Genomic DNA, 115,343 nt, shown 5'->3' on the forward strand with positions numbered 1-115,343 from the left:
AAACGACCTTCTCCAGTTGCTTTTGGCTTCCAGTTGATGGTGTCATTTAAATCGAACATTCTATCTTTGATTTCAGTTACTTTGATGAACCAAGAATCTAACGGATAATATAAAATTGGTTTGTCGGTTCTCCAACAATGTGGATAACTGTGTACATATTTTTCAACCTTAAAGGCTTTGTTTTCTTCTTTTAATTGGATAGCGATTTCTACGTCAACTGAACGTTCAGGCGCTTCTCCATCGTTGTAATATTCGTTTTTAACGTATTTACCTGAATAATCACCTAAACCTTGGATAAATCTACCTTGTAAGTCTACTAATGGCACAGGATTTCCGTTTTCGTCTAAAACCAACATTGGCGGTACTTCAGGAGTTACTTCTTTAGCCACTTTAGCATCATCAGCTCCGAAAGTTGGTGCGGTGTGTACAATTCCGGTTCCGTCTTCTGTGGTAACAAAATCACCAGAAATTACTCTAAAAGCATTTTCTGGATTTTGATACGGTAACGCTAATGGTAATAATTGTTCGTAACGAATTCCCACTAAATCAGCTCCTTTAAACTCAGTTAAAATTTCATATGGAATTGTGGAAACCTTACCATCATATGTTCCTGGTATAGCTCCTTTTCCATCACTACTAGCCGCAGCAAATGGAGCGAATTTTTTTCCAAATTGCTTCTCTACTAAATTCTTAGCCAAAACCACATTTACAGGCTCAAAAGTATATTGATTGAATGTTTTCACTAAAACATAATCGATTTTTGGACCAACTGTTAATGCTGTATTCGATGGCAACGTCCAAGGAGTTGTAGTCCAAGCTAAGAAATGAACCGTTCCAAAACCTTGTAATAAACTTGGTAAGGTTTCGTCTTTTGCTTTAAACTGTGCTACAATCGTAGTATCGGTTACATCACGGTATGAACCTGGCTGATTCACTTCGTGCGAAGATAAACCTGTTCCCGCTTTTGGAGAATAGGGTTGGATTGTGTAGCCTTTGTATAGTAAATCTTTGTTGTAAATTTGTTTTAGCAACCACCAAACCGTTTCCATGTATTTGGATTTGTACGTTACATACGGATCTTCCATATCTACCCAATAGCCCATTTTTTCGGTCAGGTCGTTCCATACATCGGTATAACGCATAACGGTTCTTTTACAAGCTTCGTTGTATTCTGTAACCGAGATAGTTTTTCCGATATCTTCTTTGGTGATGCCTAATTCTTTTTCGGTACCTAATTCTACAGGTAAACCGTGCGTATCCCAGCCCGCTTTACGCTTAACTTGGTAGCCTTTTTGAGTTTTATAACGACAAAAAATATCTTTAATCGCGCGTGCCATTACGTGGTGAATTCCAGGCAAACCGTTTGCAGATGGCGGCCCTTCAAAAAACACGTAAGGTGTAGCTCCTTCGCGAGAAGTTACCGATTGTTCAAAGATGTGGTTTTTTTTCCAAAAGTCAAGAACTTCTGATGCTACTGTTGGCAAGTCAAGTCCTTTGTATTCAGTAAATTTTGTACTCATTTTGTCGCTTTCTTAAATCAATTTGCGAAAGTAATGATTTAAAGGTAAAAGGCAAAAGGTAAAAGGCAAAAGTTAGCGATTAAGCAAAAACTTCCTTTAGAATTTCTAATGATTTTGGTTTTTTAAAACCATCAATATTGAACGTGTAATAATCCATGAGAATTTTTAGCAGTTCTTGACGTTGGGTTGAGGAGAATATTTTTTGGCTGTCTTGATAGCGCAGCTCCATCAGTTTCCTAAATAATTGCGTGACTTCTTTCGATAAGCAACTTACACCTTCAAACGGAACAAAAACGCCTTCTGTAATTTCAAAATAGGGATTATCATTATTGGGATTTTGTGGATAAAAACCGAGATATTTGGTTACTTGTAACAAAGTAATCAAATGAAAATTAGCAATTTCGTCGTGGTTGTCTAACCATGTGAAAGCGGTTTCAAGAAATGAAAAAAGCGGTTCGTTTTTTCCGTCTTCTTTGATGGCATGATGTAATACTTCGGAAAGAAATAATATAATTGTGGTTTTGGTAATATCTTGGTGTAGTGAATGATACGGATTTTGAATTTTAATTTCTTTAAAACGTTCCAAAGTTCCCTTGTTTTTGTGATACGCTTCAATTTCCAATTGAGCTAACGGTTGAAAAAAAGCTATTTTTTGGCTGTTCTTTTTCCCAGTAAATGCGTTGTTTACAAAATACGATTTTAGTCCGTCTGAAAGCGTAAAACATTTTACAATCAAGCTTTTTTCTTGATATTTTAATGTGGAAATTACTATGGCTTTAGTTTTGACGAGCATTTTAAAGGTGATGGGTGTTAGGTGATGGGAGATAGGTATTATCTAATTACCATTACTTTTTTAACCGTAGAATCAGTTCCATCTTGGCTTGCTACAAAAATCATGTAGACGCCCGATGCTACTTTGTATTTCCCAAAAGCGGTTGTATCCCATTCAATGGTTCCACCTGCAGAAGTAGTTTCAAAAACTAAATTTCCTTCAATATCGGTAATTTTTATGTTTGCTTTGTCGGTTAATCCACTAATTTTTACTGTGCCAACAAATCCTGGTCGTACTGGATTGGGATACACAAAAACATCGGCTAAACTATCGCTGGGTTTGGTAGACGTTCCTAAAAAGGATACCATTCCTTTGTCGGTTGCAAAAAACACTTCGCCTGAATTTCCGTCTATTTCAATGTCTAAAATATTGTTGCTAGGCAATGGCGAGTTGTCTTTGTCAAAGCGATAAATAGTTTCTTGCCCGTTTGCAGAAACTAAGAAAACACCACCATTTGCTATGGAAACCCATTTTCTATTAGCGCCATCAACCGCAATATCGATGATGGATTGTTGGAAGAAAAGTTCTTGTGCTAAATCTCCTTCTTGAATAACAATATTAGTTGTGGTTAATTCTGTTTCCGACAAAAATCTGTCAACACTTGATAGAATTCGTAATCCTCTGAATGTACCAATCCATAACTGGTTTCTATTGTCTAATGCTACACAAGTTACCACAGGATCGGGCAAGTTGCCGTTATTTACATTAATATTGATGAATTTATTGTTCAAATTTTCATTGAAAGCGACTATCCCATCGTTGTAAGCAGCAATCCATTTGGTTTTGTTTTTATCTATAGCAATAGTGTTGTATCGTCCGGTTGCAATATTAGCGGTAATTCCTTGTAGATTGTACGATTGCCATTGGTTACCACGTAATACTTTAATTCCGCGATTAACAAATGCATTGGTAATCCAAAGATTTCCATCACTATCAAAGGTGGGACTGTTGATACGAATGTCAACATAAGAAGGATTAGGTGGAGTTAAAACTAAAGATTCTAAACCATTTGGTCCTGTATTGGTGTTGTTTAGAAGCGAGATATCACTTCCATTAATTTTTAAAAGACCGGAAAAATAAGAAGAAATATAGACTTCATTCGGATTGCTTGGATTTATAGCGATATCGGATAACGATTTTGCTTCCAATAAATCTTCATAAGGAATTACGCTCCAACCGTTTTGGTGTTCAAAGTAACTAATTCCCAGTTCATCCAAAGGATATGGATTATATTGTTGGTTGTATCTTCCATGTACAGTCCAAATTCGATTAGGGCCTTTTTTTACTCTAAAAATATAGTTTTGCAAAGGGCCATTGGGAGAAATATTTTCAAAATTAGTTGGGTTTGCCAAAGCGGTTTCAAAAAGCCCGTCTTTTTCAGTTCCAATGAATAATTTTCCGTTAACTACTGTTGCTGCTGTAAAGCGAGGATTGTATTCTGGAATGGAAGCATTTGTGATAGTAGCAATAGTGTTAAACGTTTGGTTTAAAACAAAAACGGATGTTGGAGTAGTAACAATAATCTCGGATTGATTGGTTTTTAGTCTCAACCCAACTTGAAAGTGATTAAGAATTTCAACAAAAGCACTTCCGTTGTGTCGATATGTTCTCCCATTGGTATTGGATGCAATAAGTTGGTTGTTGAAAGTGATAATTCCTGTCCAAAAACCGTTGTCAAATGTAGACCATTCAGCAAAATCAAATAAGAAAGGATTATTCAGATCGCCCTTTCTAATTCCGTTTGTTCTAGTAACTGCATAAATTTCGTTGTCTTTTACAGTTGTTTGTAACACTTCTAGTTCTTCGCCGCTTGGTCCTATAAAATAGGTAGTTATAAATTCTAGAGTAGTGGCGTTGAGTACGGAAATTCCGTAGTCGGTGGCAATATAGATTCTTCCGTTGTGTTCGTATAAATCGTTGATTCTTTTTTTGTTGGGCGGAACAGGAACTTCAGTAATAATATCTACTTTTTGAGTGATGCTTCCATCCCCATTGATTACTAAAAGTAAACCATTGGTATTACCAACAAAAGTTTTATTCACAACATCAGAACGTGTAATGCAAGTAATCGATTCTGGTTTGAAGCCGTTTATTGCATTAGTTTGACTTAAGTTTCCAGTTGTTGTGTTTTTTGAGAAAACGCTATTTTCGGTAGCCGCATAGACATTGGTACTTCCATTAGTTACATCAACAATTTCATTGTACGAAAAATAACTTTTCCACAATTGATTGTTTTGTTGGGCAAACAATTGAAAGTTAATAAGGAGTAAAAGCCAAATATATCGTTTCATTCTAGCAATTTAATACAAATATAGTATAAACGTAAGAATTCTGTATTTATGCTATTGAAATAAAAAAAGTCCATTCAACTGAATGGACTTTTAAAATATTTGGATATGATTGTATTAAACTACGCCTTGAGCCAACATAGCGTCAGCAACTTTTACGAATCCAGCGATGTTAGCACCTTTAACATAGTTTACATAGCCATCTTCTTCTGTTCCGTATTTTTTACATTGGCTGTGAATACCAACCATAATATCTTTTAAACGAGCATCAACCTCTTCGCTTGTCCAATTTAAACGGATAGAGTTTTGTGTCATTTCTAAACCTGAAGCGGCAACACCACCAGCATTTGCAGCTTTACCTGGTGCAAATAATACTTTTGCATCAAGGAATAATTTAATTGCATCTAGGGTACAAGGCATGTTTGCTGCTTCAGTAACACACATAACGCCATTAGCAATAAGTTTTTGAGCGTCATCTGCATTTAATTCATTTTGAGTTGCACATGGAATAGCGATATCTACTTTAGCTTCCCAAGGACTTTTTCCTTTGTGGAATACTGCATTTGGGTATCTTTCAACATAAGTTTCCGCTTTATTGCTGCCACTTGCTCTCATTTCAAGCATGTATTCGATTTTGTCTCCAGAAATTCCGTCTGCATCATAAATGTATCCGTCAGGACCAGAAATTGTAACTAATTTTCCACCTAATTCGTTTACTTTTAAAGCAACACCCCAAGCAACGTTACCAAAACCTGAGATTGCTACTGTTTTTCCTTCGATTTTTTCGCCTCTAGTTCTCAACATTTGCTCAGTGAAATAAACAACACCATAACCAGTAGCTTCTGGACGAATTAATGAACCACCGTAAGCTAAACCTTTTCCAGTTAAAACTCCAGTGAATTCATTGCGAATTCTTTTGTATTGTCCGAACATGTAACCAATTTCTCTTGCTCCAACTCCAATGTCTCCAGCAGGAACGTCTAGGTCTGGGCCAATATGACGACATAATTCTGTCATGAAAGATTGACAAAAACGCATAATCTCACCATCCGATTTCCCTTGTGGGTCAAAATCAGAACCACCTTTACCACCACCCATTGGAAGTGTAGTTAAGCTGTTTTTAAACACTTGCTCAAAAGCTAAGAATTTAAGAACAGATAAATTTACTGTATTATGAAAACGGATACCGCCTTTATATGGTCCAATAGCTGAGTTCATTTGAATTCGGAAACCTCTGTTTACTTGAATTTCTCCTTTATCATCAACCCAAGGTACTCTAAAAATGATTGAACGCTCTGGCTCAGACATTCTTAATAACAGATTTTTTCCGTCATATTTTTTTTGTTCGGCAATAAAAGGAATTACTGTTTCAGCAAATTCTTTAACTGCTTGTAAAAATTCAGGTTCATTTGGATTTTTGGCTTCTACTTCCGCCATAAAATCTTTAATTTTTTGTTCCATGTTGTATTAAATCAATTTAAATCAATTTATATTTTTTGTGTTTAACAGAACTTATTAGTTAAACTCGACAAATATACATTTAAAAAAATCATGGTAAATTTATTTTACAAAAAAATTAAGATTTAACATTATTTTCAGGCGTTTTGAAAATTTTAAGATTTTTTAAACAAGAAAATTGATATTTTTTTTTAATCTGAACTTTGTTTTTATATATTTGTCCGATAATAGAAAAATTTTAGCAATGACTAAAAAATTAAAACACCTTATCTTATTGCTTATTTTAGCTCCATTTACTATGCAGGCTCAATTTGGGTTTTCGCATGAAGTAGGTGCCTTTATGGGCGGTGTGGCTTTTCAGTCTGACTTTGGAGTACGTGGCAATTTTGAAACAAATGCAGGAAATACAGGTATTGGTATAGGTTTAGTTCACTATATGAACTTTTCGTACCGAGCAGAATGTAACTGTTATACTGCGGACACTTATTTTAATGACCACTTTAAATTGCGTTCTGAACTTTCTTACAATAGTACCAAGTTAGAACATTTTGGAGAATGGGTTGAAAAAGAATCTATTTACGGAGAGCAATTAAGAGCTATGAAAGGTGAAGCTAAAGTTACTGACATCGGTATGCAATTAGAATTCTTCCCTTGGAGTATTCGTGAATTTACTGCTTCACAGGGTGGCTGGGCTCCTTTTGTTGGTTTAGGTGCACACTATTCTTTTTTTCAAAACAACACCTATTCTGAATTAGGACCATTAGGAACTCCATTAACTACTTATCCAAGGTATTTACCTGATGGATACATGTCTGGTTCTGGAAGTACTTGGTCAGTGGTTTCTTCTGTAGGAACTCGTTATAAACTTACTGAATTATCTGATTTATTTGTAGAGTTTAGATGGCAATATTATTTTTCAGACTGGGTTGACGGATTAAGAAAAGATCCTGAAATTTATACAGAAAACAAAGCAAATGATTGGAACTTTTGGTTTCACTTTGGTTACATCTACTATTTAGATTAATTAGAAATTACAACAATAAAAAAATCCCGATTGCTAGCAATCGGGATTTTTTGTTTTTAATAGTTTTTTATTTTAAGGCTTGTTCTAAATCTGCTAGTAAATCGTCGATGTCTTCTATTCCAACACTTAATCGAACCAAATCATCTGTTATACCAATTTCAGCTCTTTTTTCAGCAGGAACTGAAGCATGAGTCATTAAAGCTGGGTGGTTTGCAAGTGATTCTACACCACCAAGTGATTCAGCCAATGTAAATACTTTTACTTTTTCTAAAAACGATTTGGCACTTTCCAGTTTTCCAGTTTTAAACGTAAAGGTTACCATTCCTCCAAAACCACCTATCATTTGTTTTTTGGCAATTTCAAAATGCGGATGCGATGCTAAACCTGGATAATATACTCTTTCAATTGCAGGATGTTGGTTTAAATATTCCGCAACTTTCATTCCGTTTTCGCAATGACGTTGTACTCTTAAATGCAACGTTTTGATCCCTCTTAAAACTAAGAAACTATCTAATGGACCTAAAGTTCCACCTGTTGCAAATTGAGCAAAATGTAATTTTTCGCCTAATTCAACATCTTTAACAATTAAGGCACCAGCAATAACATCGGAATGTCCACCTAAATATTTTGTTGCCGAATGCATCACAATATCCGCTCCTAAATCTAGTGGTTTTTGTAAATAAGGTGTTGCAAACGTGTTGTCAACCGCAAAAAGAATGTTGTGTTTTTTAGTAATTTTAGCAATTTCAGCAATATCTGCTAACTTCATTAATGGGTTTGTTGGTGTTTCAACCCAAACCAATTTCGTGTTTTCATTAATTAACGATTCCAATTTTACCAAATCAGTCATATCGATAAAATGAAATTTAATACCGAAATCTTGATAAATTCTTGCAAACATTCTATAGGTTCCGCCATACAAATCATCCATCGCAATTACTTCGTTGCCTAGTTTTAATAATTTTAGAACAGAATCCGTTGCTGCTAATCCAGAACTAAAAGCCAAACCTCTAGTTCCATTTTCAATACTAGCCAAAGCATCTTCTAATGCTGTTCTTGTAGGATTTGCAGCTCTGCTGTATTCGTAATCACCAACAGGCTGACCTGGAGAAACTTGGGCATAAGTTGAGGTTAAAAATACTGGAGGCATAACGGCTCCTGTTACTTTTTCATAGTGTTGACCACCGTGTATGGTTTTGGTATTAAATTTCATTATTTCTTAATTTTAAGTTACAAAGGTATTAAGTTTGTTTGATTTTTTTTAATTTGCAACAATGTTTACGATGAGTTTTCACAATTAATTAACTGTTACTAATTAAGTCGGACTTTTTTAAACATTTCTAACCCAAAATTATAATGAAAAAAATACTTGTTGTTGAAGATGAAGCTCATGTGGTTTCCTTTATAAAAAAAGGATTAACTGAAGAAGGTTTTGAAGTAACTGTAGCTTTCGATGGAAAATCAGGTCTACAAATGGCTATGAAAAACACTTTCGACATCATTGTTTTGGATATTATGTTGCCCGAAATGAATGGATTAGAAGTCTGTAAAGCCATAAGAGAAGAAAATCCGCAGGTTCCTATTTTATTTTTGACAGCTTTAGGAACATCAGAAAATGTGGTTTTGGGATTAGAGAATGGCGCCGATGATTATTTGGTAAAACCCTTTAAGTTCATAGAATTAGTAGCAAGAATTAAAACCTTAATACGAAGAGCAGAAGGAAAACCATTAAAAAAGAAAGAGCGTAAAATTGAAGAAAATTATATTCATACGTTCGGTGATTTAGTGCTAAACGATTACACGAAAAAAGTAACGCGATCAGAAGAAGAAATTTCACTTACTTCAACCGAATTTAAATTGCTTTTTTATTTCATAAACAACAAAAACAAAGTGCTTTCTAGAACCGATATTTTAGAAGCTGTTTGGGGTGTTGATTACGATTTAGGAACTAATGTGGTAGATGTTTACGTAAACTACCTTCGAAAAAAAATTGATACGAATCCAGATCAGAAACTATTGCATACCGTAATTGGAATGGGATATGTTTTAAAAGAAGCTTAAAAGAGACGCCATGCCAATCAAAACCATGAAAAGACAATCGAGAACCATTTTGTTACTATTAATTCCTTTTTTAATAGTGATTTTCTCGTTTAGTATTTTCATTTATTATTCGGTTTCCAATTATTCAGAGAATTATTTCTTTAAACTTCTAGAAGCCAGAGCTTTTAAAGTTGCCAAAGAACAATTAGACAATGAAGAAGTTGTAGATAGAAATGTACTTGATAAACTTAGTTTTTCTGAAAAGTTACCTCACGAAAAAGATTTTTTTATTCCAATTGATGACGCAATCGATCTAACGTTTGAAGCCCAAAGAATTGGAATCCCGGAAAACTTTTTAAGAAATGTAGTTAAAAACAATAGTGACGAATATGTTTCTGAGCGTTACCTTTATAAAGGAATTAATTACCAATCCAAATCTGGAAAATTTATTGTTATTACCGCAGCTGAAAATTACTTCCAACTCAATCAAGCGGAAAATTTAATTCAAACCTTATTATTTGCAATTGTAGCTTCAATCTTACTGCTTTTGTACATTGCGTTATATTTCTCTAAAAATATTTTCAAGCCCATTTCTATTATAACAGAACAAGTAAAAGAAATTAGCTCTGAAAATTTGCATTTACGTCTGAAAGATACCAATCGTAGTGATGAACTAAACGAACTAGCAAGCACATTCAACGATATGCTTGATCGTATTGAAACTTCTTTTGAAACCCAAAACAACTTTATTAGCAATGCTTCTCACGAATTACGAACGCCATTAACCGCAATTATTGGCGAGGCCGATGTGGCACTTTCAAAACCAAGAAAACCCGAAGATTACATCGAATCACTTTATATTATTCTGCATGAAGCTGAAAAATTAGATAATAAAACCAAAGCACTATTGTTTCTGGCACAAACGGGTTTCAATGGAAAGGTGCAGAAATTCGATAAAGTTCGAATTGACCAATTACTTTGGGATGTAAAAGAAAACTTAGAAAGTTTAAATGCTAAAAATAAAATTCATTTGGACATGGAATTACTTCCAGAAAATCCAATGAAATTAAAAGTAAACGGAAATCAACAACTTCTTCATTTGGCTTTCAGTAATATTATTAGCAACGGTTGCAAATATTCCGATTATGATACGGTTGTAGTTTCTATTGGCGCTTCTGACGATTTTGTTTATGTAGTAATACGAGACAAAGGGATTGGAATTCCCGAAAATGAAATCAAGTACATTTACGATCCGTTTTTTAGGGCTTCTAATACCAAAAACTATGAAGGTTACGGAATTGGTTTACCACTAACTAGAAATATTATCAGAATGCATAACGGTAAAATGATGGTTACGTCTCTAGAAAATCAAGGAACAACTGTTCAAATTACGTTACCTGTTTGGCAACCTTAAAGTTAGTAAAAGTGCTGATTTTCAGAATTTTTAAAGGTTTTTAACTTAAAATTAGGCTTTTCTAATCTCATTTTAATCTAGAAAGGCAAATTTTAATAACATTCTAATCCTAGATTTAAACCGCTCTAATTTCCTGACTCTAATTTTGTAGTGTAATCTAAAAATGATTAATGCTATGAAAAAAACCATTTTAATTCCAACAGATTTTACCGTACAATCGCTAAACGTTTTAAAGACAGTTTTGGCTAATAACACAACTAATTTACAATTTGACATTGTTCTTTTACACGGTGTGAGCTTAAGCGATTCTATTAGAGATTTATTGTTTTATTCCAAAGCCAAACAAATTGCTAGTTTGACTAATCCAGAATTTGAAGAAGCTTTTGAAGTAATTAAAAACAAGTTTGATTCTCAGATTAATTCCATGCGAATTGATTTGTTTACAGGATACAATCAAGCGGCTTTTAACAATTATTTAGAAGGTAATAGAGTAGAACAAATTGTAATGACCAATCAGAAATTGCGTTTAACCAATTCTAAAAGCTTCAATTTAGAAACCTTCATTGAAAAAAGTAATGTAGACGTATTTGTAATCAACGCTGGTGAAGTTGCCACACTTCCTGAAAAAGGAAAACTTGCCGAAGTGTTTTTCAACCACGCACAGGTTGGATAAAAAACGAAACATGAAAGTTTGGTTCAAATATTTGGCTTTTTTTGGTATTGGTTTACTGGTATTCTTAACGCTTCTAAGTGTGGCAAAAAATCCGGAACTCATTATTGAAGGAGAATGGAATGAATTAGCTTGGGAATACGAAAAAGTGGATAAAAAAGATTCCGTACACAATGAATATGAAGGAATTTCCAATTATGTAAAAGAGACTATTGGTCAAGATTTAGTTATTCATAAAGCTGAAAAATGGCAGTTTTTACCCAATGGAATTTTATTGCTTAAAGGTGAAGATTATACCAAAGAAGTAAACTGGTGCATGAAAGGAAGAGGAAATATTTTAGAAATAAAATATGACGACAATAGTGTAGAGCACTACAACTTAACAGAACTATCAGACGATAAACTGATTTTAAATTTCGACACGGATACACACACGCGAGGAATTGCTCGCCTAACATTTGAAAAAATAAATTAATATGCTAAGAAAATATAGTAATAGTCGATCACTTTCCGACAATATTAAGCTCGGAACACTAACTGCATTTACCGCAGGAATGGTGAATATTGGGTCGCTATTGTTGTTCTTTTCTTTTTCATCTAACGTTACGGGGCATTATGCTATTTTGGCTGCAGAAATTGTAAAAGGAAATTTCTACCAAATTGCCGTAGTTTTTTCATGGATTTTCTTGTTTTTCTTTGGAAGTTTTACTTCTAATTTAATGGTCATTCATTTCAACAAGAAAAACACGTATTTTGCTCATGCTTTGCCATTAATTTTGGAAATACTTTGTTTGTTAACCGTTGGAATTTACGGTCAATATTTCTACAAGGAAACATTAGTAGAAACCGAATTGCTTTTAGCACTAATGTTATTTGCCATGGGTTTACAAAACGGATTAACCGCAAGTATTTCAAATTTTACAGTTAAAACAACACACTTAACCGGAACTACAACCGATTTAGGAATATTGTTTTCCATGTTCACAAAAGCCGAATACCGAAACAATCCAGCATTAGTTGACAAGGCAAAATTATTGTTGTCAATTGCAATTTCGTATGTAGCTGGAGCTGTAATTGCCGGTTTTACTTATATGTTTTTGGGTTTCAAAATGTTCTACGTGGTGAGTGGTATTTTGGTGGTAATCATTTTTTATGACTTGTCTAAAATTCGAATCAAAAAATACCTCAAATACAAAAGAGCGGCCAATTTTACCATAGAAAATGTAAAAGGATACATAAAAATTGAAAAAGAAGAAAAAGAAGAATCAATAGCTTCCTAAAAAATGTTTTTTGTTTTTTAAAAGCCGAATCATCGTATTTATAGATGTTCGGCTTTTTAATTTAAAGGTATTTCTTAATCGTCATCATGATTCCCAAATGAATTCCTTCATGATAATTGTTAAATTCCATTGCTTCTTTCAATGTGCCTAAATAAAAACCAGTTTTGGTTTGATACGGATGAAATTCTTTGAAAACTCCAGATTCAAAATCGACCTTAGTTTTTTTAACCATTTCTGATAGTAATTTCTTGATTTCATCTACTTCAATTTGTGAAGTTTTTCCATTTGGTCGTGAACCATTTTGGTATTTTTCAAAAAGGGAATCTGAAATATGCATCGGCAAGCCCGATAAAGCATAAACCAATTTTTGCTGCGAAACAATAATGTGACCAATGTTCCAAATTAAATTATTACTCATTCCTTCTGGAATTGTATTCAATTGTTCTAATGAGTAATTGTCTAAAAAAGTTTGATATAATCCGCGGCTGGTTTCCCAAATTCTGAAAGTTGCTTCCATTACTTAATTTTTTTATAAAATTACTGATTTTTAGAATTCAAAAGGCTGTATTTTTGTCACAGAAAATATAAAATAAATGCAATGAATAAAATATACTATTTGGCATCTTGTGATACCTGCCGAAAAATCATCAAATCACTTCCAAATTCCAATAAATTAACGTTTATTGATATTCGTCAAAACCCAATTTCGGAAAGCGAATTAGAAGAAATGTACCAATTAGCGGGGAGTTACGAAGCACTTTTTAGTAAAAAAGCACAATTGTACAAATCGTTAGGCTTAAAAGACAAAAATTTAACCGAAGCCGATTTTAAAAAATACCTTTTAGAACATTATACGTTTTTGAGTCGTCCTGTTTTTATCATAGATGGTAAAATTTACATTGGAAATAACCAAAAAAACATTCAAGAAGTAATTACTGTTTTAAGCTAATGTCAAAGAGAAGTTGGGCTTTATTTGCTGCTACTTTGGTTTCCATCATTTATGGCGTAACTTTTACAGTTGCCAAAGATGTGATGCCCGAATTTGTTGATGCTTTCGGATTTATTGTGATGCGCGTTGGAGGTTCGGTGGTATTGTTTTGGTTGGTTTCATTTTTTGGCCCAAAAGAAAAAATTGATTTAGCCGATTTCCCTCGAATTATTGCTGCTGCTTTTTTTGGAGTAGCTTTAAATATGTTGACTTTTTTTAAAGGATTGAGTTATACTTCGCCCATTATGGGAGCCGTTTTGATGGTAACAACGCCAATGATTGTTCTCGTTTTATCCGCAGTCATCATGAAAGAACGGATGGAAAACCGAAAAATATTGGGAATCATTTTAGGCTTAGCTGGAACTGTAACGTTAATCCTTTACGGAAAATCAATGGTCAATGCCACCAATGCTACTTTAGGAAATATTTTAGTTTTTGTAAACGCCGTTTCGTACGGATTTTATCTGATTATTGTAAAGAAATTGATGGATAAATACAACGCTTTCACTTTCGTTAAATGGATTTATACTTTCGGATTCTTGATGGTATTACCTTTTGGTTGGAACGAATTTCAAGCCGTAAATTTTACTGTTTTACCAATAGATATTATCTGGAAAATCGGTTTTGTAGTCGTGTTTTCGACTTTCTTAACGTATTTGCTGAATTTAGTTTCCATGCGTGAACTAAAGCCAACAACCGTAGCGGTTTTTATTTACTTACAACCCGTTTTTGCTACCATTTTTGCCGTAAGTTTAGGAAAAGACGATTTGAGTTTGGTGAAATTACTTTCGGCGGTGTTGATATTTGTCGGCGTTTATTTGGTAACCCAGAAAAAGTAGGCAGTCTCAGTTGACGGTCACAGTATAGGACTGAAAACTGCGACCGTGACTGAAAACTTTTTCATATCTTTGAAGACATTTTTATAAAATTATGATACAATCCATGACGGGTTTTGGGAAAGCTTCTTTGCAATTACCAACCAAAAAAATTACCGTAGAAATCAAATCGCTAAACAGTAAAGGTTTAGACTTAAATACACGTATGCCATCGGTCTTTCGTGAAATGGAGTTGGGTTTACGCAATCAAATTTCGCAGCGTTTAGAACGTGGAAAAGTAGATTTTTCGCTTTATGTAGAAGTTACTGGCGAGGAAACAACTTCCAAAATCAATGTGCCAATTGTAAAAGGCTACATTAACCAAATGAAAGCCGTTATTCCAACTGCAGATGAAACGGAATTAATGAAAATGGCCGTTCGCATGCCCGACGCATTAAAAACCGAGCGCGACGAAATCGATGAAAACGAATGGAAACAAATCCAAACCGTGATTGATGAAGCCTTGGAAAACATCGCGAATTTTAGAAAAGATGAAGGTGCTTCTTTGGAAAAAGAATTCCAATTGCGTATCGGAAACATCAATAATTTAATGAACGAAGCCGTTTCTTACGATGCCGAACGCGTGGAAACCGTAAAAACGCGTTTACGAACTGCTTTAGACGAACTAAAAGTCAATGTTGATGAAAATCGTTTCGAACAAGAATTGATTTTTTATTTAGAAAAATATGATATTACCGAAGAAAAAGTGCGTTTGGGCAACCATTTGAACTATTTTTTAGAAACACTGAACGGGACAGAAGCTAACGGAAGAAAATTAGGTTTCATCACCCAAGAAATGGGAAGAGAAATCAATACCATGGGTTCTAAATCCAATCATACCGAAATGCAAAAATTGGTAGTGATGATGAAAGATGAATTGGAGAAGATTAAGGAGCAAGTATTAAACGTTTTGTAATCAGATTAAAATGGGGATTATTTTGTTGTTTTATTATATAGTGATTTTAGCCGTATTAGTTGTAACTTTTTTGCAAATTTTTCTTTTTAGGAAAGAAATCAATTTTAATAAAACAATAGTTTACAGTTTTTTAATATCAATTTTATTTTTATTGATTACCTATTTAGTCTATGCAAACTCTAAGGAAGTTTATGCTTTTGGACCATTTTTTCTGATTCCGTTTATTACTATTGTTATTCCTTTTGGTTTGGGTAGTATTCTAAATTTGGGTAGTATTCTAAAAATTATAAATCAGGAAAATTTAAAAGTTCTTTCCCATTCATTATTGATAAGCATTATAGTTTCAACTATAATAATGGTTATTTTTAATGAACACCTAGATGTAATTGAAAGGTTTAACTTGGAAATTTATTATTAAACAAACAACACCATGACTAAAGGAAAATTATTAGTATTCTCTGCGCCATCTGGTTCAGGAAAAACCACTATAGTACGACATTTATTAGCCCAACCCGATTTGAATTTAGAATTTTCGATTTCGTGTACCACACGTGCACCTCGTGGCGAAGAAGTAGATGGGAAAGATTATTATTTCATCTCTTGGGAGGAATTCAAAAAGCATATTAAAGCGGAAGATTTCGTGGAATGGGAAGAAGTTTATACCGATAATTTCTATGGCACTTTAAAAGCCGAAGTAGAACGCATCTGGGCTCTAGGAAAACACGTAATTTTTGATATTGATGTAGCTGGCGGACTTCGCATAAAGCATAAATTTCCAGAAGAAACCTTAGCCGTTTTCGTAAAACCACCAAGTGTGGATGAACTAAAACGCCGTTTAAAACAACGTTCCACAGAAAGCGATGACAAAATCAACATGCGAATTGCAAAAGCCCACGTAGAATTAGCCACCGCACCACAGTTTGACATTGTAATCAAAAATTACGATTTGGACACGGCAAAAGAGGAAGCGTATCAGTTGGTGAAAGAATTTATAAATAAATAAAAGTATAGCACAAAGTCTCACTAAGTTTTGCACCAAGTAGCATAAAAAACTTCGTGAAACTCTGTGTAAAACTTCGTGAAATTCTGTGTAACAAAATGAAAATAGGTCTGTATTTCGGAACGTTTAACCCCATTCATATTGGGCATTTGATTATTGCCAATCACATGGCGGAGCATGCTGATTTGGATCAAATTTGGATGGTTGTTACGCCGCACAATCCGCATAAAAAGAAAAGTTCGTTGTTAGATGATTACCATCGATTGCACATGGTGCATTTGGCGGCAGAAGATTTCCCAAAAATCCAACCTTCGGATATCGAATTCAAGTTACCGCAGCCGAATTATACCGTAAACACCTTAGCGCATTTACAAGAAAAATTCCCGAAACACGAGTTTTCATTAATCATGGGCGAAGACAATTTGAATTCGCTTCACAAGTGGAAAAACTACGAAGTCATTTTGCAAAACCATGATATTTATGTCTATCCAAGATTAAACTCTGGAGTCTTAGACGAGCAATTTGTCAATCATCCAAAAATCCACCGAATTGGCGCTCCTGTAATTGAATTGTCATCAACATTCATTAGGGAAAGCATTAAAAAGGGTAAAAATGTAGTGCCAATGTTACCCAATAAAGTTTGGGAATACGTGGAGCATAATTTGTTTTATAAGAAATAAATAAAATTATTTAGATATTATTCAATATGAATACAAATTTTGAAAAACAAATCGAAAATTTACCCAAAAAGGGAAATTCATTAAAAGATAAACTTTTCAACAAAGATTACTTTTTGCGTTCTACAGAATTTGGTATTTCAACAATTAATAAAGAAGAAATTATTTTTGCTAATAAAAAATCAACTCTTGGTAATTTTTTATTAGCAGGAATCGCTGCTGTTTTTGTTACATTAAGATTTAAAGAACCAATAGTTATTTATTTCATTATAAGTATTATAGTAATTGTGATGATACTTGGATATTTTTTCACATCGAATAGAAAGAATAAAATCATAAAAATAAATTTACTAGGTATTGAAATTGAAAACATAACATTTTTATGGAACGATATTTATGATTTTGGAGTATTAGTAAAACCGAGTAGATATATTACTTATTATGAATTGATAATTTTTTCAAACTCTAAAGGTAAAAAGGTTTTTAATTTGTTTAGCTTTCAAAATGACAAGGACGATATTATTAAAAATTTAAATTACTTCAAAAATAAATTTGAGTCTAATAAAACAGACTCTTAACATTCCTTTACCAAAAATTCCACCTTACATTCCGTAACTTTGTCAATATGCTGAACTAAATTCAGCAAGACAATACTATGAACAATTTTGAATTATACAATCCTGTAAACTATGTCTTTGGAAAAGGACAAATCGCTAAATTAACTGATTTAGTTCCAACAAATACTAAGATTCTGCTTGCTTATGGCGGTGGAAGTATCTTCAAAAATGGTGTTTACGACCAAGTGAAAGCCGCTTTACCGAATCACGATATCGTAGAATTTGGCGGCATTGAACCGAATCCACGTTTTGAAACTTTAATGAAAGCCGTTGAAATTATTCGTGCTGAAAAAATTGGTTTCATCTTAGCTGTTGGTGGCGGAAGTGTTATTGATGGTGTGAAATTTATTTCGGCAGCTGTAAATTTCGAAGGAGATGAAGCCGATATTTTGAAGAAACGAATCTTGTTTAAAGATGTTTCTAAAGTGATTCCTTTTGGAACAGTTTTAACGTTACCAGCAACGGGTTCGGAGATGAATTCGGGCGCTGTGGTTACCATTGAAGCTACACAAGAAAAATTAACTTTAGGTGGAAGTGCTTTGTTTCCAGTTTTTTCCATTGTAGATCCAACAGTAATTATTTCGTTACCAAAAAGACAATTGCAAAACGGTGTTGTAGATGCGTTCACACACGTTATGGAGCAATACTTGACTTATACTCATGACGCTTTATTACAAGACCGAATTTCGGAAAGTATTTTACAAACGCTAATTGAAATTGGTCCTGATGTAGTCGAGAATCCGAGTGATTATAAATTGGCTTCCAACTTTGTTTGGAGTGCTACCATGGCTTTGAATGGGCTAATTCAAAAAGGCGTTCCTTCGGATTGGGCAACACACATGATTGGTCACGAATTAACGGCTTTGTACGAAATTGATCATGCTAGAACACTGGCTATAATTGCTCCGAATTTGTACAAAGTGATGTTCGATACTAAAAAAGACAAATTAGCGCAATACGGTCAACGTGTTTGGAACATTCAAGGCGATTCAACCGAAGAAATTGCTGAAAAAGCGATTGAAAAAACAGTTGAATTCTTCCACAAAATGGGAATGAAAACCAAAATTTCAGAAAACGCAGCAAACTATGAAAACACTGCTGATTTCATCGTAAATCGTTTTGAAGAAAGAGGTTGGAAAGGTTTGGGCGAAAAGCAAAACGTTACGATTGAAAAAGTTAGAGCTATTGTAGAAATGAGTTACTAGTTTATTTTATTGTCACATTGAGCGTAGTCGAAATGTTTCTTTATCAAGAGACTTGGATTTCGATAAAGCCTGAAAAGGTATTTTAAAACCAAAAAGCGTTCAAGGAAACTTGAACGCTTTTTTACCAACCCAAATTAAAAATAGATAAACCCAAACTATTTTATGGTAGATTTAGTTAAACTAAACATGAATCTGAATTGATAACGACAGTTTTACTTTTAAAATTGTATGTTTGATATATAATAAAATGTTAAAATTTAATTGACAATTGCTTAAGTATTAATTTTATTGCACTTCCCGAATTTTTTAATACTTAAAATATTTATATATCTTTGAGGTTCTCTAAATTAGAAAAAAACATGGAAAATCAACCCAAATTTGCTGTTATTGGAGGAGGAAGTTGGGCAACCGCTATAGCTAAGATGTTGTGTGAAAACCAAACAGAAATTGCTTGGTACATGCGAAGCACGGCTGCTATTGAACATTTACAAACACAAAAACACAACCCTAACTATTTGAGTTCGGTTGAATTTGATACGAATCAATTACGTTTAACAAGCAATATCAATGAAGCCGTTGCCTTTGCGGATTATGTTATTTTTGCGATTCCGTCTGCTTTTTTAGGAGGCGAATTGGAAAAACTTACTGAAAGTTTAGAAAATAAAATCATTTTTTCTGCTATTAAAGGAATTGTTCCAGAAACAAGCTTAATTGTTGGGGAACATTTTCATATTCATTATAAAATTCCATACGAAAATATTGGTGTAATTACGGGTCCGTGTCATGCGGAGGAAGTAGCATTAGAACGTTTGTCCTATCTAACAATTGCTTGTGGCGATGTTAAAAAGGCAAAAACCATGGCCAAAAACCTGAGTAGTGACTATATCAATGCCAAAACATCCGATGACATCATTGGAACAGAATATGCCGCAATGTTGAAAAACATATACGCCATCGCAGCCGGAATTGCTCATGGTTTAGGCTACGGCGACAATTTCCAATCGGTTTTGATGAGTAATGGTATTCGAGAAATGAAAAAATTCATTCAAAAAGTGCATAAAATGAAACGTAATATCAATAATTCGGCGTATTTGGGCGATTTATTGGTTACGGGTTATTCAGTTTTTTCAAGAAATCGTATGTTTGGAAATATGATTGGTAAAGGGTATACGGTAAAATCGGCTCAAATGGAAATGAGTATGGTAGCAGAAGGTTATTATGCTACGAAAAGTGCTTACATGCTGAACCAAAAGTATGGAGCCAAAACACCAATTATAGATGCCGTTTACAGCATTTTATATGAAGGAAAAGAACCTAAAAAAGTATTTAAAAAATTAACTGAAAAATTAGATTAAATTTTTTTTAATTCAACGTTAGTAATAAAAACAAGTTTATTTATTTGAATATCAGATAGTTAACTTGTTTTTTTGTTTTTTGCGTTTTATTGTAAAGTGTTGATTTTTAATTGTTTAACAATAGTTTCCTTGGTGCAATTTTCTTTATTTACATTTGACAAATTTTTGACCCATGTATTTTCTTCAAACCAATGTGGATAGTTTAATCAACCATCCTGGAATTATTACTGTTTTTACAATTGCAATTATTGCGATGTTGATTTTAGATTTAGGCGTTCTAAATAAAAAAGGTCATGTGGTTTCCAATAGGGAAGCGGCGATTTGGTCTTTTATTTGGATTTCACTTGCCATGGGATTTAGTGCTATTATTTACCATTATATGGGCGTTGAAAAGTTCACTCAATTTCAAGGCGCTTATTGGATTGAAAAAGCACTTTCGGTTGATAATTTATTTGTGTTTATTTTGGTTTTTGGTTATTTCAATGTAGCGAAAGAACTGCATCATAAAGTATTGTTTTGGGGAGTTTTAGGTGCGTTAGCTTTTAGAGCTATTTTTATTTTCTCTGGAGTTTGGTTACTAAATTATACCTATTTACCTGAAATGGAACTTTTCGGACAAACGGTCAAAGTCAATTATCTACTAACTATTTTTGGAATTATTTTAATCGTTGCTGGTTTTAAATCTTGGTTTAGTGGAGGCGAAGATGATGGAAACAAAGATTTCTCAAAAAGTCCAGGTGCTAAAATTGTACATAAATTTTTTAAAGTAAGCGATAATTATGACGGTGATAAGTTCTTTACCATTAAAAACGGTGTAAAAATGGCAACACCCTTGTTTGTTGTGGTTGCTATCATTGAATTCACAGACTTACTTTTCGCAGTGGATAGTATTCCGGCTATTTTTGCCATTGCACCAGATGATCCGTTTATTTTATATACTTCCAATATTTTTGCGATTCTTGGCTTACGTTCGTTGTATTTCTTGTTAGCTAACTTCATGTACATGTTCAGTCGTTTGCATTACGGATTAGCGCTAATATTAGCCTTTATTGGTGTTAAAATGTTGATTGCGCCGTTTTATCATATTTCGTCGCCAGTTTCGCTTTCGGTTGTGGGTGGCGTTTTAGTGCTTTCGGTTTTAAGTTCGATTTTATTTCCAGTTAAGGATTAATTGCTTATTTTTAACAAAAAAAGATGCGATTTATTTACAGTATATTTTTGTTTTTCATGTTCCAATTGGGGTTTGCTCAAAAGGAATCAGGTGCAAAACAATTTTGGAATACATTAAAACAACACTGCGGAAAAACGTTTGAAGGAACAATAACCGCTGGAGCAACCCCCAATGATCCTTTCGTAGGAAAAAAATTAGTGATGCACGTAAGAAGTTGCGAAGAAAATCGAATTCGCATTCCTTTTTTTGTGGGCGATGATAAATCTAGAACTTGGGTTTTGACTTTTGATAATGACCAAATCCAATTAAAACACGACCACCGCCATGAAGATGGTTCGGAAGATAAAATCACACAATACGGCGGAAAATCGCCTAATTCAGGTTTGCCAAACATTCAATTTTTTCCTGCTGACCAATTTACTGCGGATTTAATTGGTTATGCTTCAACCAATGTTTGGTGGATAACTTTAGATGAAAAAAGCTTTTCGTACAATTTGAGACGCATTGGTTCTGATCGCGTTTTTACTGTAACTTTTGATTTGCTAAAACCCATTGCTACTCCAGAAGCGCCTTGGGGTTGGAAAGAATAATATTAGGGTTTAAATAAAAAACAAATTCCAATAATCGACTAAATTATTGGAATTCGTTTTTTTGATTACTTCACTTCAATTTCATCAATAAAAATAAACGCTTCCCCATCAAATGGAAATCCTTGATGCCAATCTGGTAATTTACCGAAGTTTTTCGCAATAACTTTTACGTATCTTCCAGAAGTATTCAGCTTTTCGGTTAATTTTTGGGTTTGCACTTCATAATCATTCGCTGGAATCGTATTGGCAATAGTAGCTACTTTTTGGAACGAAATATTATCTTCAGAAACATAAAAACTCACTTCTGTTGGCATCACAATCCAAGCTCTCGTGTCTTGCAGGAAGTTGGCGCTAATTTCTTGAATATTTTTCTTGGTTTGCAAATCTACAACCGCTTCAAAATCTTGGGTTTGGTAGCCTTGCCAATCGCCTTTTCTCCAGTTTTCGCTGCCGTAAATGCCGTCTAATAAACCATCTGGGCCACCAGCATGATATTGTGGATTATAAACCGATTTGATGTTGATAGTATAATTGTTAGGTTTTTTGAAAAATTGAGCGGAAACGGTTTTGCTTTGCCCTTCGTTTGTTTTTACATAAGCTTCAATAGTTGAAGTTTCTAAAATTTCGATTGGACCTTCGTATTTAATCCAAATTGGTTTATCCAAATGCGCTTTTTTAAAGATATAAAAAATTTCATCCTTTGGATTTTGAGATTTCAATTCAATCTTCAATTTATCTTTAAATGCTTTACTTTCCGCTTGAATTACTGGAACGGGAATTATCGTTGGAAAAGATTTTTTTGGAATTGAAGTAATTTTAAAATCCCCTGATTCATTATAACCAAGTACTTTTTTATTAGTTCCATAATCTATCACAACTTTATCAAAAATCCCTTTTGTTAAATCAAATTTATCAATTCCCGGTGTAACCTGATAAATCCCCATCGCACTCAACACATACCAAGCACTCATTTGACCGCAGTCTTCATTTCCAATTAAACCATCTGGCGTATTGGTATAAAAATTATCTAAAATATAATGTACTTTTTCTTTAGTTTTTTCTGGTTTGCCAATGTAATTATACAAATAAGCTACATGATGACTCGGTTCGTTTCCGTGAGCGTATTGGCCAATTAATCCCGTAATATCCACTTGATGACGACCTGAAGTTTCGCTTACGCTATTGAACATTTCGTCTAATTTGGCTTCAAATTTTTCATTTCCGCCGTAAGCTTCAATCATACCTTGAATATCTTGCGGTACAAAAAACGTGTATTGCCATGCATTGGCTTCGGTGTAATTATTGTTTACTTCTTTTGGATCGAAAGGTTTGTCCCAACCGCCATTTTTCTTTGGTTGGATGAATTTGTTATCCCAATTGAACAAGTTTTTCCAGTATTGCGAACGTTCCATGAAATATTGATAATCTTCTTGCTTTCCTAACAATTGCGCCATTTGGGCAATACACCAATCATCATAAGCATATTCCAACGTTTTAGAAACACTTTCATGTTCGTCGTCAATAGAAATAAAACCTTGTTTTTTGTAAGCATCTAATCCCAAATGGTCTAACATTGCGGAATGTTTAGAAGCTTTATAGGCTTTTTCGTAATCAAAACCTTTAATGCCTTTCACCATAGCATCCGCAATTACAGAAACGGAATGGTAACCAATCATACAATCGGTTTCATTGGAAGCCAATTCCCAAACCGGTAATCTGCCGCCTTGTTCGTATTGTTTGATGAAGGTATTGATGTAATCTGCTGTTCGTTTTTTATCAATCAAAGTGTATAATGGATGCGCTGCTCTAAATGTATCCCAAAGCGAGAAAACCGTATAATAATCAAATCCTTCGGCAACATGAATTTTGTTGTCTCTACCACGATATTTTCCATCCAAATCTTGCGCTATGTTCGGTTGCATCATCGTGTGATATAAAGCCGTGTAAAAAATCGCTAATTTGTCTTTATCATTGGAAGTGACTTCAATTTTTGATAATTCTTTATTCCAAAGTGCAATAGCATCCTGATGTACTTTCTCGAAATTCCAATGTTTGATTTCGGAGCTGTTAAGTTTTGCGCCTTCATAACCTGTTGGAGAAAGCGCGACTTTCACTAGGATTTTTTCTCCTTTTTTGACTTGCTTCGAAAAACTTAAAGCCAATTCAACACCTTCGTAAACTTTTCCTTCGCTTTTATAATTGGTTTTTTCTTTGTTAATTTTCATTGGAACACTAAACTCAATTCGAGCAAAAACATATTGATTGGTTGCCCAAGCTTCGCTTCTTCTTAAAACTTCAATGGTTTTGTCATCAATCACTCGAATTCTTCCTTCCAATAATTTATCGCGGTGATTCAAATCCAAAATAATATTAGCTTGGCCCGCTTTATTAAACGTATATTCATGAAAACCAACACGAGTTGAAGTCGTTAAACGCACATCGATATTGTGTTTATCTAATTTCACAGAATAAAATCCAGCGGAAGCTTTTTCATTGGCATGAGAAAAAGTAGAAGAATACACTTTATTGTCAAACGAAGGTTCGCCCATGGTTGGCATCAACATAACATCACCATAATCCGAAACACCGGTTCCGTTCAAATGCGTGTGCGAAAATCCATAAATCAAATTATCCGAATAATGATACCCGCCACAGCCATCCCAACTGCCATCGATTCTGGTGTCAGGAGAAAGTTGCACCATTCCATAAGGCACGGTTGCTCCAGGAAAAGTGTGTCCGTGACCGCCAGTTCCAATAAATGGGTTGACATGTTTGGCGTAATCTTGCGCTTGGGAAATAGTAGTAGTTAAAAAGGCTAAAGCAATAAGAAATGGTTTCATGTTGTTGTGTTGAAGTTGTGTTATGTTTTTAATTTTTTCTTTTTCAATAATTTATCATCAAAAAAGTATTCTATTTTTTTCGAGTTAATTTTAATTTTAATCAGATTGCAATTTTTATACAATTTAAACTTTACTGGCGAACCCATAAATCTCAATTCAAAAATGGAATCTGAATAAATTTTATCAAAATTCAAAATTGCTTTTCCATTAAAATCAGTAATAAATGTTGAATTATTACCTTTAATGTAAACTGATGCTCCAGCTAAAGGTTCGTTCATAATGTAAACTTCTATGTTAACAGAACGCTCTTCAGATTGACTAAATCCAAATTGGGAAATCAAGAGTAAAAAGAAAAGGATTTTCTTCATTTTAAACTTTTTGAAAGCATAAAATTGAGAAAAAAATATGAAGTAAACAATCTTACTTATTAAAACGAGACAGAAATATGATTTTTAGGGAAGAAAACGGTTTTAGTTTTTAGAAATTTACCACATAGAAACATAGAATTTTTCTTTTGTAGGCGTTTCACTTTTTTGAGGTTGCATAGATTGTGTAGAAATTTAAACATATAAGTCATATAAGAAAGTATAAGAAGCTCTTTGTCTTTAAAAGTTCATATAAGTTTTTCTATGTTGACTATGTAAAGTGAAACAACTCAACATTTATAAAGTTAATCTATGTTTCTATGTGGTGAAAGAAAAAACCACAGATTCATAGATTAATAATTAAATCTGCGAATCTGCGGTAAGTTTTTTAAAATCTAATTCGCGAAAACGCCTTTTTTATTGATTATTGGTAAATCGGCTGTAGCTTTTTCGTTGATGGAATTGGTTCTGAAAACAAAGGTTTTATCGTATAATTGTCCGTTTGAAAAATACGACAACATAAATTCGTTATTCAATTGTAAGACGTTGTTTTCTAACAATTCTACTTTAACGGCAGTTCTTGGTTCTACTTTGGCAAACGCATGACGGAAAGTTCCTGTTTTGCGTTCTTCGCCATTGATTAAACCGTAAGCGCGTGAAACTACCATAGCCATTTCCAGCAAATCATCGGTATCGTTTATCAAGTAAGCATACCAAGAATTCTCCATGAAATCGTCGTTCCATTCTTGAAAAGCTACAATGTGAACGCCTTCTACTTTTGGGATGATAATGTCTTTTTTCATTTTGCCGCGAAGCCACAAAGGCTCAAAGTTTTTATTTTCTTTATAACAATTCCTTTTTGCGTCGGAATTGATTATATACTCGATTTGAATTGCTCTAAGAAACGCACATCGTTTTCATAGAACATACGGATATCGCCAATTTGGTACAACAACATGGCAATACGTTCAACTCCCATTCCGAAAGCGAAACCTGTGTGCTCGTCTGGATTGATGCCGCAGTTTTTCAATACGTTAGGGTCAACCATTCCGCAACCTCCGATTTCTAACCAACCGGTTCCTTTGGTAATTCGGTAATCGGTTTCGGTTTTTAAGCCCCAATAAATATCAATTTCAGCACTTGGTTCTGTAAATGGAAAATACGACGGACGTAAACGGATTTTCGATTTTCCGAACATTTCTTTGGTGAAATACAATAAAGTTTGTTTTAAATCGGCAAACGAAACGTCTTTGTCAATATACAATCCTTCTACTTGATGGAAAATACAATGCGAACGCGCCGAAACCGCTTCATTACGAAAAACTCTTCCTGGAGAAATCGTACGAATTGGCGGTTTGTTGTTTTCCATGTAACGCACTTGAACCGATGACGTATGCGTACGCAACAAAACATCAGGATTGGTTTGAATGAAAAACGTATCCTGCATATCTCGTGCTGGATGGTATTCTGGTAAGTTTAATGCGGTGAAATTGTGCCAATCGTCTTCGATTTCTGGACCTTCGGACACGTTGAAACCAATGGTTGAAAAAATATCTATCATTTGATTTTTTACAATCGAAATGGGATGACGTGAACCCATGTTCATCGGTTCGCCTGGACGCGACAAATCGCCGTAGATGCCAACAGCACTTTCTTTGCTTTCTAAAGCGTCTTGAATGCTTTTTACTTTTTCTTCAGCAACCGTTTTTAATTGGTTGATTACTTGTCCGAATTCTTTCTTTTGTTCGTTGGGAACATTTTTAAATTCGGCAAAAAGTTCTTTTAATAAACCTTTGCTTCCCAAATATTGAATTCGGAAGTTTTCTAAGGTTTCTTTATTATCGGTTGTAAAAGATTCTGCTTCAACAATGTATTCTTTTATCTTTTCTATCATCGCTCGATTTTGTAAGGATGCAAATTTATGGATTTTTTTTGGAGAGACAAGTCGGTGACTTATCTGTACTATAAATTAATCTATTAATTCTTTTTCTAAGAAGTAATTCACAATGGCTTCTTTCATTAGAATAGTTTGTTCGCCGGCTTTTAGTGGTGGCAATTCTTCTTTTGCTTTGTAATGCGGCCAACCGTCGTTATCGAAATATTCAAATTCGTAGTAACCATAAGGTTCTAATAAGCGACAAATAGCAATATGCATCAAATTGACTTTCTCGTCTTTTTTGAACGATTCGTGAATTTTTCCTAATTCTTGAATGCCAATTAAGTAAATAATGCCATCCAAATCTAAGTCTTCGCCACCGGCAAATTTCTCAGATAATATAGTGATTACGTTTTCCCAACGTAGTTTTAATTGTTCGTCTCTTGACATAATAAGAAGTTAGAAGTCAGAAATTAGAAGTTAGAATGCTTCTTGTTCTCCAACAAATTTTTTGCAAAGATACTACAGAATGCTACTTTCGACAATTCTTTTATCTTTGTTCTTTGGTCAATTTTTAAAAAAATTATTTGATGGATCTTGTTTTTGCGGTTTTGTTGTGCTTAGCGTTGTATAAAGGGTTGAAAAACGGACTTTTCGTTGAGGTTGCTTCGTTGGTTGCGCTTATTGTTGGGATATTTTTGGCATTGAAGTTTTCCTTTTTGGTTCAAGGATTTTTGGAAACTAAAGTGAGTTGGGAACCCAAATACATTCAAATCGTAGCGTTTGGATTGACGTTTCTATTAGTTGTCATTGGTATTCATCTTTCGGCAAAACTATTGACTAAAATGGCTGATTTTGCGCAATTGGGTTGGATGAATAAATTGGCAGGCGCTTTTTTTAGTGTGTTGAAAACGATTTTGGTATTAAGTATTGTGATTTTATTTTTTGAGAAAATCAATGTAAACAACACCATAGTTGAACAAGAGACTTTAGATAACTCTGTTTTTTACAACCCAATTAAAGAAGTTGCCGCTTTTATTTACCCGCAAATTGAAACGATTTATGAAAGTTTGAAGGAAACGGTGGAGGGTGAAGGTTAGTTTACTTTTCTTTTAAAAAAGAATAAGTTTTGTTAACGTTTTGTGGCTTTGCGAGGTGGTGTAATCTCGTATAGCCTTTCTTAATTACTGTTTTTTTACTTCACGCCCGAAGTTTAAATTTATAACTGTTGTAGCCATCTTGCAAAACCGCTGTTACAGGATGTTGTTATAATTTCGGCTTAGTTGCGTCGAATATTTTATGAAAAGGGTCATAAAACAGTATGTAGATGACATTAGCATTTCCTAAAAATCCAAAAACCCTTGGAGCTCTGTTAGTTTTTTTATTAGTATATAAAAGTATTTCTATAAATGCAGGTGTTTGTTCAGCCTTAAAACCACTAACATCATAAACATTTTTCAAGACTTCTCTAAAGTTTTTATTCAATGAAACAACTTTAAAATTAAACGTATCTTGTTTTACTGTGTCAAATCTTGTTGAACATATACTTTTTACCTTATCAAAGTAAATTTGATAATCAGTTCTATTATCATGAAATTCACTATGTTTTTCATAAAAATTTTCACTATTAAAAGAAAACTCTGAATCATCGTTTAATAGATAGTCATAAGAAATGAAAAGTGAAGATTTTTCAATTACAGGGAGTATTTCATCACCGTGTTTTACTTTTAAATCTATACCATCAAATTCTGTTAAGTCCTTTATTTGTTGGTGTATTTCGTCAAGCATTTGATTTTTCCGCTATTCTTCTATTATAGTATTCAAAAATACTGTTTTCTGAAATTTTTCTCTCAGACCTTTCGATTGGAGACAATCCTTGTCTTGCTTCATTCCAAGGTTCTTCGCTGTGAGTCATCAAAACAAGTCTTTCGTCACTTAATGTACCATAAGCATCTAAAACTGCAAAAATTAATTTATGCTTATCTTCTGATAAATTTAGACTTTTTAATTTTTCAGATAATTTTTGTGACAAGATTTCCTCATCTAAACTATTTGGAAAATTCTCATTTCTGAAGAAACTTGCTTTATATTTATCATATATAGGTCTATATACAGGACCGTTTACCCAAGCTTCAGGCATAGTTTCAAAAAGTATGTCCTTTTCAAATTTTGTGATATGCCAAGACTGAATGTAGTAAAGTAATTTTTGTAGTTTCAATGGATTTATACTTACCCCTTTATTTTGGCAATATAGTATAACAAAGTCAGACATCTTATTTAACAAAGTTTCCATTTTAGTTCTATTTTTATGCAAAGTTACTAAAAATAAGACAATTAATAAAATTGCTATGATTAGGTATTCCATTCTTTTATTATATTTGGTAAAATTATTTTATTATGGCTGAAATTGAACAAAAATTTAAAGTGGGAGATATAGTAGTTCATAAAACTACAGATAAATTTAAAATGTCAATTATTGATAATTGTCCTCCAAAAAACCCAACTATTAAACAAGTTGCTGATAGATATAAAGACCCAAGTATTTATAGATGTAAATATTATAATGAAAATACTAATAAATGGGATGAAGTTTGTTTCCAAGAAACTGAATTAAAACTATTCACCGAATAAACTATTAGTCAGTTTGGTTAAGATTTCTAAATGCTCTTTTGGAGATAATTCTACTTTAGTGTCTACTATTACGTGAGATAGTTTTGTAATTATTTCAGATATTGTCATTTTTAGATTGTTTTTTTAACGCACAGTTTTGGTACAATATCCTGTAACTTGTTTATATACGATACATTTACTCGCCAATACTCCCCAAATCGGATGTATTAGTGCTACTTAGTTACGTTTATCAAATAATCAAATATTTCTTAAAAACCTCAAAACAATCCACTGAACACTAAAACCTGCTCACTGAAGACTTACTTCAACTCCTTAATCGCTTCTTTTTCAATCCAGCCTTGGGTTTTGTCGGTGAGTTGGATTTGTTGCCAGTTGGCTACGGTTTCTAGCACGAAAACTTTGGTGCCTTCGTGAAGTTCAAATGCGGTTTCGGCATTGGTTCTGGGTTCGGTTTTTACGGCAACTTCTTCTGCAAATACAATCGCAGGACGAATTTTAGCTTCCATTTCTTTTTGGATAATTGCAGCTAAAACAGCAACAAATAATACTATCAAAAACGCAAACATACCAATGAAAAAACTACGCTTCAATAAAGTGGTTTGTCCGAAATAGTAAATAATAAAACTCAATAAAAAACCAAAACCACCAAAAATCGCTATCCAAGCCCAAGTATCCACCGAAGCCATTTTGGTGAAAGAAAACACCATTTGCCCAAATCCAATTTCTGGAATTTCTTTTATGTCATCAATGGCTCTTTTTTGCGCAAAAGATAAATTGGTTTGAATAGCTTCGTCATTGGGATTGAGTAATAACGCTTTTTCGAAATAGTAAATCGCAGGGGCAATTTTGCCTAATTTGTAGTAACAATTTCCAATGTTGAAGTATAAATCTGAAGATTCGCGTTCAAAATTGGTCACCAAAGATTCATAACCTTCAACAGCAGCAGCATAATCGCCATTGCGATACTTTTCATTTGCTAATTCGAAAATGTCATTAACATTCGGCGCAGGTTCATCTGCCCAAACGAATGAGGAAAAAAGAAGGAAAAAATATACTATAAATTTCATTTTGTTCTTTGTTTCGAATTAAACAATTTGTTTTTCAAGTTCTGAAATCACTTCAACGGCTTTGTTATAATCTTGTTGCATGGCTACTTCTGATGATGGCGTGTAGCGCGCAAATTCGCAATCGTTCATTAAGGAAATAAATTGCCCAACCGTAGCTTCCGTAGCTTTTTTGTTCAACAACAATTCTTGAATATTTTCTTTACTCATTTCGGAAGTTTCAATGTGTAATTTGGCTTTCAAGAAATTGTGTAACGCTTTTTCCATTGCCAAATAAAACGGTACTTTGTTGCCCATTTGTTTTTTCGCATCGGCTAAGAATTTCTTCGCTAATTTGGTATTTCTTCTCACGCGGTTTCCAAATTCATCAGCATCTCTGGCTTCTTTTTTCTTTCTTGCCAAAATAATGATGGGTAACAACAAGAATGGCGCGACTAATAATCCGTAGAACAAATTGGAACCAAAAAATGGCGTTTTGTTTATTGGCGTTAAATACGAAGTCAGCTTAATGTATTGGAAAGTATCGTTTTTAACTACTGGTTTTTTGTTGTCATTTTGATTGGAACCAGCTACTGCATTTCCTTCCAAAACCGTAATTTCAATTGGTTCAGAAGTAATGGTTTTGTATGAATTGGAACTCAAATCAAAATAGGCAAATGTTTGTGGTTTGATGGTATACTTTCCTTTGAATTGCGGAATAATGGTATAGGTATCTGAAATTTTTCCAGTCATTCCCGTTAATGGCGTATTGACTTCTTCTTTGTGCTGCGGATCAAAAACTTCAAATGCATTTGGAAATTCTGGTTTTGGTAATTGGAATAACTTCAAATTGCCATTTCCTGATGCGGTTACTACTAAATCCAAAGATTCGCCTGCTTTTAATTGCGTTTTAGAAGCTTTCACACTGAAATCGAAAGTACCAACGGCTCCAGTAAAACTCTCTGGCTTGCCTTTTTCTGGTAATGGTTTTACATTGATGGATTTGGCTCCAGCTGAAACGGTTTTTTGAGTTGTGGAATAACTAGTAGTTTCCATGAAACCGATTCGTTTTCTTGTAGGAACATCTACATCTAAATGAATAGAAAGTGGTTCCAATGGCTTATTTCCCGCTTCTAAAGGATATAAAATTACTTTTCGCCAAACCACCATCGCATAATCTTGTCCGTTATAAGTTCCAGCAACGGCTTCTAATTTTTTAATATCAATATGCTGACTCCAAAAACCATTATATTTTGGATTAGCCACTTCTCGCACATTTCTAACAATGAATCTTGGATCGAAATACAATTTGTAAACTACAGTTAAAGGTTCGTTCATATACGGATTTCCTTTGGAAACTTCGGCTACCAAATGAATGCCTTCACCAGCTTTATAATCTGGACTATTTGGGTCTTTTGGTTGTTGAATGGCATCGGTTACTGTAATTTTTATTGGCGTTGTTTTGTAAATTTCGTTATTAAATTCAATGCTCGCCGATTTAATGGTAAACGTTCCTTTTCTAGTAGGTTGTAAAATATAAGTAAAACTTCTATTGAATGATTTTACTCCATTTACCCAAGAATAACTCGTAGACTGAAACGGACCACCCACCAAACGGAAACCTTCAAAATCAGGCGGCGAAAAGTGATCACCATCTTGGTTGATAGCAAAACTTACTTGTAAATTTTCGTTTAATCCCAACGAGTTTTTACTCACTTTTGCTTCAAACTTAACATCTTGAGCGGCTAAAAGTGTGTGCAGAAAAATGGTAAATAACAGTACTAGCTTTTTCATTTTCAAATTACCAATCTTTATCGTTTGTTTTGGGTTGTGCTTTTACTTTTTTGGCGTTTATTTTGTCTTGAATGTTCTTTTCCGCATTGTTTACAGCGTCTAAGATACTTTCAATTTGTTGTTTGTTGGCTCCAGAAGGTTTTGGATTCTGACTTTGTTTGTCGTCTTTGTTGTCCTCGTTTTTATCTTCTTTGTTGTCGCCTTGGTTTTTGTTATCGTCTTTATCGCCTTGATCAGAATCTTTTTTGTCTTTGTCTTTTCCGTTGTCTTTTTTGTCCTTTTTATCGTCCTGATTGTCTTGGTTTTGATTCTGATTTTGGTCTTTATCTTTGTCCTTATCCTTGTTGTCTTGATTGTTTTTTGGCGGATTTTCTTTTAATTTTTGCTTTGCCAATGCATAATTGTAACGCGTTTCCTCATCATATGGATTGTTTCGTAATGCATTTTTGTAAGCATCAACAGCCGCTTGATAATTTTCTTCCAACATAAAGGTGTTGCCCAAATTGTGATAGGCTTTGTGCTTTTCTTCTTTGGTTTTAGCGCTTTCTATAGCATTAAAAAATTTGAATTTGGCTTCACCTGGTTGATTTTGGCGGTAAATACTAGTTCCCAAATTGTAATTAGCAACCGCTCTTTTTTCTTCATTTTTAGATTGAGAAACACGAAAATTAGCTTCCGAATTAATGTAATTTTTACTGCCAAATTCTTGCGTGCCTTCATACAAGTTTTTGTCTTTCTTTTGGGCGGAAAGAAAGGACGAAATTCCAAGTAATGCTATCAATATAATCCTCTTCATCTTACTTTTTCTCATTAAATAAATTCAACTTTTGTAACCAAGCCGTTTTGCGTTCTAAAAAGAAAACATCTAATAATAACAACAAAAAGGCAAAACCTATAAACCATTGGTATTGCGTTTGGTATTCGGCTATTTGTTGGGTTTCAAATTCTGTTTTTTCTATGTTATCTAAAGCGTTTTTGATTTGTTCAAGTACGACTTTAGTTGAAGTTCCATCAATATAACCTGCTTTTGTGCTTTCTGCGATTTCGGTTAACAAACTTGGATTTAATTTGGTAATAACGGTTTCACCGTTGCTGTCTTTTTTATAACCTGCAATTACGTTGTTATCGGCTTTGATTGGTATTGGTCCACCTTTTTCGGTTCCAACGCCAATAGTGATGATTTTTATACCTTTTTCAATCGCTAAATTAATCGCTTCCGATTGTCCTTCGCTATGATCTTCGCCATCAGAAACCAAAATAATTAGCTTACTGGTATCAACCGCATCGAAATATTTGGTTGCCAAATTCACTGCATCATTCAAAGCCGTTCCTTGCGATGAAACCATATTGGTATTCATATTTTGCAAGTACATTTTGGCAATACTATAATCTGTCGTCATCGGTAAAACGGGATAAGCGCTTCCGGCATAACCTACTATTCCAATTCTATCGTTTCCTAAATTGTTGATGATTTGGGAAATAATTTGTTTGGACTTATCCAATCGGTTAGGAGCAACATCTTCTGCTAGCATACTTTTTGAAATATCAAGCGCAAACACGATATCAATTCCTTGACGTTTTACGGTTTCCATTTTGGTACCAATTTTTGGGTTGACCAAAGCAAAAATCAAAGCAATCAAAGCCAAAAGTAAGGTACCAAACTTCAAAACAGGCTTAAAAACCGATTTTTCTGGACTCAATTTTTGTACCAATGCTAAATCGCCAAATTCTTTTTGTTTTTTCTTTTTCCAAAGCATTTGGACAAGAAAAAGCGCTACTAAAATGGGAATTAGTAGTAGTAAATACAAATATTTTGGTTCTTCTAATAGATACATAGCTTTTAAATAAAACTTCTAAATACGGTGTTTTTCAATAGCATTTCGATAGCTAAAAGCAACATCGCCAATAATACTAACGGTTTGAATTTTTCGTCGTAATTGAAATATTTTTGTTCTTCGATTTCAGTGGTTTCTAATTGGTTGATTTCTTCGTAGATTTCTTCCAATTTCTTATTACTTGTGGCTCTAAAATATTTACCATTGGTAGTTTTCGCAATTTCTCGCATCAATTTTTCATCGATTTCCACTGGCATATTTTGGTATACAAATTCGCCATTCTTTTTTCCAATTGGAAACGGCGCTACACCATTTGTTCCAATACCAATGGTATACACTTTGATGCCGTATTGTTCCGCAATATCAGAAGCCATTCTTGGGTCGATAGTTCCTGAATTATTCACACCATCGGTTAACAAAATAATGATTCTGCTTTTGGCTTTACTATCGCGTAAACGGTTAATTGCTGTTGCCAAACCAACGCCAATTGCTGTTCCATCAGCAATTATAGTATCGTCGTATTCTATGGTTTTTAACGATTGCAAAACCACGGTTTTATCTGAAGTTACTGGTGTTCGTGTATAACTTTCACCTGCATAAACTACCAATCCAATTCGGTCGTTGATTCTATCTTCTACAAAAGTGGCGGCTACGCGTTTTAATGCTTCTAATCGGTTAGGTTTTAAATCTTTGGCTAGCATACTTCCTGAAACGTCGATTGCCATTACAATATCGATACCTTTGGTAACTCTTGATTTGGCAGAAACATCAACCGTTCTTGGTCGGGCTAATGCAACAATGATGCTACTCAAAGCCAATAAGCGCAACACAAAAAGTAATGGTTTCAATTTTGCTACCAATGAAGTTTGATTGCCGAAAGGCGTTAGCGAACTCATTTTCAACGTTGGCGATTGCTCTTTACGTTTGTAAAAATACCAGCCAATGGCTAGTGGCAAAGCCAAAAACAACCAAAAAAACTCGGGATGAAGAAAACTTATATTTGTCATCATTGTGCGGCTTTTTTAAGTTCAACAGATGCCAAAACCCGATCCATTACTTCACGAGCAAATTTGTCGTCTTCTCTATAAATCAAGAACAATTCTTGTGCGCCTGAAGGTTGTGCGAAAACTAAAATTTCGTAACCCATTTGAATTTGTTCGTTCTTCAACGGATTCAAAGCGGTGAATGTTCCGTAAGCTCTTTTTCCAGTTAAGCCTTTTGGGTCTTCGTAATCATCTACTTTTACAGTGATGTTTTGAGCGCCCATTGCTTGAAGTTGTTTTAAATCAGATTCCAAAGTCATTTCTAAATCAATAGAAGTCGTGTCTTTCAGTGCTGTTGTTTTTAAAACAATAGAAAAATTATCCAAAACACTTCCATAAGCAAACATACTTGCCGATTTGATATTGGGTGGCAAATTGTTTTGTATGCGTTCGTCAATGACGCGTTTCAATACTTTTGGAGTTGCAATAGAAATTGCTGGATCACCGTAATCAGAAGTAATCCATTCTTCTTTCAATAGCGATTCTGCGGTATGACCTAGCCAATTTTCTCTTACGTAATCAACACCTTTGGTAACGCCAAAGAAAACACCAACTAATAAAAGAATAAATCCAACAGCCGAAGCCGGAATTAAAATGCGTTGTAGTTTTTGTTTTTTCTCTTTTTTGCGTTTCATTTCTTCGGCGAAAAGATTTTCGGTTTCTTCTTCGCTTCTTGGAATGGCTTTATCTAAGGAAATCAAGAAGGTATCAATGCTTTTTTTGTCGTTTTGAATTTCGAAATCCAGTGGTTTCGATTTGGCAAATTTTACTAAATCGGCATTGGATAATACTTTTTTGAAATTTTCTAAATCAGAATTACTTAATTTGATTTTTTTCTGACGAATGGCTATTTTCATCGCGTCATACAATTCGTTAGAAGTACTTTCCATTGCCGGAACTTCAGTGGCTTCTTCTATGTAATTTCTAGCAATATCGGTTAATTCAGAATAGTAGGTTTTGGTTTCTCCTTTTTGCCAAAGTTCTTTTTTCTCTAAATTTTGTAACTGCATTAATGCTTTTTCGATAGGCGATGCAAATAGAATGGCTTCGGCTTCGTTCTTTTTGGTTTGGCGCTTTTTGATAAAATAATACAACCCAAAACCTAAAGCGATTAATCCAAGTAAAAACAAAATCAAGTACAACCACCACCAATCCATGGGTTTCTCAGCTTCAATTATAGACTTGATGTCATACATTTGTTGCTTTAAAGTATCCACAATTACTGGATTTACTACAACAGCAAACGAATCGGTTTTAACGGATTGGTTGTTGATTAAGACTACTAATTTTGGAATTACATAACGACCTGAATCGAATTGGGTTAAGCCGTATTTTTTGATTAACTCTAATTTATCTTCTTTTGCGATGGTATCAATTGGATAGGATTCTAAAACTTCTAATTGACCAAAAAACGGACCGTCAGGGAAAACTACTTTGTCTTTTTTAGAAACATTGGCTTTTATGGTCAAATGAAATTGCGAACCAATTTTAATAGCCGTTGAATCTACAGAAGACGTTATCGATTGGGAAAAAGAAATGCTCGAAAACAGGAAAAAAACAAAAAATGTTTTCATCCAATTGCTATAAATATTTCTTTTACTAGTGTTCATTTCTTCTTAATTAATTTGAAGTTGATTGAATTGTCTAATTTCTAACTTCTATATTCTTAATCTTAATTTCTCGCTTTAAAATACCCCAAAAGTTTGGTTACATAACTTTCATCTACTCTCGAACTCAAACTTCCTGCACCTGATTTTGAAAAGGTTTCGGTGAAATATTTCACGTTTTCGTGATAGAATTTTTCGTATTCCAATCGTGTTTTTTTGGAAGTAGTATCCACCAAAAGGGTTTGACCTGTTTCTGCATCTAGCATGTTTACCAAACCAATATTTGGCAATGAAGCTTCACGTGGATCAAATACACGAATTCCTGTAACATCGTGTTTTTTAGCCGCAATTTTTAACGTATGTTCGTAGTTGGAAGTCATAAAATCCGAAATCAAAAACACGATAGCTTTTTTCTTCATTACGCTAGAAAGAAATTTCAAAGCTTGTGCCAAATCGGTTTTTTTGCTTTTGGGTTGAAATTCAATCAACTCACGAATAATTCGCAACACGTGCGATTTTCCTTTTTTCGGTGGAATATACAATTCGATAGCATCTGAAAATAGAATCAATCCAACTTTATCATTATTTTGGGTGGAAGAAAACGCTAAAGTGGCGGCAATTTCGGTAACCACTTCACTTTTCAGTTGGTTTTTTGTTCCAAAACTTTCCGAACCTGAAATATCTACCATTAACATCATGGTGAGTTCGCGCTCTTCTTCGAATACTTTTACGTAAGGTTCGTTGTAGCGTGCGGTTACATTCCAATCAATCGCACGAATATCGTCTCCGTATTGGTATTGGCGTACTTCAGAAAACGTCATTCCGCGACCTTTAAAAGACGTATGGTATTCGCCCGAAAAGATATGATCACTCAATCTTCGGGTTTTGATTTCTATTTTACGAACTTTTTTTAGTATTTCTTTGGTATCCATTTTTATTAGTTGGCAGTCGCAGTTGGCAGTCGCAGTGATTTTACAGAGTCAACTGCTAACTGAGACTGAATACTGTTAACTAAATTAAGGCACTTCTACTTCGTTTACAATTTTGTTGATGATGTCAACAGATGTTACATTCTCGGCTTCGGCTTCATAAGTTATTCCAATTCTGTGACGCAATACATCGTGAACAACAGCACGAACATCTTCTGGAATTACATAACCTCTACGTTTGATGAAAGCATAACATTTAGCAGCAGTTGCCAAGTTGATACTTCCACGAGGCGATGCACCAAAACTGATTAACGGTTTAAGACTTTCTAATTTGTATTTTTCTGGATAACGCGTAGCGAAAATAATATCTAAAATGTATTTTTCAATTTTTTCATCCATATACACTTCACGAACGGCTTCTTGCGCTCTCAAAATTTGCTCTACCGAAACCACTGCGTTTACTTTTTCATGTTTTCCTGCTAAATTTTGACGAATAACCATTCTTTCGTCTTCCATTTTTGGATAATCAATAACGGTTTTTAGCATAAAACGATCGACCTGCGCTTCTGGTAACGGATACGTTCCTTCTTGTTCTACAGGGTTTTGCGTTGCCATTACTAAGAAAGGTTTGTCCAATTTAAAGGTTTCATCTCCAATAGTAACTTGCTTTTCCTGCATTGCTTCAAGTAAAGCCGATTGTACTTTGGCTGGCGCACGGTTAATTTCATCGGCAAGTACGAAATTAGCGAAAATTGGTCCTTTCTTTATCGAGAAGTCATTGGCTTTGATGTTGTAAATCATGGTTCCTACTACATCTGCAGGAAGTAAATCAGGTGTGAATTGAATTCGGCTAAATGAACCGTGAACCGCCTGAGATAATGTATTAATAGCTAGGGTTTTAGCTAAACCAGGAACACCTTCTAATAAGATATGGCCTTGACCTAAAAGGCCGATTAGTAATCGTTCAATCATGTGTTTTTGACCAACAATTACTTTGTTCATTTCCATGGTTAAAAGATCAACAAAAGCGCTTTCTCTTTCAATCTTCTCATTAATTGCTCTAATGTCTAGTGTTGTTGTGGTTTCTTCCATTTTAGTATTTATTTGGGTCAAATTTTATAAAAATATTCAACTTTTCAAAATTGAAAATTTATTTAAGATTTCGGTGTTAATATAGCGTTAAAAAACGGCAAAAATAGTTGATTTTGGGACTTATTTATGATTTAGTTTTATACTTTTAAGAAAAAATTTGTAAAGACCTATTTTTTTAACGATATTCATAGTCAATTCATGTTGTTTTACACAATTGCGGTAAGTTATGATTAATAAACGCCTTCTTATTAAAAATCTATTAGCTCACAATGATGAGAACAGTTTTTATGATAAGAAGCGGCAATTGAATTTACATTCGAAAGAAGGAAAAGCAAAGTTTTTAAAACACATTTGTGCCCTTTCTAATTCCAATCCTGCTAATAATTCTTATATTGTAATTGGTGTAGAAGATGAAACGAATGAAATGGTTGGAGTAGACTTTTTTGATGATAGTCGCATTCAAAATTTAGTCAACGCTTTTTTGGAAAATCCACCAAAAATTCAATATGAAAACATTCCTTTTCCGCATTTACCAAAAGATAGGGTTATTGGATTGGTAACCATTCGTCCCAAAAGTAAAGTTTCATATTTCAAAAAAGGAATTCATACTACAACAGCAAATTCCTATTTTGTTAGACGCGGAAGTAATTCTATACCAACGGAAGATAAAATTCAATTTTCAAAAAGCAATATCGAAATTGTTATTAGTATCGAAAATAATTCGAGAAATAGCATTGAACACACGCTTGATGGTGTTTTAGATTTTATGCTAAACAAGCACAAAGATTTGAATGCCAAACATAAAGTTTTTAAAGAATTATTTGTGGTTTGTTGGGCTGGAATTAAGAAGAAAATCCGTGAAAAAACGTTTTATTCCAGAGTGGATATTGAATTGGTAAACGAACAAGTAAAATTGTTTTATTCTGCTATGGACGATGTTACCATTGACTTCACCGATAGCACTTTTGTAATAACTGAGTATATTCCATTGGGAATTAATGATAAAACTTCTTATTATCCTTTAGAACAGTTGACCATCACATTTTTTGACAACGGGTATTACAAAATGGAAACCGAAATGCTCTTTGAACCGCCACAATACAACCGAAAAATGTTGCATCATATTTATAATTCTAGCTTATCTTTGCTCAAGCGTTTGGAAAAACAAGGAATTAGCGGAATTTTGAATCAAAAAGAGATTGAAAATTTACCAGCCACTTTAATGATTTGTTATTTGAATGGTTTTCAGGAAGCCAAACAAAAATTAATTGATGCCAAACCGCATTTAAAACAATTGGAAAATCAAGAACCGTATGTAGCTTTTAAAGAAGCTATGCGCGTTTTAAGAAAAATGAAATATGACAAAGACTAAAACATTTGTAATTGGAGACATTCACGGCGGATTAAGAGCCTTACAACAAATTTTAACGAAAGCTCAAGTACAAATTGGAGATCAGTTGATTTTTTTAGGTGATTATGTGGACGGTTGGAGCGAATCGGCTGCCGTTATTGATTTTTTAATGGACTTACAAACTAAACAAAATTGTGTTTTCATTAGAGGAAATCATGATGAGTTGCTTTCGAAATATTTGAAAACCAATTCCTATCATGAAGAATGGTACAAACACGGTGGTGAATCTACTATTAAAGCCTATGCCAATGTGGATAAAGTTACCAAAAAGCGCCACATCAATTTTTTAGATAACGAATTGCAGAATTATTACATCGACAGTCAAAATAGACTATTTATTCATGCGGGTTTTACCAATGTAAAAGGTGTGGAATTCGAATATTTTGAAGCTATGTATTATTGGGATAGAACGTTGTGGGAAACCGCTTTGTCATTAAATCCCAATTTAAAAATAACGGATGATTTTTATCCCAATCGCTTCAAGTTGTATGATGAAATTTACATTGGTCATACACCAGTAACTCGAATTGGAGAAAAGGTTCCTATTCAAAAAGCTTGTATTTGGAATGTAGATACTGGAGCTGCTTTTCATGGGAAATTAACCCTAATGAACGTAGATACCAAAGAATACTTCCAAAGTGACGCCTTACCCGATTTGTATCCAGATGAAAACGGACGCAATTAATTCATAAATTGTATCTTTGCCTCATAAATTAAACATAAAAAAAATGAGAAATATAGTATTAGCCTTAGTAGTATTGTCAGGTTTTTTTGGTCAAGCGCAAGTTTTTAAAGGAAAAGGTGACACCAAATTTCAAGTAGGAGCCATTTTTCAAGAATATGCCAATGGAATTACCGCAACAACCGATTTTGGTTTAGGTAAAAACATGTCAGTTGGTTTTCAAGCTACTTATTTGTTAGGTGTAAAAGATTTAGTTTATAGTAGCCCAAAATTTGAAGACCGATTTGATATCAGAGGAAGATTTAGTGCGCATATTGCGGATATTTTTGATATAGAGGAAAAATTTGATTTTTATCCAGGACTAGATATTGGTGTTAGAAATTTTGGAGCACATGCAGGAATACGTTATTTTTTCACAGATGGAATTGGAGTCTATTCTGAAGTTCAATTTCCAATTGCTACTTATGAGAACGACCCGACAGGATATCAAAATTTTAATAACCAATTTAACTTCTCTGTTGGAGTAAGTTTTAATTTATAAGCATGAGCATAATAGAAAAAAAATTAAAAGACAGAAGCAATTCCGTTTGCGAAATTAGTGGTGCCGAATATGATTTAGTAGTTTATACCTTGCCACCATTTACAACTGAAAGTGTAGAACATTCGGTTTTATTGACCAAAAACTTAAAAGACCAAGTTGAAAATCCAGAAACTACAAACGAAAACGATTGGAGAAGTTTGTCTGAAAGTATGTGGAGCGAGCATTTACCTGTTCAAATTTTGTCTTGGCGCATGTTAGCCCGTTTGAAAAACAACGATTTGCTAGAGATGATGTATTTAGATGAAGAAGCTTTGGAATGGGCAAAAGCTACTGGCGAAGGCGAAGAGGAAGAAGGTAAAATCATTCACAAAGATAGTAATGGTAATATCTTACAAGATGGTGATTCGGTAGTGTTGATTAAAGATTTGGATGTAAAAGGAGCTAATTTTACTGCAAAACGCGGAGCTGCGGTTCATAATATCAAATTGGTTTGGGACAACGCCGAGCAAATCGAAGGTAGAGTAGAAAACCAACATATCGTAATCTTAACCCAATACGTTAAGAAAACAAAATAATTTTAAAAGCTATTGGTTTATTTTGAAGTTCTAAATTGTCACACTGAGCGAAGTCGAAGTGTTTTTTTAGAATTTTAGTAAACCAATAGCTTTTCTATTTCAATTTACTTCCTTTAGCTGCCCACCACGGAATAGTTTCAACCTCTAATCGTCCTGCTTTTACGGCTGGATCTAGTTTAGCTAAGCTATCGGCTTCTTGTAAGGTTTCTGTATTAAACAAAACAAAACCAGCAACGGTTTCATGTCCTTGACTTGGACCAACAACACTTACTTTTCCTAATTTGTCTAACCAAGTTAAATGTTCCATGTGCTGTTTTTGAATTTCGGCAGCAGTTGTTGCATCTTGGGTGCGATTACTTCCTTTTTTCAATAAAACCAAAAAATATTTTTGCATTACATAAGTGGTGTCGCCTTCTTTGTATTCAAAAATTTCGTGTTTAGTAGTCGGTTTCGGTTTTTCCGCACTAGTTTTCGTAGTAGCCGTTTTGGAATTGGAACATGCCAAAATCATAAAGATTCCAAAAAAAGTTAAAAAGTATCTCATTTTACCAAGTTTTAAAAGGTTTTTGACTCAAATAGGCGTTGTAATAACGAGTATCATTGGTTACTTCCATTCCTAGCCAATTCGGGTTTTCAAAAGTTTCATTTTCTGATTCTAGTTCAATTTCTGCTAGAATTAATCCTTCATTTTCCCCTGAAAAAACATCAACTTCATACAAATGTTTTCCAACCGGAATTTCATAGCGAATTTTATCAATTACACCGGCTTCGCACAAAAGCAACAGTTGTTCGGCTTCTTCCAAGGCAATTTCTTTTTCCCATTCCATCCGACTCATGCCTGAATCCGAACTTTTTCCTTTGATAGTTAAAAAGCCTTTATCTCCTTTGATGCGCACACGAACCGTTCGTTCTGGAACCGAAGACAAATAGCCTTGTACAATTCGGTTTTTGGTACGAAATTCATCTAAAAAAGCTGTTGAGGTGACTAAAAATTTACGTTCAATTTCAATCATGGAAAAGTTTTATTCAAAGGTAAACAAATTCAAGGGCAAGTTCAAAAATCAAGTTCAATTTCAAGAACAAGTTCAATTTCAAAATTCAATAATAATCAAAAATTTAAAGTCTAACTTCTATTTTCTAACATCTTTTTTCTTTTTCAGGAACACAGATTGAAGAAATTAAAAAAATCTTTTGCGACTTAGCGTCTTTGCGAGCATAAAAAATCAGCTTAAATCCGTGTCAGTCGCGTTCTAAAACTTCAAACAAAATCTTTGCGTCTTAGTGTCTTTGTGGCAAAACAAATATCTGAAAATCCAAAATCATTCAATTCCCAAAATAACTAACTTTGTATCATGACCGAATCCATTTCACATCGTAAAATTATTCATATCGACATGGATGCGTTTTATGCTTCTGTGGAGCAAATGGATAATCCGTTGTTGAGAGGGAAACCGTTGGCTGTTGGTGGAAGTGAAATTCGTGGTGTGGTTTCAGCGGCGAGTTATGAAGCTCGAAAGTTTGGTGTTCGTAGTGCGATGAGTGGCGTGCAAGCTAAAAAATTATGTCCGGAAATTTTATTTGTGCCACCACGATTTGACCGTTACAAAGAAATTTCACGAAAAATCAGGAAAATTTTCTTCGAATATACAGATTTGGTCGAGCCACTTTCGTTAGATGAAGCGTATTTGGATGTTACTGAAAACAAGAAAAACGTTCCAAGTGCCACAATTTTAGCGCAAGAAATCAGAAAACGTATTTTTGAGGAAGTGGGTTTAACGGCTTCGGCAGGGATTTCGGTAAATAAATTTGTGGCCAAAATCGCTTCCGATTATAACAAACCTAACGGACAAAAAACGGTAAATCCAGAAGAAGTTGGGGCGTTTTTGGAACAATTGGATATTAAAAAATTCTACGGAATTGGAAAAGTTACTGCCGAAAAAATGTACCAATTAGGCATTTTTACAGGATATGATTTGAAGCAAAAACCATTGGAATTTTTAGAAAAACATTTTGGGAATAGTGCCCAATACTACTACCAAATCAGTCGCGGCATTCACAACAGTGCGGTAAAACCCAATCGAACAGTGAAATCGGTGGGTGCGGAACGTACTTTTTTTGAAAATTTGTCTTCGGAAGTATTTTTGGAAGAGAAAATTATCAGCATTGCTAACGAATTAGAAAAACGATTACAAAAAAGCAAAATAGCAGGAAAAACAATCACACTAAAACTCAAATACTCCGATTTTTCACTGCAAACCCGAAGTAAAACTTTGCCGTATTACATCTCCGATAAGAATTTAATCATTGATGTTGCCAAAGAATTGCTGTATCAAGAGCGTTTGAAAAACTCAGTTCGTTTGTTGGGTTTATCACTAAACAATTTGAACAACCAAGAAAAAACTAAGGAAGCTCCCAAGCAAAAAAGTGTTTCGGTGCAATTGCAGTTTGAGTTTTATTAGAGTGAAAATTTAAGCTGAAAAAACTAAACAATGGATTTCATATTCCTTCAATTATCAAATCTTGAGGTAGACCAACTCGCATAAAATATCGAGCAAAAGCTTGAGATAAATGTTCTCTATATGGAGGGTTAAGTCTTACTCTGTCGCCCAGATTTAAAGCTATTGATTTTAAATTATTGATATTTATACCATAAACATTCCGAAAATCTACAACTAAATAATCCTTGATTTCAAGATTATCATCTTTGTTTAGTATATGGTATCCAGGTAGATGCCCTTTTTTTAAATTCTCAACATGTTTTCTGAATGCTTTACTGCCTTGTTCGGATTCTGGTAGATTGGTTTTAAAATCAGTTAATGTCAATATGGGACAAACCAATACAATCTCAATCTTATTATTTAGTAAATCGCATGATTGCGATAAAATAATTGAATTAATTTGAATTACTTCAACATCATATTCTCCATTTTCTTCAATTGTTATTGGCGGGACAATTATTGGACAATTTGGTATTAAATCCCCTTGTTCAATTATATTTGAATTTGATATTGATTTATACCAATTAAACTCCATAATTTACAATAAATCAATTTTAGGATTGAATTTAGATACTTTTTTTACTCTTGCTAAAATTTTAAAACTTTTAGATTTTTGTAATTTGGAAGTAATATCAAAATTATCAAAATTAACTTCATTCCAAGTGTATATTGATCTTTCAAAGGCTTGACTTTTTTTAATTGTAGTGATTGTATCAATATTTTTAAATGCAACATATACATCTTCTGTAAAATTATTTTTTTTAAAGATATCATCTTTTGTAATAGTAGAAATTACTGCATATCTTTCATGGTTGTTTCTTAACTCGTTGAAAGATTTTATTTCGGCATCAGATATTTGGAAGATAGGCATAACGTAATTATTTAAAAGTGTCGTACAACTCTTTTTTGATTATTGATTTAAAAGTGTCACTGCTCAAATCGTGAGATTCATTTAACCATTTTTTTAAATCTGAAATATTTAAATTTGAAACTAAACTATTTACTTTTGTTTGCAAAATCAATCCTTGGTTGTCGTCATTTAATTTACCATTTGCAATATTTAAAGATAATGAATTATTTTCAATTTTATAATTAAATGTGTAGTTTACTTCGTCAAGTTTCTTTTCAACGTAATTAGGTAAAATATTAGAAGAAATATTAATATTAAAATTATTATTTATAAAATCAATAGAATTATTAATTGAGTTGTCTAACTTTATAAAATCAACATAAATCAAACTGGTTTTTTTTGATAAGTTTTCAAACTTTGGATATATTTTGTTTATATTATCAATTAATGAATTTACCTCATCTCTAAAGTTTTCCCATATGTAAAATTCATCAATAGTGTTAAATGAAATAACACCTGGTCCAATTTGAATTAAAGGATAAGAATTATGATTTTTCCTAAACCTAAAAACGGGGATGGATCTTAATGCCTCGAACGGTATATCAGGTGGTATTAAATTTTCTCTTATAGGAAATGATTCTTTAATCATAGAGTATAAATCACCATGAAGATATTGGAAGTCAATCAAATCATTTTTTGAATTTATATCCCATCTTAATTCAAATACTACTTCAACAAGTGGAGCGTTTGGTAATTTACTCATTTTGATTCCAATTTGAAAGATTATGCAAATATATTAAAATTAATTTTTTTTAGGTTTAGCTAAGAACAATTATTTAAAAATTTCACTCTATTTCAGAAACACGAAGCGTATTTACCATTCCTTTTGCTACAATGGGCATCGCGGCTAGGTTAATTAGCATATCGCCTTGTTTTACATAGCCTTTTTCTTGGCAAATTTGGTTGATGTCGTCTACAGTATCATCGGTACTTACAAACTTGTCATAATAGAAAGCACGAACACCCCAAAGCAAGTTCAATTGCGTTAAAATACGTTTGTTAGAAGTAAATACTAAAATATGTGATTTTGGTCGCCATGCCGAAATTTGGAATGCCGTGTAACCAGAATTCGTTAATGTTGTAATAGCTTTGGCATTGATATCATCAGCCATAATTGCTGCGTGATAACAAATGTTTTTCGTAACAAAACGCTTGGTTCTAATATGTGGCGCACTTTGTGGGACTTTAATTAACGGCGAATCTTCTACGCTTTCGATAATTTTCGTCATGGTTTCAATTACTTGCACCGGATAATTTCCTACTGAAGTTTCTCCTGAAAGCATTACCGCATCAGCGCCATCCATTACCGAGTTGGCAACGTCGTTTACTTCGGCTCTTGTTGGTGTTAAGCTGGTAATCATCGTTTCCATCATTTGCGTCGCCACAATTACTGGAATTCGAGCGGTTTTGGCTCTGTGAATCAATTTTTTCTGAATTAACGGTACTTGTTCCGCTGGAATTTCTACACCTAAATCGCCACGAGCTACCATTAAACCGTCGCAAAAAGCTACAATTTTATCGATATTTTCTACTGCTTCTGGTTTTTCAATTTTGGCAATAATTGGAATTTTATGATCCGAATGTTTGTTAATCAAATCTTGTAAATCTTCTAAGTCTTTTGATGTTCTTACGAATGATAATGCAATCCAATCCACTTTACTTTCAATAGCAAACAAAGCATCTTTAATGTCTTTTTCTGTTAAAGCAGGAAGTGAAACTTTGGTGTTAGGTAAATTCACTCCTTTTTTAGACTTCAATGGACCGCCTTGAATTACTCTTGCTTCTACTTCGGTGTTTTTATCGGTTTTGATTACTTCGAAAATCAATTTCCCGTCGTCCAATAAGATTCTTTCACCAGCATTTACATCTTTTGGAAATTCTTTATAGTTCATGTATACACGAGAAGCAGTTCCCAAAACGTCTTCGGCGGTAGTAAATGTGATGATATCACCTTTGTTTACCATGATATCTTCTTTCATTACCCCAACACGTAATTTTGGTCCTTGTAAATCAGCTAAAATGGAAGTGGTGTAACCAAATTCTTCATTCAGTTCTCTAATGGTGTCGATGCGTTGTTTAACATCGGTATAATCGGCGTGTGAAAAGTTGATACGGAATACATTTACACCAGCATCAATCATGTCTTTGATTACTTCTTTTGTGCTACAAGCTGGTCCTAATGTGGCAACTATTTTCGTTTTTTTATTTGTTGGCATTTTAATTAAAAAATTAAATTGTTTTTAGATTTAAAGTTTTCGATTTCAATTGGATATGCAGTAGTTACAAAGGCTATTTCACTTATTTTTTGAGCCAATTGCACGGCATTGAACTGCGAATCGATGTTTTCAATTTTCAAAATAAAATCGGCTTTTTTGACTTCGGGCAATAAAAACGAACGGGTTTCAATAGCATCGAAAATTCCAACAACAGCTTCATTTTCTTCGCTTACCACGGATTGATTCTCAATTAAACTCCAGCAAACATCTTGCAACTCGTCATCGTATACAAACAATTGGAAGTTACTTTTTCCTTCTTTATTCTTCAATTCGATAGGATGGTCGCATTTGCTTAATTGAATACCGAAAGTTTGGTTCAAAAAATAAGCCAATCGATAATCTTCAATGGAAGCATGAATAGCAACTACTTCATAATTAGCTGAATCAAAATCATCTATTTGAATTTTATGAATTGCCATTGCAGATTTTATTTGCGACAAAGATACTACTTTAAATATGTTTTAGCATTCCAAAAGTAGAAGTTAACGAATTTTTAGCAGCCGAAACCTTTTAGTAAACTAGGATTTTTTATCCATTTTTTCTTGTAAGGCAAAGTAAGCGCGTTGGGCTGCTTTTTCTTCGGCTTTTTTCTTGGAAGTGGCACGACCTTTAGCAATTATTTTCCCGTCAATCACTAATTTTACACCAAAATATTTCTGATTTTCCATGCCATTGTCTTCGAAAATATCAAACAAAAATGATTTTTTCTCCTTCTGACACCATTCAATAACCAAACTTTTGTAGCTGATTACTTTTCCTTCCAATTTTGGAATATCAACATAGGGTTCAATTACTTTTTTATGAATGAATTTTTCACAATAGATAAAGCCTTTGTCGAGATAAATAGCACCAATAAAAGCTTCGAAAATATTCCCGAAGATGTTTTCTCCAAAATGCTGCGGATTCACTTTGCTTTCTAGAAATTGGATGAGGTTTAAATCTCTACCCAATTCGTTCAAATGTTCTCTACTTACAATTTTTGAACGCATTTTGGTTAAATAACCTTCATCACCCGTAGGAACTTCATTGTAAATATGTGCTGCAATTACACTTCCTAGCATGGCATCACCCAAAAATTCCAAACGTTCATAATTAAAGGGATTGCCTTTTTCGTCTAATTTGTTGGAAGAACGATGCGTGAACGCTTTTTTGTAATATTTTAATTCGGTAGGTTTAAAACCAAGTATTTTGTAAAGTTTATCAAAAAAAATCCCGTCTTCTTCAGAGCGGGAATTTTTTGTTATTTTTTTAAATAGGCGACGCATGCAATCTTAGTTCTCAAATTTTTTGAATAAAACACAAGCATTATGACCACCAAATCCAAAAGTATTACTCATGGCTACTTTAATTTCACGTTTTTGCGCATGATTTAAAGTTAAGTTTAATGATGGGTCAATGTTTTCGTCTACCGTAGTATGGTTAATCGTTGGCGGCACTAAACTGTGTTGCATAGCTAAAATAGAAGCAATTGCCTCAATAGCACCAGCAGCACCTAATAAGTGACCCGTCATCGATTTAGTTGAATTAATGTTGATGTTTTTTGCGTGTGCACCAAAAACATGACTAATTGCTTTTAATTCGGCAACATCACCAAGTGGCGTTGATGTTCCGTGTGTATTGATGTGATCTACGTCTTCTGGTTTTAACCCAGCATCACGCAAACAGTTTTGCATTACGGCAATAACGCCAATTCCTTCTGGGTGTGGAGCCGTTAAGTGATACGCATCCGAAGATAAACCACCACCACCAACTTCACAGTAAATTTTTGCACCACGAGCAATCGCGTGTTCGTATTCTTCTAAAACCAAAGCGCCAGCACCTTCACCTAAAACAAATCCGTCACGTGTAGCGTCGAATGGTCTTGAAGCGGTTTCCGGTGTTTCATTTCTTGTTGATAAAGCTTGCATGGAGTTGAATCCGCCCATTCCAGCAATAGTAACTGCTGCTTCAGAACCTCCAGAAACAACAACATCACACATACCTAAACGAATGTAATTGAAAGCATCTACCAATGCATTCGCAGAAGAAGCACATGCAGAAACTGTAGTATAATTTGGTCCCATAAAACCATTTCGCATTGAAATGTGTCCTGGAGCAATATCAGCAATCATTTTTGGGATAAAGAATGGATTAAAACGTGGCGTTCCATCACCAGCTGCGTAATTCATTACTTCATCTTGGAAGGTTTGTAAACCTCCAATACCAGCACCCCAAATTACTCCTACGCGGTGTTTGTCCACATTTTCTAATGAAATTCCAGCATCTTTAATTGCTTCATCACTTGCTACAATGGCATATTGAGCAAATTTATCCATTCTACGAACTTCTTTTTTGTCGATGAAATCTTCTACATTGAAGTTTTTGATTTCGCAAGCAAATTTAGTTTTGTGCTTTTCAGTATCGTAGTAAGTAATAGGGGCAGCACCACTTTTACCGTTTTTTAAACCGTCCCAATATTCTTGAAGGGTATTTCCAATAGGCGTTAAGGCTCCAAGACCTGTAACTACAACACGTTTTAATTGCATAGACTAGAATTTTATGTTATATAAAAAAACCCAAAGTGCTTTTAATGAAAACTAAAAGAAACAATGGGTATTACATATTTTATAAGTGATGATTGTAATACAATCAATGTTTAAATCTTAAAAAGACTTCAGTACATTAAAATAATAAAACATCCATGAAGCGAACCTCATGGATGCATTAGATATTATTTCTTAGCCTCTTCGATGTAAGAAATAGCTTGACCTACAGTAGCAATGTTTTCCGCTTGATCATCTGGAATTTGAATATCAAATTCTTTTTCGAATTCCATAATTAGCTCAACAGTGTCTAATGAATCAGCTCCTAAATCGTTAGTGAAGCTAGCCTCTGTTACAACTTCGTTTTCGTCAACACCTAATTTGTCTACGATAATCGCTTTTACTCTTGATGCAATGTCTGACATAATCTTTAATTTTTAATTTAATTTGTTGGCAAAAATAAAAAACTTTATTTTAAAACAACATTATTGTTACTAAATGTGACTACGAAAATAAAAAAAATAATTCATAAAGACGTCTTTTTTCTATTTTTTACCAATAATTATTCTTTTTTTTGTACTGTAATTATTCTGATACTAATGAAAAAGATAGCGATTTTTGCTTCTGGTAATGGCTCTAATGCCGAAAATATCATACAATATTTTAAAAATTCGAATCAAGGAACGGTAGTCGCGGTTTTTTCAAACAATTCTAATGCCAAAGTAGTTGAAAAGGCAAAAAACCATCAAATACCAGTGGTGGTTTTTCCTAAATCGGAATTAAACGCAGGATTTGTCTTACATGAATTACATCGGTTTCAACCTGATTTGATTGTTTTAGCTGGATTTTTACTAAAATTTCCTGAATTCATCTTGAAAGAATATCCAAAAGTGATTAATATTCACCCAGCGTTATTGCCAAAATATGGAGGAAAAGGAATGTACGGTAACCATGTGCATCAAGCAGTTTTGGAAAACAAGGAAAAAGAAACTGGAATTACTATTCATTATGTAAACGAACATTACGATGAAGGCGAGTTCATTTTCCAAAAAGCCGTAAATATTGAAGATTGCAAATCACCAGAAGAAATTGCACAAAAGGTTCATGAATTGGAACAGCGCTATTTTCCAGAAATAATAGAAAAACTAATCCCTAATATCTAAATCCCTTTTTACTTGTCTCACGAAGTCCACATATATACAGACGGTGCCGCCAAGGGGAATCCTGGTCCGGCTGGCTATGGCGTAGTCATGGAAATGGTTGGAACTCCGTATAAAAAAGAATTTTTCGAAGGTTTTAGATTATCAACCAATAACCGAATGGAATTATTAGCGGTGATTGTAGGTTTGGAAAAATTAAAAAACCCAAAGACAAAGGTTTTAGTCGTTTCCGATTCCAAATATGTGGTGGATGCAGTAGAAAAACGCTGGGTATTTCAGTGGGAAAAAATCAACTTCAAAGCCAAGAAAAATCCTGATTTATGGATTCGTTTCCTAAAAATATACCGCCAACACCAAGTCGATTTTCAATGGGTAAAAGGACACAACAGTCATCCACAAAACGAACGTTGCGATGAGTTAGCGGTTATGGCTTCCCAACAAGAGAAATTATCTATTGACGAGTTTTACGAAAGAGAAGAAGGTAAGTTGTTGTAGATTATTCTTTTGGTTTATAGATTCCAATAAATAATGATACAAAACAGAAAAAAAGATAAGGTATAGAGCTTTTTAAATACAAATTTATATCAATAATTCCTTCATATATAGTCTTCCAATAATACCAAATTAGCATTGGAATTATAATAAATAACAGAGAATATCTTTTTTCGGATTTTAAAAACCAAAAGATAAATAACAAATTAACAGCAATGTAGATTAAATATGTATCAAAAAAATAGCCTTCTGATATAAAATTATTTAATCCACTTCCTAATGATTCGCTTGGTCTTCCGTTGTAAGAAACTTGAATAAAGTAGAAAGAAATAATTAAGCCAATTAAAGTTAGTTTTTTAAAATATTTCATTTGTAGTTTTTAACAAGTCTACAGATTTCTCTCAAAACATATTTTTCAAGGCATAAAAAAAGGAGCTTTTCAGCTCCCTTATTGTTTATTCATCTTTTTTAGCTTTCGTCAAATCAAATCGGTAAATGGCATCAAAACCTAAATACAAGGCTGAATCAAATTCTGAGTTGAATCGAGTTCTTTTGTCAGTACTTAAAGGGAATGTTAACACTTGAACGCCAACTTTTTCGTTACTGTCAAAAACCCCATAATCAGTAGTGTCAAAACCAATCTTTCCTCTCAAAATAATCGAATTTTCCATTAAACCCAATGCTGCATAAAAAGCAAAACGAATAGATTCTTCTTGAACATAAGCATTTGAATTAAATTCCGATAAATTATAAGATTTAATTGATGTTAATAAATCAGATCCAACGCTGAAGTTTTTAGTAAGTGCATAATTAGCATCCATTCGAATTGGTAAAGTAGCATTGATGTAAAACTTACTGTCTTTTGAACGGTGCCATAAACCAACAATCGGAGTTAAGGTAGCACCATGGTTTTCTGTAGAGCTATACAAACCAAACTTAATTTTAGACGATTCGTTGTATTGGTAATCAAGAATCGCTAAAGCACCAATTTGAAAATCGTTTGAACCAATGTTGTCAAAATCAGAAGCAATTTTTGGAAGTAAAACATATGTTCCAGACCATTTTTCTGAATGTTGGTATTTAAATCCTAAATTCAATCGCGTCATGGTCAAGCTTGTTCTTTCAGCGTTTTCTGCTAAATTTAATCTTGTGTTTTCGGCAGTTAAACCCATAAGAAGAACAAATTTTTCAGAAAGTTGTTTCGGATAATACAATTCAAAGTTGGTGTTGTTAACACTAGTTTCGTAATCGTCCTCAATATTACCTAAGGTAGTGTTATTTACAGAAAGCTTTACAATATCAACGTAGTCCTGAGAATAGATAAAGTTAATACAAAGTAAGAAAGCGAGTAATAATTTTAATTTTTTCATAAAAAAATTTTAGGGTTAGCTTTCAAAAATACTATTTATTAAATTTAAATGTTAAAAAAATATTAATTAATTAATTTTATGACTACCATTAAAAATATTTATGAACGGGTTTTCCATTTCATTTTTGCAAAAAGAGAAATAAAAAATCAAGATGGTTTTCTAATAAGTTCTTCGTTGCCACCAGTAAAACAATAATCCGCCAATTAAATACAACCCACCATCAATAGCATCTGCTGTGTAACGTGTGTTGACTTTTGGCAAATAAACCTCAAAAAATACAATGTAAAAAAGCACCATCATTAGGCATTGTAAAAATGATAATTGGAATTTCGGGTTGTTGTGAATTTTTCTAATGCTCCATAAACAAATGCTAAGTACAATTGGAAGTGCAACCAAATCGTTAAAGTGATTGTTTATCAGTTTTGGTAAGATTATTTTGTTTTTTTGAAGGAAATATACTGTTGCGGCACTCAATACCAAAGTTATAAAAATCAAAAAGGAATAATTCTTTTGTTTTTTCATTAGGCTGAAATAGCTGCGGCCAACCAAGCTAAAAAGCTCCCAATAGCCATAATTACAATCCAAACCGAATATAGTGCTGAAGCTAAAATGCGAACCAACCAAAAACGGTGATGAAGCAACTTGTAAAAAAAAGTGCTTTTAGTTTCAAGATGTTCTTTTTTTAACTGTTCACTGAACGCTTTCTTTCTTTTTTCAACGCTTTTTTTTCGAAGAAGTTCGGGGTTAATCAATGCGCCGCAATTGGAACAGTAATCCAAATTTCGATTAAATGTTCCGCAGGAACTGCATTTTATTAATGATGTAGTACTCAATTGTTGGGTTTTCTACAAATTTACAAAAAATAGCGCAAAATTATATTGTTAAAAGCCATTTAAACTTTTATCCCGAAGTTTCGGAATTTAAACTTTTAAACTTCTAAACAAAAACTTATCTTTGCACCTTATTTCAAATTTACATTGATGAACAAATTATTGATCGTAGGAACAGTAGCTTTTGATGCTATTGAAACGCCTTTCGGAAAAACAGATAAAATTTTAGGCGGAGCCGCAACTTACATAGGTTTAGCGTCTAACTTTTTTAATGTTGATGCAGCTATTGTTTCGGTAGTAGGAGAAGATTTTCCAAAGGAATATTTAGATTTATTAGAAAACAAAGGAGTAAATATAGAAGGCATCGAAATCGTAAAAGGTGGAAAAACCTTCTTTTGGAGTGGAAAATACCACAACGATTTAAATTCTCGCGATACTTTAGTTACCGAATTAAACGTTTTGGCTGATTTTAATCCAGTAGTTCCACAAGCCTATAAAAATTCAGATGTAGTTTTATTAGGAAACTTACACCCAATTGTACAATCTGGAGTTTTAAACCAAATGACCGAAAGACCAAAATTAGTGGTTTTGGATACGATGAACTTTTGGATGGATTGTGCCTTACCAGAATTATTAGACGTTATCAAACGTGTTGATGTAATCACAATCAACGATGAAGAAGCGCGTCAATTATCAGGAGAATATTCTTTGGTAAAAGCGGCAGCTAAAATTCATACAATGGGACCAAAATATGTGGTAATCAAAAAAGGAGAGCACGGAGCATTATTATTCCATAACAAAGAAGTTTTCTTTGCTCCAGCGTTACCATTAGAAGAAGTTTTTGACCCAACAGGTGCTGGTGATACTTTCGCTGGTGGTTTTGCAGGTTACATTGCACAATCAGAAAATATTTCATTCGAAAACATGAAGAATGCAATTATTTATGGTTCCAATTTAGCATCATTCTGTGTTGAGAAATTTGGAACAGAAAGAATGGAAACTTTAAATAAAAAAGAAGTGAATGCGCGTTTGCAACAATTTAAAGCCTTAACGCAATTTGAAATAGAATTAGAAGAATAAAAACGTGCCTCGAAATTTCGGGGCATTTTTTGTTTCAAAAAGAATAAGAATTACAACAACCTACAACAACACAACAACTTATGAGTGACGCTATACAACACGAATGTGGAATTGCATTACTAAGATTAAAAAAACCGTTAGAATTCTATAAAGAAAAATACGGTACGGCTTTCTATGGTGTACAGAAAATGTACTTACTTATGGAAAAGCAACACAACCGCGGTCAAGACGGAGCTGGATTAGCAAGTATCAAATTGGATGTAAATCCAGGAGAACGATACATCAGCCGAATCCGTTCTAACGATCCACAACCTATCAAGGATATCTTCGCTCAAATTAACGACAGAATCAGTCGCGAGTTAGAAGAACATCCAGAATATCAAAACAACGTAGCGCTTCAAAAACAAAACATTCCTTACATAGGAGAAGTGTTTTTAGGTCACGTTCGTTACGGGACTTTTGGTAAAAACAGCATCGAAAGTGTTCATCCATTTTTACGTCAAAACAATTGGATGCATCGCAATCTAATTGTGGCAGGTAATTTCAATATGACCAATGTGAAAGAGTTGTTCCAAAACTTAATTGATTTAGGACAACATCCAAAACAAATGGCCGATACCGTTACCGTAATGGAAAAAATTGGGCATTTTTTAGATGATGAAGTTACCGAATTATACAAACAATGCAAGAACGAAGGCTATTCTAAACAAGAAGCTTCGCCAATTATCGGAGAACGATTAAATGTGCAACGCATTTTAGAACGCGCTTCAAGAAATTTCGATGGAGGTTATGCAATGGCTGGACTTTTTGGTCATGGCGATTCGTTTGTATTACGCGATCCTGCCGGAATTCGTCCTGCGTATTTCTATGAAGATGATGAAATTGTAGTAGTGGCTTCAGAACGACCAGTAATTCAAACGGTTTTCAATGTTGCTTTCGAAAAAGTACAAGAATTAACTCCAGGAAGCGCAATCATCATCAAGAAAAATGGAAATGTTTCTATTGAAGAAGTAAGAACACCTGTAATTAAAAAGGCTTGTTCGTTTGAAAGAATTTATTTCTCTCGCGGAAGTGACGCTGAAATTTATCAAGAGCGTAAAGAATTAGGAAGATTAATTTTTCCAAGTGTTTTACATGCAATAGATAACGATACAGATAATACGGTTTTCTCTTTCATTCCAAATACGGCTGAAACTTCATTTTACGGTATGTGTGAAGCGGCTCAGGATTTTCTAAACCAACGAAAAGCCAAAATGATTATTGAGCAAAAAGACACCTTGACTGAAGACACCTTGAAGGAATTACTTTCAGTAAAAATTAGAACAGAGAAAATTGCGATTAAAGATGCTAAATTAAGAACGTTTATTACCGAAGACAGTAGTAGAGACGATTTAGTAGCTCACGTTTATGATGTAACGTATGGAGTAGTAAAACCAACAGATAATTTGGTAATTATTGATGATAGTATTGTGCGAGGAACTACCTTGAAACAAAGTATTATTAAAATGATGGACCGTTTGCATCCAAAGAAAATCGTCGTGGTTTCATCAGCACCTCAAATCCGTTATCCAGATTGCTACGGAATTGATATGGCGAAATTAGAAGGTTTAGTAGCTTTTAGAGCGGCTTTGGATTTACTGAAAGAACGCAATTTATATCATATTGTAGAGGAAGTATACCAAAAGTCGAAAGCACAAGAAGATTTTAGTGATGCTGATGTAGTGAATTATGTAAAAGAAATTTACGCACTTTTCACCGATCAAGAAATTTCAGATAAAATTGCCGAAATGCTTACACCTGAAAACACAAAAGCTGAAGTAAAAATCATTTATCAAACGGTTGAAGATTTACATATTGCTTGTCCAAAGAATTTAGGCGATTGGTATTTTACAGGAGATTATCCAACCGATGGAGGAAATCGAGTGGTAAACCGTGCTTTTATGAATTTCTACGAAGGGAAAGACGCACGTGCTTACTAAAAACGCATTTTGTCGATTTTTTCAATTCGTTTAACAATTTTTTTATAGGAATACAAAATCCCACCATACTTTAGCTCTACCAGAAAATTAGTAGGTTAAGTTTTATGGTAGATTTGGGGCAAAAAGGGTACGCAATGCGTGCCTTTTTTATTTTCCAATAAGCCGTTTTTTTATACAAATAAACCTATCTAGTGCATTTCAACGACTTTTTCATTCGTTTAACAATTTTTTTATGCTAGCATAGTATATCGCCATACTTTAGCCTCACCAGAAAATTAGTAGGTTAAGTTTTATGGTAGATTTGGGGCAAAAAGGTGAAAGTAATTTCACCTTTTTTTTATGTTTTTTAAAATTACCCATCAAGAAAACATTCAATTCTAAGTAAAATGCATTTCGTCGATTATTTTGACGATTCAACAATTAAATTATTCGCTATGAAATTATCACTATACTTTAGCCCTACCAGAAAATTAGTAGGTTAAGTTTTATGGTAGATTTGGGGCAAAAAGGGTGAAAGAAATTTCACCTTTTTTATTGGGTTAGAAATAAAAAAAAGCAGAAGTGAAAACTTCTGCTTTTTGTTTTTATGTAAAAGAATTAATTATTTTGATTCCGCAAAACGTTTTGCTACTTCTGTCCAGTTAATTACATTGAAAAAAGCTTCCACATAATCAGGACGACGGTTTTGATAGTTTAAATAATAAGCATGTTCCCAAACATCAAGTGCTAAAACAGGTGTCCCACCACATCCAATGCCTGGCATTAAAGGGTTATCTTGATTTGCCGAACTGCAAATTTCTAATTTTCCACCTTTGTGTACACATAACCAAGCCCATCCTGAACCAAAACGCGTTGCTGCTGCTTTTGCAAATTGAGCTTTAAATTCTTCAAATGATTTGAAATCTCTTTCAATAGCCTCAGCTAATTCACCTGATGGTAAACCGCCACCGTTTGGAGACATAACTTTCCAAAACAAATTGTGATTATAAAAACCACCACCATTGTTTCTAACAGCTGCGTTATTTGGGTCTAAATTAATTAAAATGTTTTCAATATTTTTCCCTTCCAAATCAGTTCCTGCAATTGCAGCGTTTAAATTTGTAGTGTAAGCATTGTGATGTTTTGAATGGTGAATTTCCATTGTTCTTGCATCAATATGTGGTTCTAATGCATCGTATGCATAAGGTAATTGTGGTAATTCAAAAGCCATAATATTTTATTTTTAGATTAGTAATATTTTCACCAAATTTACAAATTAAACTTCGTAATTAAAAATAGATAGTTTTTATACCACTATTATTAAGACAAATATAACATTTGAACACAACAGCTTTTACCATATATGACGCTTCGGCTGGTTCAGGAAAAACCTATACGCTAACGAAAGAATATTTAAAAATTCTTTTCTTAGCTACGAATGATGATGCGTATCGAAAAATTCTTGCCATTACTTTTACTAACAAAGCGGTGGAAGAAATGAAAAGTCGAATTGTTTCCAGTTTGTACGAGTTTTCCATTGATACTACTTCCGATAAAGCGATGGAATTGCTAAAAGATGTTGCTTCGGAAACCAAATTAAGCATCGCTACTTTAAAAGATAAATCGAAAGCCATCATCAAAAATATCATTCATAATTATGCTGCTTTTGATATTTCTACGATTGATAAATTCACGCACAAAGTTATTAGAACGTTTGCACAAGATTTGAATTTACCCCCGAATTTTGAAGTGTCTTTGGAAACCGATTCACTTTTGCAAGAAGCCATCGACTTGGTGATTTCTAAAGCTGGTGATGATGTAAATTTGACCAAGTTATTAATAGAATTTTCAAAAGAAAAAACCGACAACGATAAAAATTGGGATATTTCTGCCGAATTATTAAAAGTTGCCCAATTGATTACTAACGAAAACAATTCGGAAGAAATCAAAGAAATGGCAGATAAGAGTTTGGATGATTTTGGCGTAATCAAAAAGAAATTACAGGAAGAAATTAAGCAAATAAAAGCCGAAACTAGCGAAGATGGAAAAAAAATCAAGCATTTTATTGAATCAAATGGTGCGAGTTTAAGTTCTTTTCCAAAGTATTTCAATGATCATTTGAATAATATTGAGTCAAATCAGTTGAAAGATACTCAAAAAAAATATTTTTCTCCTGATGATATTAAGATTTTAAAATCGGCTAAAGATGTTGCCATTATTGAATCAATTATTGATGAAATCGTTTTACAATTAAAATCGATTTACGATAAGTTAGGAAAAGTGGCTATGTACGAAGCTTTTCTGCAAAATCTAAATCCACTTTCACTTTTAAATACGATTTATCAGGAATTCAAACAAATTCAGGAAGAACAAAACTTAGTTTCGATTTCCGATTTTAATAAAATCATTCATAACGAAATTCAAAACCAACCAGCACCGTTTATTTATGAGCGTTTGGGCGAAAAATACCGTCATTATTTTATCGATGAATTTCAGGATACTTCGGTAATGCAATGGCAAAATTTGATTCCATTAATCGACAATGCACTTTCTGGTCAAGACGATTTTGGTCAACAAGGAACATTAATGTTGGTGGGTGACCCAAAACAAGCGATTTATCGTTGGCGCGGTGGAAAAGCCGAACAATTTATTGATTTAGCAAAAGAAGATAAAAAGCACAATCCATTTTCAAATAAAGACAAAGAAACGCTTCGTTTAGGAACTAATTACCGTAGTTTTAGTGAAGTTATTCAGTTCAATAATGCTTTTTTCAAGCAATTATCTGATAGATTTGAAAATCCAGACTACAGAAATCTATACGAAAACCTTTCGCATCAAGACATTAATTCAAAAAATGGTGGTTATGTGAATTTGTCGTTTATTGAAGTTCCAGAAGACGAAACTGAAGTCGAAGGTTTTGATTCGGACAACGATTCGATTTCGGTAAAAGATAAATTTTACTTGAATCAAACCTTAAAAACCATTGAAAAATGTATTGCTAACGGATTTGAATACAAAGACATCGTTTTGCTTACAAGGACCAAAGCACCTGGAATTAAATTAGCGAATTTCTTAACCGAGAATAGCGTTCCAATTTTATCCTCGGAAACCTTATTGATTCAAAATGCGACCGAAGTGAAGTTGTTGATTGCGTTGCTTCGTTATTTGAAAAATCCAAAAGACGACGAATCGAAAGTCTATTTCTTGTATTTCATTGCGAAATATTTACAATCGGAAGTAGCAATTCACGATTTCATTTTGGTTGCCAAAGATAAGAATTCGGAAGAATTAGAATCGTTTTTAAAAACCATTGGAATTGAAATTTCGTTCAAAAATTGCAAGAAAAAATCGTTGTATGAAGCAGTGGAAATTTTAATTGCGACGTTTTTAATTGACAAAGTGAATACTTCTTATTTGCAATATTTCTTGGATTTGGTTTTGGAAAAAGATGTAAAAGTGCAATCGAGCATTGCAGATTTCTTGGAGTATTGGGATAAAATTGGGTACCAAAAAAGTATTCCGTCACCAGAAGGAACCAATGCCGTTCGTATCATGACGATTCATAAATCGAAAGGTTTGGAATTTCCGGTTGTGATTTTTCCGTTTGCCGAAGAAGATTTTTCAAGAAAAATTAAAGAAAAATTATGGATTCCGCTTGAAGATTCAAATATTGATTTACCAAAAGCGTTAATTAATAACAGAAAAGAAGTGGAAAGTTACGGGAACGAAGCTAAAACTATTTTTCAAACCAAAAATCAAGAAGAGGTTTTAGATACGATTAACGTTTTGTACGTGGCTTTAACGAGAGCTGAAGAACAATTGTATGTGATTTCAAATAAATTATTGACCAAAAAAGGCGATTTGGTTACCAATAATTTATCTTATTATTTTATAGAGTTTTTACAGAATTCAGGCAAATATGAAGATACAAAATCGGAATACGAATTTGGAAATCCAATGCGAATTTCAACTAACAAAGCTCACGAAGGCAAAAACAATCAAATTGGAATTGTTACCCATAAATTAAACCCAAAAAACATCAAAATTGCACAACGTGAGGCTTTAATGTGGGGAACCATTCAGCAAGACGCGATTAACTTTGGAAATATCTTGCATGAAATTATGGCGTTTATTCATACTAAAGAAGATGTAGATTTAGCCATTCAAAAAGCAACTGAATTGGGATTGATTACGTTTTCTCAGCAACAAATTTTCAAAGAAACGATAGCTAATATTGTGAATCATAAAGAATTGATTTCGTTTTTTGATGCTAATGCAAAAGTATTCAACGAGCAAAACATAATTAAAAAAGCCACAAAAAACAGTAAACCTGATAGAGTTGTAATTAAAGATAATGTGGCGTATTTGTTAGATTATAAAACAGGAGAAAAGCACCATAAACACAGAGCACAATTAGAAGAATATGAATTGGCTTTACAAGAAATGAAATATACAGTTGCAAAAAAAGCACTTATATATATAGGAGAAAGTATAGAAATAGTAACTTTGCAACCATAAACCAATAACTACAAACAGCAATAATATGTACGGAAAAATCCAACAATACCTACAAAACGAATTAAATACGATTCAAGAAAACGGATTATTTAAAAAAGAACGCATTATTACGTCACCGCAAGGAGCAGAAATTACGATTTCGACAGGAGAAACCGTTTTAAATTTTTGTGCGAATAATTATTTAGGATTGTCATCACATCCAGAAGTTGTTCAAGCTGCTAAAGATGCTTTAGATTCACATGGATTCGGAATGTCATCAGTACGTTTTATTTGTGGAACTCAAGATATCCATAAAGAATTAGAACAAAAAATCGCAAATTTCTACGGAACAGAAGATACAATTTTATACGCAGCCGCTTTTGATGCAAATGGTGGAGTTTTCGAACCTTTATTAGGTGAAGAAGATTGTATTATTTCTGATAGTTTGAATCATGCTTCTATTATTGATGGTGTTCGTTTGTGCAAAGCAGCACGTTACCGTTACGAAAACAACAACATGGAAGACTTAGAGCAACAGTTAATCAAAGCAACTGAAGCTGGTCACCGTTTTAAATTAATCGTAACCGATGGAGTTTTTTCAATGGACGGATTAGTAGCGCCATTAGATAAAATTTGCGATTTAACAGATAAATATGATGCTTTGGTTATGGTGGATGAATGTCATGCTGCTGGTTTCATTGGCGCAACAGGTAAAGGAACATTAGAAGCTAAAGGCGTAATGGGAAGAGTAGACATCATCACTGGAACTTTAGGAAAAGCTTTAGGTGGCGCTATGGGTGGTTATACAACTGCTAAAAAAGAAATTATTGAAATTTTACGTCAACGATCACGCCCGTATTTGTTTTCTAATTCATTAGCGCCATCAATTGTTGGGGCTTCTTTAAAAGTTTTTGAATTATTAGAAAAAGATACAACGCTTAGAGATAAATTAGAATGGAATACCAATTATTTCAAAGCAGGATTAAGAAAAGCAGGTATTGATTTCATCGATGGCGACTCTGCAATTGTACCAGTAATGTTATATGATGCTAAATTATCGCAAATTATGGCAGAGGAATTACTTAAAAAAGGAATTTATGTTATAGGATTTTTCTTTCCGGTTGTTCCTAAAGAGAAAGCTCGCATTAGAGTACAACTTTCAGCGGCACACACTCAAGAGCATTTGGATAAGGCAATAAATGCGTTTGAAGAAGTCGCAAAAATGTTAAAAATCATTTAAATGCATATTTATACTACATTTTTTTAACAAAACTTTTTGTATTTAAAAAAAAATAGTATTTTTGCTCAGATTATAAAGTATTGTAATTAAATAAATAAAGTATGAAACATCTAAACAAATTATTTGCTGCTGCATTAATGTTTGCTGGTTTAACATCGCAAGCACAAGATGGCAACAACCCATGGGCAGTGTCTTTTGGGGTAAATGGGGTCGATACCAAAGTAAGTGCTGTTGGTAACGATAGTCCAAAATGGATTCAATTAGCTAATGCTAATGATAATTGGAATTTATTACCATCAGTTTCTTATGCTGGAGTTTCCAGATATGTAGGTGACGGATTTTCATTTGGTCTTAATGGTTCTGTGAATAGAATCACAAGATGGGTAACAAGAGTTCCAGGTACTCAATCTACAGATATGGTTGTTAATCCTGGAGATTTGTCTTATTATGGAATTGATGCTGTAGTTAAATATAGTTTCCAAGAAATGTTAAAGTCTAAGTGGCTTGATCCATCATTAAATATTGGTGGTGGTTATACTTTCTTTGGTGATGCATCAGCAGGAACGGTTAATGGAGGTTTAGGCTTAGCTTTTTGGTTAACAGATCAAGTGGGTATTTCGTTTCAATCTACTTACAAACATTCGTTTGATGATAATAGAGTAGCTAATATGGATGTTCCTTCACATATTCAACATTTCGCTGGTTTGACTTTCAAGTTTGGAGGTAAAGATACTGATGGAGATGGTATTTTTGATAAAGATGATGCTTGTCCTGATGAATTTGGTTTAAAAGAATTTCAAGGTTGTCCAGATTCAGACGGAGATGGTATAGCTGATAAAGATGATGCTTGTCCAAACGAAGCAGGTCCAAAAGAATTAAACGGTTGTCCTGATACTGATGGTGATGGAATTATTGATTCAGAAGATGCTTGTCCAACTGAGCCAGGAACTAAAATTATGAATGGATGTCCTGATGCTGATGGTGACGGAGTTGCTGATAAAGATGATGAGTGTCCAACAGTTGCGGGTCCTAAAGAAAACAAAGGTTGTCCATGGCCAGATACTGATGGTGACGGTGTTGCTGATAAAGATGATGCTTGTCCAACAGTTCCTGGTACTGTAGCAAATAATGGTTGTCCAGAAGTTTCTGATGACGCTATGAAAAAATTAAACGAATATGGTAAAACTATTTTGTTTAATTCTGGTAAGGCTTCTTTCCAAAAACAAACTATACCTGTTTTAGAAGCTATGACAGCTATCTTAAAAGAGTATCCAACTGCTAAATTCTCTTTAGAAGGACACACTGATAGCGATGGTGCTGAAGCTATGAACCAAAAATTATCTGAAGAAAGAGCTGCTGCGGTTAAAAACTTCTTAGTTGAGAATGGTATTGCTGCTGACAGATTAACTTCTAAAGGTTTTGGTGAAACTATGCCAGTAGATACAAACAAAACTGCAAAAGGTAAAGCTAACAACAGAAGAGTAGAAGTGAAATTAGTTAAATAATTTCTTTCTAAAATATATTAAGAAACGTCCCGATTTATCGGGGCGTTTTTTTATTTTTATAAAATGAATTCAAATACTTTTCTAGATAAGTTAAGCGCAGCTATTTTATCACAATCCGATATTCAATTATCGAATTGTTTGATTGTTTTACCTAATAAAAGAGCTAAAGTGTTTCTTTTAGAAAGCTTAAAAAATCAATTAGAAAGTACTTCGTTTGCACCCACTATCATTAGTATTGAAGATTTTATTCAGGAAATTTCAGGATTGCGAACCATTGATCCAATTGAATTACTATTTGAATTCTACGAAGTTTATCTTTCTGTTACAGAAAAAACCAAGCAACAATCGTTTGAAGAATTTGCTACTTGGGCTAAAACCGCCATACAAGATTTTAATGAAATTGATCGCTATTTATTAGAACCAAATCACGTATTTTCGTACTTAAAGGATATTGAAGCATTAAAGCGTTGGAATTTAGAACCATCAAATACCACCAAATTAATAGACACACATTTAGAGTTTTGGGCTAAATTACCGTTGTACTATGAATCTTTTTACACCCATTTATTAAAGAAAGGAATCGGTTATCAAGGATTATTGTACAGAGAAGCAGTGAAAAACTTAGCTTCGTTTACTACAACCATTACCAATCAAATTTACTTCGCAGGATTCAACGCATTAAATCAGGCTGAAGAAAAAATATTCAAACATTTAGCCAACGAGAATAAAGCCAAAATCTATTGGGATATTGATGAGGTGTTTTTGAATGATTCGTATCATGATGCTGGTTTGTTCATTCGTAAGTTCAAAAAAGAATGGAAACCTTTTGTTAATCAAGATTTCGAATGGGTTGTAAATCATTTCAGCGAAGAAAAAAACATTGAAATTATAGGAACCCCAAAAAGCATTGGTCAAGCCAAAATTGTTGGGACGATTGTCGAAAATATTCAAGCCGAAAACCCAAATTTAGAAAAAACAGCCGTGGTTTTAGGAGATGAAAATCTATTACTTCCTGTTTTATATGGCTTGCCAGAATCGGTGGATGCGTTGAATATTACGATGGGTTATCCAAGTAAAAATAATCCTGCGCAATTGTTGATTAGCAAGTTGTTTAAGTTGCATACCAATGCCAAACAGCGAAACGAAAAAAGCTACACGTTTTACTACAAAGAAGTTTTAGATATTTTAAATCATCCTTTAGTCGAACCTTATTGCAAGGTGGCAGAAGTCGTAAAAATCATTAACAACAACAATTTCACGTTCTTTTCCAATCAAAAATTATTCAGTTTATACGAAGAGAAATATCCTAATTCAGAAAACAAATTCTTCCAATTGTTATTCACACGTTGGGATGATTCTCTTTCCGATATTTTAGCAAATTTACAAGCGGTATTACTCACCATAAAATCCTATTTAAGCAATGAAGATGCTGAAGAAAAAGTAACGAAAGCTTTTGTGTATTCAGTTTTTAAAACGATAAATAAATTAACCAATTACCACGAAACGTATAACCAAATTGAAAGCTTGCAATCGCTTCAAGCTATTTACAAGCAAATTATCGATTTAGCTGAAGTTTCTTTCGAAGGCGAGCCTTTGTCAGGACTTCAAGTAATGGGCGTCTTAGAAAGCCGTGTATTGGATTTTAAAAATGTGATTATCACTTCGGTCAATGAAGGAAAATTTCCAGCGGGAAAATCTCAAAATTCATTTATTCCATATGATGTAAAGAAAGAATTAGGCTTGCCAACATACAAAGAAAAAGATGCGATTTATTGTTATCACTTTTATCATTTGTTGTTGCGCGCGAAAAATGTTTGGTTACTTTACAACACCGATAATGAAGGAATTGATGCCGGCGAAAAAAGTCGTTTTATTACCCAATTAGAAATTGAAAAACAACCAAAACACAATATTACAAGCACAATTTACAACGCCGTTTTGCCCGAAAAAGCGTATGAACCAGTAACAATTCCAAAAACAGATAAAATTCTAACCCGTTTGCACGAAATCGCAACCGATAAAGGCTTTTCGCCATCGTCGTTGACGAATTATATTCGAAATCCATTACAGTTTTACATGCAACGCATTTTGCGCATTAACGAAGCCGACGAAGTGGAAGAAAATATCGCGGTAAATACATTGGGAACCATTATTCATAATGCGTTGGAAGATTTGTATACACCGTATTTGAATCAGTTTTTGGCATTGCATCATATTGAAGCGATGGAAACAAAAATTGACGAAGTTATTCTAAAACATTTCAAAGAAATTTACAAAGAAGGCGAAATCACCAAAGGAAAAAATCTGTTGGCTTTTGAAGTAGCAAAACGAAATGTCTACAATTTTCTACAATTGGAAAAGAAAGACATCGAAGAAGGTCAAGCCATAAAAGTATTGCTATTAGAAGCGAGTTTGTCTTGTGAAATCGAAGTGAAATCATTACCATTTCCAATAAAAATTGCGGGTAAAGTCGATCGAATCGAAGAACGAAACGGCGCTATCAGAATCATCGATTACAAAACTGGAAAAGTACTTGGTAATAGTTTAAAAATTAACGATTTTACCGATTTGACTTCCGATATTAAAAATGAAAAAATCATCCAATTGTTATGCTATGCGTTGATGTTTGAAAATCACGAATTAAAACAAAACCGAGAAGTTTCAGCCGGAATTATTTCGTTTAAAAACATGAAAAGCGGCTTTTTACCTTTCGGATTAGGGAAAGGAAAAGACAGTGAATTAGCTATTTCAAGCGAAATTTTAGAAGATTTTAAATTGGAATTAGAAACGTTGATTGTGGAAATTTTTAATGCTGAAATTCCGTTTAAAGAAAAGGTTTAACGTTTTCTTATACTTTTCATACATTGTTTTTCGTTTTCTTTACTAAATATAGTAATCGAAAATTTAGTATGAAAAAAATCTTCTCATTTGCTTTCGTTTTATTGGCAATTAGTTTGTTTTCGCAAACACAAGTTCCGGATTTTAACCTCGATTTTGAAAAATATTCTAAAAATGATGACTTACCAAATGGTTGGATTAAATGGGGTGATTATGAATTAATCATTGACTCAACAATAGCTGTATCAGGAAAAAATGCATTACTCATTGATTCAAAAAATGGCGAATCTTTTGGTTGTGTTGCTTACAAACTTCCTGCGAATTTTAAAGGTAAAGAAATTACTTTAGAAGGCTACATGAAGTATGAAAACGCTACTGATGGTTTTGTAGGTTTGCTTATTAGAATGGATAAAGACGGACAATCCGTTGGATTTGATAACATGCAAAACCAAAAATTGCAAGGAACTTCGGAATGGAAAAAACACAAAGTAACCATTGAATTCAAAGAAAATGCAGATCATATTTTTGTAGCTGGAATTTTAGTTGGTAAAGGAAAAGCTTGGTTTGATAATTTTAAAGTCACCATTGATGGAAAACCAATTGAATCGCTAAAGCCTATTGAAAAAGAACTTTCTATTATTGATAAAGACAATGAATTTGATGAAGGCTCTAAATTTGAATTGACTGAATTAAATGAAATTCAAAAGCGAAATGTATTCGTATTAGGAAAAGTTTGGGGTTTTGTAAAATATCATCATCCTGTAATTGCTGAAGGAAAAATTAGTTGGGATTATGAACTTTTTAGAATGTTGCCAAAAATTGATAATAAAAATTTTGATGATGAACTGATTGAATGGATTAATAAACTAGGAACTTTCAAAACTAGAACTCAAAAACTTCCAAAAGAAAGCGAAATTAAATTACTACCCAATACCAAATGGATTTCTGATACCCAATTAATTTCGGCAGAATTGTCTTCATTACTTCAAAAGGTAAACCATGCAGAAAGAAGCGATAAAAACTATTACATCCAATTATTTAAAAACGTAAATAATCCTGATTTTACGAATGAAAAAGTATATGTTAAAATGAAATATTCCGATACTGGAATTAAACTTTTAGCTGCTTTTAGATATTGGAACATGATTGAATACTTTTTCCCAAACCGTCATTTGATGGATGACAATTGGGACAAAGTTTTAGAAGAGTTTATACCAAAAATATCGGCTACAAAAGATAAAAAAGAATACACGTTAACCTTATTGGAATTAATAGGAAAAATTCAAGATACGCATGCCAATATTTGGCGTTATAATTCAGTTTTAGATACTTATTTTGGTGAAAATATTGCTCCTTTAAAAATAAAATTTGTAGAAAATAAAGTTGTAGTTGTAAAATTAGAAGACGAATTCAAGGATGCAAACGTAGAAGTTGGTGATGTAATTTTAGCCATCAATGGAACAACAGTGGAAGATTGGATAAAAAACAATTTGAAATATTTTCCTGCTTCCAATTACCCAACACAATTGCGAGATGTGGCACGAAAAATTTTACGTTCAAACGATAATTCTGTCCAACTTACAATTGAAAATAAGTCAGGAAGTAAGGATGTAACGGTTAATACTATTAAGTACAAATATTTCAAAGAGGAACCTATTTCGCATAAAATTATCAATGAAAACATAGGTTACCTATATCCAGGAACATTGAAAAAAGGTGAAATTAACGAAATCATGGATAAGTTTTTAGATAAAAAAGGTTTGATAGTGGATTTAAGATGTTATCCATCTGATTTTATTGTTTTCAGCTTAACAAGATACCTTTTAAATGAGAAAAAAGATTTTGTGAAGTTCACCGCTGGAGACATCAAAACACCCGGATTATTTACTTTAAGAGGAGGAGAAATGCAGGTTGGTGGAAAAAATAAAGATTACTTCAAAGGAAAGGTAATTATTTTGATTAATGAAGAAACGCAAAGTAATGCAGAATATACTACTATGGCCTTACGTGTAGCTCCAAATGCAGTAGTTTTAGGAAGCACAACCGCTGGAGCAGATGGCAATGTGTCTGGAATTACACTACCAGGAAATATTTTTACTTACATTTCAGGAATTGGAGTCTTAAATCCAGATGGTTCTGAAACGCAACGTGTCGGAATTATTCCAGATATTAAAATGGAGCCAACAATAAAAGGAATTCGTGAAGGAAAAGATGAATTGCTAGAAAAAGCTATCGAGCTGATTACTAATTAAATATAAAATAGTTTGCTGCAGATTGAAAGATTTACACAGATTTAAAATTCTGCTAATCTGTGAAGTCTGTGGCTTTGCTAATTTGCGTTCTTTGCGAAAAAACTTTGTGGGCTTTGCGTTAAAATAACTAAACCCTTTTCAAAAAACCACTCAAAACCGCCAACAATTCCACCTCATTTTCAAAATGACTCATGTGACCATCTTCAAAAGTGGTGAGTTCTACTTGCGTGCCTTCTATTTGTTCTAAATTTTCTTCGTAATTTAAAACAGGATCTTTTTTACCTAAAATTAGTTGAATAGGATAAGGTGCAAAATGCAAAATCACTTCGCGGTCTTTTCTAATTTTCATGCCTTCTAACGCAGCAACAATACCTTGAAGCGGTGTTTGTAAAGCGTCTAATTTCACTTCTTCAATAATATTTGCCAAACGTTCTCGATTGTCTTCACTGAACAAATTCGCAATACTCATGCGAATAAAAGCCGAATAATTTTGCTTCACTGCTACAATAGCGCGGTCACGATTTGCTTTTCGTTCGTCGCTATCAGCTTTGGAAGTGGAATTTTGCAACATAATTCCTTTTACATTATCAGGATACAATTCGGCGAAAGCCAACGCCACATAACCACCCATCGAATGTCCAATTAAAACCGCTTTTCTGATTTTTAATTCGTGCAACACATGATGCACCATATCAGCTTGGTCTTCCATGGTGTGGACATAACCCAAACATTCTGTTTCACCATGACCTAATAAATCGATAGTAATGATGCGGTGTTTTTTAACCAATTCAGGAATAAACGCCTTCCACATCGATTGATTTTCCAAAAAACCATGCAATAAAACCACAGCCGTTCCTTTTCCTTGGTCGGTGAAACTGATTTTGGTGTTTTTGAAGTTGGTGGTTTTCATGTGGGCAAAGTTAGGATTTAAACGCAAAGCCCGCAAAGTTTTTTCGCGAAGTACGCAAGGAAAATATTTTTGTCATTTTTGTCATTTCGACGTAAGGAGAAATCACATCATATAAATAAAAAACGTATTTTTGAGAAAAGCATTTTTAGGTTTATGAATAGATTAGTGATTATTGGAAACGGTTTTGATTTAGCACATGGTTTGCCAACGAGATACAGCGATTTTATTGAGGATTATTGGAGAAATGTAAAAGATAGTAATCATAATGGATTAGTGTCTTTTAATCTTGATAATTTTGTTGAATTTAAAAACCATAAAAACATAGATGAATTGATAGATGAAATCGCAAAAATCAAAAATATATACAAGAGAGATGGTATAGAAGTTTATAAAATAAAAGAAAATCCTACACCTCTAGCAAATAATAGAATTCAAATTATCAATTATAAAAATAAATTTTTTAAATTGATGAGTTCTGAATCAATAGAGAATTGGGTTGACATTAAAAATTTATATTATAAAACTTTAAAAGAAAGAGCTAAAGGAGAATTACAAAATCAAAATTATATTTTGGGAATTAAACAATTAAATGAAGATTTTGAAGAAATTAAAAATTTGTTTGAAAGTTATCTCATTAGGGTTTTTGAAGAAAGTTATAATTGGGAAAAAATAAAGAATGATGAAATTATTCAAAATTTAATTGAAGATACAAAATTCAACGATTTTTCATTTGATATTAAGCAAGAAGAGTATTTCAATAATTTGGACAACTTTAGCATAGAAAATACAACCTTATTAAGCTTTAATTACACGAAAACTGTTTTTGATTATTCTGAAGAAATCTTGAAATCAAAATTTGATATTTACTACAATTATATTCATGGTAAAATTGATTCAAAAGATTTGCCAATTATATTCGGATTTGGTGATGAAATGGATAAAGAATATCAATTGATTGAAGATATTGACGATAATGAATACTTGAAAAATTTTAAATCAATACAGTATTTAGAGCACTCAAATTATAAGAATCTTTATAGTTTTATAGAATCTGGACCATTTCAAGTTTTTATTATGGGTCATTCGTGTGGATTGTCTGACAGAACATTACTAAGCACAATTTTTGAGAATGAAAATTGTCTTTCTATGAAAGTCTTTTATTATCAATATTTAGATAAACAAACAAACAAAATAAAAGATAATTATACGGAAATTACTCAAAATATTTCAAGACATTTTAAAGATAAAAAAATGTTGAGAAAAAAAGTGGTTGAAAAAAGACATTGTAAACCATTAATTAAGTTTCAAGAAACAAAATCATAATGCGATTTCTCCTTTGTCGAAAGGACAAATCTCAGTAAAAAACGTATTTTAGCACTATAAAATTATTCACTTATGTTCACAATCCAACAAATTAAAGAAGCGCACTCAAAAGTAAAAAGCGGTGCCGATTTTCCAAAATACATTTAGAACAATCTTGTCGTTCTGAACTTGTTTGAGAATCTCGAGTTATTTTAGAGAAGCTGAAACAAGTTCAGCTTGACAAGTAGAGAAAAAAAACGGCTCACATTTCTGCAAGCCGTCTATACTGTAAACTGAGACTGAAACTGAAAACTAACTATTCATTATCGCTTCAATTTCATCAATTTCAATTGGAATGTTTCGCATTAAATTGAAAGGTTCGCCTTGTTTTTGAATCACAACATCATCTTCTAAACGAATACCAAAACCTTCTTTTGGAATGTAAATTCCAGGTTCAACCGTGAACACCATGTTGGCTTGCATGGGTTCGTGTAATAATCCGTAATCGTGAGTATCTAATCCCATGTGGTGCGAAGTGCCGTGCATAAAATATTTTTTATACGCTGGCCAATCTGGATTTTCGTTTTGTACATCAGCTTTGTCGATTAATCCTAAACCTAATAATTCAGAAGTCATGATTTTGCCTACTTCTAGATGGTATTGTTTCCATAATGTTCCTGGAACTAATAGTTGAGTAGCTTCGTTTTTCACATTTAAAACCGCTTGATAAACCGCTTTTTGTCTATCCGTAAAACGACCTGAAACTGGAATGGTTCGGCTCATATCACTTGAATAATTGGCATATTCTGCACCAACGTCTAATAAAATCAAATCACCGGCTTTACATTGTTGGTTGTTTTCGATGTAATGCAACACATTTGCGTTGTTTCCAGAAGCGATAATTGGCGTGTAAGCAAAGCCTTTCGAACGATTTCTTAGAAATTCATGCGCAAATTCAGCTTCAATTTCGTATTCCATTACGTTTGGTTTCACAAAACTTAGAATTCTTCGGAATCCTTTTTCGGTAATATCACACGCTTTTTGGATTAAATCCAATTCTTCACTTTCCTTAATTGAACGTAATTTTTGTAAAATAGGATTCGATTTTTCTACTTTATGTGCTGGATAATTTTCTTTCCACCATTTTACAAAACGCGCTTCACGAGTTTCGGTTTCAATCACGGCTCTGTAATGTTCATTGGTATTGATGTACATCGTATCAGCATAAGCCATAACTTCTTTCAATGTCTTGTGGAAATCTTGTAACCAAATCACCGATTTAATTCCCGAAACTTCAAAAGCTCTTTCTTTAGTAAGTTTTTCACCTTCCCAAATCGCAATATGCTCATTCGTTTCTTTTAAGAATAAAATTTCTCTCAAATGTTCATATGGTGCATCAGGAAAAAGCAATAAAATACTTTCTTCTTGATCCACACCCGATAAATAGAAAATATCTCTATGTTGCGCAAAAGGCAAAGTAGTATCAGCGCTTACTGGGTATATGTCGTTAGAATTAAAAACTGCAACGCTATTTGGTTTCATTTGAGCTGTGAATTTAGCTCTGTTTTTTATGTATAAATCGCGGTCTATTGGATGGTATTTCATGATGTGAATATTTTTAATGTTTAAATTTAACCACATAGATACATAGGCTTGACTAAAAAGTTTGAGAAAATATAGCATTTCATTTTCAGATAGTTTGAGCTATGTTTACTGAAATAATAGAATGCCTTTTCTAAAGAATCAAAATTCTATGTTTCTATGTGGTAAAAAAAGTTTTCCAAAATTAATAAGATAAATATGAAAAGTTGTTAAATACTATAGAAATTTTGTTGAAGTGCACTTTTTTGGCTAATTTTCAACAAAATTTCTCAAGATGAAGCAAATTACTATCCTGTTTTTATTGCTAGTGCAATCTGCAATTTCTCAAAATTCCTTGTTTAATCAAGTCGAAGCTAAGAATATTGGACCAACGATTATGAGTGGTCGTGTGGTAGATTTGGCAGTAAATCCAAAAAATCCAACCGAGTTTTACGTGGCGTATGCTACTGGCGGACTTTGGTATACCAACAACAACGGAACTTCTTTTACTCCAGTAATGGATTCAGCGGAAACCGTAAATTGTGGTTCGGTTACGGTGGATTGGAATTCGGGAACGATTTGGGTAGGAACAGGCGAGGTGAATGCTTCGCGTTCGTCTTATGCTGGAGTTGGTGTTTTAAAATCATCTGATAAAGGTAAAACTTGGGAAAATTTAGGATTAAAAGATTCACATCATATTAGCCGAATTTGGGTCAACCCAAGTAATTTAAATGAAATTGTGGTGGCTTCGGTCGGACATTTATATACTACCAACAAAGAACGAGGAATTTACAAATCAACTGACGGAGGAAAATCTTGGAAACAAACCTTATTTGTAGCAGAAGACACTGGAATTATCGATTTAGCCGTTTCGAAAAATAATCCAAAAGTCATGTTTGCGGCATCTTGGCAAAAAGATAGAAAAGCGTGGCACTTTGATGGTGATGGAGAAAAATCAGGGATTTATAAAAGTGAAGATGGCGGAACTTCTTGGCAATTAGTTACCTCAAAAGAAAGCGGATTTCCTGCTAATGAAGGTGTTGGAAGAATTGGTTTGGCACTATTCAATGAAAACGTGATTTATGCGGTTTTAGACAATCAAAACAAGCGACCAAAAGTAGCTTCAAAAAATAAATTGACTACGATGTTGTCAACTCCAGGTGCGGATTTTATGGAAATTTCGAATAAAGAATTGAATATTGCTTTGAAAGAAAGTGGTTTTAGAGATAAATATCGTGCGGAAAACATTAAAAATTGGGTTGCCGATAATAATATGGAACCAAAAGAAGTTTTAGCGGTTTTATCGGATGCTAATAAAGCTTTATTTGAAACCGAAGTAATTGGTTGCGAAGTCTACAAATCGGGAGATGGTGGAAAATCTTGGAAAAAAGCGAATCAAAATTACATCGACGATATGTTTTACACGTATGGTTACTATTTTGCGAATATTTCGGTAGATGAAAAAAATCAAAATCGTGTTTATATTGGCGGTGTTCCGTTATTGTTTTCAGAAGATGGAGGAAAAACATTTGACATCATCTCAAAAGAAAATGTACACGCCGATCATCACGTAACTTGGGTAAATCCTGAAAATCCAAATCATATAATCAACGGAAATGATGGTGGTGTGAATATTTCGTATGATAATGGCGGACATTGGATTAAATGCAACAATGAAGCGGTAAGTCAGTTTTATGCGGTAAACGTGGATTATCAAGAAAATTATAATGTCTATGGCGGCATGCAAGATAATGGCGTTTGGTTTGGTCCAAATAATTACTCGCACAATGTAGCTTGGCATCAAGAAGGGAAATATCCGTATCAAGAATTAATGGGTGGCGATGGAATGCAAACGCAAATCGATAGTCGCAATCCAAATGTGGTTTTCACAGGATATCAATTTGGAAATTACTATAAAATCAATCAGAAAGAAGGTAAGTTCGATTACATCACACCAAGAGCTCCAAAAGGAGAAAAACCGTATCGTTTTAATTGGCAAACACCGATTTTATTGTCTTCGCACAACCAAGATATTTTGTACATGGGTTCGGAGTTTTTGCACCGTTCCATGAATCAAGGCGAAACTTGGGAAAGAATTTCGGGTGATTTAACACATGGTGCTAAAGAAGGAAATGTGGCTTTTGGAACACTAACTACAATTTCAGAAAGTAAATTCCAATTCGGATTGCTTTATGCAGGTTCAGATGATGGAAAAATTAACGTTTCTAAAGATGGTGGCGCTTCATGGCAATTGATTTCGGGTAATTTACCTCAAAATTTATGGGTTTCAAGAGTTGCTGCTTCAACTCATAAAAAAGAAAGGGTTTATGCTACTTTGAACGCATATAGAAACGATAATTTTGAAAGTTATGCTTTTGTTTCGGAAGATTTTGGAGCAACTTGGAGTAATATTTCCTTAGGTTTAACCAATTCAGTAAACGTAATTGTAGAAGATTCGGTTAACGAGAATATTTTGTACGTTGGAACGGATAACGGTTTGTTTATTTCGTTAGATAAAGGCGCAACATGGCAAGATTTCTCCAACGGAATGCCAAAAGTAGCAGTTCATGATGCGGTTATCCAAACCAAAGCTAAAGAATTAATCATGGGAACACACGGTCGTTCGATTTACAAAATTGATATTTCGAAAGTTCAGGAATTAACTAATGAAGTTTTGGCTAAAAATCTATATTTATTCAAAGTAAACGATAGAACCAAATCCGATCGTTGGGGAACTCAAAATTACGCTTGGGGAACACCGAGCGAGCCTTCGCAAGAAATTTGGTTCTATTCAAATGCTGATGGAAAGGTGAATGTTTCGATTGCGAATGAATCAGGAAAGGCAGTTCATACTCAAAATGTAGCAGCAAAAAAAGGATTGAATTCGTTTGTTTTTGATTATTCGATGCCAAAAAATGTAGCTGATAATTGGAATAAAAAAGATAAGAACATCAAGATTAAAGAAGCTGAAAATAAGAAGTTTTATTTACCTATTGGGAAATACAAAGTAACGATTTCCAAAGATAAAGTTTCAGAAAGTAAAACGTTTGAACTAACTGCTCCCAAAAAACAATAAGTATGAAGTTCGTTTTTTCTATAGTTGGTTTTTTGTTTGTGTGTAACATAATTGCACAAGATAAAAAAGCATACCAGTTTTTTGATTCCAAAGGCAAAAGAGTTACTTACGAAAAAGTTTTGAAAGCTTCCGAAAAAACGGATGTAGTTTTGTTTGGAGAATATCATGATAATTCATTGGTACATTGGTTACAATTGGAATTCACCAAAGATTTAGCCAAAAGAAAAAACTTGGTTTTAGGTGCTGAAATGTTGGAAGCTGATAATCAAGAAGTGGTTAATCGCTATTTGAAAGGAGCAATTAATCAAAAAGGATTGGATACTTTAGCTAGACTTTGGATAAATTACATAACCGATTACAAACCTTTGGTTGATTTCGCAAAATCAAAACAAATTGATTTTATAGCTACCAATATTCCACGACGTTATGCCTCGTTGGTTTTTAGAAAAGATTTGGTAGCATTGGATTCGCTTACTTCTCAAGAAAAAGCATGGATTGCACCTTTGCCAATTGCATTCGACATTAATTTACCAGGTTATAAAAGCATGATGGGCATGCAAGGCGGTCATGCTGGAGAAAAAATGCCAAAAGCACAAGCGATAAAAGATGCAACAATGGCTTATTTTATTAATAAAAACCGAAAAGAAAATAGCGTTTTCATTCATTACAACGGAACGTATCATTCCGATAATTATGAAGGAATTAATTGGTATTTAAAAAAACTAGATGATAATATAAAAATTATCACAATCGCTATGGTTGAACAAAAAGATTTAGGCAAATTAGAAAGCGAAAATTACAATAAAGCTAACTTTATTCTCGTTATAGATGAAGATGTGACAAGGTCTTATTAGTCAGTTTGTTGTGTAGAATTATTTGTGTGAAATATTAAAAGTGTTTTAAACCAATACGATTTAGTCTCTTAATCCATTGATATTCAACGATAGTTAAATTCATTTTAAATTCATTATAAATTAGCGCCAAAAGGTTGTGGTTAATTTCAAATAGCTGTATTTTTGTTTGATTTTTTATTAAACTAGTACAATCAAATACAAATTATGGCAAAATCAGCTCTTTTAAAGTCATCTATCGTTAAAAAATACTGGATGGCTCTTACAGGTTTATTTTTATGCTTGTTTTTGGCGGGTCACTTGGCAGGAAATTTACAGTTAATTTTCGGAACAAGTTTGCAGTTCAATGAATATGCTTTATTCATGACTACCAATCCAGCAGTAAAAATTCTTTCTTATTTAACTTACATTTCTATTTTATTCCATGCAATTGATGGAATTCTTTTGACATTCCAAAACAAAGCGGCAAGACCAATTGGTTATGCTAAAACGGATGGTTCTTCAAGTAGTTTTGCTTCAAGAAACATGGCTGTTTTAGGAACAATTATTTTGGTTTTTATTGTGACGCACATGGTAAACTTTTGGGCAAAAATGCATTTTGATGAAAGTATGCCTTTGCAAGAAACTGTTGTTGAATCACCAATGGGGGAGTTAACTTTGTATAACACAGTTAATGGAAGCTATGTAAACAAAGAAGCTGTTGAAGTGAGGAATGTTACTGATTTTTATGACCCTCAATTGAATTTAAAAGTTGGTCAAGGTTATAAAGACTTACACAAAATTACTTTCGAATTCTTTAAAGATGAGAAATTTGGATTAATCTTTACATTAGGTTATGTATTAGCTATGTTGGCTATGGCTTTTCACTTATGGCATGGTTTTCAAAGTGCCTTTCAATCTTTGGGTGCAACGGGTTCAAAATTAACTCCAGCAATCAAATTATTTGGGAAGCTATTTTCGGTAATTGTTCCTTTACTATTTGCAATTATCCCAATTTATATTCATTTCAGTAAATAATCAACACATATAGATTATGAAGTTAGATTCTAAAATACCAAATGGTCCATTAAAAGACAAGTGGACAAACCATAAAAACCATTTAAAGTTAGTTGCTCCAAATAATAGACCAAAAATCGATATTATTGTGGTAGGAACAGGTTTAGCAGGAGCTTCAGCAGCTGCTTCTCTTGGAGAAATGGGATACAATGTGAAAGCTTTTTGTTTTCAAGATTCACCTCGTCGTGCGCACTCAATTGCAGCTCAAGGTGGTGTGAATGCAGCTAAAAACTACCAAAATGATGGTGACAGTGTGTATCGCCTTTTCTATGATACTATTAAAGGTGGTGACTACCGTGCGCGTGAAGCAAACGTGCACCGTTTAGCAGAAGTTTCAGGGAATATTATCGACCAATGTGTAGCTCAAGGTGTACCTTTTGCTCGCGAATATGGTGGAATGTTAGACAACCGTTCGTTTGGTGGAACGCAAGTACAACGAACTTTCTACGCTGCTGGACAAACAGGTCAACAATTATTACTAGGAGCATATTCTGCTTTATCGAGACAAATCGGGTTAGGTCGTGTAAAAATGTACAACCGTCACGAAATGTTAGATATCGTTAAAGTAGACGGAAAAGCGCGTGGAATTATCGCTCGTAACTTAGTTACAGGAGAAATTGAAAGACATTCGGCTCATGCGGTTGTTATTGCTTCTGGAGGTTATGGTAACGTATATTTCCTTTCTACAAATGCCATGGGAAGTAACGTAACTGCTGGATGGAAAATCCACAAACAAGGAGCGTTATTTGCAAATCCATGTTATGTACAAATTCACCCAACATGTATTCCAGTTCATGGAACGAATCAGTCAAAATTAACATTGATGTCTGAATCGTTACGTAACTCAGGACGTATTTGGGTTCCTAAGAAAAAAGAAGATGCTGAAGCAATTAGAGCTGGTAAATTAAAACCAACTCAAATTGCAGAAGAAGATAGAGATTATTACTTGGAAAGAAAATATCCAGCTTTTGGAAATTTAGTTCCTCGTGATGTGGCTTCAAGAGCTGCAAAAGAAGTTTGTGATGCTGGACACGGTATCGAAGCAAATGATACTAACGAAGGAGTTTATCTAGATTTCTCAACAGAAATTCAAACTAAAGGAAAACAATCGGCGTACGCAAAAGGAAATCATAACCCAACGCCTGAAGAAATTACAGCTTTAGGAAAACAGTGGTTGGAAGAGAAATATGGTAACTTGTTTACTATGTATCAAAAAATCACGGATGAGAATCCTTATGAAACGCCAATGAAAATTTATCCAGCGGTTCACTATACAATGGGTGGAGTTTGGGTTGATTATAACTTGCAATCTACAATTCCAGGTTGTTTCGTAGCAGGAGAAGCGAACTTCTCTGACCACGGAGCTAACCGTTTAGGAGCTTCTGCTTTAATGCAAGGTTTAGCAGATGGATATTTCGTATTACCTTATACGATTTCAAATTATTTGGCTGACGAAATTAGAACTGGAAAGATCTCTACAGATTCTCCAGAATTCGCTGAAGCTGAAGCAAGAGTTAAAGATTCAATCAACATGTTCTTAAATAATAACGGAACCAAATCTGTTGACTATTTCCACAAAAAATTAGGTTTGATTATGTGGAATAAAGTAGGAATGGGTCGTAACGAAAAAGGTTTAACAGAAGCTATTGCTGAAATCGCTCAATTAAAAGAAGATTTCTACAAAGAGGTTTATGTTCCTGGAAGTGCTGACGAATTAAATCCTGAGCTAGAAAAAGCATTAAGAGTAGCTGATTTCATCGAATTAGGACAATTAATGGCAATGGATGCTTTACAACGTAAAGAATCTTGTGGAGGTCACTTCCGTGAAGAATATCAAGATGCTGAAGGAGAAACCTTACGTGATGACGAAAACTTCAAATTTGTTGGAGCTTGGGAATACAAAGGTGATGACATCAGTAAAGAAGAACTTCACAAAGAAGAATTAGTTTACGAAGAAATTAAAATCGCAGCTAGAAATTACAAATAATAGATTATGAGTGCAGCAAAAAACATCAATATAAACCTTAAAATTTGGCGTCAAAAGAACGCTAGTTCAAAAGGGAGCATGGAAACTTATAAATTAGATAATGTTTCTACTGCAAGTTCGTTTTTGGAAATGTTAGACCAATTGAACGAGCAATTAGTAAATGAAAAGAAAGAGCCTGTAGCATTTGATCACGATTGTCGTGAAGGAATTTGTGGAATGTGTTCTTTATACATCAACGGACGTGCTCACGGACCTGATACGGGAATTACAACCTGTCAGTTACACATGAGAATGTTCAACGATGGTGATACGATTTATATCGAACCATGGAGAAGTAAAGCATTTCCAGTGATTAAAGATTTAGTAGTAGATAGATCTGCTTTTGATAGAATTCAACAAGCTGGAGGTTTCGTTTCTGTAAATACTTCAGGTAATACTATCGATGCGAATTCTATTCCAGTTCCAAAAGACGATGCGGATAAAGCGTTTATGGCAGCAGCTTGTATTGGTTGTGGAGCTTGTGTAGCTACTTGTAAAAACGGTTCTGCGATGTTATTCGTGGGAGCAAAAGTGTCGCAATATGCTTTGTTGCCACAAGGTAAAGTAGAAGCAACTCAACGTGTTTTAAACATGGTACGTCAAATGGACGAAGAAGGATTCGGAAATTGTACCAATACTGGCGCATGTGAAATCGAATGTCCAAAAGGAATTTCGTTAGAAAACATTGCACGTATGAACAGAGAGTTCTTAAAAGCAAGTGTTAAGTAATTAGTTGCTTTTCAAAATAATCTAAAACGCATTCATTCATTTGGATGCGTTTTTTTTTGTATTTTTAAACCAAATTAAACACATGAAAATCGCATTATTTCAAACCAAATTAGCTTGGGAAAACCCAGAAAAAAACAGAAAGTTTATAGAAGAATACGTTGTAAACGAAACACAGATGTTCGATTTATTAGTGCTTCCTGAAATGTTTACTTCTGGATTTACCATGAATCCCCAAAATGTAGCCGAAGCTATGAATGGGCAAACCATTAAGTGGATGCAATCATTGGCAAAAATGAAAAATTGTGCCATCACCGGAAGTTTGGTCATTGAAGAAGATGGGAAGTATTTCAACCGCATGGTTTTTGTGTTTCCAACAGGCGAAATGGAATATTATGATAAACGCCATTTGTTTACTTTGGCTGGTGAAAATCAAAAATATCAAGCTGGGAAACAGAAGAAAATTGTACAGTATTTAGATTATAAATTTTGCTTACAAGTGTGTTACGATTTGCGTTTTCCGGTTTTCTCAAGAAATGTAGAAGATTATCATGTAATGCTTTATGTAGCCAATTGGCCTAAGCCAAGAATTAGTGCTTGGGATGCCTTATTGAAAGCTAGAGCTATCGAAAATATGTGTTATACCGTTGGTGTGAATAGAATTGGCTTAGACGCTAACGAACTGGAATACGTAGGTCATTCGCAGGTAATTGATTATTTAGGAAATATCGTTGTTGATTGCGAGTCGGAACAAGGAATTTTTATCTACGAATTAGATAAAACCACCATGATGACTACACGTCAAAAGTTGAATTTCTTAAACGATCGAGATGCGTTTGAAATATGCTAAAAATCTTGTTCTACATCCCAATTGGCTCTTACATCAATCGCTTTTGGGAAGTAAATAATTTCTTCAGCTTGGCGTTTTTCGAGGAAATTTCCAGTATCCCAAATTCTATTTTTATTGTCGTCGTAAATGATTCGAAGAGTAAATAAATTGGGCTCCAATAATTCAAAATTAAGTGAAGTTTCGCCTTCCGAATACCCTTGAGCTGCTATTTCGCCATTTGACTTTAAAATTTCTACTATCACAGGAAAACGAGTAGCACTTTTTAAATTCACTCTCAAATTTCCATAATCCGAATATTGTTTGGTAGTAAAATTAAATTTCAAAGTATCATTTGGCGTGTTATAAAAATCTACAAAAGCACCGGGTAAAGCAGTCATTTTGTATTTTTCGTTTTCTTCTTTTTTGAAGTCGAACACAATTTCTCTTTCAAATTCATTGTATTTTGTGGTAAAGGCAACTTTTACAGAATCTTTATTTAAAAGCGTGATTTTTTCGTTATTGAATTGATCAATTGGTGTATTCGTTTTCAAGGTAAATTGGTCTCTAAATGCCAAAGCTCCTTTTTGTTTCGCATCGATACTCAAAGAATCCGTTTCTTGAATTTTTTTAATTTTGGAAGTGAAACTCTTCTTATAATTGTCTGCTTCAATTGTAAAAATTAACGAATCTTTCTCCATATTGGGAACAAAAAGTTGAACTGAGTCCTTTCCGCTAACAGGGAAATTCATCATTCGAACAGGAATATTTTCTTTACCATTCGTTGCTGAAATTTTTGCTTTTTTAATTTCACCTTCAAAAGCTAAAAAGAATTTATTACTGCTTTCTTGAGTCGGTTTGTCCACTTTTAAAGTTGGTTTTTCTTTAAATAATTCCAATTCAAAAATGGTATCGTTAGGCAAAGTGATTTTGTCTTTAAGAAAACCTATTTTATCAAACCTTGGGTCAAATTTGTAATTGTTGTTTTGGTCCTTTAAAGCAATCATGTAATAACTTCCTGCTTTTAAATTTTCTAATTTGAAAATTTTTGAGCTGTCTAAAGTATTGGCAATGTATAATGGAGGTTCTTTGTAAATAGTAGAATCGGTAAACGTTGCGGCTTCATACAATTGTATAGAAACAAAATTATCTGTTTTTTGCTCTAAGGCATCTTTTATTTTTCCGCCCAATTGCAAAGAATCTATATAAGAACCAGTTGAAAAAACATAACGGTATTGTGAATACGGATTTCCTTCGTTATTATCTGTAATACTTTGTCCAAAATTGAAACTGTAAGTTGTGTTGGGTTGAAGCGTATCTTGAATTTTGATGGAAATAAAGCGACTAGCACTTCCTTGAGGAACAATAATAGGTCGTTTATTCATTGGAGGCGAAATAATCAATTGTTTATTGATGTCTTTCACTTTAATGAGTTCATCAAAAACAATTTTGATTTCTTTTCCAGAAAAATTAGTGTTGTAATTTTCGGGGGAACTACTTACAATTTTTGGTGGAATAGTATCTTTTGCTCCACCAGTAATAAAACCGCGTTTGGCACAACTAGGAAGTAATAAAAGACTGCCAAAAAAAAGCGATAGTATGATTAAATATATTTTCTTCATGAGCTTCTAAACGAACTACAAAATAACAATTATAATTCGAGCTAAAATAGTCATTTTAATTTTTTTTAAGATTGGGTATAAGCAATAGTTAAAATACTAACTTTTGCATTAGGGATTTTCAATAATGCTTTGGCACAAATTTCCAAAGTGGAACCCGTGGTAATTACATCATCTACTAATAAAAAATGCTTGTTTTCATCATTCGATGTGAAATTCACATCAAAAATAGCTCGTGTTAATTGTTGTCTAGCTTCTCTGTTTTTCTTGGTTTGTGTTTTGTTGTATTGCGTTCTCAGTAATACGTTTTTATTTACCGGAATTTGTAATTGATTTCCAATGCTTTCGCAAAAAGAATCTACTTGGTTATAGCCTCTTTCTTTTAATTTTTTTGGATGTAATGGAACGGGAATAATCTCTGTTACTGAACGAATAGGTTCAAAGTTTTGTAAATCTTTTGCATACAATTCTCCTAGCAATGAACCAATGTTTTGTTGGTTTCTATACTTTAAATTATGAATCAATTCTTGCGCAATTCCGCCATGATGAAAGTACAACATGGATACTCCAAATTCTAATGGAATTAGGCCATAAAACTTTTTTATTGTATCATTGTGTGGAATTTCATGATGATAAGTGAACGGCAAATCATGCCGACATTTCAAACAAATTAATACTTCGTTAAAAAGTAATAATGAGTTACAACCGCAACAAGTTTCAGGAAAAAAGAGTTTTAACAGATTTTTTAGCATTTCATCGAATAATAAATTCTTATAGTTTAATTTTTTGTTAATTTAATAAAAATTTTAAAAACCATGTATAAAAAATCAATTCATACATTTAAACTGGTGGCAGGTGCTTTAGCTGTGCTGTGCTCGGTTTTGATATTTCAATTGGTTCGAAATCATTCGGTTCATCAAGAATTTGAAACAAAGTCAAAATTAGAAAATATTGCGTTACAAAATCAAATTGATGAAATTTTTGGTAAATATGATTCTTTAAAAGCAGCGACTGATGCCAACGCATATACTAGTAGACCAGTAATTGGTGAAGACTTTCCAAAAGTTGTATTTGAAGATGATAGCAAAGTTGCTAATAAAATCAATTTGCTAAAAACTTCCATAGATAAAGATAAAAATGAAGTAGTTTTTTTAACCAACAGAATTTCTTTTAATACCAAAGAGTTAAATAAGCTTTCTTTTGACGATAAGAAAAGAGCGAATAAAAAAGTACATTATTTAAGCGCTGTTAATGTTAATGCTAAAGGAGTAAAGATTTTATCTGACTTATACGCGTCATCTCCAGAGAAAAACATTCAACAAATTCGTGTTTGTTTTACATTGGAAAACAATGAATTTATAACCAAAGGTGATAAAAACATTTACATTCAAGTGGTAAATCCCAAAAATCAAATCATTTCGGTTAACAATACGTCTCTTGAAACAGGTGAAACTACTCTTACTTACAGCGAGCAAGTAACTGCATATTTTAATCAAAAGGATACCGATGTTTGCACTTATGTAAACTTGGAAAAAAACAAAACAGTAAAAGGAAAATACTTGGTTAATATCTATGCTGATTTCAAGAAAATTGGCTCAACTACTTTCGAATACAATTAATTTCATTTAATTGTAAAAAATCTTTTCTTTATTAAAATCCTATTTTTACTTTTGCATCATGGCAAAACAAGACGATATTTTTAAGAACGTTATTTCGCATGCAAAAGAATACGGATTCATTTTTCCGTCGAGCGAAATTTATGATGGGTTAAGTGCGGTTTATGATTACGCACAAAATGGTGTGGAATTAAAGAAAAACATCCGTGAATACTGGTGGCAATCCATGGTGCAAATGCATGAAAACATTGTAGGTTTAGACGCTGCAATTTTAATGCATCCAACTACTTGGAAGGCTTCTGGTCACGTAGATGCGTTCAATGATCCTTTAATCGACAACAAGGATTCCAAAAAAAGATATCGTGCCGATGTTTTAATTGAGGATTATGCCGAAAAATTAAATCAAAAAGCCGAAAAAGAAATCGAAAAAGCACGCGCACGTTTTGGAGAAGCTTTTGACGAAGAACAATACAAGTCAACAAATCCACGTGTGATGGAATATTTGTCAAGAAAGAAAGAGATTCTAGAAAGAATGGCCCGTTCTTTAGAGACAGAAAATCTTGCTGATGTAAAAGCTTTAATTGAAGAGTTAGAAATTGCTTGTCCAGATAGCGGTTCAAAAAACTGGACCGATGTGAAGCAATTCAACTTAATGTTTGGCACCAAATTAGGTGCTTCTGCCGAAAGTGCAATGGATTTATACTTGCGACCAGAAACTGCTCAAGGTATTTTTGTGAACTTCCTAAACGTGCAAAAAACAGGAAGAATGAAAATTCCTTTTGGAATTGCACAAACAGGAAAAGCGTTTAGAAACGAAATCGTAGCACGCCAATTCATTTTCCGTATGCGCGAATTTGAACAAATGGAAATGCAATTCTTTGTGAAACCAGGTGAAGAAATGAAATGGTACGAATACTGGAAAGAAACGCGATTAAAATGGCACCAATCGTTAGGTTTAGGAAAAGAAAATTACCGTTTCCACGACCATGAAAAATTAGCGCATTATGCTAATGCTGCTGCTGATATCGAGTTCAATTTCCCATTCGGATTTAAAGAATTAGAAGGAATTCACTCGAGAACCGATTTCGATTTGAAAGCGCACGAAGAATTTTCAGGTAAAAAATTACAATATTTCGATACCGAAGAAAATAAAAATTACACACCTTATGTTGTAGAAACTTCTGTTGGTTTGGATAGAATGTTTTTAGCAGTTTTCTCAAAATCCTTACAAGAAGAAACGCTGGAAGATGGCTCAACTCGTACAGTTTTACGTTTGCCTTCGGTTTTAGCGCCAACAAAAGCTGCTGTTTTACCATTGGTTAAAAAAGACGGTTTGCCAGAAGTAGCGCGTAAAATTATTGATGATTTGAAATGGGATTTCAATGTGGCTTATGATGAAAAAGATGCCGTTGGAAGACGTTATAGAAGACAAGATGCATTAGGAACACCTTTCTGTATTACGGTTGATCATCAAACATTGGAAGACAAAACCGTAACGATTCGTCATAGAGATTCTATGCAACAAGATAGAGTTGAAATAGCAAAATTACGTGACATCATCAGTAATGAAGTTTCCATGAGAAACTGGTTGATGAAAATGTAGTTCGAAGTACGAAATACAAAGTAAAAAGTACAAAGTACAAAGTATAAATCCCAAATGTCAGTTCGAGCGAAGTCGAAAATACATTTGGGATTTTTCATTTATAAGTTTATTTATCGTAATTGTAATTATTCGCAAAAGCTACTAAAGACAGCATAATTGGCACTTCAATCAGAACACCAACAACCGTTACTAAAGAAGCGCCAGAATTCAATCCAAATAAAGAAATGGCAACTGCTACGGCTAATTCAAAGAAATTACTTGCGCCAATCATTCCTGCTGGTGCGTTGATGCAGTAAGGCAATTTCAAGAATTTCTTCCCAATGAACCAAGATGCAAAAAAGATAAAATACGTTTGAATTATCAACGGAACGGCAATTAGTAAAATATTGAACGGTTGTGCTAAAATTTGTTCGCCTTGAAAAGCAAATAGTAACACTAGCGTAGTTAATAAAGCTAAAATCGAAAACGGTTTTAATTTGGGCATAAATTGGGCTTTAAACCAATCTTCCCCTTTTGTACGCAACAACCATTTGTTCACCAAATAACCCGAAACTAAAGGAATAACCACAAATATCACTACCGAAGACGTTAATACATCATACGGAATCTCAACCGTTTTGTCAATGCCAGTTAACCCAAAAAGTAAAGCAACAATTGGAATAAATGCTATAACCAAGATTAAATCGTTTACCGAAACTTGTACCAAAGTATAGTTGGCATCACCATCTGATAAATACGACCAAACGAAAACCATTGCCGTACAAGGCGCAGCGCCTAATAAAATGGCACCAGCAATATATTCACCAGCCAATTCCGGACTAATAAACGCATGAAAAATTTTTACGAAAAACAACCAAGCAAAAAATGCCATGGTAAACGGTTTTACTACCCAATTGATGAACAAGGTTAAACCAAGTCCTTTGGTATTGCTTCCTGCTTTTTTAATGGAGCTAAAATCAATCTGAACCATCATCGGAAAAATCATAAACCAAACCAAAATCGCAACTGGAATGTTAATGGAATTTACGTTCCACTGACTAATAACTGCAATAGAATCGCCAGCCATTTCACCTAATAGAATGCCAATAACAATGCAAAGAAATACCCAAACCGTTAAGTATTTTTCGAAAAACGCTATTTTTTTAACCGTAGCCATAAAGTAGTTTTATTTATATATTGCAATATTACAATATAGAATTGAAAAAACTAATTTTTTTCATAAAAAAAGAGGAATTAAATCCTCTTCGTTTGTTTTATTCTTCTTGCAAGGCGTTCCAACCTCGAGCTTTTAGTGGAATTTTTGTACCAATTCTAGTAATCAAATGATTACCTTCTTTGGCTTCTGTCATATGACCAATTACGGTTAAATTGGGATTGGCTTTGATTTTATCGTAATCGTTCATGTTGATGGTGAACAACAATTCATAATCTTCGCCACCACTTAACGCAATGGTCGTAATGTCTAAATTAAATTCTTCACAAACACTAATTAACTGTGGATCAACCGGAATTTTTTCTTCATACAAATTACAACCCACGCCACTTTGCTTGCAAATATGCAACACTTCAGAAGAAAGTCCGTCAGAAATATCAATCATCGACGTTGGTTTTACTTCTAATTTTTCCAAAAGTTCTTTGATGTCAGTTCTTGCTTCGGGTTTTAATTGGCGTTCAATTAAATAGGTATAAGCTTCTAAATCGGGTTGGTTGTTAGGATTTACTTGAAATACTTGTTTTTCGCGTTCCAATACTTGTAATCCCATATAAGCAGCACCAATGTCGCCAGTAACCACTAATAAATCACCAACTTGAGCGCCATTTCTATAAGCAACAGCATCTAATTTTACAGTGCCAATAGCGGTAATGCTAATAATTAATCCTTTTTGAGACGAAGTCGTATCACCACCAATAACATCTACATTATAGATTTTAGATGCCAAAGTAATCCCTTCAAATAATTCTTCCAATGCTTCCAAAGGAAAACGATTCGAAACCGCTATCGAAACCGTAATTTGCGTTGGAGTAGCATTCATAGCGCAAATGTCAGAAAGATTGGCAACAACCGCTTTGTATCCCAAATGTTTCAATGGCATATAAGCCAAGTCAAAATGAACACCTTCAATTAGTAAATCAGTCGAAACTACGGCTTTTTCGTCTTTGAAATCCAAAACAGCAGCATCATCACCAATACTTTTTAAAGTAGATTCTTGCGAAATTGTAAAATGTTTGGTCAAGTGCTCAATTAATCCAAATTCTCCTAATTGCGCTATACTGGTTCTCGATTGGTCTTTATTTTCTAACATGGCATTATTTTTTGCAAAAGTACGGTTTTTTGTTACACTAAGTAGCGCAAAGTTTTACACAGAGTTTCACAAAGTAAATTTTCAAAATCTGCGAATCTGCGGTTTTATTGTTACACAAAGTAGCGCAAAGTTTTTCACAAAGTGACACAAAGTAAATTTTCAAAATCTCCGAATCTGCGGTTTTTGTTACACAGAGTAGCGCAAAGTTTTTCACAGAGTTACACAAAATAAATTTCAAAATCCGTGAATCTGCGGTTTTTTGTTACACTAAGTTTCGCAAAGTTTTTCACAAAGTGACACAAAGTAGATATTTATAAATTTGTGATAATCTGTGCAATCTGTGTTTATAAAGATTCACAAAGTAAATTAAAAACCTCTGTGAATCGCTGCGTTACTTCGTGTATCTCTGTGTAATAACTCAATTGGCTTCCAGTTCTCTCAACTTCTCAAAAATCAAGTTCGTTTCATATCCTTTACGAAGTAAAAAATCTACAAACTTTTTATTCTTTTTTGGTCCTTTTCTTTCTTTGATGGAATCCCAATGTTTTTCAGCCAATCGATGAAAATTTTCTAAGTAAGTAGTTTCGGGGATTTCCTTTAATGCTTCTTGTATGAGGCGTGAAGAAATGTTTCTAAATTTCAATTCGTTTGTAATGCGATTTTTACCCCAAAATTTATAGTTGTGTTTGCCACGAACAAAACTTTTGGCAAAGCGTTCTTCGTTAATAAAATTGTTTTCAATCAAGTAAATCAAAACTTGTTCTTTTTCTTTCGCTGTTAAATGAAAGTCAAACAATTTGCTTTCCACTTCTTTGTAACACCGTTCTTGATAAGCGCAATAATACTCTAGCTTTTGCTGAATTTCTTGTAATGAATATTGTTGATTTGACTTGTCTTTCAATTTCTTAACTATTTATTAAACTTCAAAATATTTGAAAATCAAAAAATTATGATTTATCTTTGTAGGCTTTTCTTTATTGAAATGCAATTACAAACAAAATTAATTTTTAGTACTCAAATCTATGAAATTAAAATTACTTTTTTTAACCTTGTTTTGCTCGGTTATTGGATGGGGGCAGATTGCTGCTTGGGATTTTACGGGAGAAACTACTTTAGCAACTTCAACTGCCGAAGTTTTTGATGCAAACCTTGATTCGTCTAATTTACTAACTAGAGGTTCAGGAGCTATTGCATCTGCTGGAGCTAATTCATTTAGAACTACAGGTTTTCAGAATAATGGAATTTCAACTGCAAATACAGACTATTTTCAATTTACCTTATCAGCATCTTCAGGTAACACATTGTCTTTAACAACAATTGATGCGAGATTTGCAGGGACAGCAACATTTGCTGCTAGTCCAGGTGTTAGTAGTCAGTTTGCTTATAGTTTAGATGGAGTTACTTTTACCTTAATCGGCTCTCCAATTATTACGGTTGGAACCCCAGCAGTTTTGCCTCAAATAGATTTATCAAGTATTCCTGCTCTTCAAAATGTGGCTGATGGGACTACTATTACAATTCGATATTATGCTAGTGGTCAAACAACTACAGGTGGTTGGGGGTTTACTTCTTCAGCTGCTGGTGTTTATGGTTTAGCAATTGGAGGTATTGTTTCTCCTACAGCCGCTTCCCCTGAAATCAACTTACAAGGAAACGGCGTTTCAATTGTTTCAGGAGATACAACACCTGATTTAGCTGACCATACTGATTTTGGATCGGTAAGTACGGCTTCAGGCTCTGTTGTAAGAGAATTTACAATTCAAAATTTAGGAACGGCAGCTTTAAGTTTAACTGGAGCGAGTCCGTATGTGGTAATTTCTGGAGTTCATGCCACAGATTTTGCGGTTATGTTATTTCCTTCAAATAGTATTGCAGCTAGTAGCTCAACCACTTTTAGAATCGCTTTTGATCCATCGGCTGATGGTTTACGTACGGCAACTATAAGTATTGCCAATAACGATGCTGATGAAAATCCGTATACTTTTGCCATTCAAGGAACGGGAATTAGTGCGCCAGTTATTACAAGTCCATTAACGGCTTCAGGAAATGAAGGAACACCTTTTACCTATAACATTACTGCTACAAATTCACCTACAAGCTACAATGCAACAGGTTTGCCAGCAGGTTTGTCTATTAACACAACAACAGGCGCAATTACGGGAACGCCAACTACTTCAGGAACATATAATGTAACAATTACAGCTACAAATAGTGTAGGTTCTGATAATCAAACATTGGTTATTACTATTGGTGTTGGACCTTGTTTGTCTCAGATTACATTTACAGCTCTTCCATCAGGTTGGACAGCAACTGGAGTTACTTATGCGGCTGGTGAGGCTGTTTTTGGCTCTAATAATGGAGAACTAACCACAATAGCAGTTTCAAATCCTTCAAGCTTAACATTTGATTTAAGAAGAACAAATAATACTAGTCTAAAAGACATGATTATAGAGGTCTCTACAACAAGTCAAACAGGTCCTTTTGTTATTTTGTCAACCTATAATCATTCAAACACCACTTCTGCGGGAACAACGGCATGTACGGTTGATTTATCTGCTTACACTGCTGATTCAACAGTTTATATAAGATTTAGAAAGGCTTCTTCAACAACTTCTCCTTGGTATTTGAATAATGTTAATGTTTTCTGCGGAAGTGCATGTACTCCTGCTGCTGTAACAGTTACACCAACTTCCGGTCCAGTAGGAACAGAAGTAACAATCACTGCTTCATCTGGAGATTTAACAGGAGCGTCAGTTACTTTCGGAGGTGTAGCTGCTTCTATTATTTCAAATAATGGTACTCAAATGGTAGTAGTAGTTCCTGTTGGAGCAACAAACGGCACAATAGTAATTACAGATAATCAACCTTGTGATGCTATAGTTTCTTTTACTTTAATTACCAATGATAACACATCTTGTGAAGGTGCTTCTGCAACTACGGATTTAATAATTTATGATATCCATGATGAGAAAACAGGTTCAGGAGGATTTATAACCTTGTATAATGGTACAACTGCAACGGTTGATTTAGTTAATTACAGTATTTGGAGAACAGGTGATTACGGTGGTACTTATGTTAACTATGCTACTTTAACAGGAACTATTGCTCCTGGAGCTTTGGGTATATTAAAAGTTTCTGTTGGAAGTTGCGGTCCAGCGTCCACAAATGGAACAATTACTAACGGATTTAACGAAAATGATGGTATTCAATTGCGAAATGCAGATGGAAGTGTTGTTATAGATGATGTTCATACTTATATTCCAGCGGCTGGTTATTATATGGTTAGAGATAATGGTGCATTAAGCGCTAGAACAACATTTGTTGCGGCAGATTGGGTTACCATCCCATTAGCGGCTGGCGAATGTTATCCAAGTGCGGGATTAACGCTTCCATCGGGAGCAATACCAGTAGTAACTAATCAACCAAATTATGTGTCATCTTGTAACTCTACAGTTGCTGTTTTAACAACTGCAGGTAATGAAGGTTTTGTGGGTGGAAATCCTTTGGCTTATCAATGGTATTTTGCGGCACCTGGTAGTACAACTTGGACAGCTGTTACAAATGGAGGTATATACAGTGGTGCAACAACCGCTTCTTTGACTATTTCTTCGATTATTGGTGTTATAAATTATCAGTATTATTGTCAAATCAGAGAAAATACTGCCACTTGTTATACAGCTAGTAATGCGGTAAAAATTACTGATATTGCCAATACTACTTGGAACGGTTCAGATTGGAGTAACGGAGTTCCGACTATTGGGTCTTATGCAATTATTGACGGCAATTACGATACAACTACTCATGGAAATTTCGAATGTTGTAGCTTGCTTGTTAATGCTACATTTACTTTGAATATTCAAGCTAATGATTTTGTTTTAATTGAAAATGATTTAACTGTTAATGGTAGCTTGAATGTGTTAAATGATGGTTCATTGATTCAAGTAAATGATTTAGGAGTAAACACAGGAAATATTACTTACCAAAGAACAGCAATGGCAAGAAACTTAGATTATGTATACTGGTCTTCGCCTGTTGCTGCTTTTAATGTTGGTAATTTGCCTAATTCTTTACGTTACATTTGGAATACTACAATAGCTAATGCTAATGGTGGTCAAGGAACATGGGTTGCAGCAAGTGGGAACATGATAGCAGGTAAAGGTTATATTGCAAGAGCTTCAAATGGTTCAGCAACACCTATTGCTACCACTACAACATTTAACGGTGTGCCAAACAATGGTGTCATTTCAATGCCAATTGAAAGAGGTGCTTACGAAGGAGCAGACTATGCAGGAACAAACGGAATTACTATTACACGTTTTAGTGATAACTGGAATTTAATTGGAAATCCGTATCCATCTTCAATTAATGTGGAAGATTTCTTAAACTTGAATACGAATATTGAAGGAGCAGTAAGAATTTGGACACATGGAACATTACCGTCGTCAACAATTTCTAACCCATTTTATGGTTCGTATCAAGCGAATTATACACCAGATGATTATATAACTCATAATGGAGTAGGAACAGTTAGCGGTCCAATCGGATTTAATGGCTTTATGGCTGGCGGTCAAGGATTTTTAGTGAACATGTTAGACGGAGCTGCTGGTTCAGATAATGTGATTTTCAACAATTCACTTCGAGATAAAAATTACGATAATAGTCAATTTTATAGAACTTCGAATGTTGAAAATTCTTCCAATGATAAAAACAGAATCTGGCTAGATATTATCAATAGCAACAACGCAGCGAATAGAACTTTGGTAGGTTATGTTCGTAACGCAACAAATGATAAAGACAGATTATACGACGCAGTTACTTCAGTAACAACAACCATGAGATTGTACTCTGTAATTGCTACTGATAAAATGACTATTCAGGGAAGAGAATTGCCATTTAATCCAAATGATAAAGTTCAATTGGGCTATTATGTGCCAGCAACAGGAACTTTTAGTATTGGTATAGCGGCTGTTGATGGTTTGTTTTCAGATAATCAAAACATTTATTTAGAAGATACTGAATTAGGGATTATTCATGATTTGAAACAATCTGTTTATTCGTTCTCAACAAATACAGGAGAAAATAATACTAGATTTATTCTAAGATATACCAATGAAACGCTAGATAATGATGATTTTATTAGCAATGATTTAGCAACAGTTTATAGTAATACTTCAATTGTTGTTGAGTCTAACAAAGAAATTTTGTCAAATATCAAGGTTTATAATGTATTAGGTCAGCTTTTATTAGATAAATCAAATATAAATTCATCTTCTTTTGAAATTAATTCATTACAAAAGAACAACCAAGCGTTAATTGTTCAAGTTGAATTAAGTAATGGAGTTCAGATAGTTAAGAAGATAATTTTCTAATAAATAATAACTTTTATTGTTAAAAAGCAACCTTATGGTTGCTTTTTTTGTTTTATTTTGATAGTTTAGCTTAAAATTTCCCCAAATTTATTGTTATGAACAAAAATTATTTTCTGTTTGTAGCTTTTTTATTGTTTTTTGCTAGTGATGTGCAATCCCAAAAAAAACAACAAGTTAGTGGTGCAGTTAAAGAAATACAAGTTTCTAAAACTAATCCTTTTTCAAAAAATAATCACTCGCAACATGCGAGAGAATTCGCCCCAAGTGGTGTTGTGAGATGTTATACAACTGAACATCACAGAGAAATGCAACAAAATGGACTTGCAGCTCCTGATGATGTTTTTGAAAATTGGATAGCGCCAAAAATTCAAGAACTTAGAAGTGCTCGATTAGCAAATCCTAATCAAACGCATGCTGTAATTACTATTCCAGTAGTTGTTCACGTCATCCATGATGGAGATGCTGTTGGTAGTGGTGAAAACATTGCTGATTTACAAGTACTTTCTCAAATTCAGGTGATGAATGAGGATTTCAGAAGAATTGCTGGAACTCCTGGTTTTGGGCCTGGAGTAGATGTAGAAATCGAATTTTGTATGGCACAAACTGATCCAAATGGAAACCCAACTAATGGAATTAACCGAGTGAATTTAGGACAGGCTTCTTATACTATGACACAAGTAAATTCAAACGTTAAACCTACGACACAATGGAATCCTAATGAATATTTGAACATGTGGTCCGTGCGATTTGGAGGTGGAGACGCAGGTATACTAGGTTATGCTCAGTTCCCTGATGCATCTGGTTTAGCCGGTTTGAATGCAACCGGTGGAGCAGCTAATACTGATGGAGTGGTAATGGCTTTTACAGCTTTTGGTTCGTCTGATATTTATCCAGCAGGGGTTTATGGCGCGCCTTATGACAAAGGAAGAACAACTACACACGAAGTAGGTCACTGGTTAGGACTAAGACATATCTGGGGAGACGGTGGTTGTTCTGTTGATGATTTTTGTGCAGACACCCCAGCAGCAGCTGGTCCAAATTATGGTTGTCCTACAGGAGCAGATTCTTGTGCAGGCGGCGGTCCAGATCAAATTGAAAATTACATGGACTATACCGATGATGCTTGTATGGATCGATTCACACAAAACCAAAAAGACCGTATGCTTGTTGTAATGGCTAACTCGCCAAGAAGGGCTTCTTTAGCTTCTTCAACGAAATGTTTAGCTCCAGCACCTTTTATTCAATTTGGTAATCCAACAGGTTCTATAATAGAACAAAGTAATTGTAATTTTTCAGACTATAATTTCCCAATTAATATCTTGCGACCTGCGTCTGCTAATGCCGTTGTGTCTTTTGTGGTAACAGGAGGAACAGCTACACAAGGCGTTGATTATGCAATTGTAAATTCATCTGTGACATTTCCTGCAGGTAACATGACTACGCAAAATCTCACTATTAGAGTATTTAATGATGGATTGGTAGAACCAAATGAAACCATTCAAATAGGATTGTCTTTAAATGCTAATGGTGGTGATGCCGTATTAAACGCAAGTGCAAGTTCAATGACTATAACAATCACGAATGATGATTTAGCACCAGTTTCAACTCAAGTAGTTAATTTATTGTCTGAAGATTTTGAAGATTTGACAGGTTGGTTAGTGCTTGATGGAGATGGTGATGGTAATAATTGGGGTGCAGTTAATGGTTTGAATGGTTTTGGTACAGCACCAAATACGATTACAGGAAGAGCGGGATATTCAGCTAAACGATTAAATTATTTTGGAACAAATAGTACAGTTAATCCTAATAATTATTTAATTAGTCCTCAGATTTCAATTCCTGCTGGTGCAACAAATGTAGATTTATCTTTTATAGTTGGAGCTTATGATGATGGTGGACCTGTTAGAAATGCAGGTGATCTTATCGTTTATTTTACTACAGATATTACGAATCAAACCACAATTCAAAATGGTACAATTGTACAAGCTGCTTTAGTTATAAACGAAAATACAACTCAATTGAGAACCTATAATTTGAATGCTTTAGCAGGACAAACAGGTTATTTAGTGTTTAGGCACAATAACGCAACTGCAAACAATGTTGGATTGTTGTTAATTGATACTGTTCTCTTTAATGCTACAGTTAATACAAACGTTCAAACCGAAGTGAACAATTCAACTCGTTATACGGCTACACTTCCTTCTTCAGGAACATTATTTGCTTCTGATGTTTCAACAAACAGAATAATGGCAAGTATCAATGCTACTAGTAATTTTAATTATGGTTGTACAGAAGTTGAAGTAAATAGAAGTAACACTAGTCAAGGTGCAGCAACAGCCCCATTTATTGCAACAAATGTTCAAAATCACATATTGTCTAAAACGTTTTATGTAACTACTGCTAATGATACACCTTCAGGTAGCTATACAATTTCAATGTATTTCTCTGAAGCTGAAGTTGCAGCTTGGGAAGCAGCAACAGGAAAATCGAGAACAGAGTTAAGAATTATTAAAGCTATAGACACACCAATTTCGCTAATCAATGCTACGAACTTCACTAGCTATACTGTAGAGGAAATACCTGTGACTATTGGTGCATTTGGTTCAAATGTTGTTTTTAGCGCTACATTTAACTCTAATTTAAGAGGAGGTTATGCTGTTGGACCAGCAACAGGAATTATTTGTGGAGACATCGCTACAACCTGGAATGGATCAACTTGGTCAAATGGAACACCTTCTAAAGTTCATGCGGTAACATTTAACGGTGATTTTTCATCTTCTTCTGATGTAGAGGCTTGTTCAGTTTCAATTACTAATAATGCTGTTGTTACAATTAACCCAACACATACATTTGATGTTATTGGATCGGTTAATATTGCAAATGGTTCTGTTTTAAACATTGAACAAAATGGAGCTTTAAAACAGACTGATGACGCGGCTATCAATTCAGGAAATGCAGTTGTTAAAAGGGATTCATCTCCAATGATTCGTTTGGATTATACCGCATGGTCATCTCCAGTTATTGGACAACAATTGTTAGCTTTTTCACCAAATACTGTAGTTACAAGATTCTACGAATATCTATTCACAGGTACCACAACACCAACAGCTTATCAATCTGTAGATCCTTCTACTAATTTTGTTAGCGGAAAAGGATATATGATTAGAGCAGCAGATAACGCTTCTTCAACAGTTGCGGCATCTCATGGTGGTGTATTTAATGGTGTTCCTGTAAATGGTGTTGTAAACCAATCAGTTGGTTTAGGATATAATCTTTTAGGAAATCCTTATCCATCACCTATCGACGCTAATCGATTCTTGATGGCTAATAGTTCAATTGGTACTTTGTATTTTTGGACGAACACAACTCCTGCTTCAGGTGGTTCATATCCGCAAAATAATTTTGCTGCTTACACAACTTTAGGGGGTACTGCTGCTTTTGCAAGTGCTACAATTCCAAATGGCAGAATTCAAACAGGACAAGGGTTTTATGTACTTACTAGTAGTGCAGGTGCTGTTACTTTTACAAACGATTTAAGAGAAAAATCTGTTGTGTCTTCGCAATTCTTTAGATCATCAGAAATTGAGTTAACCGAAACGATTGAAAAACATAGAATTTGGTTAAATCTTAACGATGAAAATACTTCTTATAACCAAATTTTGGTGGGTTACATGGAAGGTGCTACTAATGGAGTTGATAACATGATTGATGGTAAATTATTGGAAAGTGAAAAACCACTTTTATATAACTTAGTGAATAATGAAAAATACGTTATCCAAGGTAGAGCTTTGCCGTTTACCGATGAAGACGTCATTCCGCTTGGATTAAAAATATTGACTTCTGGAAATTATTCCATTTCAATTGAAGTTTTTGATGGATTATTCGCTAGTCAAGATATTTTCTTAAAAGACAATACTTCCAATGTAATTCATGATTTAAAACAATCAGCATATACTTTTGGTTCTTCTGAAGGAATATTTGAAAACCGTTTCGAAATTGTATTCAAAAACAGTACTTTGTCAAATGAGGATTTCATTAACAGCGGAGATTTAATTGTTTATACTACTAATAATGCAATAACGATTAATGCTCCTGAAAGTATTAAACAAGTTAAAGTATTTGATCTATTAGGTAGAAAATTATTTAATGATGCTTCATTTAAAGAAAAATCAGCTTCAATCAATTCTATTCTTCCAGCAAATCAAGCTTTATTTGTGAAAGTAGAGTTGATAAATGGTCAAATTATAACAAAGAAAATAGTTTTCTAGTTTCTTAATGATAGTTTTTAAAGCCCAACTTTATCAGTTGGGCTTTTTTGTTGTTTTACCCAATTCAATTTTGTATTTTTGACTTTATCAAATCAATACAATGGACAATATAAAACAGTACGTTCAGGAAAATAAAGAACGTTTCATTAATGAATTAATCGATTTATTGAAAATTCCATCGGTAAGCGCGGATAGTGCTTATGCTCAAGATGTAGTTGATACAGCTGAAGCAGTTAAAAAAAGCTTAGAAAAAGCGGGTTGTGATTTCGTAGAGCTATGTGAAACACCGGGTTATCCAATCGTTTACGGAGAAAAAATTATTGATAAAAATTTACCAACGGTTCTAGTTTACGGACATTACGATGTGCAACCACCAGATCCAATGGATTTATGGACGTCGCCACCGTTTGAACCAGTTATCAAACCAACAGAAATTCATCCTGAAGGAGCAATTTTTGCTCGTGGTGCTTGTGATGACAAAGGACAAATGTACATGCATGTGAAAGCGTTTGAATACATGATTCAAAACAATTGTTTGCCTTGTAATGTGAAATTTATGATTGAAGGTGAAGAAGAAGTTGGGTCAAAAAGCTTAAGTTGGTTCGTAGAAAGAAATCAAGCTAAATTAGCTAATGATGTGATTTTAATTTCTGATACGGGAATGATTTCAAACCAACAGCCATCAATTACAACTGGTTTAAGAGGATTGAGTTATGTTGAGGTTGAAGTTACAGGACCAAATCGCGATTTGCACTCTGGATTATATGGTGGAGCAGTTGCTAATCCAATTAATATTTTAGCTAAAATGATTGCTTCGTTGCATGATGAAAACAATCATATCACAATTCCGGGTTTTTACGATAAAGTTCAAGAATTATCATTGGAAGAAAGAGCGGAAATGGCAAAAGCACCTTTTAGCTTAGAAAATTACAAAAAAGCATTAGATATCGAAGATATTCATGGAGAAGCAGGTTATGTTACCAATGAAAGAAACTCCATTCGTCCTACGTTAGATGTAAATGGAATTTGGGGCGGTTATACTGGTGAAGGAGCTAAAACGGTTATTGCAAGTAAAGCTTTTGCAAAAATTTCGATGCGTTTAGTGCCTAACCAAGATTGGGAAGAAATTACAGAATTATTCAAAAAGCATTTCGAAAGTATTGCTCCAAAATCAGTAAAAGTAAAAGTTACACCACACCATGGCGGACAAGGTTATGTTACACCAATTGATAGCATTGGCTATAGAGCGGCTAACAAAGCGTATACGGAAACGTTTGATGTTCCTGCCATTCCTGTTCGTTCTGGTGGAAGTATTCCAATTGTAGCGTTATTTGAGAAAGAATTAAAGAGTAAAACCATTTTGATGGGCTTTGGTTTAGATAGCGATGCTATTCACTCGCCAAACGAACATTTTGGGGTATTTAATTACTTGAAAGGAATTGAAACTATTCCATTGTTCTACAAGTATTTCACCGAAATGACTAAATAAAACGAATCCCGATGTAAAAATCGGGATTTTTTATTCTTGTAAAAGTATCCATTCGTTATGTTTGAAATGACTCCATTCTGCCTTTGCCATATCAAATTTTGGGTCAATTAGTGGTCTGTATTCTTTACGATTTATAGCAATGGAGCAATCAACATAAATGGAAATATCTTTTCCTTCATTTTGTTTTTTAATTCTTTGACAATACTGCCAAATAAAATCGGGTTTAGTGGCTAAATTTGAAGCTTGTTTTGGCGTTACATCGTTGTAATAGTTATGAATCCAAACTTCATTTGTGGTATTATCTTTTACTTTAAAAACTATAAATCCTGATTTTTCTCTAAGCATCATGCGCCAACTCATTCTGTGGCCTTCCTCGGTTTGCAAAACATCACCTGCAATAAAATGATGTCGCAATGGTAAAGCAAATTGAATAATCAAATAAGGAATAATCAAGAAGTAAAATACATTTTTATTGGAATTACTAAAAGGCAAAATAACAAAGTCTTGTTTTAGTCTTTTTGGATAAAAAAGTTTCCTAGCAGTTATTGGTGGATAAAAGAACAATGCAAAAGTTAACGCAAAAAAAGGAAAAATTCCAATTTGAAGCGTGATAGAATTAAACAAATGAAACACCAAGGAAGCAATTAACGCTAATGTTCGAGTTCGTTTAAAAAGGAGAAATGGTACAATGAATAAGTCAAATGCAATTCCCGCGTAAGCTATAAACAAATAGAACCATTTTTGACTGAAGATTTCTAAGAAGAATGGTCTTGTAGTGGTTCCTTGTAATAAATTTTTAGTAAAAGTGCCGTCTAACCAATCCGGATAAAATTTTGCTATTGCCGCATAAACATAAACAAAAGTAACCTGACAAATGAATAAGAATATAATCCAGTAAGGCATTTGGTTTTCGGTTTTCACCTTTCCAAATTTAGTATCCAAAGACAAATTTTTATTGGCAGGAAGAAAAACCATTAAAAAGCTAATTAATAAAACCAAATAGTAATGATTATTGTAAGCTGATTTTTGCATGAAATACACTCCAGCCCAGAGTAACGTAAAACTTATTATTGCGATGCGATAACGAAAACCAAGCATGATCAACAACCCAAAAGTTCCCATTAAAGCAAAGTAAAAGTACATGCCGTTTCCAGACAAAGGTTGCAACCACTCGAAACCAATAAATGAAAATGTAAATTTTGGAGTAATTAAAACATTTTTAACCCAACCTGTAATGATTGCGCCAAAACTTTCGCAAGCCATTAAAAATCCAAAAAAGATTCTAAAGACAATTAGTGGTGCATTATCAACGGGTTGAAAAAATCGCTCTTTCATAGGTTGTCAAAATACGATTTAGAAAAGGTTTGGTCTTTTTTTAATTGCAATCGCAAGGCTTCAAGGGAATCAAACTTTTGTTCTTCTCTTATTTTTTCCAAAACTTTTATTGCAAGCATTTTTTTGTAAATGTTCTGGTCAAAATCAAAAAAATGAATTTCGATGGTTTGTTGGTTTTCTCCCAATGTTGGATTGGTTCCAATGTTCATCATTCCGTGATAAAGGATGTTGTCAATTTCTGATTCTATAATGTAAACCCCATTTTTGGGTACTAATTTGTAATTTTCTTCAATAGAAATGTTGGCTGTTGGAAATTGAATTGTTCTGCCAATTTTCTTGCCTTCAATCACTTTTCCAGTAAATTCAAAAGTGTAACCTAAGAACTGATTGACCAGTTTTATATTTCCTTCCAATAATGCTTTTCTAATTTTGGTAGAACTTATAGCTATGTCACCAATTTCTTCAGCTGAAATTTGTTCAACTTCAAAACCGAATTGCTTTCCAAATTCAATTAAATCATTAATGTCAGCTGTTCTTCCTTTGCCAAATTTATGGTCGTAACCAATTATTATTTTCCCAACATTAAGTTTCCCAACAAGAATTTTTTCTACGAAATCAAACGCGGTTAAATCAGCAAAATTGGTATCAAATTCATGAACAATGAGGTTGTCAATTCCAAGGGCTTCCAATAATAGCTTTTTCTCTTCAATGGTATTAATGAGTTTAATGGAATTCTCTTTTCCTAAAACCATTCTCGGATGCGGAAAGAAAGTCAGCACCAAACTTTCATATTGCAAGGCTTTGGCTTCTTCAACTAATTGACTCAAGATTTTTTGGTGCCCAAGATGTACACCATCAAAAGTGCCAATAGTGATTATGGTTCTTTTTGTTGAATAAAAATCGTGTATGGAGTGGTGGGTTTGCATAAGAATTATCAATTGCAAATATAAGATAATGTTAGGTAATATGCTTTTAAAAATAAATTAAGAATTATTTAACACGGTAATGGTTTTTTGTTATATTTGCGCATTAACCTCATAATTTTACCAAAAATGAAAAGAATATTACTAACTTTTTTGGCTTTATCACTTACTATTACCTCTTTTTCTCAAGATAAGAAGGTAAAAACGAATAAAGGCAAATTCGATTTTTCTGCGGCTATGGAGCAAGCAAGATCATTTGGTCCAAGCGGTGTTGTGCGTTGTGCGTCAACAGAGTATAACAAACAATTACAAGGCAAAAAACAGGCTGTTTCAGATCAAGAATTTGAAAACTGGTTAGCGCCTAAGGTAGCGGCATTAAAAGCAAAAAGAGCAGCTAATCCTAACCAACCCAATGCTGTTATTACCATTCCAGTTGTAGTTCACGTTATTCACAATGGGGATGCGTATGGAACAGGTGAAAACATCAGAGATGAGCAGGTTCTTTCTCAAATTCAGGTTATGAATGAAGACTTTAGAAGAATGTTAGGCACTCCTGGTTACAATAATCATCCTGACGGTGCTGATGTGGAAATTGAATTTTGTATGGCTGTTGTAGATCCTAATGGAAATCCAACAAATGGTATCGATAGAGTTAACTTAGGTGTTGCTTCTTGGGATCAATCAGGTGTTGAAGGTAATTTAAAACCAAATACTTCATGGGATCCAAATTCTTACCTAAATGTTTGGACAGCGCGTTTTGGTGGTGACTTAAATGGTGTTTTAGGTTACGCTCAGTTTCCTAGTTCTTCTGGTTTAGCGGGTATGCCGGCCAATGGTGGAGCTGCGGGAACAGATGGGGTTATTATGGCGTTTAATGCTTTTGGATCTTCAACGATTTATCCAGCAGGTTCTTATGCAGTGCCATATGATAAAGGGAGAACAACAACTCACGAAATCGGTCACTGGTTAGGACTTAGACATATTTGGGGAGATGGCGCATGTGGTGTAGATGATTTTTGTGCGGATACTCCAGAATCTGATGCTTCAAATGGAGGTTGTCCAACGGGACACGTTTCCTGCGGTACAGTAGATATGATTGAAAATTACATGGATTATACAAATGATACATGTATGAACATTTTTACTAATGATCAAAAAGCAAGAATGTTAACAGTTATGGATGTGTCACCAAGAAGAGCGTCATTAAAAACTTCAAGTGTTTGTTTCTCAGCGGTACCACTTGATGGTCAATGTCAAATTGAAGATTTAAATATTGCTAATTGCGGGACAACAATGGCTCCAATAGTTAGGTTAACTAATAGAGGAACTACCACTTTAACATCTGCAACTATTAGTTATAGAATAGACGCTAATCCTTCTGCAACATATAACTGGACAGGTTCTTTAGCTCAAAATGCTAGTGCGCTAATTAACTTACCTTCAATCTCATTAACAGCTGGAACGCATACGTTTACCGCTACAGTTTCAAACCCTAACGGAGGAACCGATGGTAATAGTATTAATGATTCTCAAACTTCTTCATCTTTCGCTGCTTATTTTGAGACAACTTCAGTAAATATTAATATAGTTCCTGATGACTATGGTTCGGAAATTACATGGGAATTTTTAAGAGATTCTGATGGTGCTGTACTTGCTTCAGGAGGACCTTATACCGATGGTGACTCAACCCCTATAGATGAAACAGTTAATGTTGTTGTAGGAGAATGTTATACATTTACTATTTATGATGGTTTTGGAGACGGTATTTGCTGTGATTATGGAATTGGGTCTTACACATTAACAACTGCAGAAGGTGCTACAATAAGAACTGGTGGAGCATATGCAAATTCAGAAACAACTTCAGTTACAATTGATGAAGAACTTTCTTCTGATAATTTTGTTAATGAAAATATATTTAACGTATATCCAAATCCTAACAATGGGTTGTTTAATTTACATTACAATCCTACTTCTGAGAAATTTGATGTAGTGGTTTTAGATGTTAGAGGTAGAACAATATTCTCAAAACAATTCCAAAATAACGGTGTTTTTAATGAGTCAATTCAATTGAATAATGTTCAGTCGGGTGTATATTTAATTACTGTCCAAGACGGAAATACAAAGACAACCAAGAAAATTATTATTAAATAATCTTTAAGATAATTATTAAAAAAAAGCGGTATTATTTGTAATACCGCTTTTTTTATTTATTTTTGTTAATTAAAACAAGTCTTTATAACCCCTATATTATGAAAAAAACAATACTTTTATTTTCAATGTTGTTTTTTGGAATTAACTTCACTTATTCTCAAAGCAAGAATTTTTGGAGTCAATCTATTAAACAGGATTTTCAGTTAACAACTTATGCTGAAAATGGTAATTTGCCTAGTCAATTTACAAAATTGCAGTTAGATTTAAATGCAATTGTTACAGCGTTGCAAAGCGCTCCTGATCGTTTTGAAACTAAGATTTCATCATTAGTGATATCTTTTCCAGACGCTGAAGGTAACTTTGAAGATTTCATGATGTTTGAAGCTTCAAATTTTGAAGACGAACTAAAGGCCAAATTCCCTCAAATTAACTCCTACATTGGTGTGTCTTTAAAGAATAAGGCAACGGTTTTAAGATTGAGTGTTGATCCACGTGGTCTTAATGGTATGATTCTTAGAGGTAATGGCGTTACAGAATTTTTTACTCCAATGTCAACAGATGGTGCTATCCACGCATTTTACAAATCTGATAGAAACAAAGGGAGCAATAAAAACAAAAAACCTTTTACTTGTGCAACACCTGATGAAGAATTAAACTTCGATGAAATTAATGGTCGTCTTCAAAATGAAACAATGGCTAGTGATGGTCGTTTATTAACATTTAGAACTGCTGTTTCTTGTACTGGAGAATATGCTCAATATCATGGCGGAACTGTAGCTGGTGCAATGGCTGCAATTAATACTACTATGACCAGAAATAATGGATTATATGAAAGAGATCTTGCAATAAGAATGGTTTTAATTGGTAATAATGATTTGGTTGTTTATACTAATCCCGCAACAGACCCTTATACAACGAATTATAACAATCAATTACAAACTACTTTAACAAACGTTATTGGAGAAGCAAATTATGATGTAGGTCACTTATTTGTTTTTGGTCCTGATAATGGTAATGCTGGATGTATTGGTTGTGTTTGTAATGCAGGTAAAGGAAGTGCTTTTACAGCAGCTGATCCTCCAGAAGGAGAAACTTTTGATGTTGATTACGTTGCTCACGAGTTTGGTCATCAATTTGGAGGAAGACATACGTTTTCTCATGCTAGTGAAGGGCCAAATTTCGCTCAAAAAGAAGTGGGTGGAGGAACAACTATTATGGCATATGCGGGTATTACTGCTCAAAATGCAGCTTTGGCTTCTGATGATTATTTTCACGCTGCTTCTATCCAACAAGTTCAAGCGAATATGGTAGCTAAAACTTGTCCTACATCTACTCCTATTACCCACGGTGCTCCCGTTGTGAATGCAGGTGTAAATTATACAATACCAATAAGTACTCCTTTTATGCTAACCGGTTCTGCAACTGATGTAGGTGGAGGAAGTTTAACGTATTGTTGGGAGCAATATGATACTATGACAGGTACTCAAACTGGTGCAGCAAGTGCTGCGTCTCCAACAAAAGCATCGGGACCAAATTTCAGATCATATAGCCCAACAACAAGCCCAACTAGATATTTCCCTAATTTAAACTCAGTTTTTAATGGTTCTACTACAACTGCGGGAAGTAATATCTTAGTTGAAGCCCTCAGTTCAGTAGCTAGAACTCTAAATTTCAGATTAACTGTTAAAGATAATGAACTAAATGGAGGTCAAACAAATTTTGCAGATATGGTCGTAACAGTTGATGGGACTAGAGGTCCTTTAACAGTTACATCTCAAAATACTGCAGGTATTTCATATGATGTGAATACTGTTCAAACGGTTTCATGGACTGTAAACAATACAAATTTAATTGCAGGCGGTGCTAATGTAGATGTTCTTATTACTACGGATAATGGTCAAACTTGGACTACTTTATTAGCTAATACTCCAAATACAGGTTCTGCAAATGTTACTATGCCATCTGCTCCAGCGCCTTTTTGTAGGTTAATGGTTAAGGCTTCAAATAATATTTTCTTTAATGTGAATTCTCAGGTTTTTGCGGTAGGTTACACTATAACTACAACTTGTAATTCATATACTAATAATACAGCATTAAATATCCCTGACGGAGTCGGTGCAAATGCATCTGGACCTGTAGTTTCTAAATCTATTAATGTTACCACTCCTGATGTTACAATATCAAGCGTACGAGCTACTTTAGGAATTACTCATACTTGGATGAATGATTTGGTGATTTCACTAGAACATCCTGATGCTACTCAAGTTACATTGTTTAATAGAAACTGTGGGAATAGTAATGGAATTGCGAATTTAACATTTTCTGATGGGAACGCAGCAATTCCTGCTGCTTGTGCTGGAGTTACTGGAACTTATTCTCCAGCTACACCACTATCCGCTTTCGGAGGAAAATCATCAATTGGTACTTGGAGATTGTTGGCTGCGGATTTCTACAATGGTGATACTGGAAATATTGGTAACTGGACACTTGAAATTTGTACACAGCAAATTACTTTAAATAGTGATTCTTTTGAAATTAATAATTTAGCATTATATCCAAATCCGAATAACGGGTCTTTTACAATACAATTTAGTCCTAAATCTGAAAAAGTGAATGTAATAGTTCATGATATTAGAGGGAGACAAATATTTGAAAGAAGTTATACAAATACAGGTCTTTTCAATGAGAATATTAACTTAAGCAATGTACAATCAGGAGTTTATATGGTAACTGTTTTGGATGGTGCTCAAAAACAAGTTAAAAAAATTGTAATTCAATAAATTTTTTCAACAATTTTTACGAAAAAGCTAGACATTTGTCTAGCTTTTTTATAATTGACAATTAATTTCCCCAAATAACATTTATTATGAAAAAAATTACATTATTATTGATAATTCTGTCGCTAAACTTAGGGTTTGGCCAACAGGGTTATTGGGTAAAAACTGACGAGGCTAAGCTTGCTTCGAAGGAAAAGTTTGAAAGAGCAACTAATCCCTCTAAAGCCCAACTTTACAACTTGAATTTTCAATTGTTCAAGAATTTATTGGTAAATGCGCCAATGGAAAATCCAGAATTGCAATCAGATTTAATTTTACAATTTCCCGATTTTAATGGAAATTTATCTAGATTTAAAGTTTTTGAAGCCCCTGTCATGGAAAAGGAGCTAATGGATAAATTCCCTTCTATTAAATCGTATTCAGCTCAAGGTATAGACGACAAGTCTGCAACATTGCGTTTTAGTGTGACTAACTTTGGTTTACACGTGATGTCGCTTTCGGGTGGTTTAGGAACTTACTATATCGATACTTATACCAAAGATTTAAATAATTATATTGTATACAGCAGAAAAGACATTCAACCAGCTCGACAGTTTGGTTGTTTAGTTCAAGACGAAGAGTCAATGTCGGTTGATGCTGGAAGATTTGACAATCAAGAAATGGTTAACGATGGTAATTTAAGACAATACCGTTTAGCTGTGGCATGTACTAATGAATATTCAGTGTATCACCTTAATGCTGCAGGTGTTCCTTTGACAGATCCAGAAAATATTAAAAAAGCTACTGTAATTTCTGCAATAGTAGTTAGTTTAACAAGATTAAATGGAATCTATGAAAGGGACATGGCGGTTAGAATGAATTTGATAGCTAGCAATGATGCTATTGTGTTTGTTGATCCTTCAGTTGATGATGGTCTAACAAATAACAATGCTGGCACTTTGATTAATGAAGTACAAGCAGTTATTGACGGAGCCATTAGTTCTGCAAACTATGATATGGGCCATGTTTTTTGTACAACAGACTCTGGAGTTGCTCAATTAGGATCAGTTTGTAATAATACTGGTAAAGCCCGAGGAGTTACAGGTCAACCAAATCCTGTTGGAGATCCATTTGATGTAGATTATGTAGCTCACGAAATGGGACATCAATTTGGAGCTAATCATACACAAAACAACAACTGTAACCGTTCAGGTGCTTCTGCTTTTGAACCAGGAAGCGCAAGTACAATTTTAGGGTATGCTGGAATTTGTGCTCCTAATGTACAAAACAATTCTGATGCTTATTTTCATTCTAGAAGTATATTAGAAATGACTAATTTTGTCTTAAGCGCTTCAGCTAACTGTAGACAACTTAGTGCTTCAGGAAATACAGCTCCAGTAGTAAACGCTGGTCCAAATTATACTATTCCAAATGGAACAGCTTTCCGATTGACAGGTTCTGCTACAGATGCTAATGGTGATGCATTAACGTATTGTTGGGAACAATATAACAATAATGTTAGTACACAACCACCATTAACCACTGCTACTACTGGTCCAAATTTTCGTTCGGTGACACCTTCAAGTTCTCCTACACGATATTTTCCAAGATTTCAAGATGTGTTAAATGGAAATTTAGCACCAACATGGGAAGTTGTGCCCACAGTTGCAAGAACAATGACTTTTGCATTAACGGTAAGAGATAACCGCGCTGGTGCAGGTATGACAAATAGAGCAGATATGACTGTCACAACTGCTGCAGTTGGACCGTTTCGAGTTACTAGCCCAACTTTGAATGCTTCATTAGATACAGGTTCAATACAAACCATAACTTGGGATGTTGCAGGAACTACTGCAAATGGTATTAATACAGCTAATGTTAATATTTTAATTTCTACAGATGGCGGAACAACTTTTACCACATTACTAGCTAATACGCCTAATGATGGTACTCAAGATGTAACTATGCCAGCAACACCTGCTGTGAATTGTAGAATTCTTATTGAAGCTGTTGGTAATATTTTTTATGCAGTTTCACCAAATTTTGCATTAGGCTACACAGTGGTTACACAATGTGACACTTACACAAACTCAACAGTACTTAATATCCCTGATGGAACAGGGGAAAATGTTTATGGAGCAGTTGTTTCAAATACCATTAATGTTCCTGCAACAGGAAATATTTCACAAGTTAGAATTGGATTAAATGTAACTCATACATATCCTCAGGATTTACAAATTGCTATTAATCATCCTGATGTTACTCAGGTTATGGTATGGAATAGAGCTTGTGGTGCCAATGATAACTTTAATGTTACCTTAGAGGATGGCGCTCCAGCTTTTACTTGTGTTGCAAACATGACAGGGACATTTGCTCCTTCGGCTCCTTTGTCTGCATACAATGGAAAACCATCAAACGGAATATGGACTCTTTTAGCAAGAGATGGATATATTGGAGATACGGGTAGTATTAATTCTTGGTTTGTAGAAGTTTGTAGAGAAACAGTTACCTTATCATCGACTAGCGTTACCTTAAATGATTTTGTGATTTATCCAAACCCTAACAGTGGTAACTTTAATGTGCAGTTCTCTTCTAATTCAGGGAATGAAATTAAAGTATTGGTTCACGATATTAGAGGAAGACAAATCTTTGAAAGAAGTTTTAATAATTCGGGTCTTTTCAATGAGAATATTAACTTAAGCAATGTGCAATCAGGTATCTATATGGTAACTGTTCTCGACGGAGCTCAAAAACAAGTTAAAAAGATTGTTGTTGAATAGTCGTTATTAAATACATAATACTAAAAGTGCTGGCATTGCCAGCACTTTTTTATTTTACAGAAAAACGAATTGTCTTAAGTTTTTGATCAGTATTTTGAATTTCAAACGATAATTGAATAGTGTTTAATTCGTTTTCTTTGGTAAAGACTAATTGTCCACTTGTTATTTTGTAAACCCCAGCTTGTCCTCTACAAAAGCATTGTTTGTCAAACAACATTTTAACATTTTGTAGATTTTCATCTTTTAAGTTAAGTTCTTTCGAATTGTTTTCTATTTCAAATAAAATGGTTTCAGAATAATGATTGTCAACTAAAGTGGAATCAGTGTGCTTTTTATATTCGTAGCTAATAACTGAAGTGTTTTTGTTTTCAGTCAAACGATAATATAGGGCTCCTGTTTCATCAACTTCAATCTGTAATTGTTGGTTTCTGAAAATTTTTGGAGTACAAACACCATCTTCAGGACAAATTGATTTTGCTTCCTCTTTCATTGGCTCTTTACTTGCATTATTATAATTGGCACACCCAAAACCTAACGCAGTGATAAAAGTTAATAGTAGAATTTTTTTCATAAAAAGTTAAGTTTCAAAAATGATACCATCATTTCCCATTAAATGCATTCATTGTGTTTGCTAATCCAGCTAGAGCAAAAGATTTGATCACTTCTGAGGCTATTTCTAGGCGCTCTTTAAGCTTTTCTTTCTCTTCTTCACCCCATTCGCCCAAGACGTAATTGACTTGCTGTCCTTTTTTAAAAGCATCACTTATACCAAAACGAAATCGCGCATATTCTGTAGTGTTTAAGACCAACTGAATATTTTTTAACCCATTATGGCCACCATCACTTCCTTTAGCTTTGATTCGAATGGTTCCAAAAGCTAAATTTAAATCATCGGTAATCACTAATAAATTTTCCTTTGGAATATTTTCTTTTTCTAACCAATAATGAATTGCTTTGCCACTTAAATTCATGTAGGTATTGGGTTTAAGTAAAAGAATTGAACGTCCTTTTACTTTTAGTTCTGATATTTCACCAAGTTTAGCCGTTTCAAATGAAATACCTTCTTTTCTAGCTATATAATCCAAAATTTTAAAACCAATATTATGACGTGTATTCACATATTCAGCTCCAATGTTGCCTAAACCAACAATCAAGAATTTTTTCATAGTTTGTTTTGTGTTGTCTGTTTCCTTGTTAAATAAATGTTTCCACCATTTCATTCTGTAAAAGTACGGTAACTCACTTAATTAGAAAAATATTGAATTCATTTCAATAAAAAAGCACCAGTGTTGACTGGTGCTCTTTTGGTATGTGGTAAAGAAATTATTTTTTCTTTTTTCCTGCGTCTTTTGCAGCTTTTGCAGCCTCTTGAGCAGCTTTCATTGCCGCACGAGAAATTCTCACTTGACACACTACTGTGTTGTCTGGGTGCATTAGTTTGAAGTTGTTTGTAGGGATTTTAGTCACATACAATTTGTTACCCATTTCTAATGGAGTAATGTTAGCTTCAACAAAATCAGGTAAGTTTTTAGGTAAAGCTTTTACTTTCAAACGACGTTGGTTTAAACGTAAAACACCTCCTAATAAAACACCAGGTGAAGTACCCGTAACTTTCACAGGAACTTCCATAACAATTTCTTTTTCATCGTTTAATTGGAAGAAATCGATATGTAAAATTTTGTCAGAAACTGGGTGAAATTGGATATCTTGTAAGATACAATCTACTTTTTTACCACTTTCTAATTCAATTACAACAGTATGAGCGTTTGGAGTATACACCAAGTCTTTAAATGCTCTTTCATCTGCTGCAAAATGTACTGGTTGATTTCCTCCGTAAATAACGCAAGGAACCATTCCAGCATCACGTACGGCTTTAGTTGCCTTTTTGCCTACGTTTTCTCTTTCTGATCCTTTAATCGTAATTGATTTCATTTGTAAATATATATAATTAATAAAAATTCTCTTTTTGGTTCAAAAAACGGTTTACATTAAAAATTTACCGCTAATTGAATTGTTGTTTTGTACCATGTGCATCACTTCTGCAAATAATGGGGCACAACTTACCACTTTTATTTTTTTTGATTCTTTCTTTAACGGAATAGAATCGGTAACGATTAATTCTACTAATTTAGAATTTTCAATCTTTTCGTAAGCCTCGCCAGATAATATTGGATGTGTACAGATCGCTCTAACACTCAATGCTCCTTTTTCCATCATTACATCGGCTGCTTTTGCTAATGTTCCACCGGTGTCAATCATATCGTCCACTAAAACAACATGTCTTCCTGTAACTTCTCCAATCAACTCCATAGTGTCAATTACATTAGCTTTTTTTCTTTGCTTGTAACAGATTACTACATCCGATTCTAAAAATTTAGAATAGGCATAAGCTCTTTTAGAACCACCCATATCTGGTGATGCGATAGTTAAATTTTCTAAATTTAAACTTTTCACATACGGCAAAAAGATAGTCGATGCAAACAAGTGGTCAACTGGTTTTTCGAAAAAGCCTTGGATTTGATCGGCGTGTAAATCCATAGTCATGATTCGAGTGGCTCCAGCAGTTTCCAATAATTTTGCAACTAATTTCGCTCCTATTGGTACTCTTGGTTTGTCTTTTCTGTCTTGTCTTGCCCAGCCAAAATAAGGAATTACCGCGGTAATATGTCTGGCAGAAGCTCTTTTAGCAGCATCTATCATCAATAAAAGTTCCATTAGGTTGTCGGCACTTGGAAAAGTGGAACAAACTAGAAACACGCGTAAACCTCTAATTGATTCTTCAAAAGAAGGTTGAAATTCACCGTCACTATAAGTTGAGAACGTAACTTTACCTAGCGGAACGCCATACTTTTCAGCAATTTGTTCGGCTAAATACACACTTTGAGAACATGCAAAAATTTTTGCTTCTGGCTCTTTGTATGACATTTTAATTTATTGTTTAGTAGTTAGTTAGTGTTGTGTTGTTGTAAATAGGGTGCAAATTTAGAAATTAATTTCGACTCTGAAAGCAATTTTTCAAGTATTTTAGTTTTGTTTTTTAAAATTTTAATTACATTTGCACTCGCTTACTGAGAGAATCAATAGCAGCCCGGATGGCGGAATTGGTAGACGCGCACGACTCAAACTCGTGTACTTAGGTGTGTGGGTTCGATTCCCACTCCGGGTACTTCATAAATCCTTAATTAACTGACTACAGTTAATTAAGGATTTTTTATTTATATTTAGCCAACATTTTGCCGAAAAATCATTCTGATTCGATTTTAAAATTCTAACTTTTATATGAAACTAAAATTTTTAATACTTCTCCCTTTATTCACTCTTCTAGTTAGTTGCAAAACGGATGAAAGTGGTTTGTCAAGAATAGAGAAAAAAATTCTAAAAGAATGTTATAAGACCGTTATTGAATCTGCTCCTTATTTAATAGACAGCGCGTATGTTGTAAATCCTTATTTTGGTTCTTTTGAATTTAATAAACATATTGCCAATTACTCTAATAACAGCAGAGATAAATATAATGTCGAAAAGTTAGAAAAAGTAGGATTAAATGAGGAAGAATTTAACTTTTTACAAAAAGAGATTAATAAAAGATTTCAAAACAAGAGAAATCCCTATTTAGAAACGCTATCCAAGCATAGAAAAAGTAAAAGAATCATCACTTTTTCTGGAATTAGTGAAAAAATAATATATGTAGAATACATTACTTATTTGGAAGAAATAGATTTGGATGAATTTAAAAACAAACTAATTAGTATTGATGATAAAAAAATTAAGGATATAATTGCATTAGTTTTTATTTTGGAAGGAAACAATATTAAAGAATATATAGTTGATGGTGGTATTGTTTTTGAAAGGTAATAGTATTTTCATTTTTTATAAATAACAATTATTCATTTGTTTTATGCTTTTAAATTTTAAAATAATTTTTTGTATAAGCCTTTTTTGTTGTGTTTCCTGCTCAATTTTAAAACAGGAAAGTTATTTTAAGCTAGAATTTGGTAATTCGAAATTTAAAATAGAACTTCCAAATGATTTATCAAAAAAAGAAATCATTTTTAATGGAACGTCATCAAAAGAATATAGATTTACAAGAAAAGATTCGTCGACTGTTTTTGTTACTGATAGCAAGAATGGTTCGGCATTAATTCATTCTTTTTTGGAACGTAAAGATTTTATTATTTTATTAGACGAAGAGAATGTTAAATATGAATTTAAGGAAAATCAAAGGCTTTTTCATATGCGAAAAATAAATGGGATGTTCATCGGTTTCGCAAATGTGATTAAGAATGATGAAGATTATTTTAATTCAATTCTGGCTTCTTTCAAGAAGCTAAAATAATACATTGAATCAATTATCAGATTGAATGCTTTTGTTCTGATTAAAATATTTCTCACATCCATTTCCAAATAAAAATATAAAGTTTTACCTTTGGTACTTAATCAATTGCAAAATGAAAAAGAAACTATTTTTATCCCTACTTATAAGTTCGTTGTTTTTAACTTCATGTAAAAAAGACGAAGAAACAAAAATAACAGAAGAAACACAGCAAACAGCCCAACCCATCACAGGAGAGCAATGGCTGAAACAACGAATAGGGCAACCACAAGTGCAACCAGCGCAAACGCAACAAACCCAACAAACAAATGCAACAGAAACACCTCCAGGAATTAATCCTCCGCACGGGCAACCAGGTCACCGATGTGAAATTGCAGTTGGCGCACCTTTAAATTCGCAACCAACTACAAGTCAACCGCAAGTAACACCACAAACGGCACCGCAAGTAGTGAATCAAAAACCGGCAGAACAACCACAAATGAAAATCAATACCAATACAGGTTCTGCAACTATATCAGGTGCAAAAATGAATCCACCACACGGACAAGATGGACATAGATGTGATGTTGCTGTAGGAGCACCGTTACCAGCGGAGTAGTGGATTTTTACCCAAACAAATTTTTACTCACCGTTCTTGAAGCAATCCAAGAAGAGGCAAACCCAAGTGTAGCAATGGTGGCTAATACAATTCCAATGTTTTGCCATTCATAAACCACAGGATAAGCTAAAGTGGGCGTAATCATCAAAAATTCAAACTGCTGTTGTAAAAGAACTAAGGCGCTTCCTAAAATCAATCCAATAGCGCTACCAATAACTGTGATTAACAAACCTT

99 protein-coding genes and 1 tRNA gene (2 of these 100 cut by a window edge) are annotated in these 115,343 nt (G+C 33.8%); 51 read left to right on the top strand and 49 right to left on the bottom strand.

What is annotated here, in order from left to right:
- The 4 genes from ileS to gdhA form a co-directional block, all read right to left on the bottom strand.
- Positions 1-1,520 carry the start of an isoleucine--tRNA ligase gene (gene ileS / locus DPN68_RS04245; protein ID WP_113988409.1) on the bottom strand. Its footprint begins 1,900 nt before the window's first position, so the window shows 1,520 of its 3,420 coding nt (coding positions 1-1,520); it begins with the start codon at positions 1,518-1,520; its stop codon lies off the left edge, out of view.
- A 79-nt stretch (positions 1,521-1,599) separates the two neighbouring features.
- Complete coding sequence (recO, locus tag DPN68_RS04250) at positions 1,600-2,313, bottom strand: DNA repair protein RecO (protein WP_113988410.1); 714 nt, start codon at positions 2,311-2,313, stop codon at positions 1,600-1,602.
- 38 nt (positions 2,314-2,351) lie between these two features.
- Positions 2,352-4,643, bottom strand: coding sequence for a type IX secretion system anionic LPS delivery protein PorZ (porZ, locus tag DPN68_RS04255; RefSeq protein ID WP_113988411.1), 2,292 nt, complete (start codon positions 4,641-4,643; stop codon positions 2,352-2,354).
- A 114-nt stretch (positions 4,644-4,757) separates the two neighbouring features.
- Positions 4,758-6,101: an NADP-specific glutamate dehydrogenase gene (gene gdhA / locus DPN68_RS04260; RefSeq protein ID WP_113988412.1), complete on the bottom strand. Its 1,344-nt coding sequence runs from the start codon at positions 6,099-6,101 to the stop codon at positions 4,758-4,760.
- Between the two features lie 241 nt (positions 6,102-6,342).
- Here gdhA and DPN68_RS04265 point away from each other — a divergent pair, with 241 nt between their 5' ends.
- Positions 6,343-7,122, top strand: a complete 780-nt coding sequence (locus DPN68_RS04265) for a THC0290_0291 family protein (protein ID WP_113988413.1) — start codon at positions 6,343-6,345, stop codon at positions 7,120-7,122.
- Between the two features lie 67 nt (positions 7,123-7,189).
- Here DPN68_RS04265 and DPN68_RS04270 read toward each other — a convergent pair whose 3' ends face one another.
- The gene (locus tag DPN68_RS04270; protein WP_113988414.1) at positions 7,190-8,335 is read right to left on the bottom strand and encodes a cystathionine gamma-synthase; all 1,146 of its coding nucleotides are present in this window, start codon (positions 8,333-8,335) and stop codon (positions 7,190-7,192) included.
- A 143-nt stretch (positions 8,336-8,478) separates the two neighbouring features.
- Between DPN68_RS04270 and DPN68_RS04275 the strand changes: the two genes are divergently transcribed.
- From DPN68_RS04275 to DPN68_RS04295, 5 genes are all read left to right on the top strand, one after another.
- Positions 8,479-9,183, top strand: coding sequence for a response regulator transcription factor (locus DPN68_RS04275; protein WP_113988415.1), 705 nt, complete (start codon positions 8,479-8,481; stop codon positions 9,181-9,183).
- Between the two features lie 10 nt (positions 9,184-9,193).
- Positions 9,194-10,576 carry a sensor histidine kinase gene (locus DPN68_RS04280; RefSeq protein ID WP_113988416.1) on the top strand — a complete coding sequence of 461 codons (1,383 nt, stop codon included), beginning with the start codon at positions 9,194-9,196 and terminating at the stop codon, positions 10,574-10,576.
- 175 nt (positions 10,577-10,751) lie between these two features.
- Positions 10,752-11,249 (top strand): hypothetical protein, encoded by a 498-nt coding sequence (locus tag DPN68_RS04285; protein ID WP_133256564.1) that lies wholly within the window; start codon positions 10,752-10,754, stop codon positions 11,247-11,249.
- A 10-nt stretch (positions 11,250-11,259) separates the two neighbouring features.
- Positions 11,260-11,721 (top strand): hypothetical protein, encoded by a 462-nt coding sequence (locus DPN68_RS04290; RefSeq protein ID WP_133256565.1) that lies wholly within the window; start codon positions 11,260-11,262, stop codon positions 11,719-11,721.
- Between the two features lies 1 nt (position 11,722).
- Positions 11,723-12,526 carry a YoaK family protein gene (locus DPN68_RS04295; RefSeq protein ID WP_113988419.1) on the top strand — a complete coding sequence of 268 codons (804 nt, stop codon included), beginning with the start codon at positions 11,723-11,725 and terminating at the stop codon, positions 12,524-12,526.
- A 61-nt stretch (positions 12,527-12,587) separates the two neighbouring features.
- Here DPN68_RS04295 and DPN68_RS04300 read toward each other — a convergent pair whose 3' ends face one another.
- Entirely contained in the window at positions 12,588-13,043 is a 456-nt protein-coding gene (locus tag DPN68_RS04300) for a DinB family protein (protein WP_113988420.1), read from the bottom strand.
- An 81-nt stretch (positions 13,044-13,124) separates the two neighbouring features.
- Here DPN68_RS04300 and DPN68_RS04305 point away from each other — a divergent pair, with 81 nt between their 5' ends.
- From DPN68_RS04305 to DPN68_RS04355, 10 genes are all read left to right on the top strand, one after another.
- A complete protein-coding gene (locus tag DPN68_RS04305; protein WP_113988421.1) occupies positions 13,125-13,475 on the top strand; it encodes an arsenate reductase family protein in 351 nt (116 codons plus the stop codon).
- On the top strand, positions 13,475-14,353 hold the full coding sequence (locus DPN68_RS04310) for a DMT family transporter (protein ID WP_113988422.1): 879 nt from the start codon (positions 13,475-13,477) through the stop codon (positions 14,351-14,353). The genes DPN68_RS04305 and DPN68_RS04310 overlap by 1 nt, the downstream gene beginning before the upstream one ends.
- A gap of 91 nt (positions 14,354-14,444) precedes the next feature.
- Positions 14,445-15,305 carry a YicC/YloC family endoribonuclease gene (locus tag DPN68_RS04315; protein ID WP_113988423.1) on the top strand — a complete coding sequence of 287 codons (861 nt, stop codon included), beginning with the start codon at positions 14,445-14,447 and terminating at the stop codon, positions 15,303-15,305.
- Between the two features lie 430 nt (positions 15,306-15,735).
- Positions 15,736-16,308, top strand: coding sequence for a guanylate kinase (gene gmk / locus DPN68_RS04325; protein ID WP_113988425.1), 573 nt, complete (start codon positions 15,736-15,738; stop codon positions 16,306-16,308).
- Positions 16,309-16,403: 95 nt separating this feature from the next.
- The gene (gene nadD, locus DPN68_RS04330) at positions 16,404-16,985 is read left to right on the top strand and encodes a nicotinate (nicotinamide) nucleotide adenylyltransferase (RefSeq protein ID WP_113988426.1); all 582 of its coding nucleotides are present in this window, start codon (positions 16,404-16,406) and stop codon (positions 16,983-16,985) included.
- 26 nt (positions 16,986-17,011) lie between these two features.
- Entirely contained in the window at positions 17,012-17,560 is a 549-nt protein-coding gene (locus DPN68_RS04335; RefSeq protein WP_113988427.1) for a hypothetical protein, read from the top strand.
- Positions 17,561-17,637: 77 nt separating this feature from the next.
- Positions 17,638-18,804 (top strand): iron-containing alcohol dehydrogenase, encoded by a 1,167-nt coding sequence (locus DPN68_RS04340; RefSeq protein WP_113988428.1) that lies wholly within the window; start codon positions 17,638-17,640, stop codon positions 18,802-18,804.
- 359 nt (positions 18,805-19,163) lie between these two features.
- Positions 19,164-20,159, top strand: a complete 996-nt coding sequence (locus tag DPN68_RS04345) for an NAD(P)H-dependent glycerol-3-phosphate dehydrogenase (RefSeq protein WP_113988429.1) — start codon at positions 19,164-19,166, stop codon at positions 20,157-20,159.
- 193 nt (positions 20,160-20,352) lie between these two features.
- On the top strand, positions 20,353-21,330 hold the full coding sequence (locus tag DPN68_RS04350) for a TerC/Alx family metal homeostasis membrane protein (RefSeq protein ID WP_113988521.1): 978 nt from the start codon (positions 20,353-20,355) through the stop codon (positions 21,328-21,330).
- A 23-nt stretch (positions 21,331-21,353) separates the two neighbouring features.
- Complete coding sequence (locus DPN68_RS04355; RefSeq protein ID WP_113988430.1) at positions 21,354-21,920, top strand: hypothetical protein; 567 nt, start codon at positions 21,354-21,356, stop codon at positions 21,918-21,920.
- Between the two features lie 65 nt (positions 21,921-21,985).
- Here the strand turns inward: DPN68_RS04355 and DPN68_RS04360 are convergent, their stop codons facing one another.
- From DPN68_RS04360 to DPN68_RS04380, 5 genes are all read right to left on the bottom strand, one after another.
- Entirely contained in the window at positions 21,986-24,760 is a 2,775-nt protein-coding gene (locus DPN68_RS04360; protein ID WP_113988431.1) for a GH92 family glycosyl hydrolase, read from the bottom strand.
- A 20-nt stretch (positions 24,761-24,780) separates the two neighbouring features.
- Positions 24,781-25,128 carry a hypothetical protein gene (locus tag DPN68_RS04365; protein WP_113988432.1) on the bottom strand — a complete coding sequence of 116 codons (348 nt, stop codon included), beginning with the start codon at positions 25,126-25,128 and terminating at the stop codon, positions 24,781-24,783.
- Positions 25,129-25,520: 392 nt separating this feature from the next.
- A complete protein-coding gene (locus tag DPN68_RS04370) occupies positions 25,521-25,928 on the bottom strand; it encodes a hypothetical protein (RefSeq protein ID WP_113988433.1) in 408 nt (135 codons plus the stop codon).
- Positions 25,929-25,999: 71 nt separating this feature from the next.
- Positions 26,000-27,019: a phenylalanine--tRNA ligase subunit alpha gene (pheS, locus tag DPN68_RS04375; RefSeq protein ID WP_113988434.1), complete on the bottom strand. Its 1,020-nt coding sequence runs from the start codon at positions 27,017-27,019 to the stop codon at positions 26,000-26,002.
- A gap of 75 nt (positions 27,020-27,094) precedes the next feature.
- The gene (locus DPN68_RS04380) at positions 27,095-27,451 is read right to left on the bottom strand and encodes a hypothetical protein (RefSeq protein ID WP_113988435.1); all 357 of its coding nucleotides are present in this window, start codon (positions 27,449-27,451) and stop codon (positions 27,095-27,097) included.
- Positions 27,452-27,591: 140 nt separating this feature from the next.
- Between DPN68_RS04380 and DPN68_RS04385 the strand changes: the two genes are divergently transcribed.
- Positions 27,592-28,101 (top strand): CvpA family protein, encoded by a 510-nt coding sequence (locus DPN68_RS04385; RefSeq protein WP_113988436.1) that lies wholly within the window; start codon positions 27,592-27,594, stop codon positions 28,099-28,101.
- A gap of 166 nt (positions 28,102-28,267) precedes the next feature.
- On the opposite strand, the gene DPN68_RS04390 is transcribed toward DPN68_RS04385, so the two are convergent.
- Both DPN68_RS04390 and DPN68_RS04395 read right to left on the bottom strand, forming a co-directional pair.
- Positions 28,268-28,789: a hypothetical protein gene (locus DPN68_RS04390; protein WP_113988437.1), complete on the bottom strand. Its 522-nt coding sequence runs from the start codon at positions 28,787-28,789 to the stop codon at positions 28,268-28,270.
- Positions 28,782-29,366 carry a Panacea domain-containing protein gene (locus tag DPN68_RS04395; RefSeq protein ID WP_113988438.1) on the bottom strand — a complete coding sequence of 195 codons (585 nt, stop codon included), beginning with the start codon at positions 29,364-29,366 and terminating at the stop codon, positions 28,782-28,784. Before DPN68_RS04395 ends, DPN68_RS04390 begins: the two co-directional genes overlap by 8 nt.
- Before the next feature lie 32 nt (positions 29,367-29,398).
- Here DPN68_RS04395 and DPN68_RS04400 point away from each other — a divergent pair, with 32 nt between their 5' ends.
- Positions 29,399-29,632: a hypothetical protein gene (locus DPN68_RS04400; protein WP_113988439.1), complete on the top strand. Its 234-nt coding sequence runs from the start codon at positions 29,399-29,401 to the stop codon at positions 29,630-29,632.
- A 299-nt stretch (positions 29,633-29,931) separates the two neighbouring features.
- Here the strand turns inward: DPN68_RS04400 and DPN68_RS04405 are convergent, their stop codons facing one another.
- From DPN68_RS04405 to DPN68_RS04440, 8 genes are all read right to left on the bottom strand, one after another.
- A complete protein-coding gene (locus DPN68_RS04405) occupies positions 29,932-30,699 on the bottom strand; it encodes a tetratricopeptide repeat protein (protein ID WP_113988440.1) in 768 nt (255 codons plus the stop codon).
- 18 nt (positions 30,700-30,717) lie between these two features.
- Entirely contained in the window at positions 30,718-32,469 is a 1,752-nt protein-coding gene (locus tag DPN68_RS04410; RefSeq protein WP_113988441.1) for a BatD family protein, read from the bottom strand.
- A gap of 7 nt (positions 32,470-32,476) precedes the next feature.
- A complete protein-coding gene (locus tag DPN68_RS04415; RefSeq protein ID WP_113988522.1) occupies positions 32,477-33,265 on the bottom strand; it encodes a tetratricopeptide repeat protein in 789 nt (262 codons plus the stop codon).
- 1 nt (position 33,266) lies between these two features.
- On the bottom strand, positions 33,267-34,304 hold the full coding sequence (locus DPN68_RS04420; protein WP_113988442.1) for a VWA domain-containing protein: 1,038 nt from the start codon (positions 34,302-34,304) through the stop codon (positions 33,267-33,269).
- Positions 34,305-34,309: 5 nt separating this feature from the next.
- Entirely contained in the window at positions 34,310-35,311 is a 1,002-nt protein-coding gene (locus DPN68_RS04425) for a vWA domain-containing protein (protein ID WP_113988443.1), read from the bottom strand.
- Entirely contained in the window at positions 35,311-36,957 is a 1,647-nt protein-coding gene (locus DPN68_RS04430; protein WP_133256566.1) for a PH domain-containing protein, read from the bottom strand. The genes DPN68_RS04425 and DPN68_RS04430 overlap by 1 nt, the downstream gene beginning before the upstream one ends.
- Positions 36,958-37,019: 62 nt before the next feature.
- Entirely contained in the window at positions 37,020-37,886 is an 867-nt protein-coding gene (locus tag DPN68_RS04435) for a DUF58 domain-containing protein (protein WP_113988445.1), read from the bottom strand.
- A gap of 84 nt (positions 37,887-37,970) precedes the next feature.
- The gene (locus tag DPN68_RS04440; RefSeq protein ID WP_113988446.1) at positions 37,971-38,975 is read right to left on the bottom strand and encodes an AAA family ATPase; all 1,005 of its coding nucleotides are present in this window, start codon (positions 38,973-38,975) and stop codon (positions 37,971-37,973) included.
- A gap of 226 nt (positions 38,976-39,201) precedes the next feature.
- Between DPN68_RS04440 and DPN68_RS04445 the strand changes: the two genes are divergently transcribed.
- Genes DPN68_RS04445 through DPN68_RS04460 form a run of 4 tightly spaced genes read left to right on the top strand, consistent with a single transcriptional unit; the run spans position 39,202 to position 42,184 of the window.
- Positions 39,202-40,347, top strand: coding sequence for an ATP-binding protein (locus DPN68_RS04445; protein WP_113988447.1), 1,146 nt, complete (start codon positions 39,202-39,204; stop codon positions 40,345-40,347).
- Positions 40,334-41,071, top strand: coding sequence for a metallophosphoesterase (locus DPN68_RS04450; RefSeq protein ID WP_113988448.1), 738 nt, complete (start codon positions 40,334-40,336; stop codon positions 41,069-41,071). Before DPN68_RS04445 ends, DPN68_RS04450 begins: the two co-directional genes overlap by 14 nt.
- A gap of 43 nt (positions 41,072-41,114) precedes the next feature.
- Complete coding sequence (locus tag DPN68_RS04455; protein WP_113988449.1) at positions 41,115-41,609, top strand: DUF6646 family protein; 495 nt, start codon at positions 41,115-41,117, stop codon at positions 41,607-41,609.
- A 2-nt stretch (positions 41,610-41,611) separates the two neighbouring features.
- Positions 41,612-42,184, top strand: coding sequence for a PhnA domain-containing protein (locus tag DPN68_RS04460; protein ID WP_113988450.1), 573 nt, complete (start codon positions 41,612-41,614; stop codon positions 42,182-42,184).
- A 94-nt stretch (positions 42,185-42,278) separates the two neighbouring features.
- Here DPN68_RS04460 and DPN68_RS04465 read toward each other — a convergent pair whose 3' ends face one another.
- Together DPN68_RS04465 and DPN68_RS04470 are read right to left on the bottom strand one after the other, a co-directional pair.
- The gene (locus DPN68_RS04465) at positions 42,279-42,728 is read right to left on the bottom strand and encodes a YciI family protein (protein ID WP_113988451.1); all 450 of its coding nucleotides are present in this window, start codon (positions 42,726-42,728) and stop codon (positions 42,279-42,281) included.
- Between the two features lies 1 nt (position 42,729).
- A complete protein-coding gene (locus DPN68_RS04470; protein ID WP_113988452.1) occupies positions 42,730-43,197 on the bottom strand; it encodes a CYTH domain-containing protein in 468 nt (155 codons plus the stop codon).
- 339 nt (positions 43,198-43,536) lie between these two features.
- Between DPN68_RS04470 and dinB the strand changes: the two genes are divergently transcribed.
- Positions 43,537-44,643, top strand: a complete 1,107-nt coding sequence (dinB, locus tag DPN68_RS04475; protein WP_113988453.1) for a DNA polymerase IV — start codon at positions 43,537-43,539, stop codon at positions 44,641-44,643.
- Positions 44,644-44,680: 37 nt separating this feature from the next.
- Here dinB and DPN68_RS04480 read toward each other — a convergent pair whose 3' ends face one another.
- The 8 genes from DPN68_RS04480 to DPN68_RS04515 all read right to left on the bottom strand — a co-directional run bounded on the left by DPN68_RS04480 (position 44,681) and on the right by DPN68_RS04515 (position 50,815).
- Positions 44,681-45,217, bottom strand: coding sequence for a hypothetical protein (locus DPN68_RS04480; RefSeq protein WP_113988454.1), 537 nt, complete (start codon positions 45,215-45,217; stop codon positions 44,681-44,683).
- A 3-nt stretch (positions 45,218-45,220) separates the two neighbouring features.
- A complete protein-coding gene (locus DPN68_RS04485; RefSeq protein ID WP_113988455.1) occupies positions 45,221-45,553 on the bottom strand; it encodes a hypothetical protein in 333 nt (110 codons plus the stop codon).
- 7 nt (positions 45,554-45,560) lie between these two features.
- A complete protein-coding gene (locus DPN68_RS04490; protein WP_113988456.1) occupies positions 45,561-46,295 on the bottom strand; it encodes a TIGR04255 family protein in 735 nt (244 codons plus the stop codon).
- A gap of 82 nt (positions 46,296-46,377) precedes the next feature.
- The gene (gene pyk, locus DPN68_RS04495; RefSeq protein ID WP_113988457.1) at positions 46,378-47,808 is read right to left on the bottom strand and encodes a pyruvate kinase; all 1,431 of its coding nucleotides are present in this window, start codon (positions 47,806-47,808) and stop codon (positions 46,378-46,380) included.
- A gap of 5 nt (positions 47,809-47,813) precedes the next feature.
- The gene (locus DPN68_RS04500; protein WP_113988458.1) at positions 47,814-48,287 is read right to left on the bottom strand and encodes an IPExxxVDY family protein; all 474 of its coding nucleotides are present in this window, start codon (positions 48,285-48,287) and stop codon (positions 47,814-47,816) included.
- A 99-nt stretch (positions 48,288-48,386) separates the two neighbouring features.
- Positions 48,387-49,133, bottom strand: coding sequence for a ribonuclease III (gene rnc / locus DPN68_RS04505; protein ID WP_113988459.1), 747 nt, complete (start codon positions 49,131-49,133; stop codon positions 48,387-48,389).
- A 6-nt stretch (positions 49,134-49,139) separates the two neighbouring features.
- Positions 49,140-50,393 carry a beta-ketoacyl-ACP synthase II gene (gene fabF / locus DPN68_RS04510; protein ID WP_113988460.1) on the bottom strand — a complete coding sequence of 418 codons (1,254 nt, stop codon included), beginning with the start codon at positions 50,391-50,393 and terminating at the stop codon, positions 49,140-49,142.
- 185 nt (positions 50,394-50,578) lie between these two features.
- Positions 50,579-50,815 (bottom strand): acyl carrier protein, encoded by a 237-nt coding sequence (locus DPN68_RS04515; protein ID WP_007137004.1) that lies wholly within the window; start codon positions 50,813-50,815, stop codon positions 50,579-50,581.
- Between the two features lie 174 nt (positions 50,816-50,989).
- Here DPN68_RS04515 and purN point away from each other — a divergent pair, with 174 nt between their 5' ends.
- Together purN and rnhA are read left to right on the top strand one after the other, a co-directional pair.
- A complete protein-coding gene (gene purN, locus DPN68_RS04520) occupies positions 50,990-51,553 on the top strand; it encodes a phosphoribosylglycinamide formyltransferase (protein ID WP_113988461.1) in 564 nt (187 codons plus the stop codon).
- A 12-nt stretch (positions 51,554-51,565) separates the two neighbouring features.
- Complete coding sequence (rnhA, locus tag DPN68_RS04525; protein ID WP_113988462.1) at positions 51,566-52,045, top strand: ribonuclease HI; 480 nt, start codon at positions 51,566-51,568, stop codon at positions 52,043-52,045.
- Position 52,046: 1 nt separating this feature from the next.
- Here the strand turns inward: rnhA and DPN68_RS04530 are convergent, their stop codons facing one another.
- From DPN68_RS04530 to DPN68_RS04540, 3 genes are all read right to left on the bottom strand, one after another.
- The gene (locus DPN68_RS04530; protein WP_113988463.1) at positions 52,047-52,412 is read right to left on the bottom strand and encodes a hypothetical protein; all 366 of its coding nucleotides are present in this window, start codon (positions 52,410-52,412) and stop codon (positions 52,047-52,049) included.
- 85 nt (positions 52,413-52,497) lie between these two features.
- Positions 52,498-53,412 (bottom strand): DUF6268 family outer membrane beta-barrel protein, encoded by a 915-nt coding sequence (locus DPN68_RS04535; RefSeq protein ID WP_113988464.1) that lies wholly within the window; start codon positions 53,410-53,412, stop codon positions 52,498-52,500.
- A 159-nt stretch (positions 53,413-53,571) separates the two neighbouring features.
- Entirely contained in the window at positions 53,572-53,934 is a 363-nt protein-coding gene (locus DPN68_RS04540; RefSeq protein ID WP_113988465.1) for a hypothetical protein, read from the bottom strand.
- Between the two features lie 458 nt (positions 53,935-54,392).
- On the opposite strand from DPN68_RS04540, the gene DPN68_RS04550 reads away from it, so the two are divergent.
- Together DPN68_RS04550 and DPN68_RS04555 are read left to right on the top strand one after the other, a co-directional pair.
- Entirely contained in the window at positions 54,393-55,322 is a 930-nt protein-coding gene (locus DPN68_RS04550) for a PfkB family carbohydrate kinase (RefSeq protein WP_113988467.1), read from the top strand.
- An 80-nt stretch (positions 55,323-55,402) separates the two neighbouring features.
- A complete protein-coding gene (locus DPN68_RS04555) occupies positions 55,403-57,301 on the top strand; it encodes an amidophosphoribosyltransferase (RefSeq protein ID WP_113988468.1) in 1,899 nt (632 codons plus the stop codon).
- 601 nt (positions 57,302-57,902) lie between these two features.
- On the opposite strand, the gene DPN68_RS04560 is transcribed toward DPN68_RS04555, so the two are convergent.
- Positions 57,903-58,511: a superoxide dismutase gene (locus DPN68_RS04560; RefSeq protein ID WP_113988469.1), complete on the bottom strand. Its 609-nt coding sequence runs from the start codon at positions 58,509-58,511 to the stop codon at positions 57,903-57,905.
- Positions 58,512-58,618: 107 nt separating this feature from the next.
- Between DPN68_RS04560 and DPN68_RS04565 the strand changes: the two genes are divergently transcribed.
- The 5 genes from DPN68_RS04565 (at position 58,619) to DPN68_RS04585 (ending at position 69,612) form a co-directional block, all read left to right on the top strand.
- Positions 58,619-61,798: a UvrD-helicase domain-containing protein gene (locus DPN68_RS04565; RefSeq protein WP_113988470.1), complete on the top strand. Its 3,180-nt coding sequence runs from the start codon at positions 58,619-58,621 to the stop codon at positions 61,796-61,798.
- Between the two features lie 25 nt (positions 61,799-61,823).
- Complete coding sequence (kbl, locus tag DPN68_RS04570; RefSeq protein ID WP_113988471.1) at positions 61,824-63,017, top strand: glycine C-acetyltransferase; 1,194 nt, start codon at positions 61,824-61,826, stop codon at positions 63,015-63,017.
- A 101-nt stretch (positions 63,018-63,118) separates the two neighbouring features.
- A complete protein-coding gene (locus DPN68_RS04575; RefSeq protein WP_113988472.1) occupies positions 63,119-64,522 on the top strand; it encodes an OmpA family protein in 1,404 nt (467 codons plus the stop codon).
- A gap of 63 nt (positions 64,523-64,585) precedes the next feature.
- On the top strand, positions 64,586-67,363 hold the full coding sequence (locus DPN68_RS04580) for a PD-(D/E)XK nuclease family protein (protein ID WP_113988473.1): 2,778 nt from the start codon (positions 64,586-64,588) through the stop codon (positions 67,361-67,363).
- 68 nt (positions 67,364-67,431) lie between these two features.
- Positions 67,432-69,612, top strand: a complete 2,181-nt coding sequence (locus tag DPN68_RS04585; protein WP_113988474.1) for a S41 family peptidase — start codon at positions 67,432-67,434, stop codon at positions 69,610-69,612.
- A 127-nt stretch (positions 69,613-69,739) separates the two neighbouring features.
- Here DPN68_RS04585 and DPN68_RS04590 read toward each other — a convergent pair whose 3' ends face one another.
- Positions 69,740-70,522, bottom strand: coding sequence for an alpha/beta fold hydrolase (locus DPN68_RS04590; protein ID WP_113988475.1), 783 nt, complete (start codon positions 70,520-70,522; stop codon positions 69,740-69,742).
- A gap of 165 nt (positions 70,523-70,687) precedes the next feature.
- On the opposite strand from DPN68_RS04590, the gene DPN68_RS04595 reads away from it, so the two are divergent.
- Positions 70,688-71,845, top strand: a complete 1,158-nt coding sequence (locus DPN68_RS04595; RefSeq protein ID WP_157958495.1) for an AbiH family protein — start codon at positions 70,688-70,690, stop codon at positions 71,843-71,845.
- 291 nt (positions 71,846-72,136) lie between these two features.
- Here DPN68_RS04595 and DPN68_RS04605 read toward each other — a convergent pair whose 3' ends face one another.
- Complete coding sequence (locus DPN68_RS04605) at positions 72,137-73,429, bottom strand: aminopeptidase P family protein (protein ID WP_113988523.1); 1,293 nt, start codon at positions 73,427-73,429, stop codon at positions 72,137-72,139.
- 271 nt (positions 73,430-73,700) lie between these two features.
- Between DPN68_RS04605 and DPN68_RS04610 the strand changes: the two genes are divergently transcribed.
- The 6 genes from DPN68_RS04610 (at position 73,701) to DPN68_RS04635 (ending at position 81,990) form a co-directional block, all read left to right on the top strand.
- Positions 73,701-76,481 (top strand): VPS10 domain-containing protein, encoded by a 2,781-nt coding sequence (locus DPN68_RS04610; protein WP_113988477.1) that lies wholly within the window; start codon positions 73,701-73,703, stop codon positions 76,479-76,481.
- A gap of 2 nt (positions 76,482-76,483) precedes the next feature.
- A complete protein-coding gene (locus tag DPN68_RS04615) occupies positions 76,484-77,335 on the top strand; it encodes a ChaN family lipoprotein (protein WP_113988478.1) in 852 nt (283 codons plus the stop codon).
- A 204-nt stretch (positions 77,336-77,539) separates the two neighbouring features.
- A complete protein-coding gene (locus DPN68_RS04620; RefSeq protein WP_113988479.1) occupies positions 77,540-78,349 on the top strand; it encodes a succinate dehydrogenase cytochrome b subunit in 810 nt (269 codons plus the stop codon).
- Positions 78,350-78,365: 16 nt separating this feature from the next.
- Positions 78,366-80,375, top strand: a complete 2,010-nt coding sequence (locus tag DPN68_RS04625; protein WP_113988480.1) for a fumarate reductase/succinate dehydrogenase flavoprotein subunit — start codon at positions 78,366-78,368, stop codon at positions 80,373-80,375.
- A 6-nt stretch (positions 80,376-80,381) separates the two neighbouring features.
- On the top strand, positions 80,382-81,143 hold the full coding sequence (locus tag DPN68_RS04630; protein ID WP_113988481.1) for a succinate dehydrogenase/fumarate reductase iron-sulfur subunit: 762 nt from the start codon (positions 80,382-80,384) through the stop codon (positions 81,141-81,143).
- 82 nt (positions 81,144-81,225) lie between these two features.
- Positions 81,226-81,990 carry a nitrilase family protein gene (locus DPN68_RS04635; protein WP_113988482.1) on the top strand — a complete coding sequence of 255 codons (765 nt, stop codon included), beginning with the start codon at positions 81,226-81,228 and terminating at the stop codon, positions 81,988-81,990.
- On the opposite strand, the gene DPN68_RS04640 is transcribed toward DPN68_RS04635, so the two are convergent.
- Both DPN68_RS04640 and DPN68_RS04645 read right to left on the bottom strand, forming a co-directional pair.
- On the bottom strand, positions 81,987-83,588 hold the full coding sequence (locus DPN68_RS04640; protein WP_113988483.1) for an Ig-like domain-containing protein: 1,602 nt from the start codon (positions 83,586-83,588) through the stop codon (positions 81,987-81,989). The genes DPN68_RS04635 and DPN68_RS04640 overlap by 4 nt on opposite strands.
- 65 nt (positions 83,589-83,653) lie before the next feature.
- A complete protein-coding gene (locus tag DPN68_RS04645) occupies positions 83,654-84,232 on the bottom strand; it encodes a ComF family protein (RefSeq protein WP_239987008.1) in 579 nt (192 codons plus the stop codon).
- A 168-nt stretch (positions 84,233-84,400) separates the two neighbouring features.
- Here DPN68_RS04645 and DPN68_RS04650 point away from each other — a divergent pair, with 168 nt between their 5' ends.
- Positions 84,401-85,204: a hypothetical protein gene (locus DPN68_RS04650; RefSeq protein ID WP_113988485.1), complete on the top strand. Its 804-nt coding sequence runs from the start codon at positions 84,401-84,403 to the stop codon at positions 85,202-85,204.
- Positions 85,205-85,262: 58 nt separating this feature from the next.
- Positions 85,263-86,804: a glycine--tRNA ligase gene (locus DPN68_RS04655; RefSeq protein WP_113988486.1), complete on the top strand. Its 1,542-nt coding sequence runs from the start codon at positions 85,263-85,265 to the stop codon at positions 86,802-86,804.
- Positions 86,805-86,910: 106 nt separating this feature from the next.
- Here the strand turns inward: DPN68_RS04655 and arsB are convergent, their stop codons facing one another.
- The 3 genes from arsB to DPN68_RS04670 all read right to left on the bottom strand — a co-directional run bounded on the left by arsB (position 86,911) and on the right by DPN68_RS04670 (position 90,008).
- Complete coding sequence (arsB, locus tag DPN68_RS04660; protein ID WP_113988487.1) at positions 86,911-87,960, bottom strand: ACR3 family arsenite efflux transporter; 1,050 nt, start codon at positions 87,958-87,960, stop codon at positions 86,911-86,913.
- Positions 87,961-88,057: 97 nt separating this feature from the next.
- On the bottom strand, positions 88,058-89,107 hold the full coding sequence (gene thiL, locus DPN68_RS04665; protein ID WP_113988488.1) for a thiamine-phosphate kinase: 1,050 nt from the start codon (positions 89,105-89,107) through the stop codon (positions 88,058-88,060).
- A gap of 418 nt (positions 89,108-89,525) precedes the next feature.
- Positions 89,526-90,008: a regulatory protein RecX gene (locus DPN68_RS04670; protein ID WP_113988489.1), complete on the bottom strand. Its 483-nt coding sequence runs from the start codon at positions 90,006-90,008 to the stop codon at positions 89,526-89,528.
- Positions 90,009-90,129: 121 nt separating this feature from the next.
- Between DPN68_RS04670 and DPN68_RS04675 the strand changes: the two genes are divergently transcribed.
- The 3 genes from DPN68_RS04675 (at position 90,130) to DPN68_RS04685 (ending at position 100,233) form a co-directional block, all read left to right on the top strand.
- Positions 90,130-94,476, top strand: coding sequence for a choice-of-anchor D domain-containing protein (locus DPN68_RS04675; RefSeq protein ID WP_113988490.1), 4,347 nt, complete (start codon positions 90,130-90,132; stop codon positions 94,474-94,476).
- 95 nt (positions 94,477-94,571) lie between these two features.
- Entirely contained in the window at positions 94,572-98,744 is a 4,173-nt protein-coding gene (locus DPN68_RS04680) for a choice-of-anchor J domain-containing protein (RefSeq protein ID WP_113988491.1), read from the top strand.
- Positions 98,745-98,844: 100 nt separating this feature from the next.
- Positions 98,845-100,233 (top strand): dipeptidase, encoded by a 1,389-nt coding sequence (locus DPN68_RS04685; RefSeq protein WP_113988492.1) that lies wholly within the window; start codon positions 98,845-98,847, stop codon positions 100,231-100,233.
- Between the two features lie 30 nt (positions 100,234-100,263).
- Here DPN68_RS04685 and DPN68_RS04690 read toward each other — a convergent pair whose 3' ends face one another.
- Both DPN68_RS04690 and DPN68_RS04695 read right to left on the bottom strand, forming a co-directional pair.
- The gene (locus tag DPN68_RS04690; RefSeq protein ID WP_113988493.1) at positions 100,264-101,568 is read right to left on the bottom strand and encodes an HTTM domain-containing protein; all 1,305 of its coding nucleotides are present in this window, start codon (positions 101,566-101,568) and stop codon (positions 100,264-100,266) included.
- Complete coding sequence (locus DPN68_RS04695; RefSeq protein ID WP_113988494.1) at positions 101,565-102,494, bottom strand: bifunctional riboflavin kinase/FAD synthetase; 930 nt, start codon at positions 102,492-102,494, stop codon at positions 101,565-101,567. The genes DPN68_RS04690 and DPN68_RS04695 overlap by 4 nt, the downstream gene beginning before the upstream one ends.
- A 126-nt stretch (positions 102,495-102,620) precedes the next feature.
- Between DPN68_RS04695 and DPN68_RS13145 the strand changes: the two genes are divergently transcribed.
- The 3 genes from DPN68_RS13145 (at position 102,621) to DPN68_RS04710 (ending at position 110,178) form a co-directional block, all read left to right on the top strand.
- Positions 102,621-104,642 (top strand): T9SS type A sorting domain-containing protein, encoded by a 2,022-nt coding sequence (locus DPN68_RS13145; RefSeq protein ID WP_157958496.1) that lies wholly within the window; start codon positions 102,621-102,623, stop codon positions 104,640-104,642.
- Between the two features lie 98 nt (positions 104,643-104,740).
- Positions 104,741-107,422, top strand: a complete 2,682-nt coding sequence (locus DPN68_RS04705) for a zinc-dependent metalloprotease (protein WP_113988495.1) — start codon at positions 104,741-104,743, stop codon at positions 107,420-107,422.
- An 86-nt stretch (positions 107,423-107,508) separates the two neighbouring features.
- Positions 107,509-110,178, top strand: a complete 2,670-nt coding sequence (locus DPN68_RS04710) for a zinc-dependent metalloprotease (protein ID WP_113988496.1) — start codon at positions 107,509-107,511, stop codon at positions 110,176-110,178.
- A gap of 49 nt (positions 110,179-110,227) precedes the next feature.
- Here the strand turns inward: DPN68_RS04710 and DPN68_RS04715 are convergent, their stop codons facing one another.
- The 4 genes from DPN68_RS04715 to DPN68_RS04730 form a co-directional block, all read right to left on the bottom strand.
- Entirely contained in the window at positions 110,228-110,749 is a 522-nt protein-coding gene (locus tag DPN68_RS04715; RefSeq protein WP_113988497.1) for a hypothetical protein, read from the bottom strand.
- A 28-nt stretch (positions 110,750-110,777) separates the two neighbouring features.
- Positions 110,778-111,344, bottom strand: a complete 567-nt coding sequence (pth, locus tag DPN68_RS04720) for an aminoacyl-tRNA hydrolase (RefSeq protein WP_162298395.1) — start codon at positions 111,342-111,344, stop codon at positions 110,778-110,780.
- 157 nt (positions 111,345-111,501) lie between these two features.
- Positions 111,502-112,110 carry a 50S ribosomal protein L25/general stress protein Ctc gene (locus DPN68_RS04725; RefSeq protein WP_113988499.1) on the bottom strand — a complete coding sequence of 203 codons (609 nt, stop codon included), beginning with the start codon at positions 112,108-112,110 and terminating at the stop codon, positions 111,502-111,504.
- A gap of 51 nt (positions 112,111-112,161) precedes the next feature.
- Positions 112,162-113,103 (bottom strand): ribose-phosphate pyrophosphokinase, encoded by a 942-nt coding sequence (locus DPN68_RS04730; protein WP_113988500.1) that lies wholly within the window; start codon positions 113,101-113,103, stop codon positions 112,162-112,164.
- A gap of 161 nt (positions 113,104-113,264) precedes the next feature.
- On the opposite strand from DPN68_RS04730, the gene DPN68_RS04735 reads away from it, so the two are divergent.
- The 4 genes from DPN68_RS04735 (at position 113,265) to DPN68_RS04750 (ending at position 115,109) form a co-directional block, all read left to right on the top strand.
- Positions 113,265-113,344: transfer RNA gene (locus tag DPN68_RS04735), tRNA-Leu, on the top strand.
- Positions 113,345-113,457: 113 nt separating this feature from the next.
- Complete coding sequence (locus tag DPN68_RS04740) at positions 113,458-114,033, top strand: hypothetical protein (RefSeq protein ID WP_113988501.1); 576 nt, start codon at positions 113,458-113,460, stop codon at positions 114,031-114,033.
- Positions 114,034-114,076: 43 nt separating this feature from the next.
- A complete protein-coding gene (locus DPN68_RS04745) occupies positions 114,077-114,514 on the top strand; it encodes a hypothetical protein (protein ID WP_113988502.1) in 438 nt (145 codons plus the stop codon).
- Between the two features lie 112 nt (positions 114,515-114,626).
- Positions 114,627-115,109, top strand: a complete 483-nt coding sequence (locus tag DPN68_RS04750; protein ID WP_113988503.1) for a hypothetical protein — start codon at positions 114,627-114,629, stop codon at positions 115,107-115,109.
- A 7-nt stretch (positions 115,110-115,116) separates the two neighbouring features.
- Here DPN68_RS04750 and DPN68_RS04755 read toward each other — a convergent pair whose 3' ends face one another.
- A protein-coding gene (locus DPN68_RS04755; protein WP_113988504.1) for an ABC transporter permease crosses the window boundary here: on the bottom strand, positions 115,117-115,343 show its 3' end. It continues 973 nt past the right edge of the window; 227 of the gene's 1,200 nt are visible here — the last part of the coding sequence; the start codon falls outside the window, past its right edge; its stop codon occupies positions 115,117-115,119.

The sequence above is a fragment of the Flavobacterium tibetense genome, from assembly GCF_003293845.1.
GTDB classification, from domain to species: domain Bacteria; phylum Bacteroidota; class Bacteroidia; order Flavobacteriales; family Flavobacteriaceae; genus Flavobacterium; species Flavobacterium tibetense.

What these genes read in the sequence shown, in the direction of transcription:
- recO (WP_113988410.1), bottom strand. Translation starts at nt 2,313, where the DNA reads ATGCTCGTCAAAACTAAAGCCATAGTAATTTCCACATTAAAATATCAA.
- porZ (WP_113988411.1), bottom strand. Translation starts at nt 4,643, where the DNA reads ATGAAACGATATATTTGGCTTTTACTCCTTATTAACTTTCAATTGTTT.
- gdhA (WP_113988412.1), bottom strand. Translation starts at nt 6,101, where the DNA reads ATGGAACAAAAAATTAAAGATTTTATGGCGGAAGTAGAAGCCAAAAAT.
- DPN68_RS04265 (WP_113988413.1), top strand. Translation starts at nt 6,343, where the DNA reads ATGACTAAAAAATTAAAACACCTTATCTTATTGCTTATTTTAGCTCCA.
- DPN68_RS04270 (WP_113988414.1), bottom strand. Translation starts at nt 8,335, where the DNA reads ATGAAATTTAATACCAAAACCATACACGGTGGTCAACACTATGAAAAA.
- DPN68_RS04275 (WP_113988415.1), top strand. Translation starts at nt 8,479, where the DNA reads ATGAAAAAAATACTTGTTGTTGAAGATGAAGCTCATGTGGTTTCCTTT.
- DPN68_RS04280 (WP_113988416.1), top strand. Translation starts at nt 9,194, where the DNA reads ATGCCAATCAAAACCATGAAAAGACAATCGAGAACCATTTTGTTACTA.
- DPN68_RS04285 (WP_133256564.1), top strand. Translation starts at nt 10,752, where the DNA reads ATGAAAAAAACCATTTTAATTCCAACAGATTTTACCGTACAATCGCTA.
- DPN68_RS04290 (WP_133256565.1), top strand. Translation starts at nt 11,260, where the DNA reads ATGAAAGTTTGGTTCAAATATTTGGCTTTTTTTGGTATTGGTTTACTG.
- DPN68_RS04295 (WP_113988419.1), top strand. Translation starts at nt 11,723, where the DNA reads ATGCTAAGAAAATATAGTAATAGTCGATCACTTTCCGACAATATTAAG.
- DPN68_RS04300 (WP_113988420.1), bottom strand. Translation starts at nt 13,043, where the DNA reads ATGGAAGCAACTTTCAGAATTTGGGAAACCAGCCGCGGATTATATCAA.
- DPN68_RS04305 (WP_113988421.1), top strand. Translation starts at nt 13,125, where the DNA reads ATGAATAAAATATACTATTTGGCATCTTGTGATACCTGCCGAAAAATC.
- DPN68_RS04310 (WP_113988422.1), top strand. Translation starts at nt 13,475, where the DNA reads ATGTCAAAGAGAAGTTGGGCTTTATTTGCTGCTACTTTGGTTTCCATC.
- DPN68_RS04315 (WP_113988423.1), top strand. Translation starts at nt 14,445, where the DNA reads ATGATACAATCCATGACGGGTTTTGGGAAAGCTTCTTTGCAATTACCA.
- gmk (WP_113988425.1), top strand. Translation starts at nt 15,736, where the DNA reads ATGACTAAAGGAAAATTATTAGTATTCTCTGCGCCATCTGGTTCAGGA.
- nadD (WP_113988426.1), top strand. Translation starts at nt 16,404, where the DNA reads ATGAAAATAGGTCTGTATTTCGGAACGTTTAACCCCATTCATATTGGG.
- DPN68_RS04335 (WP_113988427.1), top strand. Translation starts at nt 17,012, where the DNA reads ATGAATACAAATTTTGAAAAACAAATCGAAAATTTACCCAAAAAGGGA.
- DPN68_RS04340 (WP_113988428.1), top strand. Translation starts at nt 17,638, where the DNA reads ATGAACAATTTTGAATTATACAATCCTGTAAACTATGTCTTTGGAAAA.
- DPN68_RS04345 (WP_113988429.1), top strand. Translation starts at nt 19,164, where the DNA reads ATGGAAAATCAACCCAAATTTGCTGTTATTGGAGGAGGAAGTTGGGCA.
- DPN68_RS04355 (WP_113988430.1), top strand. Translation starts at nt 21,354, where the DNA reads ATGCGATTTATTTACAGTATATTTTTGTTTTTCATGTTCCAATTGGGG.
- DPN68_RS04360 (WP_113988431.1), bottom strand. Translation starts at nt 24,760, where the DNA reads ATGAAACCATTTCTTATTGCTTTAGCCTTTTTAACTACTACTATTTCC.
- DPN68_RS04365 (WP_113988432.1), bottom strand. Translation starts at nt 25,128, where the DNA reads ATGAAGAAAATCCTTTTCTTTTTACTCTTGATTTCCCAATTTGGATTT.
- DPN68_RS04370 (WP_113988433.1), bottom strand. Translation starts at nt 25,928, where the DNA reads ATGAAAAAAGACATTATCATCCCAAAAGTAGAAGGCGTTCACATTGTA.
- pheS (WP_113988434.1), bottom strand. Translation starts at nt 27,019, where the DNA reads ATGATAGAAAAGATAAAAGAATACATTGTTGAAGCAGAATCTTTTACA.
- DPN68_RS04380 (WP_113988435.1), bottom strand. Translation starts at nt 27,451, where the DNA reads ATGTCAAGAGACGAACAATTAAAACTACGTTGGGAAAACGTAATCACT.
- DPN68_RS04385 (WP_113988436.1), top strand. Translation starts at nt 27,592, where the DNA reads ATGGATCTTGTTTTTGCGGTTTTGTTGTGCTTAGCGTTGTATAAAGGG.
- DPN68_RS04390 (WP_113988437.1), bottom strand. Translation starts at nt 28,789, where the DNA reads ATGCTTGACGAAATACACCAACAAATAAAGGACTTAACAGAATTTGAT.
- DPN68_RS04395 (WP_113988438.1), bottom strand. Translation starts at nt 29,366, where the DNA reads ATGGAATACCTAATCATAGCAATTTTATTAATTGTCTTATTTTTAGTA.
- DPN68_RS04400 (WP_113988439.1), top strand. Translation starts at nt 29,399, where the DNA reads ATGGCTGAAATTGAACAAAAATTTAAAGTGGGAGATATAGTAGTTCAT.
- DPN68_RS04405 (WP_113988440.1), bottom strand. Translation starts at nt 30,699, where the DNA reads ATGAAATTTATAGTATATTTTTTCCTTCTTTTTTCCTCATTCGTTTGG.
- DPN68_RS04410 (WP_113988441.1), bottom strand. Translation starts at nt 32,469, where the DNA reads ATGAAAAAGCTAGTACTGTTATTTACCATTTTTCTGCACACACTTTTA.
- DPN68_RS04415 (WP_113988522.1), bottom strand. Translation starts at nt 33,265, where the DNA reads ATGAAGAGGATTATATTGATAGCATTACTTGGAATTTCGTCCTTTCTT.
- DPN68_RS04420 (WP_113988442.1), bottom strand. Translation starts at nt 34,304, where the DNA reads ATGTATCTATTAGAAGAACCAAAATATTTGTATTTACTACTACTAATT.
- DPN68_RS04425 (WP_113988443.1), bottom strand. Translation starts at nt 35,311, where the DNA reads ATGACAAATATAAGTTTTCTTCATCCCGAGTTTTTTTGGTTGTTTTTG.
- DPN68_RS04430 (WP_133256566.1), bottom strand. Translation starts at nt 36,957, where the DNA reads ATGAACACTAGTAAAAGAAATATTTATAGCAATTGGATGAAAACATTT.
- DPN68_RS04435 (WP_113988445.1), bottom strand. Translation starts at nt 37,886, where the DNA reads ATGGATACCAAAGAAATACTAAAAAAAGTTCGTAAAATAGAAATCAAA.
- DPN68_RS04440 (WP_113988446.1), bottom strand. Translation starts at nt 38,975, where the DNA reads ATGGAAGAAACCACAACAACACTAGACATTAGAGCAATTAATGAGAAG.
- DPN68_RS04445 (WP_113988447.1), top strand. Translation starts at nt 39,202, where the DNA reads ATGATTAATAAACGCCTTCTTATTAAAAATCTATTAGCTCACAATGAT.
- DPN68_RS04450 (WP_113988448.1), top strand. Translation starts at nt 40,334, where the DNA reads ATGACAAAGACTAAAACATTTGTAATTGGAGACATTCACGGCGGATTA.
- DPN68_RS04455 (WP_113988449.1), top strand. Translation starts at nt 41,115, where the DNA reads ATGAGAAATATAGTATTAGCCTTAGTAGTATTGTCAGGTTTTTTTGGT.
- DPN68_RS04460 (WP_113988450.1), top strand. Translation starts at nt 41,612, where the DNA reads ATGAGCATAATAGAAAAAAAATTAAAAGACAGAAGCAATTCCGTTTGC.
- DPN68_RS04465 (WP_113988451.1), bottom strand. Translation starts at nt 42,728, where the DNA reads ATGAGATACTTTTTAACTTTTTTTGGAATCTTTATGATTTTGGCATGT.
- DPN68_RS04470 (WP_113988452.1), bottom strand. Translation starts at nt 43,197, where the DNA reads ATGATTGAAATTGAACGTAAATTTTTAGTCACCTCAACAGCTTTTTTA.
- dinB (WP_113988453.1), top strand. Translation starts at nt 43,537, where the DNA reads ATGACCGAATCCATTTCACATCGTAAAATTATTCATATCGACATGGAT.
- DPN68_RS04480 (WP_113988454.1), bottom strand. Translation starts at nt 45,217, where the DNA reads ATGGAGTTTAATTGGTATAAATCAATATCAAATTCAAATATAATTGAA.
- DPN68_RS04485 (WP_113988455.1), bottom strand. Translation starts at nt 45,553, where the DNA reads ATGCCTATCTTCCAAATATCTGATGCCGAAATAAAATCTTTCAACGAG.
- DPN68_RS04490 (WP_113988456.1), bottom strand. Translation starts at nt 46,295, where the DNA reads ATGAGTAAATTACCAAACGCTCCACTTGTTGAAGTAGTATTTGAATTA.
- pyk (WP_113988457.1), bottom strand. Translation starts at nt 47,808, where the DNA reads ATGCCAACAAATAAAAAAACGAAAATAGTTGCCACATTAGGACCAGCT.
- DPN68_RS04500 (WP_113988458.1), bottom strand. Translation starts at nt 48,287, where the DNA reads ATGGCAATTCATAAAATTCAAATAGATGATTTTGATTCAGCTAATTAT.
- rnc (WP_113988459.1), bottom strand. Translation starts at nt 49,133, where the DNA reads ATGCGTCGCCTATTTAAAAAAATAACAAAAAATTCCCGCTCTGAAGAA.
- fabF (WP_113988460.1), bottom strand. Translation starts at nt 50,393, where the DNA reads ATGCAATTAAAACGTGTTGTAGTTACAGGTCTTGGAGCCTTAACGCCT.
- DPN68_RS04515 (WP_007137004.1), bottom strand. Translation starts at nt 50,815, where the DNA reads ATGTCAGACATTGCATCAAGAGTAAAAGCGATTATCGTAGACAAATTA.
- purN (WP_113988461.1), top strand. Translation starts at nt 50,990, where the DNA reads ATGAAAAAGATAGCGATTTTTGCTTCTGGTAATGGCTCTAATGCCGAA.
- DPN68_RS04530 (WP_113988463.1), bottom strand. Translation starts at nt 52,412, where the DNA reads ATGAAATATTTTAAAAAACTAACTTTAATTGGCTTAATTATTTCTTTC.
- DPN68_RS04535 (WP_113988464.1), bottom strand. Translation starts at nt 53,412, where the DNA reads ATGAAAAAATTAAAATTATTACTCGCTTTCTTACTTTGTATTAACTTT.
- DPN68_RS04540 (WP_113988465.1), bottom strand. Translation starts at nt 53,934, where the DNA reads ATGAAAAAACAAAAGAATTATTCCTTTTTGATTTTTATAACTTTGGTA.
- DPN68_RS04550 (WP_113988467.1), top strand. Translation starts at nt 54,393, where the DNA reads ATGAACAAATTATTGATCGTAGGAACAGTAGCTTTTGATGCTATTGAA.
- DPN68_RS04555 (WP_113988468.1), top strand. Translation starts at nt 55,403, where the DNA reads ATGAGTGACGCTATACAACACGAATGTGGAATTGCATTACTAAGATTA.
- DPN68_RS04560 (WP_113988469.1), bottom strand. Translation starts at nt 58,511, where the DNA reads ATGGCTTTTGAATTACCACAATTACCTTATGCATACGATGCATTAGAA.
- kbl (WP_113988471.1), top strand. Translation starts at nt 61,824, where the DNA reads ATGTACGGAAAAATCCAACAATACCTACAAAACGAATTAAATACGATT.
- DPN68_RS04575 (WP_113988472.1), top strand. Translation starts at nt 63,119, where the DNA reads ATGAAACATCTAAACAAATTATTTGCTGCTGCATTAATGTTTGCTGGT.
- DPN68_RS04580 (WP_113988473.1), top strand. Translation starts at nt 64,586, where the DNA reads ATGAATTCAAATACTTTTCTAGATAAGTTAAGCGCAGCTATTTTATCA.
- DPN68_RS04585 (WP_113988474.1), top strand. Translation starts at nt 67,432, where the DNA reads ATGAAAAAAATCTTCTCATTTGCTTTCGTTTTATTGGCAATTAGTTTG.
- DPN68_RS04590 (WP_113988475.1), bottom strand. Translation starts at nt 70,522, where the DNA reads ATGAAAACCACCAACTTCAAAAACACCAAAATCAGTTTCACCGACCAA.
- DPN68_RS04605 (WP_113988523.1), bottom strand. Translation starts at nt 73,429, where the DNA reads ATGAAATACCATCCAATAGACCGCGATTTATACATAAAAAACAGAGCT.
- DPN68_RS04610 (WP_113988477.1), top strand. Translation starts at nt 73,701, where the DNA reads ATGAAGCAAATTACTATCCTGTTTTTATTGCTAGTGCAATCTGCAATT.
- DPN68_RS04615 (WP_113988478.1), top strand. Translation starts at nt 76,484, where the DNA reads ATGAAGTTCGTTTTTTCTATAGTTGGTTTTTTGTTTGTGTGTAACATA.
- DPN68_RS04620 (WP_113988479.1), top strand. Translation starts at nt 77,540, where the DNA reads ATGGCAAAATCAGCTCTTTTAAAGTCATCTATCGTTAAAAAATACTGG.
- DPN68_RS04625 (WP_113988480.1), top strand. Translation starts at nt 78,366, where the DNA reads ATGAAGTTAGATTCTAAAATACCAAATGGTCCATTAAAAGACAAGTGG.
- DPN68_RS04630 (WP_113988481.1), top strand. Translation starts at nt 80,382, where the DNA reads ATGAGTGCAGCAAAAAACATCAATATAAACCTTAAAATTTGGCGTCAA.
- DPN68_RS04635 (WP_113988482.1), top strand. Translation starts at nt 81,226, where the DNA reads ATGAAAATCGCATTATTTCAAACCAAATTAGCTTGGGAAAACCCAGAA.
- DPN68_RS04640 (WP_113988483.1), bottom strand. Translation starts at nt 83,588, where the DNA reads ATGAAGAAAATATATTTAATCATACTATCGCTTTTTTTTGGCAGTCTT.
- DPN68_RS04650 (WP_113988485.1), top strand. Translation starts at nt 84,401, where the DNA reads ATGTATAAAAAATCAATTCATACATTTAAACTGGTGGCAGGTGCTTTA.
- DPN68_RS04655 (WP_113988486.1), top strand. Translation starts at nt 85,263, where the DNA reads ATGGCAAAACAAGACGATATTTTTAAGAACGTTATTTCGCATGCAAAA.
- arsB (WP_113988487.1), bottom strand. Translation starts at nt 87,960, where the DNA reads ATGGCTACGGTTAAAAAAATAGCGTTTTTCGAAAAATACTTAACGGTT.
- thiL (WP_113988488.1), bottom strand. Translation starts at nt 89,107, where the DNA reads ATGTTAGAAAATAAAGACCAATCGAGAACCAGTATAGCGCAATTAGGA.
- DPN68_RS04675 (WP_113988490.1), top strand. Translation starts at nt 90,130, where the DNA reads ATGAAATTAAAATTACTTTTTTTAACCTTGTTTTGCTCGGTTATTGGA.
- DPN68_RS04680 (WP_113988491.1), top strand. Translation starts at nt 94,572, where the DNA reads ATGAACAAAAATTATTTTCTGTTTGTAGCTTTTTTATTGTTTTTTGCT.
- DPN68_RS04685 (WP_113988492.1), top strand. Translation starts at nt 98,845, where the DNA reads ATGGACAATATAAAACAGTACGTTCAGGAAAATAAAGAACGTTTCATT.
- DPN68_RS04690 (WP_113988493.1), bottom strand. Translation starts at nt 101,568, where the DNA reads ATGAAAGAGCGATTTTTTCAACCCGTTGATAATGCACCACTAATTGTC.
- DPN68_RS04695 (WP_113988494.1), bottom strand. Translation starts at nt 102,494, where the DNA reads ATGCAAACCCACCACTCCATACACGATTTTTATTCAACAAAAAGAACC.
- DPN68_RS13145 (WP_157958496.1), top strand. Translation starts at nt 102,621, where the DNA reads ATGAAAAGAATATTACTAACTTTTTTGGCTTTATCACTTACTATTACC.
- DPN68_RS04705 (WP_113988495.1), top strand. Translation starts at nt 104,741, where the DNA reads ATGAAAAAAACAATACTTTTATTTTCAATGTTGTTTTTTGGAATTAAC.
- DPN68_RS04710 (WP_113988496.1), top strand. Translation starts at nt 107,509, where the DNA reads ATGAAAAAAATTACATTATTATTGATAATTCTGTCGCTAAACTTAGGG.
- DPN68_RS04715 (WP_113988497.1), bottom strand. Translation starts at nt 110,749, where the DNA reads ATGAAAAAAATTCTACTATTAACTTTTATCACTGCGTTAGGTTTTGGG.
- pth (WP_162298395.1), bottom strand. Translation starts at nt 111,344, where the DNA reads ATGAAAAAATTCTTGATTGTTGGTTTAGGCAACATTGGAGCTGAATAT.
- DPN68_RS04725 (WP_113988499.1), bottom strand. Translation starts at nt 112,110, where the DNA reads ATGAAATCAATTACGATTAAAGGATCAGAAAGAGAAAACGTAGGCAAA.
- DPN68_RS04730 (WP_113988500.1), bottom strand. Translation starts at nt 113,103, where the DNA reads ATGTCATACAAAGAGCCAGAAGCAAAAATTTTTGCATGTTCTCAAAGT.
- DPN68_RS04740 (WP_113988501.1), top strand. Translation starts at nt 113,458, where the DNA reads ATGAAACTAAAATTTTTAATACTTCTCCCTTTATTCACTCTTCTAGTT.
- DPN68_RS04745 (WP_113988502.1), top strand. Translation starts at nt 114,077, where the DNA reads ATGCTTTTAAATTTTAAAATAATTTTTTGTATAAGCCTTTTTTGTTGT.
- DPN68_RS04750 (WP_113988503.1), top strand. Translation starts at nt 114,627, where the DNA reads ATGAAAAAGAAACTATTTTTATCCCTACTTATAAGTTCGTTGTTTTTA.